General features: G+C 61.7%; 98 protein-coding genes (1 of these 98 running past the window's edge). 45 read left to right on the plus strand and 53 right to left on the minus strand.

Annotated elements, in window-relative coordinates; translation table 11 throughout:
* A partial coding sequence (locus ACODTO_RS09915; protein WP_489106357.1) for a retention module-containing protein occupies positions 1–2,098 on the minus strand: 2,098 nt, incomplete at its 3' end.
* A gap of 358 nt (positions 2,099–2,456) precedes the next feature.
* Between ACODTO_RS09915 and ACODTO_RS09920 the strand changes: the two genes are divergently transcribed.
* From ACODTO_RS09920 to ACODTO_RS09965, 10 genes are all read left to right on the plus strand, one after another.
* The gene (locus ACODTO_RS09920) at positions 2,457–3,806 is read left to right on the plus strand and encodes a TolC family outer membrane protein (RefSeq protein ID WP_139646139.1); all 1,350 of its coding nucleotides are present in this window, start codon (positions 2,457–2,459) and stop codon (positions 3,804–3,806) included.
* Positions 3,807–3,843: 37 nt separating this feature from the next.
* Positions 3,844–6,000, plus strand: a complete 2,157-nt coding sequence (locus tag ACODTO_RS09925) for a type I secretion system permease/ATPase (protein WP_175384548.1) — start codon at positions 3,844–3,846, stop codon at positions 5,998–6,000.
* Positions 5,990–7,357 (plus strand): HlyD family type I secretion periplasmic adaptor subunit, encoded by a 1,368-nt coding sequence (locus ACODTO_RS09930; protein WP_139646144.1) that lies wholly within the window; start codon positions 5,990–5,992, stop codon positions 7,355–7,357. Before ACODTO_RS09925 ends, ACODTO_RS09930 begins: the two co-directional genes overlap by 11 nt.
* 354 nt (positions 7,358–7,711) lie before the next feature.
* Positions 7,712–8,617, plus strand: a complete 906-nt coding sequence (locus tag ACODTO_RS09935) for a TauD/TfdA dioxygenase family protein (protein ID WP_464710099.1) — start codon at positions 7,712–7,714, stop codon at positions 8,615–8,617.
* Between the two features lie 36 nt (positions 8,618–8,653).
* A complete protein-coding gene (locus ACODTO_RS09940) occupies positions 8,654–9,679 on the plus strand; it encodes an ABC transporter substrate-binding protein (protein WP_139646147.1) in 1,026 nt (341 codons plus the stop codon).
* A 5-nt stretch (positions 9,680–9,684) separates the two neighbouring features.
* Positions 9,685–10,545 (plus strand): ABC transporter ATP-binding protein, encoded by an 861-nt coding sequence (locus tag ACODTO_RS09945; protein WP_489106358.1) that lies wholly within the window; start codon positions 9,685–9,687, stop codon positions 10,543–10,545.
* Positions 10,546–10,557: 12 nt separating this feature from the next.
* On the plus strand, positions 10,558–11,424 hold the full coding sequence (locus tag ACODTO_RS09950; protein WP_175384551.1) for an ABC transporter permease: 867 nt from the start codon (positions 10,558–10,560) through the stop codon (positions 11,422–11,424).
* Positions 11,425–11,654: 230 nt separating this feature from the next.
* Positions 11,655–12,143 carry a cell division protein gene (locus ACODTO_RS09955; protein WP_139646153.1) on the plus strand — a complete coding sequence of 163 codons (489 nt, stop codon included), beginning with the start codon at positions 11,655–11,657 and terminating at the stop codon, positions 12,141–12,143.
* Positions 12,136–13,578 (plus strand): TIGR01777 family oxidoreductase, encoded by a 1,443-nt coding sequence (locus ACODTO_RS09960; RefSeq protein ID WP_175361994.1) that lies wholly within the window; start codon positions 12,136–12,138, stop codon positions 13,576–13,578. Before ACODTO_RS09955 ends, ACODTO_RS09960 begins: the two co-directional genes overlap by 8 nt.
* 9 nt (positions 13,579–13,587) lie before the next feature.
* A complete protein-coding gene (locus tag ACODTO_RS09965) occupies positions 13,588–16,023 on the plus strand; it encodes a PEP-utilizing enzyme (RefSeq protein WP_489106359.1) in 2,436 nt (811 codons plus the stop codon).
* Positions 16,024–16,040: 17 nt separating this feature from the next.
* Here the strand turns inward: ACODTO_RS09965 and ACODTO_RS09970 are convergent, their stop codons facing one another.
* The gene (locus ACODTO_RS09970; protein WP_139646159.1) at positions 16,041–16,730 is read right to left on the minus strand and encodes an NYN domain-containing protein; all 690 of its coding nucleotides are present in this window, start codon (positions 16,728–16,730) and stop codon (positions 16,041–16,043) included.
* 478 nt (positions 16,731–17,208) lie between these two features.
* On the opposite strand from ACODTO_RS09970, the gene ACODTO_RS09975 reads away from it, so the two are divergent.
* Genes ACODTO_RS09975 through ACODTO_RS09990 form a run of 4 tightly spaced genes read left to right on the plus strand, consistent with a single transcriptional unit; the run spans position 17,209 to position 21,903 of the window.
* The gene (locus ACODTO_RS09975) at positions 17,209–17,988 is read left to right on the plus strand and encodes an efflux RND transporter periplasmic adaptor subunit (protein ID WP_139646161.1); all 780 of its coding nucleotides are present in this window, start codon (positions 17,209–17,211) and stop codon (positions 17,986–17,988) included.
* A complete protein-coding gene (locus ACODTO_RS09980) occupies positions 17,985–19,304 on the plus strand; it encodes an efflux RND transporter periplasmic adaptor subunit (RefSeq protein WP_489106360.1) in 1,320 nt (439 codons plus the stop codon). The genes ACODTO_RS09975 and ACODTO_RS09980 overlap by 4 nt, the downstream gene beginning before the upstream one ends.
* 1 nt (position 19,305) lies before the next feature.
* A complete protein-coding gene (locus ACODTO_RS09985; RefSeq protein ID WP_489106361.1) occupies positions 19,306–21,402 on the plus strand; it encodes an efflux RND transporter periplasmic adaptor subunit in 2,097 nt (698 codons plus the stop codon).
* 9 nt (positions 21,403–21,411) lie between these two features.
* Positions 21,412–21,903: a GNAT family N-acetyltransferase gene (locus tag ACODTO_RS09990; RefSeq protein ID WP_175384556.1), complete on the plus strand. Its 492-nt coding sequence runs from the start codon at positions 21,412–21,414 to the stop codon at positions 21,901–21,903.
* A gap of 152 nt (positions 21,904–22,055) precedes the next feature.
* On the opposite strand, the gene ACODTO_RS09995 is transcribed toward ACODTO_RS09990, so the two are convergent.
* From ACODTO_RS09995 to ACODTO_RS10005, 3 genes are all read right to left on the minus strand, one after another.
* Entirely contained in the window at positions 22,056–22,643 is a 588-nt protein-coding gene (locus ACODTO_RS09995) for a phage tail protein (RefSeq protein WP_139646169.1), read from the minus strand.
* A gap of 281 nt (positions 22,644–22,924) precedes the next feature.
* Complete coding sequence (locus ACODTO_RS10000; RefSeq protein ID WP_139646170.1) at positions 22,925–23,236, minus strand: DUF6916 family protein; 312 nt, start codon at positions 23,234–23,236, stop codon at positions 22,925–22,927.
* A 46-nt stretch (positions 23,237–23,282) separates the two neighbouring features.
* The gene (locus ACODTO_RS10005; RefSeq protein WP_139646172.1) at positions 23,283–23,870 is read right to left on the minus strand and encodes a phage tail protein; all 588 of its coding nucleotides are present in this window, start codon (positions 23,868–23,870) and stop codon (positions 23,283–23,285) included.
* A 288-nt stretch (positions 23,871–24,158) separates the two neighbouring features.
* Here ACODTO_RS10005 and ACODTO_RS10010 point away from each other — a divergent pair, with 288 nt between their 5' ends.
* From ACODTO_RS10010 to ACODTO_RS10030, 5 genes are read left to right on the plus strand one after another with little or no spacing between them, the layout of a single operon-like run.
* Positions 24,159–24,995, plus strand: a complete 837-nt coding sequence (locus ACODTO_RS10010) for a sulfotransferase family protein (RefSeq protein WP_047700034.1) — start codon at positions 24,159–24,161, stop codon at positions 24,993–24,995.
* Between the two features lie 52 nt (positions 24,996–25,047).
* Entirely contained in the window at positions 25,048–31,368 is a 6,321-nt protein-coding gene (locus ACODTO_RS10015) for an Ig-like domain-containing protein (protein WP_489106362.1), read from the plus strand.
* 46 nt (positions 31,369–31,414) lie between these two features.
* Entirely contained in the window at positions 31,415–32,926 is a 1,512-nt protein-coding gene (locus tag ACODTO_RS10020; protein WP_139646177.1) for a TolC family protein, read from the plus strand.
* Between the two features lie 12 nt (positions 32,927–32,938).
* Positions 32,939–33,724 carry an aspartyl/asparaginyl beta-hydroxylase domain-containing protein gene (locus ACODTO_RS10025; protein ID WP_489106363.1) on the plus strand — a complete coding sequence of 262 codons (786 nt, stop codon included), beginning with the start codon at positions 32,939–32,941 and terminating at the stop codon, positions 33,722–33,724.
* Positions 33,712–34,653 carry a sulfotransferase family protein gene (locus tag ACODTO_RS10030; protein ID WP_175361988.1) on the plus strand — a complete coding sequence of 314 codons (942 nt, stop codon included), beginning with the start codon at positions 33,712–33,714 and terminating at the stop codon, positions 34,651–34,653. Before ACODTO_RS10025 ends, ACODTO_RS10030 begins: the two co-directional genes overlap by 13 nt.
* Positions 34,654–34,690: 37 nt before the next feature.
* On the opposite strand, the gene ACODTO_RS10035 is transcribed toward ACODTO_RS10030, so the two are convergent.
* Complete coding sequence (locus ACODTO_RS10035; RefSeq protein WP_175361987.1) at positions 34,691–35,452, minus strand: slipin family protein; 762 nt, start codon at positions 35,450–35,452, stop codon at positions 34,691–34,693.
* Position 35,453: 1 nt separating this feature from the next.
* Positions 35,454–35,978 (minus strand): NfeD family protein, encoded by a 525-nt coding sequence (locus ACODTO_RS10040; RefSeq protein ID WP_175384559.1) that lies wholly within the window; start codon positions 35,976–35,978, stop codon positions 35,454–35,456.
* A 155-nt stretch (positions 35,979–36,133) separates the two neighbouring features.
* Between ACODTO_RS10040 and ACODTO_RS10045 the strand changes: the two genes are divergently transcribed.
* The 4 genes from ACODTO_RS10045 to ACODTO_RS10060 all read left to right on the plus strand — a co-directional run bounded on the left by ACODTO_RS10045 (position 36,134) and on the right by ACODTO_RS10060 (position 39,113).
* Positions 36,134–36,379 carry a DUF2789 domain-containing protein gene (locus tag ACODTO_RS10045; protein WP_139646187.1) on the plus strand — a complete coding sequence of 82 codons (246 nt, stop codon included), beginning with the start codon at positions 36,134–36,136 and terminating at the stop codon, positions 36,377–36,379.
* A 208-nt stretch (positions 36,380–36,587) separates the two neighbouring features.
* A complete protein-coding gene (locus tag ACODTO_RS10050) occupies positions 36,588–37,169 on the plus strand; it encodes an alpha/beta hydrolase (RefSeq protein ID WP_139646189.1) in 582 nt (193 codons plus the stop codon).
* A 49-nt stretch (positions 37,170–37,218) separates the two neighbouring features.
* Positions 37,219–38,151, plus strand: a complete 933-nt coding sequence (locus ACODTO_RS10055; RefSeq protein WP_489106364.1) for a sigma 54-interacting transcriptional regulator — start codon at positions 37,219–37,221, stop codon at positions 38,149–38,151.
* A gap of 179 nt (positions 38,152–38,330) precedes the next feature.
* Positions 38,331–39,113, plus strand: coding sequence for a MetQ/NlpA family ABC transporter substrate-binding protein (locus ACODTO_RS10060; RefSeq protein WP_055137035.1), 783 nt, complete (start codon positions 38,331–38,333; stop codon positions 39,111–39,113).
* Positions 39,114–39,407: 294 nt separating this feature from the next.
* On the opposite strand, the gene ACODTO_RS10065 is transcribed toward ACODTO_RS10060, so the two are convergent.
* A complete protein-coding gene (locus tag ACODTO_RS10065; protein ID WP_139646193.1) occupies positions 39,408–40,568 on the minus strand; it encodes an AAA family ATPase in 1,161 nt (386 codons plus the stop codon).
* A gap of 105 nt (positions 40,569–40,673) precedes the next feature.
* Between ACODTO_RS10065 and ACODTO_RS10070 the strand changes: the two genes are divergently transcribed.
* Genes ACODTO_RS10070 through ACODTO_RS10080 form a run of 3 tightly spaced genes read left to right on the plus strand, consistent with a single transcriptional unit; the run spans position 40,674 to position 45,882 of the window.
* Entirely contained in the window at positions 40,674–41,777 is a 1,104-nt protein-coding gene (locus ACODTO_RS10070; protein ID WP_139646195.1) for an efflux RND transporter periplasmic adaptor subunit, read from the plus strand.
* A complete protein-coding gene (locus tag ACODTO_RS10075) occupies positions 41,774–42,838 on the plus strand; it encodes an efflux RND transporter periplasmic adaptor subunit (protein ID WP_489106365.1) in 1,065 nt (354 codons plus the stop codon). The genes ACODTO_RS10070 and ACODTO_RS10075 overlap by 4 nt, the downstream gene beginning before the upstream one ends.
* A complete protein-coding gene (locus ACODTO_RS10080; protein WP_139646199.1) occupies positions 42,835–45,882 on the plus strand; it encodes an efflux RND transporter permease subunit in 3,048 nt (1,015 codons plus the stop codon). The genes ACODTO_RS10075 and ACODTO_RS10080 overlap by 4 nt, the downstream gene beginning before the upstream one ends.
* Before the next feature lie 107 nt (positions 45,883–45,989).
* Here the strand turns inward: ACODTO_RS10080 and ACODTO_RS10085 are convergent, their stop codons facing one another.
* A complete protein-coding gene (locus ACODTO_RS10085; protein ID WP_489106366.1) occupies positions 45,990–48,203 on the minus strand; it encodes a heavy metal translocating P-type ATPase in 2,214 nt (737 codons plus the stop codon).
* 86 nt (positions 48,204–48,289) lie between these two features.
* On the opposite strand from ACODTO_RS10085, the gene cadR reads away from it, so the two are divergent.
* Entirely contained in the window at positions 48,290–48,736 is a 447-nt protein-coding gene (cadR, locus tag ACODTO_RS10090; protein WP_041021508.1) for a Cd(II)/Pb(II)-responsive transcriptional regulator, read from the plus strand.
* Positions 48,737–48,895: 159 nt separating this feature from the next.
* On the opposite strand, the gene ACODTO_RS10095 is transcribed toward cadR, so the two are convergent.
* The 3 genes from ACODTO_RS10095 to ACODTO_RS10105 form a co-directional block, all read right to left on the minus strand.
* Positions 48,896–49,867: a thymidylate synthase gene (locus tag ACODTO_RS10095; protein WP_139646203.1), complete on the minus strand. Its 972-nt coding sequence runs from the start codon at positions 49,865–49,867 to the stop codon at positions 48,896–48,898.
* Between the two features lie 51 nt (positions 49,868–49,918).
* Entirely contained in the window at positions 49,919–50,728 is an 810-nt protein-coding gene (lgt, locus tag ACODTO_RS10100) for a prolipoprotein diacylglyceryl transferase (RefSeq protein WP_041021510.1), read from the minus strand.
* A gap of 68 nt (positions 50,729–50,796) precedes the next feature.
* Positions 50,797–51,579, minus strand: a complete 783-nt coding sequence (locus ACODTO_RS10105) for a sulfite exporter TauE/SafE family protein (RefSeq protein WP_139646205.1) — start codon at positions 51,577–51,579, stop codon at positions 50,797–50,799.
* A 308-nt stretch (positions 51,580–51,887) separates the two neighbouring features.
* Between ACODTO_RS10105 and ACODTO_RS10110 the strand changes: the two genes are divergently transcribed.
* Entirely contained in the window at positions 51,888–52,634 is a 747-nt protein-coding gene (locus ACODTO_RS10110) for an NRDE family protein (RefSeq protein WP_489106367.1), read from the plus strand.
* Positions 52,635–52,764: 130 nt separating this feature from the next.
* Here ACODTO_RS10110 and ptsP read toward each other — a convergent pair whose 3' ends face one another.
* Entirely contained in the window at positions 52,765–55,044 is a 2,280-nt protein-coding gene (ptsP, locus tag ACODTO_RS10115; RefSeq protein ID WP_139646209.1) for a phosphoenolpyruvate--protein phosphotransferase, read from the minus strand.
* 22 nt (positions 55,045–55,066) lie between these two features.
* The gene (locus tag ACODTO_RS10120) at positions 55,067–55,546 is read right to left on the minus strand and encodes an RNA pyrophosphohydrolase (protein ID WP_003186867.1); all 480 of its coding nucleotides are present in this window, start codon (positions 55,544–55,546) and stop codon (positions 55,067–55,069) included.
* A 143-nt stretch (positions 55,547–55,689) separates the two neighbouring features.
* On the opposite strand from ACODTO_RS10120, the gene ACODTO_RS10125 reads away from it, so the two are divergent.
* Positions 55,690–56,346 carry a histidinol-phosphatase gene (locus ACODTO_RS10125; protein ID WP_489106368.1) on the plus strand — a complete coding sequence of 219 codons (657 nt, stop codon included), beginning with the start codon at positions 55,690–55,692 and terminating at the stop codon, positions 56,344–56,346.
* Positions 56,347–56,440: 94 nt separating this feature from the next.
* Here ACODTO_RS10125 and ACODTO_RS10130 read toward each other — a convergent pair whose 3' ends face one another.
* Both ACODTO_RS10130 and ilvA read right to left on the minus strand, forming a co-directional pair.
* Complete coding sequence (locus ACODTO_RS10130) at positions 56,441–56,869, minus strand: DUF2269 domain-containing protein (protein WP_139646212.1); 429 nt, start codon at positions 56,867–56,869, stop codon at positions 56,441–56,443.
* 45 nt (positions 56,870–56,914) lie between these two features.
* Positions 56,915–58,429, minus strand: coding sequence for a threonine ammonia-lyase, biosynthetic (gene ilvA / locus ACODTO_RS10135; protein ID WP_139646215.1), 1,515 nt, complete (start codon positions 58,427–58,429; stop codon positions 56,915–56,917).
* Positions 58,430–58,566: 137 nt separating this feature from the next.
* Between ilvA and rpiA the strand changes: the two genes are divergently transcribed.
* Positions 58,567–59,241, plus strand: coding sequence for a ribose-5-phosphate isomerase RpiA (gene rpiA / locus ACODTO_RS10140; RefSeq protein WP_053193096.1), 675 nt, complete (start codon positions 58,567–58,569; stop codon positions 59,239–59,241).
* 150 nt (positions 59,242–59,391) lie between these two features.
* On the opposite strand, the gene ACODTO_RS10145 is transcribed toward rpiA, so the two are convergent.
* The 4 genes from ACODTO_RS10145 to ACODTO_RS10160 form a co-directional block, all read right to left on the minus strand.
* On the minus strand, positions 59,392–60,303 hold the full coding sequence (locus tag ACODTO_RS10145; RefSeq protein WP_489106369.1) for an SdiA-regulated domain-containing protein: 912 nt from the start codon (positions 60,301–60,303) through the stop codon (positions 59,392–59,394).
* A 116-nt stretch (positions 60,304–60,419) separates the two neighbouring features.
* A complete protein-coding gene (locus ACODTO_RS10150; protein WP_464710122.1) occupies positions 60,420–61,352 on the minus strand; it encodes an SdiA-regulated domain-containing protein in 933 nt (310 codons plus the stop codon).
* Between the two features lie 231 nt (positions 61,353–61,583).
* Complete coding sequence (locus ACODTO_RS10155) at positions 61,584–62,249, minus strand: fumarylacetoacetate hydrolase family protein (protein ID WP_139646221.1); 666 nt, start codon at positions 62,247–62,249, stop codon at positions 61,584–61,586.
* 40 nt (positions 62,250–62,289) lie between these two features.
* Positions 62,290–63,684, minus strand: a complete 1,395-nt coding sequence (locus ACODTO_RS10160) for an FAD-binding oxidoreductase (protein WP_489106370.1) — start codon at positions 63,682–63,684, stop codon at positions 62,290–62,292.
* Between the two features lie 201 nt (positions 63,685–63,885).
* Between ACODTO_RS10160 and serA the strand changes: the two genes are divergently transcribed.
* Positions 63,886–65,115 (plus strand): phosphoglycerate dehydrogenase, encoded by a 1,230-nt coding sequence (serA, locus tag ACODTO_RS10165; RefSeq protein ID WP_139646226.1) that lies wholly within the window; start codon positions 63,886–63,888, stop codon positions 65,113–65,115.
* Positions 65,116–65,322: 207 nt separating this feature from the next.
* On the opposite strand, the gene ACODTO_RS10170 is transcribed toward serA, so the two are convergent.
* A complete protein-coding gene (locus tag ACODTO_RS10170; RefSeq protein ID WP_489106371.1) occupies positions 65,323–65,745 on the minus strand; it encodes a DUF4399 domain-containing protein in 423 nt (140 codons plus the stop codon).
* A 133-nt stretch (positions 65,746–65,878) separates the two neighbouring features.
* On the opposite strand from ACODTO_RS10170, the gene ACODTO_RS10175 reads away from it, so the two are divergent.
* Positions 65,879–66,445, plus strand: a complete 567-nt coding sequence (locus ACODTO_RS10175; protein WP_139646230.1) for a transporter substrate-binding domain-containing protein — start codon at positions 65,879–65,881, stop codon at positions 66,443–66,445.
* 177 nt (positions 66,446–66,622) lie between these two features.
* Here ACODTO_RS10175 and ACODTO_RS10180 read toward each other — a convergent pair whose 3' ends face one another.
* The 12 genes from ACODTO_RS10180 to ACODTO_RS10235 all read right to left on the minus strand — a co-directional run bounded on the left by ACODTO_RS10180 (position 66,623) and on the right by ACODTO_RS10235 (position 78,882).
* Positions 66,623–67,249, minus strand: a complete 627-nt coding sequence (locus tag ACODTO_RS10180) for a class I SAM-dependent methyltransferase (RefSeq protein WP_139646232.1) — start codon at positions 67,247–67,249, stop codon at positions 66,623–66,625.
* A gap of 56 nt (positions 67,250–67,305) precedes the next feature.
* Positions 67,306–67,950, minus strand: coding sequence for a methionine ABC transporter permease (locus tag ACODTO_RS10185; RefSeq protein WP_041020983.1), 645 nt, complete (start codon positions 67,948–67,950; stop codon positions 67,306–67,308).
* Complete coding sequence (locus ACODTO_RS10190) at positions 67,940–69,058, minus strand: methionine ABC transporter ATP-binding protein (protein WP_489106372.1); 1,119 nt, start codon at positions 69,056–69,058, stop codon at positions 67,940–67,942. Before ACODTO_RS10190 ends, ACODTO_RS10185 begins: the two co-directional genes overlap by 11 nt.
* A gap of 2 nt (positions 69,059–69,060) precedes the next feature.
* Positions 69,061–69,870: a MetQ/NlpA family ABC transporter substrate-binding protein gene (locus ACODTO_RS10195; protein ID WP_139646236.1), complete on the minus strand. Its 810-nt coding sequence runs from the start codon at positions 69,868–69,870 to the stop codon at positions 69,061–69,063.
* Between the two features lie 91 nt (positions 69,871–69,961).
* Positions 69,962–71,320: an LLM class flavin-dependent oxidoreductase gene (locus ACODTO_RS10200; protein WP_489106373.1), complete on the minus strand. Its 1,359-nt coding sequence runs from the start codon at positions 71,318–71,320 to the stop codon at positions 69,962–69,964.
* Positions 71,320–72,513 carry an SfnB family sulfur acquisition oxidoreductase gene (locus ACODTO_RS10205; protein WP_139646240.1) on the minus strand — a complete coding sequence of 398 codons (1,194 nt, stop codon included), beginning with the start codon at positions 72,511–72,513 and terminating at the stop codon, positions 71,320–71,322. Before ACODTO_RS10205 ends, ACODTO_RS10200 begins: the two co-directional genes overlap by 1 nt.
* A 23-nt stretch (positions 72,514–72,536) precedes the next feature.
* Positions 72,537–73,778 carry an SfnB family sulfur acquisition oxidoreductase gene (locus ACODTO_RS10210; RefSeq protein ID WP_464710130.1) on the minus strand — a complete coding sequence of 414 codons (1,242 nt, stop codon included), beginning with the start codon at positions 73,776–73,778 and terminating at the stop codon, positions 72,537–72,539.
* A gap of 334 nt (positions 73,779–74,112) precedes the next feature.
* Positions 74,113–74,883: a hypothetical protein gene (locus tag ACODTO_RS10215; RefSeq protein ID WP_489106374.1), complete on the minus strand. Its 771-nt coding sequence runs from the start codon at positions 74,881–74,883 to the stop codon at positions 74,113–74,115.
* Between the two features lie 465 nt (positions 74,884–75,348).
* A complete protein-coding gene (tcyN, locus tag ACODTO_RS10220) occupies positions 75,349–76,110 on the minus strand; it encodes an L-cystine ABC transporter ATP-binding protein TcyN (protein WP_489106375.1) in 762 nt (253 codons plus the stop codon).
* A 3-nt stretch (positions 76,111–76,113) separates the two neighbouring features.
* Positions 76,114–76,779 (minus strand): cystine ABC transporter permease, encoded by a 666-nt coding sequence (gene tcyL / locus ACODTO_RS10225; protein ID WP_139646248.1) that lies wholly within the window; start codon positions 76,777–76,779, stop codon positions 76,114–76,116.
* Positions 76,779–77,579, minus strand: a complete 801-nt coding sequence (gene tcyJ, locus ACODTO_RS10230) for a cystine ABC transporter substrate-binding protein (RefSeq protein WP_139646249.1) — start codon at positions 77,577–77,579, stop codon at positions 76,779–76,781. The genes tcyL and tcyJ overlap by 1 nt, the downstream gene beginning before the upstream one ends.
* Positions 77,580–77,889: 310 nt before the next feature.
* The gene (locus tag ACODTO_RS10235) at positions 77,890–78,882 is read right to left on the minus strand and encodes a D-cysteine desulfhydrase (protein WP_139646251.1); all 993 of its coding nucleotides are present in this window, start codon (positions 78,880–78,882) and stop codon (positions 77,890–77,892) included.
* Between the two features lie 581 nt (positions 78,883–79,463).
* Between ACODTO_RS10235 and betT the strand changes: the two genes are divergently transcribed.
* A complete protein-coding gene (gene betT, locus ACODTO_RS10240; protein ID WP_489106398.1) occupies positions 79,464–81,425 on the plus strand; it encodes a choline transporter BetT in 1,962 nt (653 codons plus the stop codon).
* 12 nt (positions 81,426–81,437) lie between these two features.
* On the opposite strand, the gene ACODTO_RS10245 is transcribed toward betT, so the two are convergent.
* Positions 81,438–82,178 (minus strand): SDR family oxidoreductase, encoded by a 741-nt coding sequence (locus ACODTO_RS10245; protein ID WP_175361963.1) that lies wholly within the window; start codon positions 82,176–82,178, stop codon positions 81,438–81,440.
* Between the two features lie 117 nt (positions 82,179–82,295).
* Here ACODTO_RS10245 and ACODTO_RS10250 point away from each other — a divergent pair, with 117 nt between their 5' ends.
* Complete coding sequence (locus ACODTO_RS10250; protein ID WP_139646257.1) at positions 82,296–83,186, plus strand: LysR family transcriptional regulator; 891 nt, start codon at positions 82,296–82,298, stop codon at positions 83,184–83,186.
* Positions 83,187–83,423: 237 nt separating this feature from the next.
* Entirely contained in the window at positions 83,424–84,461 is a 1,038-nt protein-coding gene (gene mgrA, locus ACODTO_RS10255; protein ID WP_489106376.1) for an L-glyceraldehyde 3-phosphate reductase, read from the plus strand.
* 33 nt (positions 84,462–84,494) lie between these two features.
* On the opposite strand, the gene tauD is transcribed toward mgrA, so the two are convergent.
* The 7 genes from tauD to ACODTO_RS10290 all read right to left on the minus strand — a co-directional run bounded on the left by tauD (position 84,495) and on the right by ACODTO_RS10290 (position 92,754).
* The gene (tauD, locus tag ACODTO_RS10260) at positions 84,495–85,337 is read right to left on the minus strand and encodes a taurine dioxygenase (protein WP_139646261.1); all 843 of its coding nucleotides are present in this window, start codon (positions 85,335–85,337) and stop codon (positions 84,495–84,497) included.
* Between the two features lie 49 nt (positions 85,338–85,386).
* A complete protein-coding gene (gene tauC / locus ACODTO_RS10265) occupies positions 85,387–86,226 on the minus strand; it encodes a taurine ABC transporter permease TauC (protein WP_489106377.1) in 840 nt (279 codons plus the stop codon).
* Positions 86,223–87,017: a taurine ABC transporter ATP-binding subunit gene (tauB, locus tag ACODTO_RS10270; RefSeq protein WP_175361959.1), complete on the minus strand. Its 795-nt coding sequence runs from the start codon at positions 87,015–87,017 to the stop codon at positions 86,223–86,225. Before tauB ends, tauC begins: the two co-directional genes overlap by 4 nt.
* A gap of 26 nt (positions 87,018–87,043) precedes the next feature.
* Complete coding sequence (tauA, locus tag ACODTO_RS10275; protein ID WP_175361958.1) at positions 87,044–88,021, minus strand: taurine ABC transporter substrate-binding protein; 978 nt, start codon at positions 88,019–88,021, stop codon at positions 87,044–87,046.
* 172 nt (positions 88,022–88,193) lie between these two features.
* Positions 88,194–89,777 (minus strand): glutamate--cysteine ligase, encoded by a 1,584-nt coding sequence (gene gshA, locus ACODTO_RS10280; protein WP_489106378.1) that lies wholly within the window; start codon positions 89,775–89,777, stop codon positions 88,194–88,196.
* Between the two features lie 269 nt (positions 89,778–90,046).
* Positions 90,047–90,430 (minus strand): PaaI family thioesterase, encoded by a 384-nt coding sequence (locus tag ACODTO_RS10285; RefSeq protein WP_139646272.1) that lies wholly within the window; start codon positions 90,428–90,430, stop codon positions 90,047–90,049.
* Positions 90,430–92,754: a Tex family protein gene (locus tag ACODTO_RS10290; protein WP_489106379.1), complete on the minus strand. Its 2,325-nt coding sequence runs from the start codon at positions 92,752–92,754 to the stop codon at positions 90,430–90,432. Before ACODTO_RS10290 ends, ACODTO_RS10285 begins: the two co-directional genes overlap by 1 nt.
* Positions 92,755–93,111: 357 nt before the next feature.
* On the opposite strand from ACODTO_RS10290, the gene ompR reads away from it, so the two are divergent.
* Complete coding sequence (gene ompR / locus ACODTO_RS10295) at positions 93,112–93,852, plus strand: osmolarity response regulator transcription factor OmpR (protein ID WP_025211284.1); 741 nt, start codon at positions 93,112–93,114, stop codon at positions 93,850–93,852.
* A 111-nt stretch (positions 93,853–93,963) separates the two neighbouring features.
* Complete coding sequence (locus tag ACODTO_RS10300; RefSeq protein ID WP_139646275.1) at positions 93,964–95,277, plus strand: ATP-binding protein; 1,314 nt, start codon at positions 93,964–93,966, stop codon at positions 95,275–95,277.
* 135 nt (positions 95,278–95,412) lie between these two features.
* On the opposite strand, the gene rimK is transcribed toward ACODTO_RS10300, so the two are convergent.
* Both rimK and rimB read right to left on the minus strand, forming a co-directional pair.
* Entirely contained in the window at positions 95,413–96,318 is a 906-nt protein-coding gene (gene rimK, locus ACODTO_RS10305; RefSeq protein ID WP_139646277.1) for a 30S ribosomal protein S6--L-glutamate ligase, read from the minus strand.
* Complete coding sequence (gene rimB / locus ACODTO_RS10310) at positions 96,315–96,797, minus strand: retropepsin-like aspartic endopeptidase RimB (protein ID WP_041024672.1); 483 nt, start codon at positions 96,795–96,797, stop codon at positions 96,315–96,317. Before rimB ends, rimK begins: the two co-directional genes overlap by 4 nt.
* Positions 96,798–97,038: 241 nt before the next feature.
* Between rimB and ACODTO_RS10315 the strand changes: the two genes are divergently transcribed.
* The 3 genes from ACODTO_RS10315 to ACODTO_RS10325 all read left to right on the plus strand — a co-directional run bounded on the left by ACODTO_RS10315 (position 97,039) and on the right by ACODTO_RS10325 (position 100,330).
* A complete protein-coding gene (locus tag ACODTO_RS10315; RefSeq protein WP_139646279.1) occupies positions 97,039–97,443 on the plus strand; it encodes an RNA-binding S4 domain-containing protein in 405 nt (134 codons plus the stop codon).
* Between the two features lie 261 nt (positions 97,444–97,704).
* Entirely contained in the window at positions 97,705–98,607 is a 903-nt protein-coding gene (gene hslO / locus ACODTO_RS10320) for an Hsp33 family molecular chaperone HslO (RefSeq protein WP_489106380.1), read from the plus strand.
* Positions 98,608–98,785: 178 nt separating this feature from the next.
* Positions 98,786–100,330 (plus strand): phosphoenolpyruvate carboxykinase, encoded by a 1,545-nt coding sequence (locus tag ACODTO_RS10325; RefSeq protein ID WP_139646283.1) that lies wholly within the window; start codon positions 98,786–98,788, stop codon positions 100,328–100,330.
* A gap of 176 nt (positions 100,331–100,506) precedes the next feature.
* Here the strand turns inward: ACODTO_RS10325 and ACODTO_RS10330 are convergent, their stop codons facing one another.
* Both ACODTO_RS10330 and ACODTO_RS10335 read right to left on the minus strand, forming a co-directional pair.
* Entirely contained in the window at positions 100,507–100,773 is a 267-nt protein-coding gene (locus ACODTO_RS10330; protein WP_041024665.1) for a hypothetical protein, read from the minus strand.
* A gap of 460 nt (positions 100,774–101,233) precedes the next feature.
* Positions 101,234–102,298 carry a S8 family peptidase gene (locus ACODTO_RS10335; RefSeq protein ID WP_489106381.1) on the minus strand — a complete coding sequence of 355 codons (1,065 nt, stop codon included), beginning with the start codon at positions 102,296–102,298 and terminating at the stop codon, positions 101,234–101,236.
* A gap of 296 nt (positions 102,299–102,594) precedes the next feature.
* Between ACODTO_RS10335 and ACODTO_RS10340 the strand changes: the two genes are divergently transcribed.
* Both ACODTO_RS10340 and ACODTO_RS10345 read left to right on the plus strand, forming a co-directional pair.
* Positions 102,595–103,812, plus strand: a complete 1,218-nt coding sequence (locus ACODTO_RS10340) for a 3-hydroxyacyl-CoA dehydrogenase (protein WP_489106382.1) — start codon at positions 102,595–102,597, stop codon at positions 103,810–103,812.
* Positions 103,813–103,858: 46 nt separating this feature from the next.
* The gene (locus ACODTO_RS10345; RefSeq protein ID WP_175384569.1) at positions 103,859–104,278 is read left to right on the plus strand and encodes an acyl-CoA thioesterase; all 420 of its coding nucleotides are present in this window, start codon (positions 103,859–103,861) and stop codon (positions 104,276–104,278) included.
* Between the two features lie 66 nt (positions 104,279–104,344).
* On the opposite strand, the gene ACODTO_RS10350 is transcribed toward ACODTO_RS10345, so the two are convergent.
* The 4 genes from ACODTO_RS10350 to ACODTO_RS10365 form a co-directional block, all read right to left on the minus strand.
* Positions 104,345–104,818 carry a glycine zipper domain-containing protein gene (locus ACODTO_RS10350; protein WP_489106383.1) on the minus strand — a complete coding sequence of 158 codons (474 nt, stop codon included), beginning with the start codon at positions 104,816–104,818 and terminating at the stop codon, positions 104,345–104,347.
* A 210-nt stretch (positions 104,819–105,028) separates the two neighbouring features.
* Positions 105,029–107,380, minus strand: coding sequence for an FdhF/YdeP family oxidoreductase (locus ACODTO_RS10355; RefSeq protein WP_139646291.1), 2,352 nt, complete (start codon positions 107,378–107,380; stop codon positions 105,029–105,031).
* The gene (fdhD, locus tag ACODTO_RS10360) at positions 107,377–108,216 is read right to left on the minus strand and encodes a formate dehydrogenase accessory sulfurtransferase FdhD (RefSeq protein ID WP_139646293.1); all 840 of its coding nucleotides are present in this window, start codon (positions 108,214–108,216) and stop codon (positions 107,377–107,379) included. Before fdhD ends, ACODTO_RS10355 begins: the two co-directional genes overlap by 4 nt.
* Positions 108,217–108,308: 92 nt before the next feature.
* Complete coding sequence (locus tag ACODTO_RS10365) at positions 108,309–109,196, minus strand: LysR family transcriptional regulator (protein ID WP_139646295.1); 888 nt, start codon at positions 109,194–109,196, stop codon at positions 108,309–108,311.
* Positions 109,197–109,332: 136 nt separating this feature from the next.
* Between ACODTO_RS10365 and lysM the strand changes: the two genes are divergently transcribed.
* Positions 109,333–109,782, plus strand: coding sequence for a peptidoglycan-binding protein LysM (lysM, locus tag ACODTO_RS10370; protein ID WP_139646297.1), 450 nt, complete (start codon positions 109,333–109,335; stop codon positions 109,780–109,782).
* A gap of 112 nt (positions 109,783–109,894) precedes the next feature.
* Here lysM and yrfG read toward each other — a convergent pair whose 3' ends face one another.
* On the minus strand, positions 109,895–110,557 hold the full coding sequence (gene yrfG, locus ACODTO_RS10375; RefSeq protein WP_139646299.1) for a GMP/IMP nucleotidase: 663 nt from the start codon (positions 110,555–110,557) through the stop codon (positions 109,895–109,897).
* A gap of 88 nt (positions 110,558–110,645) precedes the next feature.
* Between yrfG and nudE the strand changes: the two genes are divergently transcribed.
* The gene (gene nudE / locus ACODTO_RS10380; protein WP_139646301.1) at positions 110,646–111,212 is read left to right on the plus strand and encodes an ADP compounds hydrolase NudE; all 567 of its coding nucleotides are present in this window, start codon (positions 110,646–110,648) and stop codon (positions 111,210–111,212) included.
* Complete coding sequence (gene cysQ, locus ACODTO_RS10385) at positions 111,209–112,036, plus strand: 3'(2'),5'-bisphosphate nucleotidase CysQ (protein ID WP_464710148.1); 828 nt, start codon at positions 111,209–111,211, stop codon at positions 112,034–112,036. Before nudE ends, cysQ begins: the two co-directional genes overlap by 4 nt.
* A 126-nt stretch (positions 112,037–112,162) precedes the next feature.
* On the opposite strand, the gene ACODTO_RS10390 is transcribed toward cysQ, so the two are convergent.
* The 3 genes in view from ACODTO_RS10390 to ACODTO_RS10400 are tightly spaced (at most 37 nt apart) and all read right to left on the minus strand, a layout consistent with a single transcriptional unit that may run on beyond the window.
* The gene (locus tag ACODTO_RS10390) at positions 112,163–112,618 is read right to left on the minus strand and encodes a YiiD C-terminal domain-containing protein (RefSeq protein ID WP_041024609.1); all 456 of its coding nucleotides are present in this window, start codon (positions 112,616–112,618) and stop codon (positions 112,163–112,165) included.
* A 37-nt stretch (positions 112,619–112,655) separates the two neighbouring features.
* The gene (locus tag ACODTO_RS10395; RefSeq protein WP_464710149.1) at positions 112,656–114,047 is read right to left on the minus strand and encodes a sigma-54-dependent transcriptional regulator; all 1,392 of its coding nucleotides are present in this window, start codon (positions 114,045–114,047) and stop codon (positions 112,656–112,658) included.
* Positions 114,044–115,343 carry the 3' portion of a sensor histidine kinase gene (locus ACODTO_RS10400; protein WP_139646307.1) on the minus strand. 509 nt of this gene lie beyond the right edge of the window, so only the last 1,300 of its 1,809 coding nucleotides appear in the window; the start codon falls outside the window, past its right edge; its stop codon occupies positions 114,044–114,046. The genes ACODTO_RS10395 and ACODTO_RS10400 overlap by 4 nt, the downstream gene beginning before the upstream one ends.

Raw genomic sequence — 115,343 nt, forward strand, 5'->3', positions numbered from 1 at the left:
GCGTCGCGGTATAGGTGATCTGGCCGCCTTCGGTGATGGTTTCGCTGGCGCTCAGAGTCAGGCCAGTGTTATCCACCGAATCAGTGATCGTGGTAACCGCAGGTGTCGTGTCTGGAACCAGGTTTTCGAAGTTGCCGCCGGTGGCACCGGTGATGGTAGTGCTGACGGTACTGCCGTTGTTGTAGACGTCGTTGGCTAGTGTCTCGACATTGACGCTGCCGGTGGTTTCGCCCGCTGCGATGGTGATGACCGAGCCGTTGCTCAAGGTGACGGTCACTGGCGTTTGAGCCGCATTGGTCAGCGTTGCGGTGTAAACAATCGAACCACCTTCGGTGATGCCTTCGCTGGCGCTCAGGGTCAAACCAGTGGTGTCCACCGAGTCAGTAATGGTGGTAACCGCAGGCGTGGTGCTCGGCACCAGATTCTCGAAGTTGCCACCAGTCGCACCGGTAATGGTGGTGCTGATGGTGCTGCCGTTGTTGTAGACGTCGTTGGCTAGTGTCTCGACATTGACGCTGCCTGTGGTTTCGCCCGCTGCGATGGTGATGACCGAGCCGTTGCTCAAGGTCACGGTCACTGGCGTCTGCGCTGCGTTGGTCAGGGTCGCTGTGTAAACAATCGAACCGCCTTCAGTGATGTTCTCGCTGGCGCTCAAGGTCAGGCCAGTGGTGTCCACCGAGTCGGTAATGGTAGTGACGGCTGGCGTGGTGCTTGGCACCAGGTTTTCGAAGTTGCCGCCGGTTGCGCCGGTGATGGTGGTGCTGACGGTGCCGCCATTGTTGTAGACGTCGTTGGTTGGCGTCTCGACATTGACGGTACCCGTAGTTTGACCGGCAGCGATGGTGATAACCGAGCCATTGCTCAAGGTTACAGTGACTGGGGTCTGGGCCGGATTGGTCAGCGTGGCGGTATAGGTGATCTGGCCGCCTTCGGTGATGTTGTTGGTGGCGCTCAGGGTCAGGCCAGTGGTGTCTACCGAATCAGTGATCGTGGTGACCGCAGGCGCGGTGCTCGGCACCAGGTTTTCGAAGTTGCCACCGGTCGCACCGGTGATGGTGGTGCTGACGGTACTGCCGTTGTTGTAGACGTCGTTGGTCGGAGTGTCGACGGCAACGGTGCCGGAGGTCTGGCCCGCAGCGATGGTAATGACCGAGCCATTGCTCAAGGTCACGGTCACTGGGGTCTGTGCCGGGTTGGTCAATGTCGCGGTGTAGGTGATCTGCCCCCCTTCGGTCACCGTCTCGCCTGCGGTCAGGGTGACATTGGTGGTGTCGATGGTGTCGGTGATCTGGGTCACGGCTGGCGTGGTGGGCAGGGTCACGGCGATACCGCTGCCACCGGTGGTGCCGGTCACGGTCACGCTGATCTGGCTTGGGTCGTTGTAGACGGTGTCGTTCGGTGCCAGTGGGACGTTGACGCTGCCGGTGGTTTGTCCGGCGGAAATCACGATCACCGAGCCATTGGACAGGGTTACCGTCAGGTCGGTCAGGGGCGCCTGAGTAACGGTCGCGGTATAGACCAGCACGCCACCGGCCTCGGTCAGGGTCGGGGTGGCGCTCAGCGTCAGCGTTGAATTGATCAGGGTGTTGGCAGTGGTATTGGCGTTGGCATTGGTGGCCAGGCCGGTGATGTTGTTATTCGCGGCGTTGGTCGCGCCCAGGCCTTCAGTTGGGAAACCGACAGTCGGGTCGACGCTGCCGGCCGTGGCATCCAGCACGACAACGCTGTGGCCGCCACCGGCGGAACCACCGGTACTCGTTTCGCCCGCTCCGGCGGCGGTGGCTTCGAGGGCTGTAGTCGGGTCGACACCGGCTGCGATGGCCTGCTGCAGTTCTTCCACCGACGGCGCGGCCTGGGCAGTGGCCTGTTCGAGATCAGTGGATGAGTCTGGAGTGTTGGCGCTCCACTGGGTGTCTCGGCCCAGATCGAGGGTGCGGCCATCGGCCAGGTCCAACGTGACGGAGCCGGCAGGACCGGTGTCCAACTGATCGCCTGTAAACAGACGATCACCTTCAATGAGCACGCGCCGGATACCCTCCGGGGACACGGCGAAAACCTGACCGACAATGCTTTTGACGACGGCAATAACGCTGCTCATTGATGACTCTCCGGATGCCACGTTCAGTAAACTTCCATGGGCCCGCAAGCTGTGGATAGCGGCGGTCTGGACGTTTTGGCTTTACTTGATAAGGTTATTTGACGCTTTGATATGTCAATAATTTGGCTTAAATTCTTGGGATTTTTGTTTTCGCCAAACTATTGACCTTCCTCTGGGCATCCTAAACAATTGTATCGGTCATGTCACATTGATATTTAAGTGGCGGCTTGTTCTTTCGCTGCAAGATTCAGTACCTGCTTCGAACTTTCCGACATACGGTAATTCCGGTTGCCATCATACGATGCAGCGCCTCGTTTCGCTGTGATCCAAGACAAGCGTTTCAGGAAGAAAAAACACCATGCGTTCGCATTTGTTAATGGCTTTACCCTTCGCTCTCGCTGCCAGTTTCGTGCAGGCACAAACCTTGCCGCAGGCTATGCAACAGGCCCTGGACGTACATCCTGAAATCCAGGCTGGAGTGAACAGCCGCCTGGCAGCGGACTATCAACTCAAGGCGGCCAAGGGCGGTTACCTGCCCCGGGTAGACGTGGCGGCGGGGTATGGTCGCGAAGGCACCGACAGTGTCACGACCCGGTCGGGCAGTAACAATCATTGGGAAACCCTGAATCGCGGCGAGTCGAGCCTGCGTGTGACACAAATGGTTTTTGACGGTTTTGCGACGTCCAGTGAAGTGGGGCGTCAACAAGCCACCGTTAATGCCCGCGCCTATTCGCTGCTCGATACCTCCGAGCGCACCGGCCTGACCGTGGCCCAGGTTTATCTGGATGTGCTGACCCGGCGCGAGTTCGTACGCCTGGCCGAGGAGAACCTCAAGAGCCACGAGCGCATCTTCGATCAGATCAAACTGCGTACCGAGCGCGGCGTGGGCAACCGTGCCGACCACGATCAGGCCGAAGCACGCGTGGCCCAGGCCCGCAACAACCTGATCACCGAGCAGACCAATCTGGCCGACGCCGAGACCAACTACCTCAGTGCCGTGGGCCAGTTGCCTGACCAACTGGAACGCCCCGCCGATTTTATGGCGCTGCTGCCGGCCAACCTGACGGAAGCTCGTGCCCAGATGCTGGAAAACAGCCCGGTACTGCGTTCGGCCGAGGCGGACATCGTCGCTACCGAGAAACAGTACGAAGCCGCCAAGTCGAGCTTCTACCCACGCTTCGACGCCGAACTGGGTCGCACCGCTGACAACGACCTGGACGGCCAGGACGGTCACAACAACGAATGGCAGGCCATGCTGCGCATGCGTTTCAACCTGTATGCCGGCGGCAGCAACAAGGCGGATCTGGAGTCCAAGTCCTACCTGTCCAACCAGGCCCTGGACATCCGTAACAACGCCTTGCGTCAACTGACCGAAGAACTGGGCCTGGCCTGGAACGCTCTCAACAATGCCAATGCCCAAGTACCGATTGCCCAGCAATACGTGGACCGCAGCGCCAGCGTGCGTAACGCCTACCAGAAGCAGTTCAGCCTCGGCGAGCGGACCCTGCTCGACTTGCTCGATAGCGAAAACGAGCTGTTCAGTGCTTCCCGGCGGTTGGCGGAAATCAAGAACGTGCAGTTGTTCACTCAGTATCGGATCAAGGCAACCATGGGCGAGCTGCTCAAAAGTCAGGGGGTAGTCGCGCCGTTGGCATCCGTTGTGCAGAATGACGTGAAACCCAAGGTCCAGTTGCCTGGGATGAATTGAATCATCCATCCAGTTTGATCAGTAAAGAGTGCAGAGCGTGGAATCAGAAGTCAGTCGAGTCGAACTAGTCCATGACCCGCGCACGCTGCATGACGACCCGTTGCTGGACGGGTTGCTGGCGCTCTGCATGCTGCATCAGAAACCGGCCAGCGCGGCGATGCTCACCACCGGGCTGCCGCTGCCCAAGCAACGGCTGAGCGTCGAATTATTGTCGCGCGCTGCCGCCCGGGCCGGCTTGCAAGGCCGGGTGCTGCAACGCCGGCTCGAGCAGATCCCGACCATTGCCATGCCGGCCTTGTTGCTGCTCAAGGACGGTCGCAGTGCGGTGTTGCTGGGCTGGGTCGGTGACGATCAGGCGCGGCTGCTGCTCAGCGAAAGCGACGGCGGAGAAGTGACGGTCAGTCGTGAACTGCTGGCCGACGACTACAGCGGCAAGGTCTTCTTCGCCCAGCCCCAGCACAAATTCGATGTGAACCACGGCACGCTTATTCCCCGGGCGCGCTCGTGGTTTCGCGATACCCTCAAGCGTTCCCGTTGGCTGTACGCCGATGCGATTGCCGCGAGCCTGCTGATCAACATCATCGCCATGGCTGCGCCGCTGTTCGTGATGAACGTCTACGACCGAGTCGTGCCAAACCAGGCCGAGTCGACCTTGTGGGTATTGGCCATCGGCATCACCGGTGCCTATCTGTTCGACCTGATCCTGAAAATGTTGCGCAGCCTGTGCCTGGACCTGGCGGGCAAGAAAACCGACCTGATCATTTCCGCCACGCTGTTCGAGCGTATCGTCGGCATGGCGATGAAGTACCGTCCGGCGCGGGTCGGCAGCTTTGCCCAGAACATCCATGAATTCCAGAGCCTGCGAGACTTCCTCGCCTCGCTGACCCTTACCAGCCTGATCGACCTGCCGTTTACCTTGTTGATCTTCATGGTCATCGCGATTATCGGCGGACACCTGGTGTGGATTCCGGTGCTGGCGTTCCCGATCGCCCTGCTGATCGGCTACGCATTGCAGAAGCCCCTGGTGGCGACCATGGAGCGGACCATGGCCTTGGGCGCCGAGCGCCAGTCCAGCCTGATCGAGACCCTGGCCGGCCTGGATGCGGTGAAGGTCAATAACGCCGAGAGCGAGCGTCAATACCAGTGGGAGCAGACTATCGGCACCCTCAGCCGTCTCGAGCTGCGGGTAAAAATGCTGTCCGGGCTGGCGATGAACATCACCTTGCTGATCCAGCAACTGGCGGGCGTGATCATGATCGTCTTCGGTGTCTACCTGATCATCGCCGGTAACTTGAGTATGGGTGGGCTGGTTGCCTGCTACATGCTCAGTGGCCGTGCCCTCAGCCCGCTGGCGTCGCTGTCGGGCCTGCTGACCCGTTACCAGCAGGCGCGGGTGACCATGACCTCCGTCGATCAGATGATGGAGCTGCCCCAGGAGCGCAATTTCGAAGAGCGTCCGTTGAGCCGCAAGGTCCTGCAGGGTGCCATCGAATGCCGGCAATTGAATTTCACCTACCCGAACCAACAGAACCCCGCGCTGAAGAACATCAACCTGGTCATCAAGCCTGGTGAGAAAATCGGCATCATCGGCCGTAGTGGTTCGGGCAAGAGCTCCCTGGCGAAGTTGTTGGTGGGCCTTTACCAGCCGGACGATGGTGCCTTGTTGGTGGATGGCGTGGACATTCGTCAGATCGATGTCAGCGAGTTGCGCTACAACGTCGGTTACGTCCCCCAGGACATCCAACTGCTGGCCGGCACCCTGCGGGACAACCTGACCTCAGGCGCCCGTTATGTCGAAGACGAGTTGGTGCTCCAGGCCGCCGAACTGGCGGGTGTGCATGAGTTCGCGCGCCTGCATCCCCAGGGCTATGAATTGCAAGTCGGCGAGCGCGGGCAAAACTTGTCCGGCGGTCAGCGCCAGAACGTTGCCCTGGCCCGTGCGCTGCTGCTCAACCCACCGATCCTGCTGCTGGACGAACCCACCAGCGCCATGGACAACACCGGTGAGGAGCGCCTCAAGCAGCGCCTTGCCTCCGTGGTGGAAAACAAGACCGTGTTGCTGGTGACGCACCGGGCATCCTTGCTGTCGCTGGTGGATCGCCTGCTTGTGATCGACCGCGGGCAAGTCCTGGCCGACGGCCCGAAAGCTGCCGTGATGGAAGCGTTGAAGAAGGGGCAGATCAGTGTTGCTTAAGTCGGGTATCAAGGATTCCGTGGGCCGTTATTTCAAAGGCTCCGCTTCGCTTAGTGGACAACCCCTGCCGGAGGTGAACAAGGCCCTGATCGAAGACGCACCACGAGTGGTGCGCCTGACGATCTGGGGCATCATCGCGTTCTTTGTGTTCCTGGTGCTGTGGGCCAACTTCGCCGTGGTCGACGAAGTGACCAAGGGCGACGGCAAGGCGATTCCGTCGTCCAAGATCCAGAAGATCCAGAACCTGGAGGGCGGCATCGTCGCCGAGTTGTTCATCAAGGAAGGGCAGATTGTCGAGGCCGGTGCGCCTTTGATTCGGCTGGACGACACACGGTTCGTCTCAAATGTGGGGGAAACCGAGGCGGATCGCCTGTCCATGCTGTTGCGGGTCGAACGATTGAGTGCCGAGGTCGACGACCGGCCGCTGAACTTCCCGGCCGACGTGCTCAAGGCTGTGCCGGGCCAGGCCGCCAGTGAAGAGTCGCTGTACATCAGCCGTCGCCAGCAATTGCACGATGAAATCGGTGGGTTGCAGGAGCAACTGGTGCAGCGCCAGCAGGAGTTGCGCGAGTTCATTTCGAAGCAGGCGCAGTACCGTTCCGGCCTGGCGTTGCAACGCCAGGAAATCAACATGTCTGAACCGTTGGTGGCTCAGGGCGCGGTATCACCGGTGGAAGTGCTGCGGCTCAAGCGTGCTGAAGTCGAGACCCGCGGGCAACTGGATGCCACGACGCTGGCGATTCCTCGCGCCGAATCGGCGATCAAGGAAGTGCAACGCAAGATCGACGAGACCCGCGGCAAGTTCCGCAGCGAAGCGCTGACCCAGCTCAACGAGGCGCGCACCGACCTGAACAAGGCCCAGGCGACTGGCAAGGCTCTGGAAGACCGCGTAAGCCGCACGCTGGTAACGTCGCCCGTGCGGGGTATCGTCAACAAAATGCTGGTGAACACCATCGGTGGCGTGATCCAGCCTGGCAGTGACCTGGTGGAGATCGTGCCGCTGGACGATACCATCCTGGTGGAAGCGAAAATCCGTCCCCAGGACATCGCCTTCCTGCACCCTGGCCAGGACGCCACGGTGAAATTCACCGCGTATGACTACACCATCTACGGTGGGCTGAAGGCCAAGCTGGAACAGATCGGCGCCGACACCATCACCGACGAAGACAAGAAAACCACCTACTACATCATCAAGCTGCGCACCGAGCGCAGCCACCTGGGCACCGATGACAAACCGCTGCTGATCATCCCGGGCATGGTGGCCTCGGTGGACATCATCACCGGCAAGAAAACCGTGCTCAGCTACCTGCTCAAGCCCATCATCAAGGCCCGGGCCGAGGCGTTGCACGAGCGGTAGAGACGAGCAATCGAGGCCGCCCCGTCCCCTGTGGCGAGGGGATTTATCCCCGCTGGGCTGCGAAGCGGCCCCAAACCAAGCAACTCAATCTGCCTGATACGCCAGGGTGCATGGCTTCAGGGCTGCTGCGCAGCCCAGCGGGGATAAATCCCCTCGCCACAGGGACAGGTGAAAACTCCAGGCCATATCGTTATTCACTAACGGTATTTAAATTTAGATTCTTATACCGATAAAGTCATACCCCTGCGTACCTGCCGACCAATCGGCGCGCCGCACGACACGAACCCATACGGCCATGCCGTGAGTTTTTGATCGAGGCGCGCCCATGAAGCGCGCTGTGCGTAGGAGTGATGTATGCCAGCCGTTTCTTATTCCTCGGATTTTCCAAGCGTCGAGAATATCGCGCCGCAAAGCTTCGAAATTCGCCCGTTCAACGGCGCCGTTGGCGCCGAGATCATTGGCCTGGACCTGTCCCGACCGCTCAATGACCAGGATTTCGCCCGTATCCATCGGGCGCACTTGGACCATCACGTCGTGGTGTTCCGTGATCAACGCATTACCCCTGAACAGCACATCGCCTTCAGCCGCCGTTTTGGCGTGCTGCAGATTCATGTGCTCAAGCAGTTCCTGTTGGCCGGGCATCCCGAAATTCTCATCGTTTCCAACATCATCGAGAACGGCCAGTCCATCGGTCTGGGCGACGCCGGGAAGTTCTGGCATTCCGACCTTTCCTATAAACAACTGCCCAGCCTGGGGTCGATGCTCCACGCGCAGGAGTTGCCGAGCGAAGGTGGCGATACGCTGTTCGCTGACATGCACAAGGCCTGGGATGGCTTGCCCGGGGCGTTGCGCAAAGCCGTGGAAGGCCGTTCGGCGGCGCACTCCTATACCGCGCGCTACAGCGAAAGCAAATTCGAAGGCAACTGGCGACCGAAGCTGACACCGGAGCAACTGGCCCAGGTCGCCGAGGTGGTTCACCCGATCGTGCGCACCCATCCGGAAACCGGGCGCAAGGCGTTGTTCGTCAGTGAAGGCTTCACCACCCGCATCGTCGGTTTGCCGGAGGACGAAAGCAAAGCGCTGCTGGCCGAGTTGTACGCACACAGCGTGTTGCCCCGGAATATCTATCGCCATCAATGGCAGCCCCACGACCTGGTGTTCTGGGACAACCGCTCGCTGATCCATCTGGCCGCCGGTTGCCCGAGTCATCTGCGTCGCAAGCTGTACCGCACCACCATCCAGGGCGACGCCCCTTTCTGATTGGCTGCCCACGCGCATAGCGCCCGGAGAATCAACATGTCCAAACGCATTGCTTTTGCGCCGCTGGCCGCTGCCGTCGGCCTGGGATTCAGCCTGTTGGCCGGTAGCCTGGTGGCACCCTCCAGCGCCCGCGCCGAGGGTGAGATTCGTATCGCGGAGCAGTTCGGCATCGTGTACCTGCTGCTGAACGTGGTCCGTGACCAGCAGTTGATCGAGAAACACGGCAAGCAGGAAGGCATCGACATCAAGGTCGACTGGACCCAGTTGTCTGGCGGCGCGGCGGTCAACGATGCGTTACTGTCGGGCTCCATCGACATTGCTGGCGCCGGGGTCGGCCCATTGCTGACCATCTGGGACCGCACCCGCGGCAAGCAGAACGTCAAGGCGGTGGCTTCTCTGGGCAACTTTCCTTATTACCTGTTGAGCAACAACCCCAAGGTCAAGACCATCGCCGACTTCACCGAGCAGGATCGTATCGCGGTGCCGGCGGTAGGTGTTTCGGTGCAGTCACGTTTCCTGCAGTACGCCGCCGCGAAGCAATGGGGCGACAAGGAATTCAATCGCCTGGACAAGTACACCCTGGCCGTTCCACACCCGGACGCGACGGCGGCTTTGATCGCTGGCGGCACGGAGTTGACCGGACATTTCTCCAACCCGCCGTTCCAGGACCAGGCGCTGCAAACCCCGGGCGTTCATGTGGTGCTCAATTCCTATGATGTGTTGGGGCCGAACTCCCCCACAGTGTTGTTCGCCACCGAGAAGTTTCGCGATGAGAACCCGAAAACCTACAAGGCGTTCGTCGAGGCGCTGACCGAAGCGGCCGAGTTTGCCCAGAAGGACAAAGGCGCGGCGGCGGATACCTACCTGCGGGTGACCCAGGCCAAGATCGATCGGGCGACGCTGCTGAAGATCATCGATAACCCGCAGATCGAATTCACGGTCACGCCGAAGAACACCTACCCGCTGGCCGAATTCCTGTACCGCGTTGGCGCGATCAAGAACAAGCCGGCCTCCTGGGAGGATTATTTCTTCCAGGACGCCAAGCCATTGCAGGGGAGTTGATCGCCATGACCGCGCTATTGCAAGGCCACGCGGCCAGCAACCCCGCTCGCACCGATACCCCGTTGTTGTCAGTGGATAACGTCAGCCTGGAGTACCGCACCTCCCAACGCGTGGTGCGGGCCACCCATCGAGTCAGCTTCGACGTCGATCCGGCGGACCGCTTCGTGCTGCTCGGCCCGTCGGGTTGTGGCAAGTCCACATTGCTCAAGGCCATCGGCGGTTTCATCGCACCGCAGGAAGGCGAGATCCGCCTGCAAGGAGAAGCCGTCAACGCACCAGGGCCCGACCGGGTCGTGGTGTTCCAGGAATTCGATCAGTTGCCGCCCTGGAAAACCGTCAAGCAGAACGTAATGTTCGCACTCCTGGCCTCGCGCACCCTCAAGCGTGCCGAGGCCGAAGAGCGGGCGTTGCATTACCTGGACAAGGTCGGGTTGGGGGCCTTTGTCGATGCCTATCCGCACACGTTGTCGGGTGGCATGAAGGCCCGTGTCGCCATCGCCCGGGCACTCGCGATGCAACCGAAAATCCTCTTGATGGACGAGCCCTTCGCCGCCCTCGATGCCCTGACCCGACGCAAGATGCAGGAGGAACTGCTGCTGCTCTGGGAAGAGGTGCGCTTCACACTGCTGTTCGTCACTCACTCCATCGAAGAAGCGTTGGTGGTGGGCAATCGTATCCTGCTGCTCTCACCGCATCCGGGGCGGGTAAGGGCGGAGATCCACAGCCATCAATTCGACCTGCATAGCCTGGGTGGCGTGGCATTCCAGCAGACGGCCCGGCGGATTCATCGGTTGCTGTTCGAGCAAGGCTCAGGGCCCGACACCGAACGGGAACTGGATTTTGCCGACATTCGTATCGCGTATTGAGAGGGGCGACCCATGAGCCGTTTATCGCCTGTGCGCGAAGAATATGAAGTTGACCTGCAACCCCTGACCCACCTGCCGCTGGAACGGGAGTTACCCCTGGGCCAGCGTCTCTGGCAGCAGGGTTGGCTGCGCAAGAGCTTGATCCTCGTGCTGCTGGCGCTGTTATGGGAGGGGCTGGCCCGCTACCAGAACAATGACTTGTTGCTGCCGGGTTTCCTGCAAACCGCCAGTGCTTTGTACGAAGGGCTGCGCAGTGGCGAACTGTTGGGCAAGGTCTGGATTTCCCTGGCGGTGCTGCTCAAGGGATATCTGCTGGGCATCGCCCTGGCGTTTGGCCTGACGACCCTGGCGGTGTCGACGCGGTTGGGGCGGGACCTGCTCAGCACCCTCACGTCGATGTTCAATCCATTGCCAGCCATCGCCTTGCTGCCGCTGGCATTGTTGTGGTTCGGCCTGGGGCAGAACAGCCTGATCTTCGTGTTGGTGCATTCGGTGCTGTGGGCGTTGGCGCTGAATATGTACGCGGGCTTTCTCGGCGTGTCCGAAACCTTGCGCATGGCGGGGCGCAATTATGGGCTCAAGGGTCTGCGCTTCGTGCTGTTCATCCTGATTCCCGCAGCGCTGCCGTCGATCCTCGCGGGGTTGAAAATCGGCTGGGCCTTTGCCTGGCGTACGTTGATCGCCGCTGAACTGGTGTTCGGCGCCACCAGCGGTAAGGGCGGCCTGGGTTGGTACATCTTCCAGAACCGTAACGAGCTATACACCGACAAGGTCTTTGCCGGGTTGGCGGTGGTGATCCTGATCGGCTTGATGGTGGAGAACCTGGTGTTCGACAACCTGGAGCGGGTGACGGTGAAGCGTTGGGGGATGCAGCGTTGATGGAAGGGCTGTCATGATGTTCAGGTAAGCGGTTGTCTGGGCGGACGCCATCGCGAGCAGGCTCGCTCCCACACAGGGTCTGTGCTGGTCGTGACATTCGCGTCTGCGCCCATTTCCTGTGGGAGCGAGCCTGCTCGCGATGGCGGACTTCAACTCAGCCCAATTAGCCAGGTAAAGCCACTTTCTTTTCCTTTAGACTTGCGGCTCTCAAGCAAGTCTCAGGACACGGAATGCCAGCCCCTCCCAGCTCCCTTCGCAAAGCCCTGGTCGCTTGGCTATACGCCGCTGCCCTCATGCATCTGCTGGTCAGCCTCGTGCTGACCTGGGCAGGGCATGCGGGATTGCTCGACGGCTATCTGCAAACCATCGAACAGGCTTTCTGGTCCGGCGCCGCAGTGCCTTCGGCTGCCCGGGCGCAGCAGGTCTGGTGGCTGGCGCTGTTCGGCGCCACGTTGCAAAGTTATTCGCTGTACATGCTGGCCCTGGTCCATCTCGGTAATCGACTGAGAAGCGCGATGCCTTGGGGGTGGTTGATCGCCGGCATCCTGCTCTGGGCGCCCCAGGACATGCTGCTTTCGGCCCAGGCGCAGGTCTGGTCGCATTTGTGGTTCGACAGCCTTGCCCTGTTTGCATTGCTGCCTCCGCTGTTCTGGCTCTACCGTCACGATCGCCGCAGTCCCCTCGTCGACCACCTGCTAAGTGAGTCAAACCATGCCTGATTTTTCTCTCCTCGACTGGGCCATCGCGTTGTTGATCGCCCAGGCTGTCCTGGGCGCGCTGGATACCCTCTATCACCATGAACTGACCGTCGCGCTGCCCTATCGCCACAGCGCCCGGTTGGAGCTGTCGATCCACGCCCTGCGTTCGTGTTTCTACGGGATTCTGTTCCTGGGCATCGCCCACCTGACCTTCCAGGGAACGTGGGCGATTGTCATCGGGTTGCTGTTCGCCCTGGAGATCGGCCTGACGCTCTGGGATTTCGTGGTCGAGGACCGCAGCCGCAAGCTGCCGGCCATTGAGCGCATCATGCACACGGTGCTGGCGGTCAACGGCGGGGCGTTCTTCGCGCTGTACGGGGTGCAACTGGCGCAATGGGCGAGTTTGCCCACTGGCCTGGGCGCGCTCGATCTGGGCTGGCGCGGCTGGTTGCTGACGCTGTTTGCCGTCGGTGTCAGTGCCTCGGGTATCCGTGACGGGCTGGCGGCGCTGCGCATGCAGCGCCGGGGAAAATCTGGCAATCCGTTCGCGGGCGGTGTCCATCGGCGCGTGTTGGTGACCGGTGGCACCGGGTTTATCGGGGAGGCACTGGTCAATCAGTTGCTCGATGCCGGACACACCGTCAGCGTGTTGGCCCGGGATCCGTTGAAAGCGGCCTATCTGTTCGACGGCCGTGCCCGTTGCCTGCGCTCGCTGAGCAAGCTGGGCCATGACGAAATCTTCGACGTGGTGATCAATCTGGCGGGGGCGCCGGTGGCCGGTCCACGCTGGAGTCCCCGGCGCCAGGCGCAACTGATTGCCAGCCGGGTCCATACCACCGAAGCATTGATCAACTGGCTGAAGAACGCCCGGAACAAGCCGACGCTGTGGGTCCAGGCCTCGGCCATCGGCTTTTATGGCGTGCGTGATGCCAGTGAGAGCCTGGATGAGCGTGCCGCCAAGGGCGATGGTTTCATGGCCGAACTCTGTGCCCGCTGGGAAGCGTCGGCGTTGCCCGCCGTCGAATTGGGCCTGCGTCAGGTGGTGATGCGCCTGGGCGTGGTCTTTGGCCCGGGCGGGGCATTGCTGCCTTTGCTGATTCCATTTCGCCTGGGGTTCGGCGGGCGGATGGGCGATGGTCGGCAGATCATGAGTTGGATACACCGTGACGATGTGATCCAGGTCATCGCCCGGGCCTTCGACGACGAGAGCCTGAACGGCACTTACAACCTGGTAGCGCCGGAGACGGTCAGCCAAGGGGCGTTTGCCGAGCGCGTCGGTAAAGTTCTCAGGCGCCCGGTATGGTTTCACATCCCTGCCGCACCGGTGCGTGCCCTGGCAGGGGAGATGGCCCAGTTGTTTTTCGACGGCCAACGCGTGGTGCCGAGCCGTCTTGCCGAGGCCGGGTACCGGTTCCGTTATCCGACCCTCGACGCTGCCCTGCGCGATCTGGCCTGAGGACCGCTCATGAGCAAGCCTTTGATGTACCTGCTGGCCGGCAACGGCAGCGCCGCCGATTGGTGGGACGATGCATTGCCGCACTTCGAGCGCTACGAAGTGGTGCCACTGGAGCTGCCCGGCTTTGGCAATCATCCTCAAGCGCCGTGCGAAGACCTGGCCGCCTACGCCCAGGCTTTGCTGCAGATGACGGTCAAGGGCAGCGCGATCACGGCGGTAGGGGTGAATGCGTTGTTGGTGCTGCATGCCTTGCAGCGTCAACCAGGGCACTTCTGTCGCAGTGTATTGTTGGCGCCGGTTGGAGCTTTTTTATGGCAGCGCCGTCTGCCGGCATTGATGTCGCCTCTGCCGCTGCGCAAAACCATTCATTGGTTACTGGCAAACCAGCCGACGCTGTTTGCCCGCAAGTTTTCCAACCAGACCTGGACGCCTGCGCAGTACCAGCGCATGGGAGCCGGGTACGCCCGCTGTCGTGCCTTTGTGCCGCACTGGGATCTGGTGCGCGCGGACACCGCGCTGCCACTGCTGGAGTGGATCACCGACCCGGTCGAACTGGTCTGGGGCGACCAGGACAATGTGCTGGGCATCGAGCAGGCCGCGGCGTGGTCAGCGATTCTCGCCCGCGCCGATCTGACCATCAGCCTGAAGCCCGGCTGGGGTCACTATCCCTGGATTGACGCGCCGAGGGAATTCGTCGCGTGGCTGGAGTCAGGCGAGCGAGGGTTCGTCGCCCATACCAAGGGTGGGCGCTTGCGCCTGGCGGCTCTGGCCGGGCAAGCGGTGCCTGCGGCGCTGTCGCTCAACGACTGCCACGATCCGCGCCTGCCGGCGTTCCTCGACAGCCAATCGGACGCTCTCTGGGCGGTGCGCTCCTCCAGTTATGGCGAAGACCAGGCTGATGCGGCGAACGCGGGCCTGAGTACCACCTTCTTGCGAGTATCGACACAGGACGTGCCGGGGCGCGTTGCCGAGTTGAGTGCGACAGGGGTCGAGGAAGTGGTGGTGCAGCGGTTCATCACGCCGCGGCTGTCCGGGATCGCCTTCGTCCGTCACTTGGCCGTCGAACTGGAGTGGGTCGAAGGTCATCTCGAATCGTTGGCCGACGGCCAGGCGAGCCCCGAGCGCGCGATCATTTCGCGCCTGGGGGACGCGTGGAATAGCGACACGTTCAAGCCATCCCACGGCCTGACCGCCGATCAGCTATGGCGCTTCCTGCAAAGCGTGCTGCGGGTTTTCCACTACGTGCCCGGTGACGTTGAGTGGGCTTGGGACGGCAGCCAACTCTGGTTGCTGCAGTACCGGCCGATCAGCGACTACGGCTGGCGTCGACACCTGACTGCCGCCAACATCGCCGAGATCCTGCCGCCGCAACCCAGTGTTCTGGTGGAATACGCCCAGCGCCGTGCTGCGGCGAGCATTCCCGCGATCATGGCGCGCTGGGACTCGCGGATATTGCAGGACAACGAGCCCTTTACCGCGGTGTTTGGCGGTGCTTCATACATCAATAACGACCTGTTTCTCGCGCGCCTGGCGGACTGGGGCATCAGCGCCAGCAACTACGCGGGTGAGGTCGGCGGCGCTACGCCCCATCTGCCTTGGCGACCGCTACGCCTGATCCGTTCGCTGCTGTTGTTCCTGCGCATGCAGCGCATCGCTCGTGGGCATTTGCCAACGTTGGAAAGGGGGTTGCGGCGCTTCGATCGGGAGCTGCTCGAACTGACCGGACAGGGCGTCGACGGGCAGCGATTGGCGGACTGGTTCACCCGTTTCTATGTATTCGTGGTCCAGGGCAACCTGTGCATCGCCACTGCGTTGGCCAGCAGCGGTGGCGACTGGCTGGGACGACCCCCAACCGCCTATGACAACCTGGAGTGCGCCCCGCATCGACTGCCTTGGGAAACCGACCCGGCTACGCCGCGTCCGGCACTGACCGAGTTGCCGTTGCAGGCGTTCCCCCAATGGCCCTTGGCGGTTCGTCTGGCCCATTCGGGCGGTTTGCCAGGGCTGCGCGGCTACTACCTGCAAGTGCGCGAGTGGTACCGCGATAACCTGATGCGGATTTTCTTTCGCCTGCATCACGCCATGCCGGCGTCCGAAAGGGCCCATTGGTTCGCGCCGCATCCGGACATTCGCAGCCGCGAGGGCAGCTTCTGGCAGGATGGTCGCGAGGGCACCGAGCAAGCGAGCGGGTTCCTGATCTACCCGGGACAGGTGCAAGGCATTCTGGGCGACGACATTCTGCTTGAAGAGACCCTGGACCCAGGCCGCCATGCACACTATCAGAACGCCCGGGCGGTGATTGCGCGCATGGGCGGACGCTTGTCCCATGGGTCGACCCTGCTGCGCGAACTGCGCAAACCCTCGGCGGTGCTGCCGCAGGTGAATGCGGCCTGGCTGGGGCGCGAGGTGCTGTATCGGGATGGGGAGTTGACGTTAGTGGAGTAGAAGGGGGCGGGGTGTGACTACCAGTAATCCGGTTTGATGGCGGGGGCCTTGCGGGTGGGCACCCGGTTGGGGAATTGGTGGGCTTGGAGCTCGTCACAAGTGACAACGCGGCGCATCCAGTGAGCGTGCTCTTTTAGGGAGCCGGGAGCAAGGCGCTTGGAGCCGGTTCGGTAGGGGAGCACTACGCCGATCCTGAGGTGAGGAAAGTCTTCTCGAACGGCTCTCAAAGCTGGAGCCATATCGGTGTCGCCGGAAACGAGCACAAGCTGCTCGATACGTCTTCCCCATGGCAACGCCTCTTGTTTGGAGGCTAAGCGATACATGCTGACTGCAATGTGGACGTCCGTTTCCTTTTCTTCAAGTTTCCAGATGGCAACCGTATCCTGGCGTGAGGCACTGATCTTTTTACTGATAAAACGAGGGGCATTGGCGCGTTCGAGCTGATGGCGTCCATAGTGAACAGTAACTTGGCTGGCCTTCAAGGCTCGCACATAAGAGTCCTGAGCTTCTTTGGAAACTATTCCGCGCGTTGCCAGTTCCGGTTTGACGGAGGACGTGAAGTAATCAACGGAAGCCAGTGAGCTCTGAGGATTCTCGACCCGGGCTATGTGTGTCAAAAGCTGCGTCAGGTTCAACCATTTATAAGGCGTGCCGGCGAGCAATCCATAAAAAACGTTATAGCCATCAACGAAAAAAGCGGTACGCACAAACTCAATCCCCAGAGACGAAAAAACCGGCCGAAGCCGGTGTTTTCACCCCAACTGCCAGAGAACCTAATCTCTGCGTACGAGGTTGAGCAGTGGGCAAATCGTAATCCTGGGATGATCCTGCGTCAACCGTGGATGGATAAGCTCCGGCACCGGCACGATTGAGTGTTGCTCGTCTTTATTGTGTGGAGGCAAGGTGTTTCTGAGCCGATTGGTCAAAAGTGTATTTCAGTGGTTTTCCATAAGTATGACGCCGCTTGGAGGTCTGGATAATCCATCACCTATTGCTGATGAGAGTGAGTGGATCTGCCTAAGCTCTTGTGGGATTTGATACCGACCAACGTAAGCAAAAAACCAAGTGCCTTTTGACCTTCTCCCAACCTTTTTGAAACAAGAGATTTCCCAAACCTGACCGCATCTCCCTTGACGCTCCTCACCGCTGTCGTAGACTCCGACCATCCGTCAGGGAGTAGCGGTCATGCAGCGTTTTCGTAGTTGGGTTATGGGATTGGCCTTTGTAACGTGCGCAGCCCAGGCGCAGACGCCTGTGGCAGACGATCCGTTGCTCGAGAGCAATGTGACGGCTGGGGCGGCAGGCGGTAACGAGGCGCGGGGAATACTTAGGGCGCGGGATCAGGCGGTGTTGGCCAGTGAGTTGGCCGGACGTATCGTCGAATTGCCGTTCAGTGAGGGCGAGTCGTTCAAGAAGGGCGATACCCTCGCGCGTTTCGATTGTTCGGCTTATCAGGCCCAGCTCAATGCAGCCCAGGCAGCGAGTCGGGGCGCCAATGAGGAGTTGGCGCATAACCGACAACTGGAAGCATTGAAATCCGTCGGGCGTTTCGAAGTCTCACGGGCCGAGGCTCGGCTCAGCGAAACCCAGGCGCAATCCCAGGTGTATCAGGTCCAGGTCAAGCGCTGCAGTGTGATCGCACCGTTCGATGGGCAGGTGGTGGCGCGCAAGGTCCAGCGTTATGAGAGCGTCGCGGCCGGTGCGCCGTTGCTGGATGTGGTCGACAACCGCACCCTGGAGATCCATCTGCTGGTGCCGTCGCGCTGGATGAGCAGGCTCAAGCCCGGACAGTCCTTTACGTTCACCCCCGACGAAACCGGCCGGCCGCTGCAAGCGACGGTCAAGCGTCTCGGCGCGCGTATTGATGAAGGCAGCCAGACCTTGCTGCTGGTCGCGAGCCTGCCCGACGCCAGTGGCTTGCTGTCCGGCATGAGCGGCACGGCCCGTTTCGCGGAGTCCAAGTGAACGCGCCGGTCATGGGCAGCGTCGAGCAGGTATTTGCGCGCTTTCTCGATCTGGAGCGTCAGACGCGGGCCGCGCGTAACCCGGCGCAACTGAGCTACAGCCTGGTCAATGATGGTCAGGCCCTGTTCGGGTTTCGCCACGCCGCGCTGCTGATCGCCGGCAAGGTGCAGGCGGTGACTGGCGTCAGTGCCGTGGAGCCGAATGCGCCTTTCGTGGCGTTTGTCGAGCAGGCGGTGGCGCAATTGTTCAAGCAAGGCGTGCTGAACCAGGCCCGGGTGATTGCCGCCAATGGGGTGAGCGAAGCCGTACAGGCGGACTGGCGAAGCCTGTCGGCCGCGCAGGTATTCTGGCTGCCGTTGATCGATCACAAGGGGCTGGTCTTCGGTGGCCTGTGGCTGGCCCGCGACCAGCCCTGGACGCCGGCCGAGCAAGTGCTGCTGTCGCAACTGGGCGACACCTACAGCCATGCGTGGCTGGCGTTGCAACCACGCAAACCATGGCGCCTGCGCTGGACGCGCAAGCGCCAGGTCGCACTGGTGGCGGTGCTGTTGCTGGGCTTGCTGGTGCCGGTGCGCCAGTCGGTGCTGGCCCCGGCCGAAGTGGTGCCGCTGGGTGGCCAGGTGGTGGCGGCGCCGCTGGACGGCGTGATCGCCGAATTCATGGTCAAGCCCAATCAGGCCGTCAAGAGCGGTGACCTGTTGCTGCGCTTCGAAAGCACCAGCCTCAAGGCCCAGGCTGACGTGGCCGAGCGCGCGTTGGATGTGGCCGAGGCGGAGCTCAAGGCCAACTCCCAGCGCTCGTTTGCCGACGCCGAGTCGAGTTCCAAGATCGACCTCCTGGCCGCTCGCGTCGAACAGAAACGTGCCGAGCGCAACTATGCCCTCGAGTTGCTCAAGCGCAGTGAAGTCCGTGCCGAACGGGATGGCATCGCGGTGTTTGCCGATGTCGAGCGCTGGCTCGGCAAGCCGGTGCAGACCGGTGAGCGATTGATGGAAATTGCCGACCCCAGCCAGGCTGAGCTGCGCATCGAACTGGCGGTCGGCGATGCGATAACCCTGGCCCCCGGTGCGCAAGTCGCATTGTTTCTCGACAGCGATCCGTTGCAGCGGCATGTGGCCTGGCTCGAGCGTTCGGCCTATGAGGCGCAACCCACCGCCGCCGGACAGCTTGCTTATCGATTGGATGCGCGCTTCGACGCCGCGGCACCGCGCATCGGTTTGCGCGGCACGGCGAAAATATTCGGAGATCGTGCGCCGCTGGCGCTGTACCTGTTGCGTCGGCCACTGGCAGGTCTGCGCCAGAGCGTAGGTCTGTAGCATGGCGCTGCCGAGTCTGCGGCCGGACCTGCAGCTGTCCCCTGCGGCGCCGGACCCTGATGGTTCGCCTCAGTGGACCCTGGCCGATCCGGTGCGCGGGCGTTACTTCAAGCTTGGCGCGGCGGCGATGCGCATGCTGCGACATTGGTCCCTGGGCGACCCGGAACGGGTGCTGCAAGCCGCGAACCGTGAACCGGGCCTGCCCCTCAATGGCGAGTCCCTGGAGCAGTTGCTGGGCTTTCTGCGTGGCCACGATCTGATCAGCGCAATGGACCCGCAACAGCGCGACAGCTATCAATTCAAGACGGCCGCCCGGCGCCAGAGCCTGTGGCAGATCCTGTTGCATCAATACTTGTTTTTCCGGATCCCGCTGTGGCGTCCGGACGCCTTTCTCAACCGCGCCTGGCCCTGGCTGGCACGGTTCGGGCCCAAGATCCTGCGCTATGGACTGCCGCTGACCCTGGGTTCGGGGATTTTCCTGGCGTCACGGGATTGGCAGCGGTTCCTGGCGACTTTTCCACACCTGTTCAGCCTGGGCGGTGCGCTTGCGTTCGGGGTGGCGTTGTTTTTCGCCAAGCTGTGCCATGAGTTCGGCCATGCCTTCATGGCCAAGCGCGCCGGTTGCCGGGTGCAAAGCATGGGCGTGGCGTTCATGGTGCTGTTGCCGATGTTTTATACCGATGTCAGCGACGCCTGGCGGATCAATGATCGGCGGGCCCGGTTGCTGATTGGCGCCGGCGGCGTGCTGGCGGAACTGCTACTGGCGTGCATCGCCCTGCTGGCCTGGTCGTTGTTGTCCGATGGGCCCGCCCGCACCGCCGCATTCATGCTGGCCAGCGCCACCTGGATCACCACGCTGATCATCAACCTGAATCCCTTCATGCGCTTTGACGGGTATTTCCTGCTCAGCGACTTCTGGGCAGTGGATAACCTTCAAGGCCGTGCGTTTGCCCTGTGTCGCTGGCGTTTGCGCGAAGCTTTGTTCGGCTATGGCGTGGCAGCGCCGGAGCCCTGGTCGCCGAAAATGCGTCGCCGCTTGCTCATATGGGGATATGGCTCGTGGTTGTGGCGCGCGGCATTGTTCTTTGGCATCGCCCTGGCGGTCTATCACCTGTTCTTCAAGGTGCTGGGCATTTTCCTGATGATGGTGGAATTGGTCTGGTTCATTTTCATGCCTATCGTGAATGAGTGGCGACAATGGTGGCAGCGTCGCGAGCAGGCCCATGGGCCGCGGGTGCTGCTGACTGGATTGGTCTTGCTGGCGCTGATCCTGGCCTTGCTCTTGCCCTGGCGCAGCGCCGTGGAAGTGCCGGCGATGCTTGAGGCCGGACGTGCCAGTGCCTTGTACGCGCCGGTGGCGGCACGGGTCAGACAGGTGAATGTGCACGATGGGCAGGTGGTGGCCCAGGGCGACGTGTTGATTGAATTGGAGTCGCCGGACATGGCGTCACGCCTGAGCATCGTGCGCCGGGAAATCGAGATCCAGCAATTGCAGATGCGCCGCCGGGCCGGCCGTAGCGAAACCGCCGCCGACGCGGGCATCGTCGAGCAGCAACTGGCCGAAGCCGTCGCCGAGTACCGCGGCCTGGTCGCCCAACGTGAGCGCCTGTTGCTGCGTGCGCCCCATGCCGGCCAGGTGCGTGATCTGCTGCCGCAATTGGCGGTGGGCCGCTGGTTGTCACCCACGCAACCGCTGGTGCGGGTGGTGCAGGCCGATTCCCGCTTGCGCGGCTACCTTACCGAGGCCGAGCTTTGGCGGGTCGGGCCCGGTGCCACGGGGCGATTCATCGCCGATGATCCGATGCACCCTTCGATTGCCGTGCAACTGAATGAAGTCGACACCAATGGCGCCGCCTGGGTTGAGCAGCAGGCGTTGACGTCCGATCACCATGGGCCGATTGCCGTGCGCCGCGATTCGCAACAGCGGGCCGAGCCTGTGCAGGCGCAATATGGCGTGCGCCTGAGCGCCATCGATGACGAAGCTGCGCCGCCGCAACCGCTGCGGGGTGTCGTGGTGTTGCAAGGGCAGGGCGAATCGATATTGGGAGCGGCCTGGCGTCGGTTGGCGGCGCTGGGTGTGAGGGAAAGTGGGTTCTAAGGAGTGCACATGGAGTCAGTAGCGGCAGAGGGACTGGTGGTGCGGCCGTCGCGGGTCAGTGACGGTCCATTCTTGCAGAGTCTTTATCAGGCGGCGCGACCGGATCTGCAATGGATCGATGGCGAGCACGAGCAGGTGCAGCAGGTGATCGCCCAGCAGTTTCAGGTGCAGGAGCAGGGGCTGGGGGACAACTTTCCCAATGCCATGCATTACGTCGTGGAAAAACTGGGTACCGCCATCGGCGCCTTGAGCACCGATTTCGGTCCTAATGAAATTCGCGTGCTGTACCTGGCCTTCATTCCCCAGGCCCGTGGACAGGGTTATGGCCGAACGGTGTTGCAAGGCGTGCAGAAAGCCGCGCAGCAGATCCGCTGCCCGGTGGCGACCGTGGTCTGGACCAGCAACCCTCACGCACGTCGGCATTACCTGGCACTGGGCTTCGAAGTCCAGGAGCGCAACCCGGCGGCAGAGCGGTTGGTCTGGTATCCGAAAGGCGACTGACAGCTCAATATTCCTTAGTGTGTGGGAGGCGTTTGTGTGGGAGCAAAGCTTGCTCGCGATAGCGGCAGACCAGTCAATATTGTTGCTGCCTGACTTGTCGCAGTCGCGAGCAAGCTTTGCTCCCACAGGGCCGCCGCCCTGCGATTGAAAAATCAGTTACGGGATGGGAACAGACCGTTCAGGGCAATGCTGAAGTTGATGACCAGGAACGGGTTCATGATTGCCATCGGCAGGCCGTTGCCCGTAGGGGCTACCGTGCCGCTGACCGTGGTGGTCACGCCTTTCAGCGGTACTGGCGACGCACCTAGCTGGTCGGAATAGATATTCGCCGCACCCGGTCCGGTGCCTGAAGTGCCGATGAAGGAGTTGGTGGCCGTTGGCGCGTTCAGTGGATTGCTGGCCGGGTTCGCCAATTGCAGGGTGGTTGCGGCCGTAATACCCGTAAGGGTGTGGGTGTGATTGGGCAGGTTGTTCAATGTCGCCGTAACGTTTTCGGTACCTGAAGTCTCGCCGATGACACGCGGGGTCAGGCCCAGGCCGTTGCCCTGGCCCAAGGTCTGTCGGCCTTGCAGGTTGGGGAGCATGAAGTTGGTCTGGCCATTGCCTCCGTAGTAGGTGCCGATCAGTGAAAACAGCGCCTGGTATTGCGAAATGCCAAGTGTCTGCCCGCTGCACAGCGCCCAGCCGCTGGGTGCGAAATTAAAGGCAAACGACTGGATAGTGCCCATGAATACTTCCATAGATTCCTCGTCCTTCAGGTTATCGTTCTGGTATCGCCAGGGGGAAAATTGCGTTCAGTTCGACTCCGTCCCTGGTCTGGTTACGCACGGCTGAGCTTAGACGCGGTTGCCGTGCTCTGCCGGGTGGGATTCGTGGATCGGCCACTAGGCCTGTGTGCACCACAAATCCCTTGTGGGAGGGAGCCTGCTCGCGAAAGCGGTGGGTCAGTCGCATTCTTGTCGAATGTGCCGCCACCATCGCGAGCGGGCTCGCTCCCACAGGGTCACTCGGATGGCTCACGCTAGTTGAATGCAATGTAGAAATATCCCACCGTCGGATCCCGTCCCATGGGGGGTATCCGCGACACGAATACGTCTTCGAGTCTGCCCAGCTCGGGCACTTCCAATGAGCACAAGCCGTCCACGAAATCAGTGGCCTGCAAACTATTGAATTCGACGCTGAAGGGCATGCGCTCTGCGTTGGGCATTTTCGCCCGAGGCGCTTGTTCGAGGGTTTCGATCCGCACGGGTAAGCAACTGCCGTCGGGCAGGATCAGGCTGCTGGTCAGGCCCAGCAGTGGTTGGAAATGGTGGCTATGAACTTCTTGCAACATGTCGATACTCCAACGGACCGGAGGACCGTAGTCCTCCGGTGGATCATCAGTTACGGGATGGGAAGTAGCCTTGCAGGGCAATGCTGAAGTTGATCGCCAGGAATGGGTTCATGATTGCCATCGGCAGTCCATTGCCGGTAGGGGCGACCGTACCGCTGACCGTCGTGGTCACACCCTGCAGCGGTACCGGCGAAGCACCTAACTGGTCGGAATAGATATTCGCCGCACCCGGCCCTGTGCCCGAGGTGCCGATGAAGGAGTTGGTGGCCGTTGGCGTATTCACCGGGTTGCTGGCCGGGTTCGCCAGTTGCAGGGTGGTTGCGGCGGTTATACCGGTCAGGGCGTGTGTGTGGTTGGGCAGGTTGTTCAGCGTCGCCGTGACGTTTTCGGTGCCGGAGACGGTGCCGATCACCCGAGGGGTCAGCCCCAGGCCGTTGCCCTGGCCCATGGGCATCCGCCCCTGCAAATTGGGGAGCAGAAAAGTGGTCTGGCCGTCGCCGCCGTACGTCACGCCGATCAGGGCAAACAAGGTCTGGTATTGGGCAAGACTGAGCGTTTGCCCGTTGCACAAGGCCCAGTCCCTGGGGGCAAAGTTGAAAGCGAACGGCTGGATAGTACCGATGAATACTTCCATAGAATCCTCATCCTTCAGGTTGTTGGTCTGTGGTATCTGGCGGATACAACGGGAAAGCTGTGATCACCTGGCCTGGTCACGCACGGCTGAGCGTAGACGGGGTTATTTCGTTCTGCCCAAGGACTGAAAATGGCTGACGCTTGGCTTAATCGATTCAGGTTGAGGGAGGACCTATACCGTCCATCTTTTTTACAGGCTCAGATGTATTTGATATCAAAGTAGTACTAGTCGAGGTTTGTTTCCTCGTCTACTCTTCGGACACAAACGGACTACAAACGGTGATAGGGATTGTCAAAGTTTCACTTTATTTCCGGTCTGCCGCGCTCAGGTTCGACCCTGCTTTCTGCAATTCTTTTGCAGAACCCGCGCTTTCACGCCGGCATGACCAGCCCCGTCGGTACGCTGTTCAGCAGCGTGTTGCAGCAATGCAGTGCCGGCAGCGAATTCGGTTCGGTGATCGACACCGACTTGCGCCGTCGCCTGCTGCGCGGGTTGTTCGACTCCTACTATGCCGACAAGGCCGACAAGCCCGTCATCTTCGACACCAACCGCCAGTGGTGCGCACGTTTGCCCGCGCTGCAGGATCTGTTCCCCCAAGCCAAGACCATCGCCTGCGTGCGCAACGTCGCCTGGGTGCTCGACAGTCTTGAGCGGCTCTACCGCGCCAACCCGTTCGAGAACACCAAGCTGTTCAACGATGATGACGAGCGCAACACCGTCTACAGCCGCTGCGAAACCCTGGCCCAGCGCAACCGTCTCGTGGGGTATGCGTGGACAGCGCTCAAGGAAGCCTATTACGGCGAAAACGCCGAGTCATTGCTGATCGTCGACTATGACCTGTTGAGCCAGGCACCCGAGCGGGTGATGCGGCTGATCTACGAGTTCATCGACGAGCCCTGGTTCGAACACGACTTCAATCATTTGACCTACGACGCACCGGCCTTCGATCTGGCCCTGGGCGTTGCCGGCCTGCACAAGGTCAAACCCAGGGTCGCGCCGCAAGCGCGACGGACCCTGCTGCCGCCGGATCTGTTCGAAAAGTATGCCGAGTTGTCGTTCTGGCGCGATGGGTCTGCCAGCGCCGCCAATGTCATTCGTATGAAAACCGACGCCGCGCTCAGTTGAGCGCGGTTTATTTCATTTGCGTGTTCAAGCAGTTCGAGTCCGGGTGAACGTCATGTGGTGGAGCAAAGGTAAATCGCGGGTAATCGAGGGTGCACAGGCCCTGGCATCGCCAATGATCATGTCTCTGGAGCCGCGGATGCTGTTCGACGGCGCTGTCGCCGCGACCGTGGCCGATGCCGCGCAGCCGGACGCCCATCCGACCGCCGACGCGGCCAAGACGCCCACGGCCGATCAGGCCACCGATACCCACGCGGCCCAGGGCCAGACCGATGCCACCGAGGCCGCCGTTCCGGGCAAGTCGGTGGTATTCGTCGATTCCCGGGTCAAGGATGCCGCCAGCCTGCTCGAAGGTGTGGCGCCCGGTACCCAGGTCGTGCAACTGGACGCCACCAAGGACGGCCTGCAACAGATCGCCGATTACCTGGATACCCACCAGGGAGTCAGCTCGGTGCAGATCATCGCCCACGGCAACGCCGGTGATCTGTGGTTGGGCAACGCCTATCTGTCGGCGGAAAACGTCCAGGCCCGCAGCGAGGTGCTGGCGCAGATCGGCAAGGACATGAACGCTGGTGGCGATATTCTGATCTACGGCTGCTACACCGCCCAAGGTGATCGTGGCCTGGAACTGGTCGATTCGCTGGCGCAGTTGACCGGCCGCGATGTGGCCGCGTCCAACGACCGTACCGGCCTGGGGGGCGACTGGGACCTGGAAATCGCCACCGGCAACATCGAAAGCGCCAATGTGCTGTCTGCCAGTGCAATGAGCGACTATCAATGGGGTCTCGCCACCTGGACAGCCACCAATAACGCCAACACCGGCGTCGGCTCATTGCGTGCGGCCCTGGCCTCTGCGCAGAACGGCGACATCGTGACCTTCAGCAGCGGCATGACCGTCGCGCTGACCCAGGTGCTGGTGGTCAACAAGAACGTGACCATCGATGGCGACCTCAATAACGACAACGTCGCCGATGTCACCCTCGATGGGCAATTCCGCACCCAGGTCCTCAACGTGACGTCCGGTACGACGGCGACCCTCGATGGTTTGGTGATCACCCGTGGCATGGTGGCGGGTGACGGCGGCAATGGTGGCGTCGATGCTGCGGTCGCCAAGGCCGGCGGTATCTACAACGCCGGCACCTTGACCCTGAAGAACGTCACGATCACCGCGAACGCCGCATCGGGCGGTGGTGGCGGTGGTGGCGTGACGCCGCAATATGCCGGCGGCGGTGGTGGTGGCGGCGGCGCGGTCGGCAGCGGTACGGGCGGCCGGGGCGGCGACACGATCAATGCCACGGGCTCCGTCGGTTCGACGGGCCAGGGCGGTGCCGGCGGTGGTTTCTTCAACATGGGCGGGCGGGGTGGTAACTCCACGGGCGGCGCCGGCGGTGCCGCTTACCCGGGCTATAGCACTGGATCGGCCGGCGGCACGGCGGCCAGTGCCGGCTTGTCCATCGGCGGTGGTGGTGGCGGTGACGGCTACAACGCGGTCGGCGGTGCCGGTGGCGGCGCGGTCGGCGGTATCTACAACGACACTGGCGCGACCCTGCGCATCATTGGCAACTCGGTGATTTCCAACAACATCGGCGCCGGTGGTGGCGGTGGCGGCGGCGGTGCTGGCGGTGGCTACACCCACACCGGCGGTGCGGGCGGCGTCGGCGTTGGCGCCATCTGGAACAAGGGGACGATCCTGATCACCGCCGCCAACTTCGCGGCCCTGTCAGGTAACGTCGGCGGCAGCGGTACCGGGGGCGGCAGTGCGGGCACCTCGGGCACCTCGCCGGCCTCTGTCGCCAACGTCTACGGTGACGGCGGGACCATCAACACCAACTATGTGCCGGACTTGACCCCGCCTACCGCGACTGTCGTGGTGGCCAATACCAGTCTGAACTCCGGCGGCACATCCCTGGTGACTGTCACCTTCTCCGAAGCCGTGACGGGGTTTACCTCAGCCGACCTGACGGTGCAGAACGGCACCGTGGGTGCCTTCAGCAGCGCTGATGGCGGTATCACTTGGACCGGCACGCTGACGGCGGCCAGCAACATCGCCGACACCACCAACGTCATCACCCTGGACAACACCGGCGTTGTCGACCTGGCGGGCAACGCTGGCGTGGGCACCACCGATTCGAACAACTACGTGGTCAACGACACCGTGGCGCCGACGGCGACCATTGTGGTGGCCGATACCGCACTCAAAAGCGGTGAAACCTCGGCCGTCACCATCACGTTCTCCGAAGCGGTGACCGGCTTCACCACCGCCGACCTGACGGTGGCCAACGGTACCCTCACCGGGTTGAGCAGCAGCGACGGCGGCATCACCTGGACCGCTACCCTGACCCCGGATGCCGATGTGACCGACACCACCAACCTGGTGGTCCTGGACAAGACTGGCGTCGCAGACCTGTCCGGCAACGCCGGGGTGGGCACCACCAACTCGAACAACTACGCCATCGATACCCTGCGCCCGACCGCTACCATCGTGGTAGCCGACACCGCGCTGAGCGTTGGCGAAACTTCCCTGGTGACCATCACCTTCAACGAGGCGGTGACCGGCTTCACCACCGCCGACCTGACGGTGGCCAACGGTACCGTCACCGGGCTGAGCAGCAGCGATGGCGGCATCACCTGGACCGGGACGCTCACCCCGACCGCGAGCATCAGTGACACCTCGAACCTGATCACACTGGCCAACAGCGGCGTTGCCGATCTGTCTGGCAACGCCGGCACGGGCACCACCGACTCGAATAACTATGCCATCGACACGCTGCGCCCCACCGCCACGATCGTAGTGGCCGACACCGCGCTGAGCGCGGGTGAAACCTCACTGGTGACCATCACGTTCAGCGAGGCCGTCAGCGGGTTCACCCTGGCCGACCTGACGGTCGCCAACGGCTCCTTGAGCGGGTTGAGCAGTGCGGATGGCGGTATCACCTGGACCGCGACGCTTACCCCAAGCGCCAGTGTCACTGACGCCACCAATCTGATCGTCCTGGCCAATACCGGGGTGAGCGATGCGGCGGGCAACGCCGGCAGCGGCACCACCAGCTCCAACAACTACGCCATCGACACGCAGCGCCCCACCGCCAGCATCGTCGTTGCCGACCCCACGTTGAGTGTTGGCGAAACCTCGTTGGTGACCATTACATTCAACGAGGCGGTCACCGGTTTCACCACCGCCGACCTGACGGTGGCCAACGGTACCGTCACCGGGTTGAGCAGCGGCGACGGCGGCATTACCTGGACCGGAACATTCACTCCGAGTGCCAGCACCACCGACGCGACCAATCTCATTACCCTGGACAACACCGGGGTAAGCGATGCGGCGGGTAACGCCGGCAGTGGCACCACCGACTCCAACAACTACGCCATCGACAATGTACGTCCTACCGCCACCGTGGTGATTGCCGATACGGCACTTGCCGCTGGCGAAACCTCACTGGTGACCATCACCTTCAGTGAGGCGGTGACCGGTTTCACCCTGGCCGACCTGACCGCTGCCAATGGTAGCCTGAGCGGGCTGAGCACCAGCGACAACATTACCTACACCGCCACTTTCACTCCGAGCGTCGGCATCAGCGACACCAGCAATCTGATCACCCTCGACAACACCGGTGTCGTGGACGGTGTGGGCAATGCCGGCACCGGCACCACCGATTCCAACAACTACATTGTCGATACTCAACGTCCGACCGCCACCATCGTCGTGGCCGATAACGCGTTGAGCGTCGGCGAAACCTCGCTGGTGACCATTACGTTCAGCGAGGCGGTCAGCGGCTTCGACAACTCGGACCTGAGCGTAGCCAACGGCACGCTGAGCGCCGTCAGCAGCAGCGACGGCGGCATCACCTGGACCGCTACCCTCACGCCGAACCTCGGGGTCGTCGATACCACGAACGTCATCACGCTGACCAATACCGGTTTCAGTGATGCGGCGGGCAACACGGGTACCGGCACGACCAGTTCGAACAACTACCAGGTCGACACCAACGTGCCGACAGCCACCATCGTGGTCGCCGATTCGTCGTTGAGTATCGGTGAAACTTCGACGGTGACCATTACCTTCAACGAAGCGGTGAACGGGTTCGACAACAGTGACCTGACCGTCAGCAACGGCACCCTGACCAGTGTCAGCAGCAGCGATGGTGGCGTGACCTGGACGGCCACCTTTACCCCGAGCGTCGGTATTTCCGATACCAGCAACGTGATCACCCTGGACAACACCGGCGTGCGCAACGGTGCGAGCAACGCCGGGGTCGGCACCACCGACTCCAACAATTATGCCGTCGATACCGTGCGCCCCACCGCGACCGTCGTCGTGGCCGATACCGCCATCGGTGCTGGCCAGACCTCGCTGGTGACCATCACCTTCAGCGAGGCGGTGACCGCTTTCACCACGGCCGACCTGACGGTCGCCAACGGTACGGTCACCGGGTTGAGCAGCAGTGACGGAGGTATCACCTGGACCGCGACGTTTACGCCGAGTGCCGGCATCAACGACACCAGCAACGTCATCACCCTCACCAACGGCGGTATCGCCGACCTGGCGGGCAACATCGGCACCGGCACCACTGATTCCAACAACTATGCCATCGACACCCAGCGTCCGACCGCCACCATTGTGCTGAACGATTCAACGCTGCGGCCGGGCGAGACCGCCCAGGTGACCATTACCTTCTCCGAGGCCGTGACCGGCTTCACCAACGCTGACCTGAGTGTTGCCAATGGCAGCCTGAGCGCGGTCAGCAGCAGCGATGGTGGCCTGACCTGGACCGCCACGTTCACGCCGACCGTAGGTGTGAGCGATGCCACCAACCTCATCGTCCTGGACAACACCGGCGTAAGCGATGCGGCCGGCAACGCCGGGACAGGGACCACCAACTCGGCCAATTATGCGATCGAGACACAGGTGCCGACCGCCACTGTCGTGGTAGCGGACAGCTCACTCACGGTGGGGGAAACCTCGCAGGTGACCATTACCTTCTCGGAAGCGGTCAGCGGCTTCGACAATTCGGACCTGAGCGTGAATAACGGCACGTTGAGCAATGTGTCGTCCTCCGACGGTGGCGTGACCTGGACGGCAACATTCACCCCGAGCGCCGGAATTTCCGACACCAGCAACCTGATTAGCCTGGACACCAGCGGCGTGGTCAACGTTTCCGGCAACAGCGGCGTCGGCGTGGTGAACTCCAACAACTATGCCGTCGACACGGTGCGCCCGGGCGCCACCATCGTGGTGGGCGATACCAGCCTGGGCATCGGCCAGACCACCACCGTGACCATCAGCTTCACCGAGGCGGTGACCGGTTTCGACCTGTCGGACCTCAGTGTCGCCAACGGTGTGCTGTCCAACCTGGCCAGCAGTGACGGCGGCCTGACCTGGACGGCGACGCTGACGCCTTCGGCGGGTGTCAACGACGCCACCAACCTGATTCTGCTCGACGCCAGCACCGTGCAGGACATGGCCGGCAACGCCGGCGCGGGTATCGCGATCTCCAGCAACTACGTACTCGATGCTACCCGGCCGACCGCGACCATCGTGGTCGCCGATTCAAACCTGACTGTGGGTGAGACGACCCAGGTGACCATCACCTTCAGCGAAGCCGTGGCCGGTTTCGATCTGTCGGACCTGAGCGTCACCAACGGTGAACTGACCAATCTGACCAGCAGCGATGGTGGCAAGACCTGGACAGCGACCTTCACTCCCACGGTGAATCTCACCGACCCGAGCAACTTCATCGCCCTGGACACCAGTAACGTCAGCGACGTGGCGGGCAACGCCGGGGCAAGCGTGGCGGTGTCCAACAATTACGCAATCGACACGGTGGTGCCCAACGACGTGAAGCCACCGCCGGAGTTCCTGACGTCGGATCCCGTCACGGTCATTCCGCCATCCGATGTGCCGTTGCAACCGATCGTCTTCACGCCACCGACGGGCGACCTGGGTTCGCCGTTGGGCTTCCCACCGCTGTTCGAACAGCGTGATGTGGGCGGCGGTCTGCGGCCTATAGGCGATATTTTCATCAACCGTGGCGAGCTGGCGCCAAGCTATATCGCCCAGGTATTCAGTACTGATGCCGCCGGCGATGGCTCGGGTCAAGGGTTCCTCGGTTTTGGGGGCGGCGATGGCGGGGTGTTCGGCAGCAGCACCATTTCGACCTTGTTCAACCATGATTCCGGCACCGATAACGAGTCGATGAATGCCTTCGGCAACGCGTCGATGCAGGGGGGGGATGTTTCCCAAGGTATGCGCGGGATGTTCGGCGCACCGACCTTGGGCCAGCAATTGCAACACATCAAGGACACTGAGCAACGTCAAGTCGACAGTCTGGCCATGGCGCTACAACAGGTAGGCGTCAGCCAGGCACAGGCCTGAAGCATTCAATAAGAAAATTGTGCGGCAACCAGGGGCATTCCAGGGAATGAATAGAAGTCAGAAGTTATTCGGTATGAGTCTGCTGGCCGTGATGGTCAGTGGGTGTGCAGTCACCAGTGAGCCGATCGATCGCAGCGTCAGCGAACAGCGCGCCCAAACCGATCTGCAGAACATGTACAAGGGCCAGGAGCCCCTCAGCGGCCCGTTGACGCTGCACCAGGCCATGGCCCGGGCAGTGAAATACAACCTGGAAGGGCGCCTGAAAATCATGGAAGAGGCCCTGGCCAAGCGGCAGTTGGACCTGGCCAGTTTCGACATGCTGCCACGCATGGCGTTGGATGCCGGTTACGTGGGCCGCAACAACGTCAACGCCTCCAGCAGCCAGAGCGTGGAGACCGGCACCCAGTCCCTCGAACCGTCGACGTCCCAGGACCGTGATCGTGAAGTGGCCGACCTCACCATGGTCTGGAACGTGCTCGATTTCGGCGTGAGCTACATCAGCGCCAAGCAGGCCGGTGACCAGCGGTTGATCGTCCAGGAACGCCGGCGCAAGGTGATCAACACCATCGTCCAGGATGTGCGTTCGGCCTATTGGCGAGCCATGGCTGCCGAACGCCTGCTCAAGCAGATCGACAGCCTGATGGCCCGGGTCGAGGCGGCACGCAACAACAGCCAGAGCATGAGCGAACAACGCATCGGTGACCCGGTGCAGGCTCTGGGTTACCAGCGCTCGTTGATCCAGGCCACCCGCCAGCTCGAAGAGCAGCGGCGCGCGTTGTCCCTGGCCAAGACCGAACTGGCCACCCTGATCAACCTGCCCTTGGGCACTGAGTTGACCCTTGCGACCCCGGATGAGTACGAGATCCCGGAACTCAAGGTCGACATGGCCCGTCTCGAGCACGAAGCCCTGGCCAGCCGTCCGGAACTGCGCGAGCAGGATTACCAGACACGCATCACGGCCGCCGAAACCCGCAAGGCCATGCTCCGCCTGCTGCCAGGGCTGGAGTTTTCCGCCGGCGGGCACTACGACAGCAACTCGTTCCTGGTGGAGCAGGGCTGGGCGGACTATGGCGTGAAGGTCACCTGGAACCTGTTCAACGTGATCTCCGCTCCGGCGGCCATCGACGTGGCCAAGGCCGGTGAAGAAGTGGCGGCGGCGCGGCGTCAGGCAATGTCGATTGCCGTGCTGGCGCAGTTGTACGTCGCCAACGCCAACTACCGCGATGCGCTGCGCCAGTTCAAGACCAACCAGCAACTGTCGGACATCGATGGCCAAATCGTCGGCCAGTTGCGCAGCCGTCATCAGGCCGCCGGCATCGGTGAGCTGGACCTGATCCAGGGCGAGCTCAATACCTTGCAGGCTGACCTGCGACGGGATCTGTCCTATGCCGACCTGCGCAATGCCTATGGTCAGATCTTCGCCAGCGCCGGTCTCGACCCGATGCCCGATGAAGTGCAATCGACCCAGGTGCAGTCGATCGCCACGGCACTGGCCAGCCGCGAAGCGGCCTGGGCCCAGGGCGACATCACGGTGCCGAAGGCGGCGGTGAAGCCATAACCGGGCGTGGGCATGACGCGTCCGGCGTTTTCCCGGCTACCGGTGACGGTGGATCTGCCCCTGCTGTTGCAAGCACTGGCAGCCATTGAGGAGGATCGCTGGCAGGGGCATTTCAACAGCGCCTATTACCACGGCGACTGGAGCGGCGTGGCGCTGATTTCGGCGGCCGACGCGCTGACCGAATTGTCGCCCGGCCAAGGGCAGCCGTTGCGCCGGCCGCCCTGGTCAAACGATGATCGCTGGCACCAGGCGTTGCGCGACTGGTCCGTGGAGATCGTTTCGGCCCGGCTGCTGCGGCTCGGCCCCGGCGGCCGGATCCACGAACACCGTGACTATGACCTGGGCGGACCGGACGCCGACCTGCGCCTGCACGTGCCACTGCTCAGCCCGCCCGAAGTGGATTTCTGGCTGGAGGGGCAGCGCATCCCGATGAAGGCGGGTGAGTGTTGGTTTCTCGACTTGTCACGGCCCCATCGTGTCGACAATCGGGACCGGTTGCCACGGGTTCATCTGGTGCTCGACTGTCGCCCCGGCCCCTGGCTGGAGCAACAGATTGTCGATGGGCTGCCCACCACCCCAGCTGTCCGCGACGAACTCGGCGACTTCCTGCGCTTTCAAGAGCAGGTGGCAAGCGATCCGCAACTCGCCCGGACCCTGCAGAGCCTGGCAGACCCGGACGCCTTCATCGAATGCGCCCTGACGCTGGCTGCCCGGCAAGGGCTGCAGGTGCGCCGGGAGGAATTGCGGGCGGCCATGCGCAACGGTCGTCGGCAGTGGAGCGACCAATGGAAGGCCTGAACCTGCAAGGCTGGCTGCCGATCCGCGTGTGGCAAGAGGCGGGGCAATGGCGGGTCGATTGGTGCTGGTTCGGCGAGAAGCCCTTGTCGCAACCCTTCTTCGGTGATGCCGTGGAAGACGCTTTGCGCCTGCCCTTCAATCAGGCGTTCCGGCGCCAGACTCCCTTGGACGCGCTCGCCCAGTGGCAGTGCCAGAGCCCTGGCCTTGCGCCCAGTGCATTCATCTTCCATGCCTCGCGCTGTGGCTCGACACTGATCAGCCAGATGCTGGCGCAACTGGACGACCACATCGTCGTATCCGAACCGCCGCCACTGGATCGGCTACTGCGCAGTGATCTTCCCGCCGCCGAACGCTGTGCGGCGCTCAAAGGGTTGCTGTCGGCCTATGGGCAGCCTCGTCGAGGCGTGGAGCGGCGATTGGTGATCAAGCTCGATGCCTGGAACATCGGTGAGCTGTCACGGCTGCGTGAGTGTTTTCCCGATACGCCTTGGCTGTTCGTGTACCGCGACCCGCTGGAAATTGCCGTGTCTCATCTGCGCCGCCCCGGCATGCACATGGTGCCGGGGATGATTGGTCCGAGCATCCTGGACGACGGGCTGCCTTTCGGCGGCCCGGAAGACTTCATTGCGCGTAGGGTCGGGCGATTGCTGCAGGCCGGGTTGGAGCAATGCCAGGCATCCGCCGCACAGACGGTTGACTATCGCGAGCTGCCCGACGCCATGGCAGGCAGGCTGGCGGTCTTTTTCCAGCTTGATGAGGTGCAGCGCAGGCAGGCGTTCGCCAGCGTGAAGCGGCACGCCAAGCAGCCGGCGCAGGGTTTTACCGGCGACAGCGAGGAGAAGCGCCGGGAGGCGTCGCCCTTGTTGCGCGAGCGGGTACAGGCGTGGGCGCAAGGGCCGTATGAAGCCCTGAAGTCCCTGCCAAGGTAATCAGTTCTATGGCCTGTTTAGGCTCGGCGGCGCTCCATCAGGGCTTGTTCGGCGACAACTCCGCCATCCCCTTGAGCAACTCGATCGGCAGGGGAAAGACAATGGTGGAGGACTTGTCCCCGGCAATCGACCCCAACGTCTGCATGTAGCGCAGTTGCATGGCGCCCGGCTGGCGCCCGAGCATCTCGGCGGCCTGCATGAGTTTTTCCGACGCCTGCAGCTCGCCTTCGGCGTGGATCACCTTGGCCCGCCGCTCCCGCTCGGCCTCGGCTTGCCGGGCGATGGCGCGAATCATCGATTCGTTGAGGTCCACATGCTTGATCTCGACGTTCGCCACTTTGATGCCCCAGACGTCGGTCTGGGCGTCCAGTACCTGCTGGATATCGCCATTCAATTGCTCGCGCTCGGCCAGCAGTTGGTCCAGGTCATGTTTACCAAGCACGGCGCGCAAGGTGGTCTGGGCCAGTTGGCTGGTCGCCATGAGGAAATTCTCGACCTGGATGATTGCCTTCTGCGGGTCGAGGACGCGGAAATACAGCACCGCATTGACCTTCACCGAGACGTTGTCGCGGGTGATCACGTCCTGCGGCGGTACATCGAGCACTATGGTGCGCAGGTCGACGCGGATCATTTGCTGCACCACCGGAATCAGCAGGATCAGCCCGGGTCCCTTGACCTGCCAGAACCGGCCGAGCTGGAACACCACCGCACGCTCGTACTCGCGCAGGATCCGGAAGGTCGAAGCGGCCAGTGCGATCAACAGCAACAGCAGCATCATAAAACCGATTTGCATACCCATCTCATGCTCCTTGTGAGTCAGCGGGGACCACTTCCAGCATCAGGCCCTTGCGTGCGACGACGCGCACCGCTTGTCCAGCCCGTAGCGACGTCGCGCACGCCACTTGCCAGCGTTCGCCTTCCAACTGCACCCAGCCATGGTGATGATTGCCGACCTGCAGGGTGGTAATCACGGTGACGCTTCCCAATAACGCGGCATCGCCGCTGACGGGATGACGCGGCCGGGTTTTCAACGCGCGGAACAACAGAAAAATCAGCAGCAAGGCACTGACCAGGCCCAGCCCGACCATCAAGGGAACAGGCACATCGGCATCGGTCAGGATAATCGCGCCGACGACACACAAAGTGATGCCGCCCAGCCCGGCCACACCATAGTTGGGCAAGGCCACCTCGGCGATCAGTAATGCCACCCCCAGGGCAATCAGCCAGAAACCCAGGGAGTTGGCGACCATTAACGCAGGGCCATCGGCTGCCAGCGTCGGCCCGCTCACGGCCAACAGCGCAAGCATCAAGCAGCGAATATTCACCGGATCCTCCGCAACGCCCGTGCGTGACGTTTATCCACAGTCGTTACTTACAGTCTAGTCGAACCGTGGGTTGATCGAATTTTGAGCAGTCTGGCGATGCTCCAGAGGCTAGACTGCTGGGAGAGAAGCCGCATCCAGCCATGTCAGGAGTTCCCATGGAAACCCCAATCCACAGCCTCCCCGCCCTGTTCAAGCAACTGGGGCTGCCCGACGACGCCATCAGCATCGATCAGTTCATTGCCAGCCATTCACCCCTCAAGCCCGAACTGCACCTGGCTGACGCGTTCTTCTGGAGCAAGAGTCAGCAGCAATTGTTACGCGACGAAATCCTCGAGGATGCCGATTGGGCGGTGGTGGTGGATCAGTTGGACGTGTTGTTGAGGAAAGGGCGCAGTGACTGATGCAAATGCAGCACCTGTGGGAGCGAGCCTGCTCGCGATAGCGGTCTCACATTCAACGCAGAGCTGACGGATATATCGCTATCGCGAGCAGGCTCGCTCCCATAAAGCTGATATTCAGTTTGATTATTAACAAATAGCTTCTTATTCCTTAAACAATATATCTCTCCTCCCTATACTCGTCCTAGAACAGACACGCAGGAGAGCACCCATGCGCAACGAATCGACTCGCTACCTGATTGTGCCGGGCTGGCAAGGATCGCCGGAAAATCATTGGCAGACCTATTGGCAGAACAGTCTGCCCAACAGCGCCCGGGTCGAGCAGGACGACTGGCTGACGCCCCGGCGTGAAGACTGGGTGGCTGCGCTGGCCGAAGCCATTGCCGCCGACAACACCCCGGTGATTCTCATTGCCCACAGCCTGGGCTGCATCACGGTTGCCCATTGGGCCGCCACGGCGCCGCTGCAACTGTTGCGGCAGGTTCGCGGGGCGTTGCTGGTCGCGCCGGCGGATGTCGAGCGGCCGGCTTGTGTGCCTGCGCTGCGCAATTTCGCACCGATTCCCACCGATCCGTTGCCCTTTCCCAGCCACGTGGTCAGTTCCGACAACGACGCCGCAGTGAGTGCGCCGCGTGCGCTGGAGTTGGCGCGTAGCTGGGGGGCCGAAGCCGGGATTCTGGCCGGGGCGGGGCACATCAACGTGCAGTCCGGCCATCAGCGCTGGGAGCAGGGTTTCGCCTATCTCTATCGTCTGCAAAACCGCATGGAGCATCACGCCCTGCGTCGCGCCTGAATTTTTTGACGCCCTTCCGTTACCCGGCGGTGTGGGGCGGGAGTCTGCCATGAGTTTGCATGAAACCTTCGGTCAGCCGTTGCTGACCTTTCCCGATGCGGAAAAAAGCCCCCTGAGCATCCGCGCCAAGGCACTGGTGTTCGTTGATCCACGTTCGCGCCAGTTGCGCCAGGCTCTGGAGCAACTGGCGCCACGCGCAATCCCGGTGTTGATTCGCGGCGAAACCGGCACGGGCAAGGAATTGCTCGCCCGGCACATCCACCGTGAAAGCGATCGTGGCGGGTTGTTCGTCTCGGTCAATTGCGGCGCCATCAGTCCGACTTACGCCGACGCCGAATTGTTCGGCTATGCGGCCGGCAGCTACAGCGGTTCGGCCAGCAGTCGCGCCGGCTGGTTCGGTTCGGCCAACGGCGGCACGCTGTACCTGGATGAAATCGGTGATCTGCCGCTGCCGATCCAAGTCAAACTGCTGGCGGCCCTGGAAAACCACGAGGTCACCCGCGTTGGCGCTCATCAGCCCAGCCCCGTGGACGTGCGGCTGGTGGCGGCCACCAGCATCGACCTGGCGCAAGCGGTAGCCGCCGGCAAATTTCACCAACGGCTTTACCACTACCTCAGCGAAGGCCGTCTCGAACTACCGGCCCTGCGCGAGCGGGTGGGCGATATCCTGCCCCTGGCCGAATACTTCCTGGGCATCTACACCCAGCGCCTCGGCCTGACCATGCCGCTGATCAGCGAGGCGGCCCAGCAGGCGCTTGAGCGGCATAGTTGGCCGGGCAATACCCGCGAACTGGAGAACGTCATTCATTTCGCGTTGCTGGTGAGCACGGAAGAGGAAATCTTGCCGGAGCATTTGAACCTGCCATCCCTGCCCTCGGTACTCGACGCCATCGAGCAGGCAGCAAAGACCCTCGCAAGCGCAACGGCTGCCGAGCGTGCGGCATTCAAGGCGCTGCTTACCCGTCTGGAGCCGCTCTTCTAAAGCCTTGCCGAGAGCATGTTTTATATATGAGAAAAATGAATATGAATTTGAATAAAAGATATTGTTAAGGAATAAAAAATATCGGTATCGTCCGCTTCACGCGAGCGATAGCACTTCGCTTGCACCTCACCCTTTGGCCGTCGTCCATGACGACCGTGATTTTTCGATAAGGACACTGCATGAAAAAGGTTCTGTTGTTCACCGCATTGGCGGCAGCGTTGGCTTCGGGTCTGGCCCAGGCCGCGGAGAAACTGGTGGTAGCGGCGACTCCGGTTCCCCACGCTGAAATCCTCGAGCTGATCAAGCCGGCCCTGGCAAAAGAAGGTGTGGACCTGCAGATCAAGGTCTTCACCGATTACGTGCAGCCCAACGTACAGGTGGATCAGAAGCGTCTGGACGCCAACTACTTCCAGACCCTGCCGTACCTCAAGAACTTCAACGAGGGCAAAGGCACGAATCTGGTTACTGTGATCGGTGTGCACGTCGAGCCGTTTGGTGGCTACTCGAAGAAAGTCAAAAGCCTGGCCGAGCTGAAAGATGGCGCGACCATCGCCATCCCCAACGAAGGCAGCAACAGCGGTCGCGCCTTGATCCTGTTGCAGAAGGCTGGCCTGATCGAACTCAAGGATCCGAAAAACGCCGTGGCGACGCCGAAAGACATCGCCAAGAACCCGCATAACTTCAAGTTCAAGGAACTGGAATCGGCCATGCTGCCGCGGGTGCTGGATCAGGTCGACCTGGACATGATCAACACCAACTACGCTTTGGAAGCGGGTCTCAACCCGGCCAAGGATGCGCTGGTGATCGAGGGTTCGGATTCGCCTTACGTCAACTTCCTGGTGGCCCGTCCGGACAACAAGGACAGCCCGGCCATCCAGAAACTGGCCAAGGCCCTGACCAGTCCTGAAGTGAAGGCATTCATCGAGAAGAAATACAGCGGCGCGGTATTGCCGGCGTTCTGATCGACCCCGCCCTATAAAAAACTGATGTGGCGAGGGAGCAAGCTCCCTCGCCACAAATGGATTGCGGATCTATGCCGCCCTGTTCTTCAGTGCCCGGCGCAGGGCCACGAGCAGTTTGACCATGTCTTGCGGGTCGAGTTGTTGCGGGGCTTTCACGTCGGCCATGTCAATCCTCCTTGTGCGTATCGCCAGCAAGCCTGGCCTTGAGCTGCGGTTCCTTGGCGGCTGTCATCAGACCCGTCCTGCAGCGCTAGGAAAATAGACCGCCTGCAAGGCTTCTGCAAATACCACGGATCAATCCGGCCAGTTCCACGCCGGCGCATCCAGCATTCTCTGGCCGACAATCCCTGTCTGGCCCAGGTCCTTTTCCAGCACGATGCAATTGCAGTCGCCATCCTTTTGCAAGGCCGTGATCAAGCGTCGGGCGTGGGAAACCACCCAGACCTGACAATGCTCCGAAGCCCGGATGATCAAGCGTGCCAGGGCCGGCAACAAGTCCGGGTGCAGGCTGGTCTCCGGTTCGTTGAGCACCATCAACGAAGGAGGTCGCGGGGTGAGCAGTGCGGCGATCAGCAGCAGGTAGCGCAGAGTCCCGTCTGACAATTCGGCGGCGGACAACGGGCGCAGCAAGCCATGCTGGTGAAGCTCGATGCCGAAACGCCCGCCTGGCAGTTTATCGATGTGCAGCCGGGCGCCGGGGAACGCATCGCTGATGGATGCGTGCAGGGCTTGATCGTCTCCGATTTCAAGAATGGTTTGCAGGGCTGCCGCCAGGTCACGTCCGTCGTGGTGCAGCACTGGTGTGCGGGTACCCAGTTGCGGTTGGCGCGCCGGGGCATCGGCGTCGCTGCGAAAATGGTCGTAGAAGCGCCAGCGCCGAATGAACTCGCGCATCTGCAACACCTCCGGCGAGGTGCGCAGGCTGCCGACCTGGTCGAACAGGCTGTCGAAGGTGGGCGTGTGCTGGGCCAGGACGTCCCACGCGCGGCCATCACGGGCACGGATCATGGGGCCGTTGCGATCCACCAATAGGCTGGCCGGACGGAATGTGGGACCGGCCCAGATGCATTCGCGCTTGATTTGAGGGTCCAGGGAAAACGCGGACGAACTCGGTTCCGGCAGGCCGAGGGAAATCGAATAGCTGAAGTCTTCCGCGGCGAATCCCAGGCGCAGGCGTTTGGTATTTATCCGGACCGTAGCGCCGATGGGCACCTCGCCGCTGCGCATGCGCCGGCTGATCACTTCCGGTCCGGCCCAGAACGTCGAGTCCAATCCACCTTCACGGGCCAGGGCATTGACCACTCCACCCTGTGCCGTCTCCGCCAACAGGCGCAGGGCGCGGTACAGGTTGGATTTGCCACTGCCATTGGGGCCGGTGATCAGGTTCAGCCGCCCCAGGGGGACCACCAATGTGTTGATGGATCGGTAGTTGGCCACCGCGAGGGTTTTGAGCATGAGCGATTTCCTGCTGCCTGGTTAGCGTCTGTGCATCCGTGGAACCCTGTTCTAAGCTCACAGTCGTATCGTCACTGGCACATTCGTGCAATGCAAGGAGTCTGCATGGCTGGTCCCCGAAACAAACTGGTTGTTTGCTTGGGTTTGTGTGCGTTGTTGGCGGGATGCGGTGACGAAAAAGTCGGTGAAAAAGCCCTGCCGCGGGTTTTCGTACAGCAAGCCGTGCCTACCGAGTACGCAGCCTCGGTGACCTTGACCGGGGATGTCCAGGCTCGGGTGCAGACCGATCTGTCGTTTCGTGTGGGTGGCAAGATCATCGAGCGCAAGGTCGATGTCGGTGACCGTGTCTCGGCCCGGCAAGTGCTGGCCCGGCTCGACCCCCGGGACTTGCAGACCAACGCTGATTCCGCCGAGGCCCAGGTGGCCGCCGAACAGGCGCGGGTCAAGCAAAGCGCGGCAGCCTTCCTGCGTCAGCAGAAACTCTTGCCCAAGGGCTACACCAGCCAGAGCGAATACGACGCGGCCCAGGCGCAATTGCGCAGCAGCCAGAGCGCACTGGCGGCCGCCCAGGCCCAGTTGGCCAACGCGCGGGAACAACTGAGCTACACCGCGCTGATCGCCGAGGCGCCAGGCATCATCACGGCGCGCCAGGCCGAGGTCGGCCAAGTGGTGCAGGCCACGGAGCCGATCTTCAGCCTGGCCCGGGACGGCGAGCGCGACGCGGTGTTCAATATCTACGAATCGCTGCTGAGCGAACCACCCTCGGATCCGGCCATTGTCATCAGCCTGCTGGATAACCCGACCATCCAGACCACCGGCAAGGTGCGCGAGATCACTCCGGCGGTGTCCGCCGAGACCGGCACCGTACAGGTCAAGGTGACCCTCGACGATTTGCCCGAAGGCATGCGCCTGGGTTCGGTGGTCAGCGCCACCGCCAAGTCCGCAGGCAAGACCGCTGTGGAGTTGCCCTGGTCGGCACTGACCAAGGACCTCAGCGAGCCCGCCGTGTGGCTGGTAGATGGCGAAGGCCGCGCGCAATTGCGTACCGTCACCGTAGGCCGGTACCTGACTGGGAAAGTCATCATCAGCGACGGGCTCAAGGGCGGCGAGACTGTCGTTACGGCCGGTGGGCAATTGCTGCATCCTGGCGTGCGCGTCGAGATCGCTGAAAACACCCGTGACAAACCGCCGGCAGGAGCTCAGCCATGAAGCGCTTGTGGATGGTCCTGGCGAGCCTGGTCCTGGCTGCCTGCTCGAAGGAAGACGCGCCGCCCGAGCCGGTACGTCCGGTGTTGTCCATTGAGGTCCGCGCGCTTGACCAGCAGGCCCTCGGACGCTTCGCCGGGAATATCCAGGCGCGTTACGAGAGCAATGTGGGTTTCCGGGTACCGGGGCGAATTGCCCGCCGTAATGTCGATGTCGGCGCCGAAGTGAAAAAAGGCGACCTGCTGGCGACCCTTGATCCCACCGATCAACAGAACCGGTTGCGTGCCGCCGAGGGCGACCTTGCGCGGATCGAGGCGCAGTACATCAATGCCCAGGCCAATGCCCGTCGCCAGCAACAGTTATTCGATCGGGGTGTCGGTGCCCAGGCGCAACTGGACGTCGCCCAGACCGACCTGAAAACCACCGGCGCTTCCCTCGAACAGGCCCGGGCGGCGGTGGAGCAGGCCCGTGACCAGCTCAACTACAGCGAGCTGCGCACCGACCACGACGCCGTTGTCACGGCTTGGACAGCAGAGGCCGGGCAGGTGGTGACCGCCGGCCAAAAAGTGGTGACCCTGGCCCGCCCGGACATCAAGGAGGCGGTGATCGACCTGCCGGCCGGGCTGGTCGAACGTCTGCCCGAGGGCGTGGTGTTCGAAGTCGCAGCGCAACTGGACCCGAGCATCCGCACCACCGCCACCGTGCGCGAGATCGAGCCCCAGGCCCAGAGTGCCACGCGCACCCGCCGCGCGCGCCTGACCTTGACCGACACCCCGTCCGGCCTGCGCCTGGGCACGGCCATCAGCGTGACGCTGAGCTCGGCCATCGAGCCTCGCATCGAGTTGCCGCTCAGTGCGTTGCAGGAGGTCGATGGCAAGGCGCGGATCTGGCTCGTCGACCCGCAGACCCAGACCGTCTCCCCTCGTGAAGTGAAAATACTCGAACGTTCGGCCGACTCGGTGCTGGTGGCCAACGGTATCAAGTCCGGCGATCGCGTGGTCAGCGCCGGCGTCAACAGCCTCCAGCCAGGGCAGAAAGTGAAACTCGACGAGGACGCGCGATGAAAGGGCCTTTCAACCTATCCGAATGGGCTCTGCGGCATCAGTCGTTCGTCTGGTACCTGATGTTCGTTGCGTTGCTGATGGGGGTATTTTCCTACGTGAACCTGGGTCGCGAAGAAGACCCGTCGTTCACCATCAAGACCATGATCATCCAGACCCGGTGGCCGGGCGCGACCCAGGAGGAGACCCTCAAGCAGGTCACCGACCGTATCGAGAAAAAACTCGAAGAGCTCGATTCCCTCGACTACGTCAAAAGCTACACCCGGCCGGGCGAGTCGACGGTATTCGTGTATCTGCGCGACACCACCAGCGCCAAGGACATCCCCGAGATCTGGTACCAGGTGCGCAAGAAGATCAACGATATTCGTGGCGACTTCCCCGAGGGCTTGCAGGGGCCGGGTTTCAACGACGAGTTCGGCGACGTGTACGGTTCGGTGTATGCCTTTACCGGCGACGGCCTGTCGATGCGCCAGTTGCGTGACTACGTGGAACAGGTACGGGCCGAGATCCGCGACGTGCCCGGCCTGGGCAAGGTGGAAATGCTCGGCGAGCAGAATGAAGTGCTGTACCTGAATTTCTCCACGCGCAAACTCGCTGCATTGGGCATCGACCAGCGCCAGGTGGTGCAGAGCCTGCAATCCCAGAACGCGGTGACGCCCGCCGGGGTGATCGATGCCGGCCCGGAGCGGATTTCCGTGCGCACGTCCGGGCAGTTCCAGTCGGAGAAGGACCTGGCCAACGTCAACCTGCGACTCAATGACCGGTTCTATCGACTGGCCGACATTGCCGAGATCAGCCGTGGCTACGTCGATCCGGCTACGCCGCTGTTCCGTTTCAACGGTACGCCGGCCATCGGCCTGGCCATCGCCATGAAAAAGGGCGGCAACATCCAGGAATTCGGCAAGGCGCTGCATGCCCGCATGACCGAATTGACCGCCGACCTGCCGGTGGGCATCGGCGTGCATACGGTGTCGGACCAGGCCGAAGTGGTACAGGAAGCGGTCGGCGGCTTTACCAGCGCCTTGTTCGAGGCGGTGGTGATTGTGCTGGTGGTCAGCTTTATCAGTCTGGGCATACGCGCCGGCCTGGTGGTGGCCTGCTCGATTCCCCTGGTGCTGGCGATGGTTTTTGTGTTCATGGAATACAGCGGCATCACCATGCAGCGGATCTCCCTCGGCGCCTTGATCATCGCCCTCGGTCTGCTGGTGGATGACGCGATGATCACCGTGGAAATGATGGTCACGCGCCTGGAAAAAGGTGAAACCAAGGAGCAGGCCGCGACCTTCGCCTACACCTCGACCGCGTTCCCGATGCTCACCGGCACCCTCGTCACCGTTGCCGGTTTTGTGCCCATCGGCCTGAACGCCAGTTCTGCCGGCGAGTACACCTTTACCCTGTTCGCGGTGATCGCCGTGGCGATGCTGGTGTCCTGGATCGTCGCGGTGCTGTTCGCCCCGGTGATCGGCGTGCACATCCTCAGCACCAACGTGAAACCCCACGATGCCGAGCCGGGGCGCATCGGCCGGGCGTTCAATGGCGGCCTGCTGTGGGCGATGCGCAATCGCTGGTGGGCCATCGGCATCACCGTGCTGCTGTTCGTGCTGGCGGTGTTCTGCATGCGCTTCGTGCAGAACCAGTTTTTCCCGTCTTCGGACCGGCCGGAGATCCTGGTGGACCTCAACCTGCCACAGAACGCTTCGATGGACGAGACGCGCAAGGCCGTCGACCGTCTGGAGGCGACCCTCAAGGGCGATCCGGACATCGAGCGTTGGAGCACCTACATCGGCGAAGGCGCGATTCGTTTCTACCTGCCGCTGGACCAGCAACTGCAGAACCCCTACTACGCGCAACTGGTGATCGTCAGCAAGGGCCTGGAGTCGCGCACGGCTCTCACCGAGCGCCTGCAAAAACGCCTGCGCGAGGACTTCGTCGGCATTGGCAGCTACGTGCAGGCCCTGGAAATGGGGCCGCCGGTAGGACGACCGATCCAGTACCGGGTCAGCGGCAAGGACATCGACCAGGTGCGCAAGCATGCCATCGAACTGGCCACCGAGCTGGACAAGAACGAGCACATCGGCGAAATCATTTACGACTGGAACGAGCCGGGCAAGGTCCTGCGCATCGACATCGCCCAGGACAAGGCGCGGCAACTGGGCTTGTCTTCGGACGATATAGCGCGACTGATGAACAGCATCGTCAGCGGATCGCCGGTCACCCAGGTCGACGATGACATCTACCTGATCAACGTGGTCGGGCGTGCCGTAGACAGTGAACGGGGTTCGCCGGAAACCTTGCAGAACCTGCAGATCGTCACGCCGGGCGGCACGTCGATTCCGTTGCTGGCGTTCGCCACGGTGCGCTATGAACTGGAGCAGCCACTGGTGTGGCGTCGCGACCGCAAGCCCACGATCACCATCAAGGCTGCGGTGCGCGATGCAATCCAGCCCACCGACCTGGTGAAACAGTTGCAGCCGGACATCGACAAGTTCGCCGCCGGCTTGCCCGTGGGCTACAAGGTCGCCACCGGGGGGACGGTGGAGGAGAGCGGCAAGGCCCAGGGGCCGATTGCCAGTGTCGTGCCGCTGATGCTGTTCCTGATGGCGACGTTCCTGATGATCCAGCTGCACAGCGTGCAGAAGCTGTTTCTGGTAGCCAGCGTCGCGCCCCTCGGATTGATTGGCGTGGTTCTGGCGCTGGTCCCGACCGGCACGCCCATGGGCTTTGTGGCGATCCTGGGAATCCTTGCGCTGATTGGCATCATTATCCGCAACTCGGTGATTCTGGTCACCCAGATCGATGAGTACGAGCGTGACGGATATGAGCCCTGGGATGCGGTGGTGGAAGCCACCCAACACCGGCGGCGACCGATCCTGCTCACGGCGGCTGCGGCGAGCCTGGGGATGATCCCGATTGCCCGGGAAGTGTTCTGGGGACCGATGGCCTACGCGATGATCGGCGGGATCATCATCGCCACGCTGCTGACTTTGCTGTTCCTGCCGGCGTTGTATGTGGCCTGGTACAAGATTCGCGAGCCGCGCAAGTCATAGGGCTGCTGTGCAGCCCATCGCGAGCAGGCTCGCTCCCACAGTGACTTGTGATCCACTGTGGGAGCGAGCCTGCTCGCGATGGGGCCTGTCCGATCACCCGGAATTCTTCATTTGCGCAACAACCGCAACCCATTGAACACCACCAGCAAACTCACCCCCATGTCGGCAAACACCGCCATCCACATGGTGGCGAATCCGGCAAAGGTGACGCCGAGGAAGATCGCCTTGATGACCAGCGCCAGGGCGATGTTCTGTTTCAGGATGCTTGAGGTTTGCCGCGACAGGCGGATGAAGGCCGGGATCTTGCGCAGGTCATCGTCCATCAAGGCGACATCGGCGGTCTCGATAGCCGTATCGGTGCCGGCCGCCGCCATGGCGAAGCCGATTTCCGCTCGGGCCAGGGCGGGGGCGTCGTTGATGCCGTCGCCCACCATGCCGACCCGGTGACCCTGGGCGTACAGGTTTTCGATGGCCTGCAGCTTGTCCCCCGGCAGCAGGTCGCCTCGCGCCTGATCCATGCCGACCTGGCCGGCAATCGCTTCGGCGGTGTGGGCGTTGTCGCCGGTGAGCATCAGGGTCTTGATGCCCAGTTCATGCAACTGCCGGATGGCTTCACGGCTGGAGTCCTTCACTGTGTCGGCCACGGCGAACAGCGCCAGGGGGCCCGAGCCGTCGAGCAGCAGCACCACGGACTTGCCTTGTTTTTCCAGGGCGAAGAGTTTCTCCTCCAGTTCCGGGGAGCACAGACCCAGGTCTTCCACCAGGCGATGATTACCCAAGTGGTAGGTCTGGCCATTGATATCGCCGCGAACCCCACGACCCGGGAGGGCTTCGAAGTTATCCACAGGCTGCGGCGTCGATTGCTTATCCACAGCGGCGATGGCTCGGGACACCGGGTGGTCGGAACGGGCGGCGAGGCTGGCGGCCAGGGCCGGGGCGGTGGTTTCCACGGTCGGGTCCAGCGCCATGTAGTCGGTCTGTATCGGTTTGCCGTGGGTGATCGTGCCGGTCTTGTCCAGGGCCAGGTAGTCGAGCTTGTAGCCGCCCTCCAGGTACACGCCGCCCTTGACCAGGATGCCTTTGCGCGCGGCCGCGGCAAGACCGCTGACGATAGTCACCGGGGTGGAGATCACCAGCGCACAGGGGCAGGCCACCACCAACAGCACCAGGGCCCGATAGATCCAGTCGAACCACGCCGCACCCATGAACAGTGGCGGGATGACGGTTACCGCCAGCGCCAGGGCAAACACCGCCGGGGTATAGATTTTCGAGAATCGATCGACGAAGCGTTGGGTCGGCGCGCGGGAGCCCTGGGCCTGCTCTACGGCGTGGATGATCCGTGCCAGGGTGGAGTGGTCGGCCGCCGCGGTCACGCGGTATTCCAGCTCGCCGGCCTGGTTGATGGTGCCGGCGAACACTTTATCGCCCACGGTTTTTTCCACCGGCAGGCTTTCACCGGTGATCGGCGCCTGGTCGATGGTCGAACGACCGGCCACCACTTCACCGTCCAGCCCGACGCGCTCGCCGGGGCGAATCCGTACCCGGGCGCCGAGGACGATGGCCTTGACCTCTTGCACCTGCCACGTGCCATCGGCCTGTTGTACCGTGGCCTGTTCCGGGGCCATCTGCATCAAGCCGCTGATGGCATTGCGCGCCCGGTCGAGGGACTTGGCTTCGATCAGCTCCGCCACGGTGAACAGGAACATCACCATCGCCGCTTCCGGCCATTGGCCGATCAGCACTGCGCCGGTCACGGCGATGCTCATCAATGCATTGATGTTCAGGTTGAGGTTCTTCAGGGCGATCCAGCCCTTCTTGTAGGTGCCCAGGCCGCCGCTGAGGATCGACACCAGTGCTACCACGGCGACCACCCAACCTGGCGCGGCATTGGTGAAGTGGATCAGTTCGGCACCCAGGGCCGTGACGCCGGACAGCGCCAGTGGCCACCAGGGTTTGGTCGGGGCCGGCAAATTGCTGGTCTGTTGCTCCTGGCCCGGCTTCAGCGGTTCGGCCTGCATGCCGAGGGACTGGATTGCACTGATGATCGGCCCATCGTCGGGCAGGTCATGTGTCACACCCAATACGCGATTGATCAGGTTGAATTCCAGCTGCTGCACGCCTTCGAGTTTGCCGAGCTTGTTCTGGATCAGTGTCTGTTCGGTGGGGCAGTCCATCGCTTCAATGCGAAAACTGCTCAGCCGGGCACCGTCCGTCGGCGCTTTACCGAGGTTGACCACGGACGGCGCTGCTTTCGAAGCGCAGCAGGAATGCCCGTGGTCATGGCCGTGAACGGGCTTGTGGATGTGAAGGGAATCGCTCATTGGGTGACGTCCATGAAAAGTGCTTGTTGCACAGTAAAGACCCTGTAGCCACTATAGGGTCAAGCACCTGTTCAGGAGGCAATGCCATGAAAATCGGCGAGCTGGCGAAAATCACTGACTGCCAAGTCGAAACCATCCGTTATTACGAGCGCGAAGGTCTGCTGCCGGAGCCGGCCCGCAGCGACGGCAATTACCGCGTCTACACCCAGGCCCACGCCGAGCGGCTGACGTTTATCCGCAACTGCCGCACCCTGGACATGACCCTGGAAGAAATCCGTAGCTTGCTGGCCCTGCGCGACAGTCCCCAGGACCAGTGCGAGAGCGTCAACGCGCTGGTCGACGAACATATTCTTCACGTCAAGGCTCGCATCGATGGCCTGCTGGCCTTGCAGGCACAACTGATCGACCTGCGCCGTCGTTGCGGCGAAGGGCCGGATCCGGACCAATGCGGGATCTTGCAGCGCCTGGAAGTGAGCGGAGCGGTGGCGCCGGAGGTGGAACATTCACATGTGGGGCGCAGTCACGGGCATTGAGCCCTTGCCGCCAATCCGAATACACAGAGGCCTATGGGCCGGGCCTGTGGGAGCAAAGCTTGCTCGCGATGAAAACACCTCGATCCGTCAGTAGATCGCGCATCGTTCGTCGCGAGCAAGCTTTGCTCCCACAGACTCGCACACAGGGATAGTGGTGCTTTAGACCGCCATCGGCGCGGTCATCGGCGCATGGTGCTGGTAGCCTTCAAGGGAGAAGTCGCTCGGCTCCACCTGTTCCAGCCACTCGGGCTGGTACACGCCCGTCTTGGCGAACTCCGGTACCCGCTCGGAAATCACCAGCCTTGGCATCGGGAACGGCTCGCGGGTGAGTTGTTCCTTGAGCATGTCCAAGTGGTTTTCGTAGACGTGGGCGTCACCGATGAAATAGGTGAACCAGCGCGGCGTGTAGCCGGTCAGGCGGCCGATCAGGCTCAGCAGGGCGGCGCCTTCGGTGAGGTTGAACGGCGTGCCCAGCCCCAGGTCGTTGGAGCGGATGTAGAGGGTCAGGGAAATTTCCTTCGTCTCGACATTCGGGTGGAACTGATACAGCAGATGGCACGGCGGCAGGGCCATTTCATCGAGCTGGGCGCAGTTCCAGCCGTGGAACAGGATGCGGCGGCTGCCCGGGTCCTTGATGATGGTGTCGACACACTGGCGAACCTGGTCGATAGCCTTGTACAGCACCACGTAGGCCTGGCCGTTTTCCTCGCCTTCGGCAATCTGCCGGTAACCCTGGGCCAGGGTCTGCTCGATGGCCGCCGGATTGCTCACGGGGATCTGCTTGTAGGCCGGCCATTTGCGCCACTGCACGCCGTAGATCTCGCCCAGGTCGTCTTCGCCCTGGCGGAACGGGTTGGCCAGCCACTGGGCGTTTTCGTTGGCGTTCTGGTCCCAGACCTTGCAGCCCAGGGCACGGAATTCGGCAGCGTTGTTGACTCCACGGAGAAAACCGCACATCTCGCCGATAGCCGATTTGAATGCCATCTTGCGGGTGGTGATGGCGGGGAAACCGTCCTTCAAGTCATAGCGCAGCATCGCACCAGGAAAGCTGATGGTGTTCACGCCCGTGCGGTTGGCCTGCTTGGTGCCGTTCTTGATGACATGGGCCACCAGATCGAGATATTGCTTCATGGATTACCTGTGTCCTTGAACCCGAGGCCAGCGCCTCGGGGTCCGAATTTTTTAAGCCTTGGCCGCCGCAGCCGGCGCACGATGATAAGCCAGCCAGATCAGTACCAGGCCACCGACGATCATCGGCAGGCACAGTACCTGGCCCATGGTCAGCCAGTTCCACGCCAGATAGCCAAGCTGGGCGTCCGGTACGCGGACGAACTCGACGATGAAGCGGAAGATCCCGTAGAACAGCGCGAACATGCCTGACACCGCCATGGTCGGCCGTGGCTTGCGCGAGAACAGCCAGAGAATCAGGAACAGGGCTACGCCTTCAAGGGCGAACTGGTACAGCTGCGACGGATGGCGCGGCAACTGCGCGGGGTCGCTGAACGGCGGGAAGATCATTGCCCACGGCACGTCGGTCGGCTTGCCCCACAATTCGGCGTTGATGAAGTTGCCGATGCGTCCGGCGCCCAGGCCGATCGGCACCATTGGCGCGACGAAGTCCATCAGTTCGAAGAACGACTTGTTGTTGCGCTTGCCGAACCACACCGCCGCCAGCATCACACCGATGAAGCCACCGTGGAACGACATGCCGCCCTTCCAGACCTCGAAGATCAGCGTTGGGTTCGCCAGGTAGGCGCTCAGATCATAGAACAGCACATAGCCCAGGCGTCCGCCGACGATCACTCCCATGGAGAGCCAGAACACCAGGTCGGAGAGCTTTTCCTTGTTCCAGGTCGGGTCGAAACGGTTGAGCCGTCGCGACGCCAGCAGCCAGGCACCGCCGATGCCGACCAGGTACATCAGGCCGTACCAGTGGATTTTCAGCGGGCCGATGGCCAGGGCCACCGGATCGATCTGCGGGTAAGGCAGCATTGATATTCCTCGTAAACGTCAAAAATATGCGGGTGACCCTGTCACCCCGGGATTAAGCCAGGATTGCGTCAGAGCAGGAAACTCAGGCCCACGCAGAACAGCAAAGCCGCGAACAGCCGCTTGAGCAAGCGCGGCGACAGGCGATGGGCCAGTCGCGCGCCGAAGCGGGCGAAGACCATGCTCGTCAGGGCAATGCCCAGCAGCGCCGGCAAATACACAAAACCGAGACTATGGGCCGGCAACAGTGGATCGTGCCAGCCCAGAATCATGAAACTTAACGCACTGACCAGGGCGATCGGCAAGCCGCAGGCCGAGGAGGTGGCCACCGCCTGCTGCATGGGCACGCTGCGCCAGGTCAGGAACGGCACGGTCAGCGAGCCGCCACCAATGCCGAAAATCGCCGAGGCCCAGCCGACGGCCGTGCCGGCCAGGGTCAATCCGGCCTTGCCAGGTACCGTGCGGCTGGCCTTGGGTTTGAAATCCAGGGCCAGTTGCGCGGCGACGATCATGGCGAACACGCCGATGATCTTTTGCAGGTGCGGGCCGGAAATCGCTTCGGCGGTGACAGCACCGAAACCGGCCCCGATCAGGATCCCGACGGTCATCCAGGCGAAGATCGGCCAGCGTACCGCGCCTTTGCGCTGGTGTTCGCGCACGGCATTGACCGAGGTGAAGATGATCGAGGCCAGGGACGTACCGACGGCCAGGTGGGTCAATACCTGCGGGTCGAAACCCTGCAAGGTGAAGCTGAACACCAGCACCGGGACGATGATCATCCCGCCACCCACGCCGAACAACCCGGCCAGCACCCCGGCGCAGGCACCGAGCAGCAGATAGATCACGAATTCCACCAGCGTCCCCCACCCATCCCCGAAACAAGAGCGGCATGGTAACGGATCCATGCCCTTGGGCTCTACTGAAGGCGATGGATGCGCGGGCGATGTGTCGGTTAGAGTGGAAGTTGATCCGACACAAACCCTGTGGCGAGGGATTTATCTGTGGCGAGGGGATTTATGCCCGCTGGGGCGCGAAGCGGCCCTAAAATCGGACACCCCGGTGTGCCAGATAAATTGCTTTGGGGCTGCTGTGCAGCCCAGCGGGGATAAATCCCCTCGCCACAGGGATTGTGTTCGGCATTGTTGAGTGGGGGACATACCTGATGTGCCTGATCGTATTTGCCTGGCGACCTGGTCACGCCCAACCGCTGATCGTGGCGGCCAATCGTGACGAGTTCTACGCACGCCCGACCCTGCCCCTGGCCCAGTGGCCCGATGCTTCCCATGTCTACGCCGGTCGCGACCTGGAAGCCGGCGGCACCTGGCTCGGTATCGGCGCCGACGGTCGCTTTGCGGCCCTGACGAATATCCGTGACCCAGGCCAATTGCCGGCGTTCAAGTCTCGGGGCGAACTGGTGGCCCGGTTTCTGACCGGAACTCTGCCGATCACCGACTACTTGAGTGAAATCGTGCCTCGTGCCGGCGAGTATGGCGGGTTCAACCTGTTGCTCGGTGACGGCAGCGAACTGTGGCACTACAACGCCCGCGATGTCCGGCCGCAGCGACTGGCCGAAGGTGTCTACGGGTTGTCGAACGCCGGCTTGAACACGCCTTGGCCCAAGCTGCTCAAGGCCAGGGCGGCACTGGTCGAGGTGCTTGCCGATCCGCAGCCCCAGGATTTGCTGGCGCTACTGAACGACCCGCAACCGGCACCCGTGGCGGAACTGCCGGATACCGGCGTGGGGTTGGCGACCGAGATGCTGCTGTCGAGTGTGTTCATCGCCAGCCCGGCGTATGGGACGCGGGCCAGTACGGCGTTGATTGTCCAGGCCGATGGGAAGCAGCACATGGTCGAGCGCAGCTTCGGGCCCCATGGGGGGCACTTGGGGGAGGTCGAGGTCAGGGTTTAGTGTTGTGGTGACTGCGCTGGCCTCATCGCGAGCAGGCTCGCTCCCACACTGAGTCTCCAGCGAACACCGAGTTTGTGTCCGACCGAGAACCACTGTGGGAGCGAGCCTGCTCGCGATGGGGGGCCAACGGTTAGAGTGTTTTGTTCGAAGCCGGATTGATCATCCGCGCCAGCCCAAGGTTCTTCAGCGCCAGTTGCAACGAGCTATGGATGACCTGCGGATTATCGATGGTCATCACCTCCGCCAGCAGTTCCTGGGCCTTGCTGAGGTTGATCTGGCGCAGCATCCATTTCACTTTCGGCAGGTTGGTGGCGTTCATCGACAAGCTGTCGAAGCCCATCGCCATCAACAGGACCGCCGCTGCCGGATCGCCGGCCATTTCACCGCAGATACTCACCGGCTTGCCTTCGGCATGGGCGTCGCGCACCACGGTCTGCAAGGCTTGCAGCACGGCAGGGTGCAGGTAGTCGTACAGGTCGGCCACCCGTGGGTTGTTGCGGTCCACGGCCAGCAGGTACTGCGTCAGGTCGTTGGAGCCGACCGAGAGGAAGTCCACCTGCCGCGCCAGTTCCTTGGTCTGGTACACCGCTGCCGGGATCTCGATCATGACGCCAACCGGCGGCATCGGCACGTCGGTACCTTCGTCGCGCACTTCGCCCCAGGCCCGGTGGATCAGGTGCAGGGCTTCTTCCAGCTCATGGGTGCCGGAGATCATCGGCAACAGGATGCGCAGGTTGTTCAGCCCTTCGCTGGCCTTGAGCATGGCTCGGGCCTGGACCAGGAAGATTTCCGGATGGTCGAGCGTCACGCGAATCCCGCGCCAGCCGAGGAAGGGGTTTTCTTCCTTGATCGGGAAATAGGACAAGGCCTTGTCGCCGCCGATGTCCAGGCTGCGCATGGTCACCGGTTGCGGATGGAACGCGGCCAGTTGCTCGCGGTAGATCGCCAGTTGTTCCTTTTCGCTGGGGAAGCGCTGGTTGATCATGAACGGCACTTCGGTGCGGTACAGGCCCACACCCTCGGCGCCGCGCTTCTGCGCCCGGGCCACGTCGGCCAGCAGGCCGGTGTTGACCCACAGCGGCATGCGATGGCCGTCGGGCGTCACGCAGGGCAGATCCCTCAGCGCATCCAGGCCCAGGGACAGTTGTTTCTCTTCCTCCACCACATCGGCGAACTGCTTGCGCAACACGTCGCTGGGGTTGGTATAGACCTCGCCATGGTAGCCGTCGACGATCATCTGGATGCCGTCGACCTTGGAGTACGGCAGGTCCACCAGGCCCATCACCGTGGGAATGCCCATGGCCCGGGCGAGGATCGCGACGTGGGAGTTGCCCGAACCCAGTACCGAGACCAGCCCCGCCAGCTTGCCCTCGGGCACCTCGCCGAGCATGGCCGGGGTCAGCTCCTCGCTGACCAGGATGGTGTTGTCGGGGTAGACCAGGGTCTGCTGGCGCTCCTGCTGCAAGTAGGCCAGCAGGCGACGGCCAAGGTCCTTGACGTCCGAGGCACGCTCGCGCAGGTAAGCGTCATCCATCAGTTCGAAACGGTTGACGTGGTCGGTCACCACCTGGCGCAACGCGCCCTGGGCCCATTGGCCAGTTTTGATGACCGTGGTCACTTCGCTGCCCAGGGAGGCGTCGTCGAGCATCATCAGGTAGACGTCGAACAGCGCGCGTTCTTCGGGGCGCAGCTGCGTCGCCAGTTTGGCCGACAGGGCCCGCATGTCGGCGCGCACCCCTTCGATGGCGGTCTTGAACAGCTTCAGCTCGGCATCGATGTCGCTGATGGCCTTGTCCGGCACCACATCCAGGTCGGCGGGCGGCAACATGACCACCGCCGTGCCCACGGCCGCGCCCGGAGAACCCGGCACGCCGACGAACTTGGCTTCCTGGATGCCCTTGCCCTGGCGGCCCAGGCCGCTGATCGAGCCGGTGGCCTCGGCGTGGGCGATCACCCCGGCCAGTTGCGCGCTCATGGTCACGAGGAAGGCTTCTTCACCCTCGTCGAACTGGCGACGCTCCTTTTGCTGTATGACCAACACGCCGACGACGCGGCGGTGGTGGATGATCGGTGCGCCGAGGAACGAGGCATAGCGCTCCTCGCCGGTTTCGGCGAAGTAGCGGTAGCGCGGGTGGTCCGCGGCGTTTTCGAGGTTCAGGGGCTCTTCGCGCGTGCCGACCAGGCCGACCAGACCTTCATTGGGTGCCATGCTGACCTTGCCGATCGAGCGCTTGTTCAAGCCCTCGGTGGCCATCAGCACGAAACGGTTGGTCTCGGGGTCCAGCAGGTAGACCGAGCAGACCTGGCTGCCCATGGCCTCTTTGACGCGCAACACAATAATCCCCAACGCCGCCTTGAGATCCTTGGCGGCGTTAACTTCCTGGACGATCTTGCGCAGCGTATTGAGCATGGCTCGGGGTCGAACTCCGTCGTCAGTCGCGCGTCAGCAGGCGCGGGGCAAGCTCTTTGAGAGCGCGTCGATACACCTCGCGCTTGAATGTCACCACCTGGCCCAGCGGATACCAATAGCTGACCCAGCGCCAGCCATCGAACTCCGGTTTACCGGTCAAATCCATCCGCACCCGCTGCTCGTTGGAGATCAGGCGCAGGAGAAACCATTTCTGCTTCTGGCCGATGCACAGCGGCTGGCTGTGCGTCCTGACCAGGCGTTGCGGCAAACGATAGCGCAACCAGCCTCGGGTGCAGGCGAGTATTTCAACATCTTCGCGCTCCAGCCCCACTTCTTCGTTCAACTCGCGGTACAAAGCCTCTTCCGGCGTCTCCTGGGGGTTGATCCCGCCTTGAGGAAACTGCCAGGCGTCTTGATTGATACGGCGAGCCCATAGCACCTGACCGGCATCATTCGTAAGAATGATCCCCACATTGGGTCGGAAACCATCGGGATCGATCACGGCAACAACCTCGCAAGCGCATGTCGCCGCATTGTTCCACAAAGGTTGTGAAAGCAGCAACGAGCCCGCCCAGGTTATGTGCACTCTTGTGAAAAGTCCGTATTCTGAGCACCTTTCTTCAGAAATTTCAGCGAGTAACTGCAATGCGGCTGGCCTTATTCGACCTGGACAACACACTGTTGGGTGGCGACAGCGATCACGCCTGGGGCGATTACCTGTGTGAGCGTGGCTTCCTGGACGCCGTCACGTACAAGGCGCGCAACGACGAGTTCTACCAGGATTACCTGGCCGGCAAGCTCGACAATGCCGAATACCTGAACTTTTGCCTGGAAATCCTCGGTCGTACCGAAATGGAAGTGCTGGCCCAATGGCATCGGGACTACATGCGCGATTGCATCGAGCCTATTGTGTTGCCCCAGGCCATCGAACTGTTGAAAAAGCACCGTGACGCCGGCGACAAACTGGTGATCATTACCGCCACCAACCGCTTCGTCACCGCCCCGATTGCCGAGCGCCTGGGGGTCGAAACCCTGATCGCCACCGAGTGCGAGGTGATCGATGGGCGCTACAGTGGGCGCAGCACCGACATTCCCTGCTTCCGCGAAGGCAAGGTGGCTCGCCTGAATCGCTGGCTGGAAGAAACCGGGTATTCCCTCGACGGCAGCTATTTCTACAGCGATTCGATGAACGACTTGCCGTTGCTGGAGGTGGTTTCGCGCCCGGTCGCCGTGGATCCGGACCCGAACCTGCGGGCTGAAGCCGAGAAACGCGGTTGGCCGGTGATCAGCCTGCGCGACTGACATCGCCATCGCGAGCAGGCTCGCTCCCACATTGGAATGCGTTTCCCCTGTGGGAGCGAGCCTGCTCGCGATGAAGCCGACTCGGTTCCGAGCCCTAAACCGGCTTGGCCCCCATCAACCCGGCAATGGCAATCAGGCAGACAAAACTGAACAGCGCCAAGGCCAAGGTAAAGGTGCCGTTGCCCGCCGTCGGCAGCTTGCGCCGCTTGTTCAGTCGCACCAACAGCCAGAACCCGGTCAGCGCCGCCAGGGTGTAGAGGATGCTGGAAGCCAGCAGCCAGGTCTGTCCCAATGGCCAGCCGACCTGGTGAACCATCCACCAGCCCGTGAAAGGCAGGCTCGCCAGGGAAAGCCCCATCACCAGCCAGACGAACACCCGCGGGCGTTGCAATACGCGGGCAGATGCCGTGGCGTCACCGTTGCGGCGTGTTCGCCAAACCCAGATGGCCAGCCCCACGGCGCCCACCAGCAGCAGGGCCGTGGCCAGGACGTGAGCGATCTTCAGCGCAGTCAACGTTTCCATTGTTCGATTTCCTTGAGCCGTGCCCAACAGCCTAGCTTGGCTTTGTTAACCCAGGAACAACTGGTATGCCGGGTTATCGCTTTCATCCCAATACGGGTAGCCGATCTCCTCCAGGGCTGCCGGCACCAGGTGGCGCTCGTCGTGGGGCACCTGCAAGCCGGCGACCACACGGCCGTCCGCCGCGCCATGGTTGCGATAGTGGAACATCGAAATATTCCAGCGTCCGCCCAGCTTGTTGAGAAAGTTGAACAGCGCGCCCGGACGCTCAGGGAATTCGAAGCGAAGCACCACCTCGTCGATGACGTGGGCCGCATGCCCGCCGACCATGTGGCGGATATGCAGCTTGGCCAGTTCGTTGTCAGTCAGGTCCAGTACCGGAAAACCTTGCTCGGTCAGGCTGGCGATCAGCGTGCTGCGTGGGTCGTTCTCCGGGTGCGTCTGCACGCCCACGAAGATGTGCGCCTCGCTGCCGGTGTTGTAGCGGTAGTTGAATTCGGTGATCTGACGCTTGCCCACGGCTTCGCAGAAGGCCTTGAAGCTGCCTGGTTGCTCGGGAATGGTCACCGCGATGATTGCTTCGCGGCCTTCGCCCAGTTCGGCGCGCTCGGCCACGTGGCGCAGGCGGTCGAAGTTGACGTTGGCACCGGAGTCGATGGCGACCAGGGTCTGGCCGCTGATGCCGCGTGACTCGACGTATTTCTTGATCCCGGCTACGCCCAGCGCGCCTGCAGGTTCGGTGATCGAGCGGGTATCGTCGTAGATATCCTTGATTGCCGCGCAGATCTCGTCGGTGCTGACGGTGATGACTTCATCCACGTGATGCTTGCAGATATCAAAGGTATGCTGGCCGATCTGCGCCACGGCGACGCCGTCGGCAAACAGGCCGACGGTCGGCAACACCACCCGCTCGCCAGCGGCCATGGCGGCCTGCAGGCAGTTGGAGTCGTCGGGTTCGACACCGATGACCTTGATTTCGGGGCGCAGGTATTTCACGTAGGCCGCGATCCCGGCAATCAGCCCGCCACCGCCCACCGGAACGAAAATCGCGTCCAGGCGCCCCGGATGTTGACGCAGGATTTCCATCGCCACCGTGCCCTGCCCGGCAATGGTGTGGGGATCGTCGTAGGGATGGATATAGACGTAACCCTTTTCGTCGACCAGTTTCAGCGAGTAGGCCAGGGCCTCGGGGAACGAGTCGCCGTGCAACACCACTTTGCCGCCACGGGAGCGCACGCCTTCAACCTTGATTTCCGGGGTGGTCTTGGGCATCACGATGGTGGCTTTCACACCCAGGACCTTGGCGGCCAGGGCCAGGCCCTGGGCATGGTTGCCCGCCGACGCCGTGACCACACCGCGTGAACGCTCTTCATCGCTGAGCTGGGTCAGCTTGTTGTAGGCCCCGCGAATCTTGAACGAGAACACCGGCTGCAAGTCTTCGCGCTTGAGCCAGATGCTGTTGCCCAGTCGCTCCGAAAGCTGGCGAGCGTTCTGCAGCGGGGTTTCTACGGCGACGTCGTAGACGCGCGAGGTGAGGATCTTTTTGACGTACTGTTCAAGCATCGGAAAGCATCACTGGGCGGGTTGGGCAGGGTCAAGGAGTCTAACCCGGCTTTTGGCCGGGCGACCACACGAATCCCGAGGTTTTGTTGGGTTATACTCGCGCCCCTCTTTACTCCCTGCCCGTTTTCGGAGCCCGCATGACCCAGGATCAACTCAAACAGGCCGTGGCCCAGGCCGCCGTCGACCTCATCCTCCCGAAACTGGATGACAAGAGCATCGTCGGGGTCGGCACCGGCTCCACGGCCAACTGCTTCATCGACGCGCTGGCGCAGCACAAGGGCGCCTTCGACGGGGCGGTTGCCAGCTCCGAAGCCACTGCTGCGCGGCTCAAGGGCCATGGGATCCCGGTGTATGAGCTCAACACCGTGAGCGACCTGGAGTTCTACATCGACGGCGCCGACGAAAGCGACGCGCACCTGAACCTGATCAAGGGCGGCGGCGCGGCCCTGACCCGCGAGAAGATCGTCGCGGCGGTGGCCAAGACCTTCATCTGCATCGCCGACGCCAGCAAACTGGTGCCGGTGCTTGGTGCGTTCCCGCTCCCGGTCGAGGTTATTCCGATGGCTCGCAGCCACGTGGCCCGCCAGTTGGTGAAGCTGGGCGGCGATCCGGTGTATCGCGAGGGTGTGCTGACCGATAACGGCAACATCATCCTGGATGTGCATAACCTGCAGATCACCAATCCGGCGGAGCTGGAAAGCCAGATCAACGCCATCGTTGGCGTGGTCACCAATGGTTTGTTCGCTGCCCGTCCGGCGGATGTGCTGCTGCTGGGCACGGCGGAAGGGGTGAAGACCCTGCGGGCCGAGTAAACAGGGAAAAAGCCCGGTCTTCTGATCGAAGCCGGGCCCCTGTGGGAGCGAGCCTGCTCGCGATAGCGGTTTCACATTCAACGCTGATGTGACGGGTGAATCGCTATCGCGAGCAGGCTCGCTCCCACATGGATTCATGGCAGGCCTGGTTCAAGGCTGCGCTTTCTTGAACACGTAGAACAGGTTCGGCTCGCTCACCAGGTACAGAGTGCCGTCATCGTCCATGGCGATGCCTTCGGCCTGGGGGACATTTTTTTGCAATCCCTGACGGCCTTTGCTCAAGGACAGTGTGCTCAGGGGCTTCCCGTCGATACCCAGCTCGATGATCAGTCGCGACTCATCGGACAGCGCCAGTAAATGGCCGCTGCGCTCATCGTATTGCAGGCTCGACAGGTCCCGCACGAACAGTCCTGCATCGCGCTTGGGGTTGTTGATGACGTGGACTGTGTAAGACTTTTCCGAATTGTGATGGGGAAAGCCCTGCACTTCATAAATCAGCATCGGATCGCGTTCCTTTGCTACGAACAGCCGCTTGCCTACTGAGTCGTAGGCCAGCCCTTCGAACCCTTTGTTCTTGCTCATGTGCACGCCGAGGGTCATTTGTTCGGCGTCGGCCGCGTCGAGGAACCGGGTGTCTTCGTCCAGGTGAATCTTGATCAGCCGCTGCTGGCGCTCGTCGCTGATGACGTAGATGTCCTCGCTGATGAACTCAACCGCTTCCGGATCACCGAAACCGATCAAGGCCACGCGGCGCAGGATCTTGCCGTCCAGTGACACTTCGATCAGTTCGGCATTCTTGTTGGTGACGGTGAACAGGCTCTTGCGTACTGGATCGAACGTCAGCGCCGACACGTCGTCGAGACCTTCGATTACCTGGGCCTCCATCGTGACCCGGTACTGGTCCAGGGCGATGGCCTGCTCGTTGGTGGGTTGCCAGAGGGTATTGAGGTTGAACCAGGCCCGTTCGAACAGGCGCAGGTACTGACCCGCCGCGATCAGCACGATCAGAGCGGTTGCCAGTAGCATCAGGATCAAGGGTTTGGGGCGGGCAAGTCGACGCATGGGTGGGCTCGGGTAAGAACAGGTGGTTGGAAATACCACGACTGCCTGAACTGAAGCTTAATGGCCGTGTGCCACACCCTACAGCGAAGGAGGAACTGCCTTACAGAGTTGCTCTGTCAGCGTTGTTTCTCGAAACGATAGAACAGGTTCGGCTCGCTGACCATGTACACGTTGCCAGCTTCATCCATGGTGACGCCTTCGGCGCGCGGGATGGTGTTCTTCAGCCCGTTGAAGTCGCCCAGTAAGGTCATGAAACTGACTTGCTGGCCTTTTTCATCAAGCTCCAGCAAAAGATGAGAATCGGCCGAAAGTACCAGCATGTGACCGGTTCGGGGGTCGATCGCCAGGGCCGAGAGGTTGCGCAGGTCCAGTTCATCGCTGGTATGGATCTGTTTGTCACCCTTGAGCACCGGGGTGCCGTCGCTTTTCCAGGTGAACAATGCTGGCGGCCGTTCCTCGCCCAGTACCAGTTGCTGGTTGCGTGGGTCCCAGACAACCGCTTCGAACCCCTTGTTCTGGTTCTTTGAAGGGCCAAGGTCGTAGTGAGGGAAATCGCTCTCTTTCAATTCTCGGGTATCGGCATCGACGTGGACAATCGACAGTGTGTGGCTTCGCTCATCGGTGATGGCCAGGAGACCGTTCTCCATGAAGGAGACGCCTTCAGGGTTACTCCAGCCCACCAAAGGTATCTTGCGAAGCACATCACCCTGTAACGTCAGCTCCACCAGGAACGGATTCTTTCCCATGACGGCAAACAAGGTCTTGGTCTGTGGGTTGTAGGTCACATCGGACGCTTCATCCTTCTCCATGCCAGGGAGCGGCTTGGCGTCGATCACAGCGGTGTAATCGGGTAGCCAGACGCTTTCCTGACGTTGAGCCGGGCTTTGAAAATGCTCCTTGACCCAAAGCAGACCCCGGTCGTCCCAATGCATCGCAAACGCCAATCCATAAGCGGCAGCCAGCGCCAACAGCGACCAGACATACCAGGGCAGGGCAAAGCGGGAGCGGCGGACGGAGGCGGCGTGGGGCAATGCTGGGGTCTTGGCCATCGATGATTGCGTTCCAGGAATTCGGGCAGGGGAATGGCTGGTTCAGATGCCACATTCGCCGGGATTATCCGGATGGCATGTGAAAAAAACGGTAAATCGTGGGGTGGATGCCTTCAAACCCTTGTGGGAGCGAGCCTGCTCGCGATCGCGGTGTGTCAGGCAACATCAATGTTGCAGGCAGACCGCGATCGCGAGCAGGCTCGCTCCCACAGAAAGGAGATGACGCAGCTGTCAGCAAACGGTGCTTTCGAAACGGCTCGCGCCCGGCAGCTCCAGCACCAGCTCATCCCCCACATTCAGCGGCCCGACGCCCGCCGGGGTGCCGGTGAGGATCACGTCGCCGGCCTGTAGCGAGAAGCAGCCGGCCATGTATTGGATCATCGGCACGATGGGGTTGAGCATCAGGCTGCTGTTGCCGTCCTGGCGCACTTCACCGTTGATGGTCAGGCGAACGGGGATATCGGCCAGATCGGTAAAGGTGGCGTTCGATACGAAGGGCGCAATCACGGCCGCGCCGTCGAATGACTTGGCAATTTCCCATGGCAGGCCCTTGGCCTTGAGCTCGGCCTGCTTGTCCCGAAGGGTCAGGTCCAGGGCCGGGGCGAAGCCGGAAATGGCATCGAGCACTTCTTCGACGCTTGGCCGGGTCGACAGCGGCTTGCCGATCAGTACGGCGATTTCCGCTTCGTAATGCACCGAGCCCCGCTCCACGGGAATGCTGAAACTGCCTTCCAGCGGTACCACGCAACTGCCGGGCTTGATGAACAGCAAGGGTTCGGTGGGCACCGGGTTATCCAGTTCCTTTGCATGTTCGGCGTAGTTACGCCCAATGCACACCACTTTTCCGACCGGGAAGTGGATGCGGGTACCGTCGACATACTGGTGCTGATAGCTCATTACCGACTCCTGTTTTCTGAAACTCATCGGGTGTTTTGCATCACACCGCGAAAATTTTGCCTGGGTTCATGATGCCGTTCGGGTCGAATGTGGCCTTGATGGCTTTCATGTATTCGATTTCCACCGGTGAGCGACTATAGGTCAAGTAGTCGCGCTTGGTCATGCCCACGCCGTGTTCCGCCGAAATCGAGCCGTTGTACTTCTCGACGATTTCGAAAACCCATTTGTTCACGGTCGCACATTTAGCGAAGAACTCATCCTTGCCCAGGTTGTCCGGCTTGAGGATATTCAGGTGCAAGTTGCCATCGCCGATGTGGCCGTACCAGACCACTTCGAAGTCCGGGTAGTGTTTGCCGACGATCGCGTCGATTTCCTTGAGAAACTCCGGGACTTTCGAGACGGTTACCGAGATGTCGTTCTTGTACGGCGTCCAGTGGGAGATGGTTTCGGAGATGTACTCACGCAGTTTCCACAGATTCTGCAGCTGGGTTTCGCTCTGGCTCATCACGCCATCCAATACCCAGCCTTGGTCCACGCAATGCTCGAAGGTTTCCAGGGCCTGATTGGCGACTGCTTCGGTGGTGGCTTCGAATTCCAGCAGGGCGTAGAACGGGCAGTCGGTTTCGAAGGGCGCGGGTACATCGCCACGGCCTATGATCTTGGCCAAGGCCTTGTCGGAGAAAAACTCGAAGGCCGTCAGGTCGAGTTTTCCCTGGAAGGCGTGGAGCACTGGCATGATCGAATCGAAGTCCGGCGTGCCGAGCACCATCGCCGTGAGGTTTTTCGGCGCCCGATCCAGGCGCATGGTGGCCTCGACCACGAAACCGAGGGTGCCTTCGGCGCCGATGAACAGTTGCCGCAGGTCATAGCCGGTGGCGTTCTTGATCAGGTCCTTGTTCAGTTCCAGCAGGTCGCCCTTACCGGTGACGACTTTCATCCCGGCTACCCAGTTACGGGTCATGCCATAGCGAATCACCTTGATCCCGCCGGCATTGGTGCCGATATTGCCGCCAATCTGGCTGGAACCGGCCGAAGCGAAGTCCACCGGGTAGTACAGCCCATGCTCTGCGGCCTTGTTCTGTAGCTGCTCGGTGATCACGCCCGGCTGGCAGACGGCGGTGCGGTCGGTGAGGTTCACCTCGAGAATCCGGTTCATGTAGTCGAATGACACGACCACTTCGCCGTTGGCCGCCACGGCTGCGGCGGAAAGCCCGGTGCGCCCGCCCGATGGCACCAGGGCAACCCTGCGTTCATTGGCCCAGCGCACGATGGCCTGGACCTGTTCGATGGTCTTTGGGAAGACGATGGCGCTCGGCGCCGGGGCGAAGTGTCGCGTCCAATCCCTGCCATAGGCTTGCAGGGAGTCGGCATCGGTCAGGACCTTGCCAGGCTCGACGAGGGTCTTGAGCTCTTCTATCAGGGCAGAATGGGTCATCGACAAAACTCTCGAACAATTCATGGTCACCCTGAGAACGCTTCATGTCGCAGAATGAGTGTTTGCAGGTCGCATATGCTAGCATACCGCCCCCGTAGAACAGTGCCGAAGGTCGTTCTGCGGCGACGGCCATCACGCCGGTCGGGCCAGCATGCGCGGTCCGATTCCCTGCCATTTTTTCCGGGACACAGGTTTACGCAGATGAGCAAGACTTCTCTCGATAAGAGCAAGATCAGGTTCCTTCTCCTCGAAGGCGTCCACCAATCGGCTGTCGACGTCCTCAAGTCGGCGGGCTATACCAGTATCGAGTACATCACCAGTTCTCTGCCGGAAGCCCAGCTCAAGGAAAAGATCGCCGATGCTCATTTCATCGGCATTCGCTCCCGCACTCAATTGACCGAAGAGATCTTTGACCACGCCAAGAAACTGGTGGCGGTCGGCTGTTTCTGCATCGGCACCAACCAGGTTGACCTCGACGCGGCTCGCGAGCGCGGTATCGCGGTGTTCAACGCGCCGTACTCCAACACCCGTTCCGTTGCCGAACTGGTGCTGGCCGAAGCCATCCTGCTGTTGCGCGGCATCCCCGAGAAAAACGCTTCCTGCCACCGTGGCGGCTGGATCAAGAGCGCGGCCAACTCCTTCGAAATCCGTGGCAAGAAGCTGGGTATCGTCGGTTATGGCTCGATCGGCACCCAGTTGTCGGTCCTGGCCGAAGGCTTGGGGATGCAGGTGTTCTTCTACGACACCGTGACCAAGCTGCCACTGGGCAACGCCACCCAGGTCAACGATCTGCATGAGTTGCTGGGCATGTCCGACATCGTGACCCTGCACGTGCCGGAAACCGCAGCGACCCAGTGGATGATCGGCGAGAAAGAAATCCGCGCCATCAAGAAGGGCGGGATCCTGATCAACGCCGCCCGCGGTACGGTGGTCAAGCTCGACGCCCTGGCCGACGCGATCAAGGACAAGCACCTGATCGGCGCTGCCATCGACGTGTTCCCGGTGGAGCCGCGCTCCAACGACGATATCTTCGAAAGCCCGCTGCGTGGCCTGGACAACGTGATCCTGACCCCGCACATCGGCGGTTCCACGGCTGAAGCCCAGGCCAACATCGGCCTGGAAGTGGCGGAAAAGCTGGTCAAGTACAGCGACAACGGTACTTCGGTATCGTCCGTGAACTTCCCGGAAGTGGCCTTGCCGGCGCACCCTGGCAAACACCGCCTGCTGCACATCCACGAAAACATCCCGGGTGTGATGAGCGAGATCAACAAGGTCTTCGCGGAAAACGGCATCAACATTTCCGGTCAGTTCCTGCAGACCAACGAGAAAGTCGGCTACGTCGTGATCGACGTCGACGCCGAATACTCGGACCTGGCGCAAGAGAAGCTGCAGCACATCAAGGGCACCATCCGGTCCCGCGTGTTGTTCTAAAGAGCAGTGGCGAGCTGTTAGCTTCAAGTGGCATGTAATGAAAAAACGGGAGTCCATAAGGACTCCCGTTTTTTATGGCTGACATAAACCTGTGGGAGCGAGCCTGCTCGCGAAGGCGTTGGATCAGCGACATCTGCGCACACTGATGCGCCGCCTTCGCGAGCAGGCTCGCTCCCACAGAGGTTATTTACTGTCAGCCAATCACGTTTATTTCACGTTTACGGTGATCTTTTCGGAGACAATCGGCGGATCGAACGGTACATGGCTGAAGTCGCCCAGCTCCAGCTGCAAGGTGTGCTTGCCGGGCGCCAGCTTGATGGTGGCTTCGGTCTGCGCCTTGCCGAAGTGCATGTGGTTGGCATCGACCGGTATCGCCGTACCGGCGTCAGGCAGTTTGTCGACGTCGATCAGCAGGTGGTGATGTCCGGTGTTTTTTGTCGTATTACCCACCGGCGCCAGCGCAATGCCCTCGACGCCGAACCTGACCTTGAATTCCTGGGAGACGGTGGCGCCATCGGCTGGGGACACGATAAATACTTTTGCGCCTTCAGGCGCAGGCGTTGCTGCCGCCAGCATCGACGTTCCCAGCAACAGGCCTGCTAAAAATACACGTGACATAAAGCTTTTCATTTTTTTCTCCAGTTTTTCCGCGAAATCCTATTGGTCGTGACAACTTCATGACCAATCGTTGTCGAAGCCTGCAACAACCATAGCAAAGCGAGCCTGAAACGAGCGTCGCTTGTACAAATACCAAGGAGTGACCATGCGTTTCCTGCCTGGCCTGATCTGCCTGCTACCCCTCTTGAGCCCTTTGGCCCATGCCGAACTGATCGACGACATCAACGACCGTGGCGAACTGCGCATCGCCCTCGAAGCCAATGCCGCCCCCTTCAACTTCAAGGAAGACGGCAAGCTCACCGGCTTCGAAGTGGAACTGGGCCAGATGCTGGCCAATGAACTCGATGTGCGCGCCGACTTTGTGGTCACCGATGCCGCGGATCTGCTGAGCGGCGTGGAAAGCGGCAAGTACGATGTCGCCATCAACCACATAGCAATGACCCCGGAACTGGCGGAACGTTTCGACACCAGTGCCGCTTACAGCCACCCGGATGCGCAATTGTTGGCGAAGAAGGAGGACACACCGCGCCCGCTCATGATGGCGCAGTCTTTCCAACCGGAAGAAAAGAGCGGTCCGGCACCGAGCCTGGTGATTCCGTTCCAGAAGGGCAACCCGGCGTTCAAGGCCAGCGTGGACAACGCCCTGGCGCGTATCAAGGATGATGGGAGGCTGGAGCAGTTGTCGCAGAAGTGGTTGGGTAAGCAGCAGTGACAGGTTATTAAAGAGTCAGGCGCGGTCTTTGTGGCGAGGGGATTTATCCCCGCTGGGGTGCGAAGCGCCCCCCATACTACCGAAACCGATCAACCTGACAGTTCGAGGCATTAGCTTTTAGGGCTGCTTCGCACCCCAGCGGGGATAAATCCTCTCGCCACAGGGGGGCTGTGGGCCTTAAGACTTGCGCCAGACACTCGCCAGCCATGGCTGCTGCTCCCGGGGCAGTCCCGTCGGCCGATAGTAGTGTTCCAGCTCCACAAAACCGGCTGCGATGAGCTGCGTGCGCCAGGCCTCGAGGTCGTGGTAGGCGCCGAAGCGCTGGCCGCTCCAGCCTTCCTGGTTCTCGCCCCGGGGATTGGAGCTGAACAGCACGCCACCAGGCTTGAGGGTGGCGTGCAGTTGCTTGAGCACCCGCGGCAATTCCTGGGTCGGGATATGAAACAGCACGGCGTTGGCGAAGATCCCGTCGAAACGCTCGCTTGGCAGGTCCAGTCGCAGGAAATCCTGTTGCCAGACTTCGCAGCCGCTGTCCTGGCGAGCCATCCGGGCGAATTCCTGTGAGCCATCGAGCCCCACCGCAATGTGCCCCATGCGGGTGAAGGTCTGCAGATCCCTTCCCGGGCCGCAACCGAAATCGAGAATGTGAAGCGGTGCCGGGCCGTGGATATGCCGCAACAGCGCATCGATGTTCTGGCTGACGTCGTGATCACGAGTGCCGTCGCGAAAGCTCTCGGCGACCGAGTCGTAATGGCCCAGGGTCGTGGTGGTGATGGCGTTGAGGTCGTCGGAGGAGTGTTTCATGGCGAGGCTTGAGTGGGGAGCGAAGGCCGACTATACCCCATCGTCACAGCATCCACTCAACGCCTGTTCAGCCCTCGCGCCAACCGGTCACCGCCCAATTGAATCAGCGCCACCAGTGCCACCAGCAGCACGATCACGGTGAGCATGATCTGGCTGTCGAAGCGCTGGTAACCATAACGATAAGCAATGTCCCCCAGGCCGCCGGCGCCGATGGCTCCGGCCATGGCTGAGGAATTGATCATGGTCACCAACGTGATGGTAAAACCACCCACGATACCCGGCAGCGCTTCTGGCAACAGCACGTGCCAGACGATATGCCAGCGTCGGCAACCCATGGCCTGGGCGGCTTCGATCAAGCCGTGGTCGACTTCTCGCAGGCTGACTTCGGCGATGCGGGCGAAGAACGGTGTGGCAGCGATGGTCAACGGCACCACGGCTGCCCACACGCCGTAGGTGGTACCGACGATCAGTCGCGTGAACGGGATCAGCGCCACCATGAGGATCAGGAACGGTATCGAACGGAACAGATTCACGAACGCGCCCAGGGCGCGGTTCAGCGTGGGCGCTTCGTAGATCCCGCCCTTGCCGCTGGTGACCAGAATCACCGCCAGCGCGATGCCGGTTGGTAACGCGATCAGCGACGACACGCCCACCATCAGCAGTGTGTCGATGAAACCCTGCAGCAACCGATCAAACCACATAGCCCAGTACCTCCACCTGTTGCGCCCAATTTCCGGCGCGCTGTCGCAGTTCCTCGACGCCCCAGGACGAGCCGCTGACCGCCAGCAACAATTGTCCCAGTCCATGACCCTGAATCCGTTCGATGCCTCCATGCAGCAGTCGTACCCGTCCGCCCAAGGCACTGAATAACGCCGCGAGATCCGGCTCCTCCCGCCCCGTACCAGTGAATTGCAAGCGCAGCACCGCGGCTGCATCCGCCGATGGTGGCTGTGCCTGCAAACGGCTTTGCAATTCCTCCGGCAAGGCCTGTTGCAACGGCGCCAACAATGTCCGGCTGACCTCATGCCGCGGATTGCCGAACACCTCCCAGACCGGCCCCTGTTCAACGATCCGCCCTTGTTCGAGCACCACCACGCGGTCGCAGACTTCACGGATCACCGCCATTTCATGAGTGATCAGCACGATGGTCAGGCCCAGCTGCTGATTGATCTGGCGCAGCAGGCCGAGAATCGATTGGGTGGTCTCCGGGTCCAGGGCCGAGGTGGCCTCGTCGCACAGCAAGATCTGTGGGTCGTGCACCAGCGCCCGGGCGATCCCGACGCGTTGCTTCTGGCCACCCGAGAGCTGCGCCGGATAAGCCTTGTGCTTGTCTTGCAGGCCGACCAGTTCCAGCAGTTCGCGGACTTTGCGCTGGCGCTGTGCCTTGGGTACGCCGGCGACCTTCAGCGGTAATTCGACGTTTTGCCATACGGTCTTGGCCGACATCAGGTTGAAATGCTGGAAGATCATGCCGATGCGTCGGCGCAATTCCACCAGGCGATCTTCATCGAATCCGCCGATGTCGACCTGATCGATCAGCACCCGTCCGCTGCTGGGTTGTTCCAGGCGGTTGATGGTACGGATCAATGATGACTTGCCGGCGCCGCTGCGGCCGATGATGCCGAACACTTCGCCATGCTGGATCGCCAGGTCGATGCCCTGCAGAGCCGCTACCCGGGCGCCGTTGTAGGTCTTGCCCACGCCGATGAAACGTACGTGGGCGCGGTTGAACTCTGGATGCAGCTCGGTGTGCGTGGCGCTGAGGGGCAAGGAGGCTTCTGGTCTGGGAAGGGCATTGGCGACGCTCATGGTCAGCCCTCCCAACCGGCCTGATAGAGCTTGCCATGGGCCTTGTCCAGGGCTGCCCGCACCGCAGGAGAGTGTTGATAGATGTCGACGAACTTGATCAGCCGCGGGTCATTCTTGCTCTTGGGCTGGATCACGAACTGGATGACGTATTCCTTGTGATCGAGGCCGTCGAACAGCAACGCGGAGGTGGCGTCGAAGGTGTTCGCCAGGCGAATGTAGGCGGGGTATCCCTGCACCAGGTCGGCGTCTTCATAGGCGCGCACCAGTTGCACGGCTTCGACCTGCAGGATCCGCAGCTTCTTCGGGTTGGCGACGATGTCATCCTCGGTGGCCTTGTAGCCCACTCCCGGCTTGAGCGTGATCAACCCGGCCTTGGCCAGCAGTTGCAAGCCGCGCCCGCTGTTGATCGGATCATTGGCAATGGCGACGCTAGCACCCTCGGGCAGTTCGTCGAAGCTTTTGTATTTCTTCGAGTAGAGGCCGACGTTGTTGATGATTCCCGGTGCGAACGGCACCAGGTCGAACCCGGCGGCGGCCTTGGCATTTTCCAGGAACGGGATGTGCTGGAAATAATTCACGTCGATATCGCCGGAGGCGAGGCTGACGTTCGGTGCGATCCAGTCGCTGAACTCCACCAACTCGACCTTCAGGCCTTGTTTGGACGCTTCGTCCACGGCGGCCTCCAGGGGGATGGCGAATGCGGCGGTGGTACCGATTTTCAGCGGCGCGTCGGCGGCAAACAGTGTCGAGCTGAACAGACTGAGAAGCAGGGCCAGTGTTTTGACTGGCAGGGTCAGGCGTTGCTTTGTCATGTAGGTATTCCAGTCATTGATGAAGAATCGCAAGTCCTTGTGGTGAAGGGAACAAGCTCCCTCGCCACAAGGTTTGCCTTGGTCTGGCAGGTCAGTGTCGGTAGTGCGAGCCGGTGTGTCGTTCGGGCAAATGGGCTCCTGCATGGAACAGCTTTTCCCGCAGGGTGCCGCTGTCGTATTCCGTCTTGTACGACCCGCGTCGCTGCAGTTCGGGGATCACCAGGTCGATGAAGTCCACATAGCTTTGCGGCGTGACGATGCGGGTCAGGTTGAAACCGTCGAGACCGGTTTCGGCCATCCACGATTCCAGCTCGTCGGCCACCTGCTCGGCCGAGCCGACCAACGTGATGTAGCGGCCGCCCAGGGCGTGTTGTTCCAGTAGCCTGCGCCGGGTCCAGTCGTTGTTCTGCAGAATCCGGGTGGCGGACTGGATGGCATTGTTCTTCACGTACTGGATCGGCTCGTCCAGTGTGTACTCGGAAAAATCGATGCCCGTCGACGCGGAGAAATGTGCGACCCCGGCCTCGGCGCTGGCGTAGCTCAGGTACTCGGCGTGCTTGGCCCAGGCGGCTGCTTCGGTCGCGCCGACAATCACGTTCAAGCCCATGAACACCTTGATGTCCTCGGGCTTGCGTCCGTCCTGGATAGCGCTGGCGCGAACCTTGTCCACCTGGCTCCTGGTCGCCGCCTTGCTCTGGCCGCTGATGAATACACATTCGGCATGACGCCCGGCGAACAGCAGGCCGCGCTCCGAGCTGCCGGCCTGGAACAGCACCGGTGTGCGCTGGGGGGACGGTTCGCAGAGGTGGTAGCCCTCGACCTGATAGAACTCGCCCTGGTGTCGGACCTTATGGACTTTTTCCGGCTGGGCGTAGATCCGCTGCTGGCGGTCGTTGAGCACCGCATCGTCTTCCCAACTGCCTTCCCACAGTTTGTAGAGCACTTGCAGGTATTCGTCGGCCTGGTCGTAGCGGCGGTCATGCTCGACCTGCGCAGTCAGGCCCATCGCCTTGGCAGCGCTTTCCAGGTAGCCGGTGACAATGTTCCAGCCGACCCGGCCACGGCTCAGATGGTCGAGGGTGCTCATGCGGCGGGCGAACAGGTAGGGCGGCTCGTAGGTCAGGTTGGCGGTGAGGCCGAAGCCCAGGTTTTTCGTAACGGCGGCCATCGCGCTGACCAACAGCAACGGATCGTTGACCGGTAGCTGAATCGACTCCTTCAGCGTGACGTCCGCCGATTGTTGATACACGTCGTAGACCCCGACGATATCGGCGATGAACAACCCGTCGAACAGCCCGCGTTCCAGCAGTTGCGCCAGTCCGGTCCAGTATTCGAGGGTGTTGTACTGGGTAGAGGTGTCCTGGGGATGCGTCCACAGTCCGTGATTGATGTGCCCGATGCAGTTCATGTTGAACGCATTGAGCAGGATTTTTTTCTTGCCGGGTGCCATCAGATGGTCCCCCGCAGCGGCGGCTTCTCGTCGTTGAGATAGAAGTTGCCCACCGCGTGGTATTTCCAGCGCACCGGGTCATGCAGCGTATGCACCCGTGCGTTGCGCCAATGGCGGTCCAGGCCATGCTCGGCCAGGGTCGCCTGACTACCGGCCAGCTCGAACAGCGTGCTGCCGGTGGCCAGGGAAATTTCGGTGCTGATGGCGCGGGCTTCGGCCACGGCAATCGACGCGGCGGCGACCGTTTCGGCGTTGGTGTCGGCCTGGGCCCGGTCGAGAAATTCCCCGGCCCTTTCCAGTAGCGCTTCGGCGGCATGCAGGCGGCTGCTCAGTTGGCCAAAACTCTTGAGCGTGTGGGGGTCTTCGGTGGCGACGTCATGGGTGGCGTCGATCCATGGCCGGGTTTTGCTCCGGACAAACTGCAGGGCATCTTCATAGGCTGCGCGGGCAATACCGGTGTCGATGGCGGCATGAAGAATCTGCGCCAGTGGCCCTACCGGCGTCGGCCGCTCGAAGGCACTCTGCAGGGGCAGGACGTCTTCGGCCGAGACATACACGTTTTCGAACACCACCGAACCGCTGCCGGTGGTGCGCTGTCCGAAGCCGCTCCAATCGTCGATCACCGTCAGACCTTCGCTGTTGCGCGGGACGAAGGCCAGTTGCTGGACACCGTTTTCATCCACCACTGACGTGGGGATGCGCTGGGCATAGAGCGCACCGGTGGCGTAGAACTTGCGACCGTTGATGCGATAGCCGTCGCCGTCGCGGCGCAGTTGGGTGGTGCGGTGATGGGCGGTCTTGGTGCCCAGTTCCGCCAAGGCATTGCCAAACCGCTGGCCGGCCAGGACCTCGCCATACAGGCGTTGCTTCTGTGCATCGCTGCCATTGACCCGTAGCACCTCCAGGGCATGGAAATGATTTTGCGGAATCTGCCCGAGAGAGCCGTCGGCCTCGGCAATCAATGCAATGACTTTGGCCAGCGTGACGTTGGAAACGCCCGCGCCGCCATAGGCCTTGGGCACGCTGATGCCCCACAGGCCGGAGCGGGAAAAGGCTTCTAGCTCCGGGTGCGGCAGGCGACGTTCGAGGTCGCGCAGGGCGCTGTCGCGTTTGAAGTCATCGGCCAGGTCGCTGGCGACAATCAGGGCTTGTTCGTCGCTGGTGATCACCGCGACGTGTTGGGAAAGCGTCATGTGCTGCTCCAGAAGTCGGGTGGTCAGATCCAGGAATGCCGGGCCGGCAAAGTGCCGTTCAAGTAATAGGCGCCCACTGCGTGATACTTCCAGCGCACCGGGTCGTGCAGGGTATGGACGCGTGCATTGCGCCAATGACGGTCGAGGTTGAATTCGGCGAGGGTCGCGCGGCTGCCGGCCAGCTCGAACAGTTTTTCGCTGGCTTGCAGGGCAATTTCGGTGCTCAGCACCTTGGCCTCGGCCACGGCGATCGAAGCCCGGGCGGCGGATTGCGCGGTAATTGGCGCGGCATTGACCTGGTCCAGCACCTGGCCGGCCTTGCGCAACAGTGCTTCGGTGGCGTGCAGGTCGATTTTCAGTCTGCCGATATCGGCGATGACGTACGGGTCATCGCTGGCCCGCTCGACCTTGGCATCGATCCAGGGCCGGGAACGTTCGCGGACGAATGCAATGGCGTCGTCGATAGCGCCACGGGCAATGCCTGCGTCAATGGCGGCCTGGATCAATTGCGAGATAGCGCCTTGCACGTTTGGCGTCTCGTTGATGCGCCAGTTGTCCAGCACCAGTTCGGCGTCGACCCGCACGTTGTTCAGCAGCACGGTGCCACTGGCCGTGGTGCGCTGACCAAAACCCGACCAGTCGTCGACGATGCGCAGGCCCGGTGTGCCGCGTCGCACGAAGGCCAGCACCTGCCGGCCCTCGTCGTCCAGCGCCTTGACCGCAACCCAGTGGGCGAACAGTGCGCCGGTGGAATAGAACTTCTGGCCGTTGATGAGAAAGCCATGGCTGTCGGCGCTGATCCGTGCCTTGAGCTCCAGGGTGTTGCGAGTCCCGCGTTCCGGCCCCGCGTTGCCAATGCGCCAACCTTCGAGCACGCTGTTCAGAAGGATTTCTTTCTGCCGTTCGGTGCCCGTGCCAAGAATCAGTTGGAGCACGCCAAACTGGTTCTGCGGAATCTGTCCGAGAGCCGGGTCGGCGGCGGAAATGATCGAGAAGACCTCGGCAAGGGTCACGAACGAGACTTGCGGCCCACCATATTCCCGTGGGACTGCGATACTGCCGAGCCCGCTGCGGGTGAACTGCTCGATTTCCGACCAGGGCAGCTTGCGCTGTTGATCCCGTCGTGCGGCCTGCTGGCGGGCAACCTGTGCCAACTCTCGTGCGGCCTGGATCGCCTCGGCATCGTTGCGCAGCACCTGGGCGGGCAACAACGGGGGGGCGACGTCCTGATCGCTCTGGAGCTTCGCTTGCGCCAGACCAGACATTACAGCCGCTCCATGGCTGTTGGCAGTGCCTGGGCGTTCTGCGCCCGGGTGATTGTGTTGCGTACCATACCCACCTCACATCTCAAGAAAATCAGGAATGTCCGGTGGTCCGGTTTATATACCCTAAACGGATGTAAATTATTTTTGAACTAACGTTTAGGAATATAGATAGAGATCTTTCGCCGGGTGATTTTGTGGCGAGGGGATTTAGCGAAACGTCGCACCGCCCCGCTGGGTTGCGAAGCAACCCTTAAAGTCTTGCGGCGGCTTCGCAGCCCAGCGGGGAAAAATTCCCCTCGCCACAGAAAAATGTCCTCACCCGGAACCTGTTGTATCAAGGCCTTTTACGCCGCGGTTCGGCGGCCTGGAGGGGCTCTTTCGGTTGGGTTTTCAAATAGGACCTGGCACAACCGATCGTCAGTGTTCGGGGCGGCGCCCAGTGGGAGTTGTTGCCCACTCGATCGAGGATGCAGTAGGTCACTTCCAGGCGCAGGTCTTCTCCCGCCTCCAGGATGATCTCCGGTGGCACCCAGACATTGACCGGTTGGCCCACTTCGCTGGATTTGATCCGAGGCAGGTCCATACGCACATCGCCCCAGCGCAAGGTGATCGCATCGTCGACGGCCATGTTCAGGTAGGGCTCGATGGTCAGCGGGACGCCGCGTTTGATCTGGCTCGGGTTCACCCCCTGGCGACGAATGGGCTCCGGAATACGCACCGGTGCCAGCCCATGGTTTTCATCGCCACTCAGGGCTGACGGCTGGCCGCCGGGGCAATCGAGCTTGACCTGTACCCGATGCGTTGCCGACAGCGCCGGCCCGCGCCCGACCCGCATCACACGATAATGGATGCGCGAAGTCCCGTTGACGATGAAACTCTCCGGTACTCGCAACGTGACACTGGCTTGCGTGTCCGCCTCGGTCAGCAGACGTGAGCCGACGTAGCAGTTGTCCCAGAACAGTTCGATCAGATCGCCCGCGTCCATGCCGGGATAAGGGGCGACGAGCACTTCCAGGCGGGCGGCACCAGTGATGTTGATACCGCTACGGCAGGCATTGGCCAGGGCAGGGGCGGCAAGTTCCGGGATAGTTGACGTACATGTCATGGTGTTCTCCTTGATGCTGACAAACGAAGTCCGTTTCGGAAAGAGCAAAGGCGTTGATATACGCGACTATTTTATTGCGCAGTCTTGAATGCTGTTTCTGTGGTTCTCCGCTGCGTACAACTAAAATAATGTGCGTCGCCTGCTGGTCAACTAGATACGGGGTCGATAGTTTCAGTGTCAATAGAGGCGCTTGCTTAACAATGGACTGTTAAGTTCTTCAGAAATGTCCTACGTGTTGATGTTAAAAATACACAGCGCAAATCGCCTTTTACCTCGGTTTGAGAGCCGAGCGGAAGGTTTGTAGGGCATGAACTGGCAGAGAGCTTAGCGCGAAGGGAAGTGTTGCGAGAGGTAGGTATATACCGCACGTCAGATAATTGAAGATGCTTAACGGGTTTCAAGCGGTGAGGTTGTCTTCAAGTCGACAGCTCCTTCCATCCCTGGAAGTAAGCCTGCGTCGATAAGTTACTGTGCGCCGGGACTGGCTGAGAGAAACTTGCTGAGAAACTGCCGGGTGCGTTCTTCCTTGGGCGCTGCGAACATGGCCTTGGCTTCACCTTGTTCGACGATCACGCCCTTGTCGAAAAACACCACGCGGTTCGCCACGTCACGAGCAAAGCTCATTTCGTGGGTCACGATGACCATGGTGCGTTTCTCTTCGGCCAGGCCGCGAATGGTCGCCAGGACTTCTCCGACCAGTTCAGGGTCCAGCGCCGAGGTCGGTTCGTCGAACAGGATCACTTGCGGCTCCATCGCCAACGCCCGGGCAATCGCCACCCGTTGTTGCTGACCGCCGGACAGGCGACGTGGATAGGCGTCCTCCTTGCCGGCCAGGCCCACCTTGGTCAACAGTTTGCGGCCCAGGGTTTCAGCGTCGGCACGTGGGGTCTTCTTCACCACCAGCGGGCCCTCGATGACATTTTCCAGAGCCGTGCGATGGGGAAACAGATTGAAGTTCTGGAACACAAAGCCCACCTGCTGGCGCAGACGACGCACCAGGCCTTGTTGCTGGTTCAACGGGCGGCTGCCATCGATTTCGATGTCACCGACCTTGATCCGGCCGCTGCTGGGTTCTTCGAGGAAGTTCAGGCAGCGCAGGAAGGTGGTCTTGCCCGAGCCGCTGGGGCCGATGATTGCGACGACCTCGCCTTCCTCGACCTGCAGATCGATACCGTTGAGCACCGTCTGACCCTTGAATTGTTTGGTCAGCTTTTCAACCACGATCATGCTTCAAGACTCCTGCTCATGCCGGTTGACCCGCGCTTCCAGACGGTTTTGCACATGTGCCAGGGCGCTGACAAGAATCCAGTAGATCAACGCGGCGGACAGGTACATGGCGAAAATTTCGAAGGTCCGCGCGGAAACCAACTGCGCCTGGCGGAGCAGTTCAGGCACCTGGATGGTGGCTGCCAGCGAGGTGTCCTTGACCAGTGAAGTGAAGCTGTTGCCCAAGGGCGGCAGGGCCGTGCGCATGGCTTGCGGCAGGATAGCCCGACGCAAAGTCTGCACGCGGGTCATGCCGATGCTGGCAGCCGCCTCCCACTGGCCGCGCTCGATGGAACTGATGGCGGCCCGCAGGGTTTCACAGATGTAGGCGGCCATGTTCAACGAGAGGCCGATCAGCGCAGCGGGTATCGGGTCCAGTTCGATGCCCACTTGTGGCAGGCCGTAATACATCATGAACAATTGGACCAGCAACGGCGTGCCGCGGAAGAACGAGACGTAGACCCGGGCGAACCAGTTCACCAGTTTGAAGCGCGACAAGCGCATCAAGGCCAGGCCAAACCCAAGCAGGAAGCCGAAGAACATTCCGCCCAGGCTCAGGATGACCGTGAAGTACACGCCCTGAAGCAAAAAGGGCGTGGAACTGAGGACGAGTTGGAGCTTTGCTTCCATTATTGAGTGACGTCAGCGTTGAAGTATTTCTCGGACAGCTTCTTCAAGGTGCCGTCGGCGCGCAGCTTATCGATGGCCTTGTTCACCGCCGCCAGCAGCTCGGGTTCGCCTTTACGCAGGGTTACACCGGCTTCCTGACGGGAAAAGGCATCGCCAGCAACGGCCGTGTCCGGGGCTTTTTTCGCCAGTTCGAAGGCGGCCAGGCGGTCGACCAGAATGGCGTCGATACGGCCGATACGCAGGTCCTGGTACTTGGTCGGATCATCCTCGTAGGTACGGATGTCCGCCTGGGGCACGTTGTCCTTGAGCCACTGTTCGTAGTTGGTGCCCAGGCCTACACCGACTTTCTTGCCAGCCAGGTCGGCGGCCGCCTTGATGTTGAGTTTTTCTTCGTTCTTCTTCAGTACCAGCGCCTGGATGCCGGAGACGGTGTAGGGCTCGGAGAAGTCGTACTTTTTCTTGCGCTCTTCGGAAATGGTGACCTGGTTGATCACCGCGTCCAGACGCTGGGATTCCAGCGCAGCCAGGATGCCATCCCATTTAGTGGCTTGCAGCTTCACCTTCACGCCCAGTTCCTTGGCCAGGGCCTCGGAAAACTCCACTTCGAAACCGGCCAGTTTGCCGTCGGCATCGACGAAGCTGAACGGTGGATAGGTGCCTTCCAGGCCGACGTTGATCACGCCCGCATCCTTGATTTTTTGCAGCTGCTCACCCGCAACTGCTTGCCCCAGCAGGCCGGCGCTCAATGCCAGGCCCAGCGAACCGATCAACAGGTTGCGACGTAATGCGGAAAAATTCATGACAAGCCCCTGTGTTTTCTTATGAAGACGTAAATTGGATTAGAAGGTGTAGCCGTGATCTGGAAGACTGCCACATCCTGCCTTAAAGCGGCATGTGCGTCGCGTGGCAAATAGGCCAGCGGGCACGACTATAGGATGGCTTTAATAGATTGGAAAATAATATTAAATCATCCAAATATTCCCAAATGGAATTGTTCCTGTGGGAGCGAGCCTGCTCGCGATGGTGGTGTGTCAGTCAGCCCTATGAGACCAATCCAACGCTAATCGCGAGCAGGCTCGCTCCCACAGGAAGGTGCTGCTCCCACTTCTTTCAGAACGCGGCGTTGTAGGCAAACAGCGCCGGTGCCCCGCCGGTGTGCAGGAAGATGATCGGACCCTCGTCGAAACGGTCGCGGCCAATGCCGTCGAGCAGGCCGGCCATGGCCTTGCCGGTGTAGACCGGATCCAGCAGCAGGCCTTCGAGGCTTGCCAGCAGCTTGACCGCTGCCAGCGTACCGGCGTTCGGCTCACCGTAGCGAGGAGCGAAATATTCGTCCCACAGGTTCACCTTGAAGGCCTCTGGAAGCGCTACCTCAAGCAACTGGGCGACACGCTCGGCAAGCCCTTGGACCTTGGGGAACTGGTCTTCCTCGCTGCGCGATACCGTGACGCCAATCACTGGAAGTTGCGGCAGGGTTTCACTCAAGGCCAGGGCCAGGCCGCTGTGGGTACCGGCGCTGCCCGAGGCCAGCACCACGGCGGCGAAGTCCAGGCCGGTGTCCTTGATCTGCTCGGCCAACTCCAGGCCGGCGCGCACGTACCCCAAAGCGCCCAGGGCGTTTGAGCCACCAATCGGCACCAGATATGGCTTCTTGCCGTTGTTGCGCAGCCGGGCAGCCAGGGCTTGCAGTTGCTCGTCGGCGTTATCCAGGTTTTCCACCAGTTCGACCTTGGCATCGAACAGCTCCAACAGCAATCGGTTGCCATTGCCCAGGTAATTGGCGTCTTCGGTGCCGATGGGGTTTTCCAGCAGCGCCACGCAACCCAGGCCCAGCCTGGCGGCCAGTGCGGCAGTCTGGCGCACATGGTTGGACTGGATCGCGCCGGCGGTAATCAGGGTGTCGGCTCCCTGGGCCAAGGCGTCGGCGGCGAGGTATTCGAGCTTGCGCAGCTTGTTGCCACCCAGGGCCAGGGGCGTCAGGTCGTCGCGCTTGATGTAAAGATCGCGGCCGAGCCAGGTGGAGAGGCGTTCGAGTTTTTCCAGCGGTGTCGGATGGCCGAGCAATTCGAGACGGTTAAAGCGGGACAGCTGTTGTTTGATCATGAGTCCGTACTGGTTGTAGGCAATGTCTGGACTATAGGCACGCCGATATTCTCGGGCAACCGTCAATCGTATCTGGGGGCTCTCTGGTCTTGTTCGCAATATGAACTGTTGGCTGTGGGAGCAAAGCTTGCTCGCGATAGCGATAGACCGGTCAACATCTTTGCTGACTGGCTTACCGCAATCGCGAGCAAGCTTTGCTCCCACAGGTTTGTGACTCAACTGACTGACACTAGAGCCAGTCTTGCTCCCACAGGTTTGTGACTCAACTGACTGACACTAGGGCCAGTCTTGCTCCCACAGGAAGCGTAGGTGGTTACCGCGAATGAAACAAAAGCGCGCTGAGCAACGTCATACCTTTCCTTGGGCTAGTGTGAAGCACGTACCGCCGAGCCCGACGATTAGTCCTTAGCTGCCTATTCATGTTTAAATTGAACGTTCATTCAAGTTAAACCATTGGTTTGCTGCCCGCTCACAACAGGAGGCTTGCCTTTGCCGAGTCCGTTATCGACTGTCACGGTTTCCCACATCGGGGTGCTTCGCTCATGAGTGCCTCGTCCCTTCCATCCAGCGGCCTGGTCCGCATGAACCCGCCGGTATTCTACTTCGCGGCGACTTTTATCCTGTTGTTCGGCCTGGTGGTGATTGCCCTGCCCGAGCAAGCCGGCGCCTGGTTGCTGGCGGCGCAGAACTGGGCGGCCAACACAGTCGGCTGGTATTACCTGCTGGCGATGGCCCTGTATCTGGTCTTCGTGGTGGTCACCGCCTTGTCCGGCTACGGCAAGATCAAGCTCGGTGCCGACCACGACGAGCCCGAATTCAGTTACCTGTCCTGGGCCGGTATGTTGTTCGCCGCCGGGATCAGCATCACGCTGTTCTTCTTTTGCGTCTCCGAGCCGCTGACCCATCTGGCGCAGCCGCCCCAAGGCGAGGCCGGCACTGCCGATGCGGCGCGCCAAGCCATGCAGATACTGTTTCTGCATTGGGGCCTGCACGGCTGGGGCGTGTTTGCGTTCGTCGGCATGGCCTTGGCGTACTTTGCCTATCGGCACAACCTGCCGCTGGCGCTGCGTTCGGCGCTGTATCCGCTGATCGGCAAACGCATCAATGGTCCCATCGGCTATGCCGTCGATGGCTTCGGCATCATCGCGACCGTGTTCGGCCTCGGCGCCGACATGGGGTTTGGGGTCCTGCACCTCAATTCCGGTCTCGATTACCTGCTGGGCATCCCGCATACCCAGTGGATTCAGGTCGGCCTGATCGTGCTGATGATGGGGGCGGCGATCATCGTGGCGGTGGCCGGCGTCGATAAGGGCGTGCGGGTCATGTCCGACATCAACATGCTGCTGGCCTGTGCGCTGCTGCTGTTCGTGCTGTTTTCCGGGCCGACCCAGCATTTGCTCAACACCCTGATCCAGAATGTGGGCGATTACCTCGGCGCCTTGCCGATGAAGAGTTTCGATCTCTATGCCTACAACAAACCCAGCGACTGGCTGGGGGGCTGGACGGTGTTCTATTGGGCCTGGTGGATCGCCTGGTCGCCATTCGTGGGGCTGTTCATCGCGCGGATTTCCCGTGGTCGCACCATCCGTGAATTCGTGTTTGGCGTGTTGCTGATCCCCTTGGGTTTCACCCTCGCGTGGATGTCGATCTTCGGCAACAGTGCCATCGACCAGGTACTCAACCACGGCATGAGCGCCCTGGGCATGTCAGCCCTGGACAATCCGTCGATGAGTCTTTACCTGCTGCTGGAAACCTACCCGTGGAGCAAGACGGTCATCGCGGTCACGGTGTTCATCAGCTTCGTGTTCTTTGTCACCTCGGCCGACTCCGGCACCGTGGTGCTGTCAACGCTCTCGGCCAAGGGCGGCAATGCTGATGAAGACGGGCCGAAATGGCTGCGGGTGTTCTGGGGGGCGATGACCGCCCTGGTGACCAGTGCGCTGCTGTTCTCCGGCAGCATCGATGCGCTGAAATCGGCGGTGGTGCTGACTTCACTGCCGTTCTCGCTGATCCTGTTGTTGATGATGTGGGGCCTGCATAAAGCGTTTCACCTTGAGTCCCAGAAGCAGATCGCGCAATTGCATTCCCTGGCGCCGGTGTCGGGTTCGCGTCGAGGCAAGGGCGGCTGGCGCCAGCGCTTGAGCCAGGCGGTGCATTTCCCGTCCCGGGACGAGGTCTATCGCTTCCTCGACACCACGGTGCGTCCGGCCATCGAGGAAGTGAAAGCAGTGTTCGCCGAGAAGGGGCTGGCGGTGATGACCCAGCCCGACCCGGCCAACGACAGCGTCAGCCTGGAAATCGGCCATGGCGAGCAGCACCCGTTCATCTACCAGGTGCAGATGCGCGGCTACTTCACGCCATCCTTCGCCCGGGGCGGCATGGGCTCCAAGCAGATCAACAACCGTCGTTACTACCGCGCCGAGGTTCATTTGAGCGAAGGCAGTCAGGACTACGACCTGATGGGCTATACCAAGGAACAGATCATCAACGACGTCCTCGACCAGTACGAGCGGCACATGCAGTTCCTGCACTTGGTGCGCTGATCGGCTGGTGTCTCAGACAAGCCCGCCGTTGGCCCGCAGGACCTGACCATTCACCCACCCGGCGGCCGGGCTCACCAGGAAGGAAACGATGCTGGCAATGTCTTCCGGCTGGCCGAGGCGCTCCAGGGGCGGCATCTTGGCGTGCTGCTGGATCTGTTCTTCGCTCTTGCCGTGCATGAACAGTTCGGTCGCCACCGGGCCGGGAGCGATGGCATTGACCGTGATCTGGCGGCCGCGTAGTTCCTTGGCGAATACCTGGGTCAGCGATTCCACCGCCGCCTTGCTGGCGATGTACACCGAATAACCGGGCAGGTTCAGGCCAACGGTGCTACTGGAGAAGTTCACGATGCGGCCGCCATCGTTCAGGCGGGTCGCGGCTTCGCGCAAGGTATTGAACGTGCCACGGGTGTTGATCGCGAAGGTCTGGTCGAACAATTCGTCACTGTGTTGCGCCAGGGGCATCACCTGCAGGATCCCTGCGTTATTGATCAGCACATCGACCTTGCCCAACTGCGCCTCTGTCTCATCGAACATCCGGCGAACGTCGGCGGCAGAAGACACGTCGGCCTTGATCGCTATGGCCCGGTGGCCAGCCTGGCGCAACTGCACCACCAGCTTCGAGGCTTCGGTAGCACTGCTGGCGTAGTTGATGGCGACAGCGAAGCCGTCGTGGGCCAATTGCTTGGCGATTTCAGCACCGATGCCGCGAGAGGCTCCGGTGACAATGGCTACTTTGGCGGTTTGAGTCGACATGGCTGTTTCCTTCGTTGGGTGGAGTGAATCCAGATTCACATGTTTACTTACCCCGATAAATACATGAGAGTTGCCTTGACTGTTCAATAATCACCAACAATAAGGGCGAGGCAATCCATGGATCAGGTCAAGGCGATGAAGGTGTTCGTGCGCATCTACGAGCGCAGCAGTTTTACCCTGGCCGCCGATGACCTGAACCTGCCCCGTGCCACGCTGACTCATACCCTCAATCAGTTCGAAACCTGGCTGGGGGTGCGTCTGCTGGAGCGCAGCACCCGCAAGGTGCGGCCGACACTGGACGGCGAGGCGTATTACCCACGCTGCGTTCAACTGCTGGCGGAGCTCGAAGAGGCCGAACTGGCGTTTCGTAGCGTGGCACCCAAGGGGCGGCTGCGGGTGGACTTGCACGGGACCCTGGCCCGGCATTTCGTGATCCCGGCGCTACCACAATTCATGGCCCGCTACCCGGATATCGAGTTGTCCATCAGCGAGGCCGATCGTTTCGTCGACCTGATCAGCGAAGGGATCGATTGCGTGCTGCGGGCCGGCACGCTGGGGGATTCATCATTGATTGGCCGGCGTGTCGCCACCCTGCGCCAGATCACCTGCGCCAGCCCAGCCTATTTGCGCCAGTACGGCGAACCGAAGAACCTCGACGACCTGAGCCGGCACCGGGCGGTGAACTACGTTTCACGCACCACCGCCAAACAATATCCGTTTCAGTTCATGGTCGAGGGCGAACTCAAGGAAGTGGCTATCGAGGGGGCGCTCTCGGTGTTCGGTGCCGAAATATACGCCGCCTCGGCCATCGCCGGCCTGGGCCTGATCCAATGCCCGCACTATCGGATGGAAACGCAGATCCAACAGGGCCTGGTCCAGGAAATCCTCACGGCCACCCCGCCGCCGCCCATGCCGATATCGGTGCTCTACCCGCACAACCGTCACCTTTCGCCGCGGGTGCGGGTGTTTGTGGATTGGGTGGCGGAGGTGTTTGCCGAGGCACGTTAGCGCTTATTTCGAGCTTGTGATCGCTGCGCCGTCTGTGGGAGCGAGCCTGCTCGCGATGAGGCCTTTTCTGCCGACGTATCATTGCCTGTTCCGCCGCTATCGTGAGCAGGCTCGCTCCCACATTTGATCTCGCTGCGATGCTCTTTCCGGGCGACTACGCGAACTTTCGAGCTGAACGATGCGTCTGTGAAATGTTAGCTTCTGCCATCCACATCGTCCCCGAACAGAGAGCCTTCGATGACCTACATCGCTGCTGAAAATCGCTACGAGTCCATTCCCTATCGCCGCGTTGGTCGCAGCGGGTTGGTGTTGCCGGCGTTGTCGCTGGGGTTGTGGCACAACTTCGGCGACAGCACGCCGATCGACACCCAGCGTGCCTTGTTGCGCACGGCGTTTGACCTGGGCATCAACCACTTCGACCTGGCGAACAACTACGGCCCGCCCTACGGCAGCGCCGAGATCAATTTTGGTCGGTTGTTGCGTGAAGATTTCAAGCACTACCGCGACGAGTTGATCATCTCCAGCAAGGCCGGTTGGGACATGTGGCCCGGACCGTATGGCCAGGGCGGCGGGTCGCGCAAGTACGTGCTGGCCAGCCTCGATCAGAGCCTGCAACGCCTGGGGCTCGACTATGTGGATATCTTTTATTCCCACCGCTTCGATCCGGACACCCCACTGGAAGAAACCGCCAGTGCCCTGGCGACGGCGGTGCAACAAGGCAAGGCGTTGTACGTCGGTATTTCTTCCTATTCCGGAGTAAAAACCCGGGAAATGGCGGCGTTGCTCAAGGAGTGGAAAATCCCGTTACTGATCCACCAGCCGGCCTACAACCTGCTCAACCGCTGGGTGGAAAAAGACCTGTTGGACGCCACCGACGAATTGGGTACCGGCGTGATCGCCTTTACCCCGTTGGCCCAGGGCCTGCTCACGGACAAGTACCTCAAGGGCATTCCGTCCGATGCACGGGTCAATCGTCCGGGTGGCGGTTCGTTGCAGGCTTCGCACCTGTCGGAGGAAAACATCGCCCATGTGCGTGCCCTCAACGAGATTGCCCAGCGACGCGGCCAAAGCCTGGCACAAATGGCCCTGGCCTGGACCCTGCGCGATCCTCGGGTCACGTCTGCCCTGATCGGCGCCAGCCGCCCGGAGCAGATCGTCGAGAACGTCGGAGCGCTGAAGAACCTGGAATTCAGTGCCGAGGAACTGGCGGAGATCGATCGATTTGCCCAGGAGGGCGGTATCAATCTCTGGGAGAAGCCTTCGTCGGCGGAGTAATCCCATCGCCCCAAAGGTGACCCAATCTTCTGTTCACTTGAAAAACGGCACATCCCCCAGCACTGTCGCCCGGTGCATCACGCGTCGGGCAGGCCGGTAGTCGTCCACGGCGAAATGCTGGGTCACGCGGTTGTCCCAGAACGCCACATCATTGACCTGCCAGCGCCAGCGAAGGGTGAACTCCGGGCGGGTGGCATGGGCGAACAGCAGTTTCAGGATGGCTTCGCTTTCGGTTTCGGACAGTTCATTGATGCGGGTGGTAAAGCCTTCGTTGACGAACAGCGACCGGCGACCGCTCACCGGATGGGTGCGAACCACCGGATGGGACAGCGGTGGATTTTTCCGCCGAGTTTCCTCCCAACGAGCCTGGTCCGCGGCGGTATGACCAAAGCGCTCCAGGGGAAAGGAGCGAGTGAAATCGTGGGTGGCCGTCAGGCCTTGAAGCAGGCTTTTCAAAGGCGCCGACAAGGCTTCGTAAGCGGCAATGCCGCTGGCCCATAACGTATCGCCACCGAACGCCGGCAGCAGCTTGGCGCTGAGCACCGCACCCATGGCCGGGGTTGGCAGGAAGGTCACGTCGGTGTGCCAGATGGCGTTGTCGCGAACATCGGTGACGGCTGTGTCGAGCACCAGCACTTCGGGCTGCCCAGGCACATTGGGGTAGATGGGGTGAATATGCAGGTCGCCAAAACAGGCGGCGAAACGTGCCTGCTGGACCGGGTCGATAGGCTGGTCCCGAAAGAACAGCACCTGGTGTTCGAGCAATGCCTGCTCAATGAAATCCCGCTGCTCCATCCCCAGCGGCTGACTGATATCGATCCCGCTGATCTGCGCGCCAAGGGCGATACTCAACGGGGTGACGGTTGGGTGGTTCATCGTTGTTTTCCTGGATTGGACGCCGAATGGTCGGCGTGGTCATTCGGTCTCAATGGGCCTGGCCATGCCACGGCACCAGTTTGCGTTGCACAGCACGCAAGCTCATTTCCATGGCGAAGGCGATGAGTGCAATGACCAGGATCCCCAGCACCACCACATCGGTGACCAGAAACTGCGCCGCTGACTGCACCATGAACCCCAGGCCGCTGGTGGCGGCGATCAGTTCGGCGGCCACCAGTGTCGACCAGCCCACACCCAGGCCGATGCGAATGCCGGTGAGGATATCGGGCAGGGCGCTGGGCAGGATCACGTGGCGAATCAACTGTGCCGGCGTCGCTCCCAGGGATTGCGCGGCCCGTACCTTGGCCGGGTCGACCGTGCGCACACCGGTGGCGGTGGCGATGGCAATCGGGGCGAAAATCGCCAGGTAGATCAGCAGCACTTTCGACAATTCGCCGATGCCGCACCAGATCACGATCAGCGGCAGGTAGGCCAGCGGCGGGATCGGCCGATAGAACTCGATCAACGGATCGAACACGCCCCGGGCGATACGGCTGGAACCGATGGCAATGCCCACCGGCACCGCCGTCAGCACGGCCAGCAACAGGCCCAGGCCGATCCGTCCGAGGCTCGCGCCCAGGTGCTGCCAGAGCGTGGCGTCCATGTAGCCACTGGTCGCCAGCAGCCAGCCTTTTTGCAGCACGGCGGAAGGAGAGGGCAGGAATAATGGTTCGACCAGCCCGCTTGCCGTCACCGCCCACCACAGGACCAGCAGCGTGATCAGGGTCAGGCCGCTGATCCATCGCGTACTCAAGGGATGCCGGGGGCGATGGGCTGGGTCCTTGACTGTGGGTTCGCCGACCACTGCCGGGATTTCATAGCTGCTCATCTTGGCTCCTCGCGCCGGGTGGCGCTGCGTTGGGCGAACACTTTGGCAAGCACATGTTCACGGATGTCGATGAAGCGAGGGTCGGACTTGATCGACCGCGCTGACTCCCCGGCCCGGTAGCGCTGGCTGAAGTCCAGGCGCAGCCGTTCGACAATCCGCCCCGGGTTGGGCGCCAGCAGGATCAGTTCGGTGGCGAGGAACACGGCCTCTTCGATGTCATGGGTAATCAGGAACACCGGTTTGGCAGTGCGTTGCCAGACCTGCAGCAACAGCTCCTGCATCTGTTCACGGGTGAAGGCATCCAGGGCGCCGAAGGGTTCGTCCATCAGCAGCACGCGTGGGTCGGCCGCCAGCGCCCGGGCCAGGCCGACGCGTTGCTTCTGGCCACCGGAGAGCTGCCAGACGCGGCGTTGCTCGAAACCGGCCAGGCCCACCAAGGCGAGCATTTCCCGGGCGCGGGCTTCGCGCGGTTCCCTGGCGACCCCGGCCAGCTCCAGGCCGAAGCCGACGTTTGCCAGCACATCCTGCCAAGGCAGCAGCGCGTCGTCCTGGAACACCACGCCACGTTCGGCGCCGGGCCCCAGGACCGGCGCGCCGTCCAGGGTGATCTGTCCGGCGCTGGGCTGGACGAATCCGGCGATCAGGTTCAGCAGCGAGGTCTTGCCGCTGCCGGACGGCCCCAGGGCAACCAGCAGTTGCTGCGGCCCCAGGGTCATAGAAATGTCCGTCAACACGGCTTCCGACGCCCCGGGGTACTGTGCGCCGATGCGCTCCAGCTGTAGCAAGGCCATTGCAGTGACTCCCTTTTTCCTGGCGATCAGTGAGTGATGTATTTGGCGCTCACGTAGGGGGCGTAGTCGGGCAGAACCGCTTCCACCTTGCCCTGCTCCTTGAGAAACGCGGCGGTGTTGGTGATGGCCTGGGTGGTCGGCGCGCCGAGGCTCACGACCTGGTCCGCCGCCAGTGGATACACGTTGCCTTGCAGCAACAGCGGGATGTCGCTGGCCTTGGCGCCGGAGAGTTTCACCAGCTTGTCGATGTTGGCCGTGTTCGCCAGCCAGGCTTGCGGATCCTTGCGGTATTGGGCGTAGGCGTCCAAGGTGACTTTGGCGAAGGCGGTGACGATTTCAGGGTGTTTCTGGGCGAAGTCCTTGCGCACGATCCAGGCATCGAAAGTTGGCGCGCCGAATTTGGCCAGCTCCGCCGAGGTGATCAGCACCTTGCCGTTCTCCTTGGCCACGCCCAGGGCCGGGTCCCAGACATAGGTGGCATCGATGTCGCCACGCTTCCAGGCGGCGATGATGGCCGGTGGCGCGAGGTTGAGTACGGTGACCTTCGACGGGTCGATGTCCCAGTGCTTCAATGCGGCGAGCAGGCTGTAGTGGCCGGTGGAAACGAACGGTACGGCGATCTTCTTGCCGATCAGGTCCTGCGGGGTCTTGATCCCGGAACCGTCGCGAACTACCAGGGCCTCGGCGGCGCCGATCTGGGTGGCGATGAGGAAGGTTTCCACCGGGACCTTGCGAGTGATGGCGGCGGTCAGCGGGCTGGAACCGAGGTAGCCGATCTGCACGTCGCCCGAGGCGATGGCGGTGATGACGTCGGCGCCATTATCGAATTTGCGCCAGTCGATGCTGGCCTGGGTGGCTTTTTCATAGGCGCCGTCGGCCTGGGCGACTTTGGCCGGGTCGACGGTGGTCTGGTAGGCGACGGTCAGGTCGGCGGCTTGGGCAAACAGACTCGAAGCGGCCAGGGAAGCGGCTGCGAGAAGGCGAAGGGGAAAACTCAAAGTCATGGGAAAAGCTCCTCGACAGACCGCCGGATGTTCGGCGTTGGAGGAGACTAAATGATCTAAGAATTCAAAAATAAATAACTTTTTCGCATGAGCTTATCAGCGAAAAAGTCTATCGCGGAGGGACGGTTGTGCGGCTTGTGGGGCGAAGGAGCAAGCTCCCTCGCCCCAGGGCTCAGTTACTGATCGCCAGGATGCTCGCCTGATACGACCCCACGAACACATCGAAATCTCCCACTTCGTTCTGTTCCAGCTCGGCTTGCTGGGCCAGGGACTCGCGAGCGGCTGTTTCGAACGCGGCCTGCTCCTGGGCAGGCAACGGTTCGGCACGGAAGAACTCGGCGTGGGCTTTGCTCTGGCGCAGGGAGAACTGGGCGAAGCTTTCCTGATGTTCCGCCATGGCCGCCAATACCTGCGAGGATGGGGTCAGGGACGGATCCCGCACCTTCGCCAGTTGTGCGTCCAGGGCCTGGCGGTGGGCATCGCTACCCTGGCTCTGGTCGAGCAACGCCGCCAGCGGTGCGATCTGTTCCAGCAGCTCGATGGCCCACGCCTGCATGTCCACCGATTGGCCCTGGCGTTGCAATTGCAGGCCCGGCTTGCGGCCTTCCTTGACCACGGTCAGGAAGTTGTTCGTGGCATTGCTGCATTCGCCGCTTTCGAACAACGGGCTTTCGCTGAGACCGCAATACAACAGGAACGCATCGAGGAAACGCGATTCAGTGATGTCGATGCCCAATGGCAGGAACGGGTTGATGTCCAGGCAGCGTACTTCCACGTACTGGATGCCCCGGGCCATCAAGGCCTGGATCGGACGTTCGCCGGTATAGGTCACGCGTTTAGGGCGGATGTTGGAGTAGTACTCGTTTTCGATCTGCAGGATGTTGGTGTTGAGCTGTACCCACTCACCGTTCCGATGGGTGCCGACTTCGACATACGGCGCATAAGGTGTCGCCACCGCTTTACGCAGGCTGTCGGTGTAGCTGGCCAGGTCGTTGTAGCACGGCGTCAGGCCGGCCTGGGCGTTGCTCTGGTAGCCCAGGTCGCTCATGCGCAGGCTGGTGGCATAGGGCAGGTACAGGGTGTCCGGGTCCAGTTGTTCCAACTGGTGTGGGCGACCACGCAGGAAACCGGCGTCCAGGGCCGGCGAGGCACCGAACAGGTACATCAGCAGCCAGCTGTAGCGACGGAAATTACGGATCAGCGCGATGTAGGCCTGCGACTGGAAATCACGGTCGGTGGTGTCGGCCGCCTCGGCCTGCCGAAGCAGCGGCCAGAGTTTTTCCGGCAGGGAGAAGTTGTAGTGGATCCCGGCGATGCATTGCATGGTCTTGCCGTAGCGCAGGGCCAGGCCCTGGCGATAGACGTACTTGAGTCGACCGATGTTCGAGGTGCCGTAATACGCGATCGGGATCTCTTCTTCCGCCGGCAGCGGACACGGCATCGACGGACTCCACAGGTATTCATCGCCGAGTTTGCTGTAGACAAACCGGTGGATCCTGTCGAGGCTGCTCAGGGTATCGGCCGGGTCCGCCAGGGCGGGGGTGATGAATTCCAGCAGCGACTCGGAGTAGTCGGTGGTGATCTGCTCGTTGGTCAGCGCCGAGCCCAGGGCTTCGGGATGCGGGGTCAACGCCAGGCGCCCACTGTCCGTGACACGCAGGCATTCACGTTCGATACCGTGCAGGCACTGCTCGAGCAGGGAGAGGTTGGCGCGCTCGCCGAGCAGGGCCAGGCGGCGGTTTAAGAGGTCGCTCAAGTTGAATTCCTTCACGCGTCAGTCGCCCCAATATGGGGGTGGGCAAGGCGCTCTACAAGGGTGAAGTTGAAACTGGCGTTATCGCCTGGTTTTGTACGGCCAAGAACGGATCACCGCAGTCTCCTGTGGGAGCGAGCCTGCTCGCGATTGCGGTGAATCAGCTGCGTTTAAGCGACTGACACACCGTTATCGCGAGCAGGCTCGCTCCCACAAGGAGTTGCGACACTGTTTCTGTTGCGCCGAAATTAACTCAAATCGATGACAGGGAGCTATAGGACAGCGAAGGTGCCTTGTGCTTTTGCGACCAGCTTGTCGCCTTGGGTCACCTCGGCCTCGACCACCAGTGTGCGCCGCCCCGGGTGGATGACCCGGGCCGTGCACAGCACCTCGCCGTCGGACACGGCGCGGATGTAGTTGATCTTGCACTCGATGGTTGCGCTCTGCTGATCAAAGCCATGGACACTGGAACAAGCCAGGCCCATGGCGATGTCCACCAGGCTGAACAGTGCGCCGCCGTGCAGCTTGCCGCCGCGATTGCGCAACGGCGGCTCCAGGGCCAGGGCAACTTGCGCCACCCCGTCCCCCAGGCTGTGCAGGCGACAGCCGAGCAGCTTGAAGAAGGCGCTTTCCACCAACCCGGCCGGCGTGTCCATCAGCGTTTCTTCAACTGCTTGGCGTTGGCGAACAGCGAGGCCATGGCATTGTTGGCCGGAGCCGCCGTGGCGGTCTCCTTGCGCGGCGCGGTGTTCTGCGACTGACGCAGCGCGGAGCCTGGACGAGGGCCGCGGGCTCCGTCGACTTTCTCGCCGGGCGTGTCGCTCATGCGCATCGACAGGCCGACGCGCTTGCGCGGAATGTCGACCTCCATGACCTTCACTTTCACCACATCACCGGCCTTCACGGCTTCGCGCGGGTCCTTGATGAATTTCTCCGACAAGGCCGAAATGTGCACCAGACCGTCCTGATGCACGCCGATGTCGACGAACGCCCCGAAATTGGTGACGTTGGTCACCACGCCCTCGAGAATCATGCCGGGTTGCAGGTCCTTGAGGTCTTCGACGCCTTCCTGGAATTCCGCGGTCTTGAACTCGGGACGCGGGTCACGGCCCGGTTTCTCCAGCTCCTGCAGGATGTCGGTGACGGTGGGCAGGCCGAAGGTTTCGTCGGTGAATTTCTTCGGATCCAGGCGCTTGAGGAACGAAGCGTCGCCGATCAGTGAGCGGATGTCGCGATCGGTCTGGGCGGCGATGCGTTGCACCAGCGGGTAGGCTTCAGGGTGGACGGCCGACGAATCCAGCGGGTTGTCGCCGTTCATGACGCGCAGGAAGCCGGCGGCCTGTTCGAAGGTTTTTTCCCCCAGGCGCGGGACTTTCTTCAACGCGGCGCGGGTCTTGAAGGCGCCGTGCTCATCGCGGTGGGTGACGATGTTCTGCGCCAGCGTAGCGTTGAGGCCCGAGATCCGCGCCAGCAGCGCCACCGAAGCGGTATTCACGTCCACGCCCACGGCGTTTACGCAGTCTTCCACCACGGCGTCCAGGCCGCGGGCCAGCTTCAACTGGGACACGTCGTGCTGGTACTGGCCGACACCGATGGATTTCGGGTCGATCTTCACCAGCTCCGCCAGCGGATCCTGCAAGCGGCGGGCAATCGATACCGCGCCACGGATCGACACGTCCAGGTCCGGGAACTCCCTGGACGCCAGTTCCGACGCCGAATAAACAGAAGCGCCAGCCTCGGACACCATGACTTTGGTCATCTTCATGGCCGGGTATTTCTTGATCAGCTCGGCGGCCAGCTTGTCCGTTTCACGGCTGGCGGTGCCGTTGCCGATGGCGATCAGGTCCACCGAGTGCTTGGCGCACAGGGCCGCGAGCACGGCGAGGGTCTGGTCCCACTTGTTGTGCGGGACGTGAGGATAGACCGTCGTGTGGTCCAGCAGCTTGCCGGTGGAATCCACCACTGCCACCTTGCAGCCGGTACGCAGGCCCGGGTCCAGGCCCAAGGTGGCGCGGGGGCCGGCCGGTGCTGCCAGCAGCAGGTCGTGCAGGTTGTGGGCGAAGACGTTGATTGCCTCGGTTTCGGCGTTGTCCCGCAATTCGCCCAACAGGTCGGTTTCCAGGTGGGTGTAGAGCTTGACCTTCCAGGTCCAGCGCACCACCTCTGCCAACCATTTGTCGGCGGCGCGGTTCTGGTTCTGGATGCCGAACTGCTGGCCGATCATGCCTTCACAGGGGTGCATGGTGCCGGGCAATTCATCGCCGACTTTCAGCGCGGAGCTGAGGATGCCTTCGTTGCGGCCACGGAAAATCGCCAGGGCGCGGTGGGACGGCACGCTCTTGAGCGGCTCGTCATGTTCGAAGTAGTCACGGAACTTCGCCCCTTCCTCTTCCTTGCCGGCAATCACGCGGGCACTGAGGATGGCTTCCTGTTTCAGGAAGTTGCGCAGCTTTTCCAGCAGATTGGCGTCTTCGGCGAAGCGCTCCATGAGGATGTACTTGGCGCCTTCCAGCGCCGCTTTCACGTCCGCCACGCCCTTTTCGGCATCGACGAAACGCGCGGCTTCGGCTTCGGGCGCCAGGGTCGGGTCGTTGAACAGCCCGTCGGCCAGTTCGCCAAGACCGGCTTCCAGGGCGATCTGACCCTTGGTGCGGCGCTTCTGTTTGTAGGGCAGGTACAAGTCTTCGAGGCGGGTCTTGGTGTCCGCCAGCTTGATGTCGCGCTCGAGCGCGGGAGTCAACTTGCCCTGCTCCTGGATGCTGGCCAGGATGCTGATACGCCGTTCGTCGAGTTCACGCAGGTAGCGCAGGCGCTCCTCCAGATGACGCAATTGGGTGTCATCGAGGCTGCCGGTCACTTCTTTCCGGTAACGGGCGATAAAAGGCACCGTGGAGCCTTCATCGAGTAGCGCGACGGCCGCTTCGACCTGTTGTGGGCGTACGCCGAGTTCTTCGGCGATGCGGCTGTTGATGCTGTCCATAAAACCACCTGACAAATTATGAAATCAGGCCCGCCGGCGCAGGAACAGGGCTCGGCGAGACTGGTTGAGCGACCTGGCGTGGGCCGCTGCCTGGGTCAAAAGAGGCTGCCTGTTGACCCGCGAAATTCAAAAAGTGCTGCCTGGCCAGAGGGGAAAAGTCCCGTCGAGGTAACGATTCGACATCCCCAGGCACAAAAGGCCGCGCATTATAACCAGCGTTCCGCCCTTCGGGGGTGTCATGACCTGTAGGTCCGATACCCGTATTTGTGGAGATGGAGGAAAAATCTGCTAACAATGCACACGGTGCGTATAACGGCAGCTAGGCCATAATGCGCGCCGAGATCAAAGGAGCTTCCTATGAGCAGCACTGCACAAACTGCTGAAGGCGAAAAAATTCTTATCGTTGACGATGACCCAGGGCTGAGCAGCCTGCTGGAGCGTTTTTTCGTCAGCAAGGGCTACCGGGCCCGCACCGTACCCAATACCGAACAGATGGATCGGCTGCTGGCCCGTGAAGTCTTCAACCTGGTGGTTCTCGACCTTATGCTGCCTGGCGAAGACGGCTTGACGGCCTGCCGCCGCCTGCGCGGCGCCAACAACCAGATCCCGATCATCATGCTCACTGCCAAGGGCGACGAGCTGAGCCGTATCAAGGGCCTGGAACTGGGCGCTGACGATTACCTGGCCAAGCCGTTCAACCCCGACGAGCTCATGGCCCGGGTCAAGGCGGTCCTGCGTCGTCAGTCGGCCCCGGTGCCGGGTGCCCCGGGCAGCGAAGACGAAAGCGTGACCTTCGGCGACTACGAGCTGTCCCTGGCCACCCGTGAGCTCAAGCGTGGCGATGAAATTCACATGCTGACCACCGGCGAGTTCGCCGTGCTCAAGGCCCTGGTGATGAACGCCCGTCAACCGCTGACCCGAGACAAACTGATGAACCTGGCCCGTGGTCGCGAGTGGGATGCGCTGGAGCGCTCCATCGACGTACAGATTTCGCGCCTGCGCCGGATGATCGAGCCCGATCCTTCCAAGCCGCGCTATATCCAGACTGTCTGGGGCGTGGGCTATGTGTTCGTGCCGGACGGCGCCGCCAGCAAGTGATCGGCGATTTGTAGGAGCGAGTGGCCTGGCGGGTTGAAATCTTCCTCCAGGCGACTCGCGTCCGTCAGTATGCGAGCATCGCTCGCTCCTGCAAGTGTGTAGCGGTTATCCATGAAAACCCCCGTTTGGTTCCCCCAGAGTTTCTTCTCCCGCACCCTCTGGCTGGTGCTGATCGTCGTGCTCTTTTCCAAGGCGCTGACGTTGGTCTACCTGCTGATGAATGAAGACGTCCTGGTGGACCGCCAGTACAGTCACGGCGTCGCCTTGACCCTGCGGGCCTATTGGGCGGCCGATGAAACCAATCGTGCGAAGATCGCCGAGGCGGCGACGCTGATCCGGGTGGTCGGTGCCGGTGTGCCCGAAGGCGAACAGCACTGGCCCTACAGCGAGATCTATCAGCGGCAGATGCAGGCCGAACTGGGCGCCGATACCGAGGTGCGCCTGCGTATGCATTCGCCCCCGGCGTTGTGGGTGCGTGCCCCAAGCCTGGGGGACGGCTGGCTGAAGGTGCCGTTGTACCCGCACCCCCTGCGTGGCCAGAAAATCTGGAACGTACTTGGCTGGTTCCTGGCTATCGGTCTGCTATCGACTGCGTCGGCGTGGATCTTCGTCAGCCAGCTCAACCAACCGTTGAAACGCCTGGTCTACGCGGCACGACAGTTGGGCCAGGGGCGCAGCGTGCGACTGCCCATCAGTGACACGCCCAGTGAAATGACCGAGGTGTACCGGGCCTTCAACCAGATGGCCGAAGACGTCGAGCAGGCCGGCCGCGAGCGTGAACTGATGCTCGCCGGTGTCTCCCACGACCTGCGCACACCGTTGACCCGGTTGCGGCTGTCCCTGGAACTGATGGGGGAGCGCACCGACCTGACCCGTGAAATGGTCCGTGACATCGAAGACATGGATGCGATTCTCGACCAGTTCCTGGCATTCATTCGCGATGGACGGGATGAGTCGGTGGAGGAAGTGGACCTCAGCGAGTTGGTGCGGGAAGTGGTCGCCCCCTATAACCAGGGAGACGAAAAAGTGCACCTGCAGCTGGAGCCGATCCAGCCGTTCCCGTTGCGCCGGGTGTCGATGAAGCGGTTGCTGAACAACCTGATCGGCAATGCCCTGAACCATGCCGGCGCCGGCGTCGAGGTCGCGGCCTATGTCTCTGGCGACACCAACGCGCCTTATGTGGTGCTGAGCGTCATGGACCGTGGCGCCGGCATCGATCCGTCGGAGCTGGAAGCCATTTTCAATCCCTTCACCCGCGGCGACCGTGCCCGAGGCGGAAAGGGCACGGGGTTGGGCCTGGCGATCGTCAAGCGCATTGCCTCGATGCACGGGGGTAACGTCGAACTGCGCAACCGCGTTGGTGGCGGGCTCGAAGCGCGGGTGCGGTTGCCATTGGGGTTGATGTTGCCCAGGGATGCGGTATAGCAAACTTGCGCAAGCGAGCCCTGTGGGAGTGAGCTTGCTCGCGATGAAGGCGCCGCGGTTTACCTGAAAACCGCGTTATCGTTTATCGCGAGCAAGCTCAGCTCCCACAAAGGCTCGCTCCTACAAGGGGCTGCGTTAACCCTTGCCCTTGGTCCGAGTCATGTTCGGCCCGCCATTCTTTTCCAAGTGCTCGATGATGATCCCCGCCACGTTCTTGCTCGTGGTGGTCTCGATGCCTTCCAGGCCAGGCGAGGAATTGACCTCCATCACCAAAGGGCCGTGATTGGAGCGCAGGATGTCGACGCCCGCCACGGCCAGGCCCATGACTTTTGCGGCGCGCAGGGCGGTCATGCGTTCTTCGGGGGTGATCTTGATCAGGCTGGCGCTGCCACCGCGATGCAGGTTGGAGCGAAACTCACCAGGCCGGGCCTGACGCTTCATCGACGCGATGACCTTGTCGCCGACCACGAAGCAGCGGATGTCCGCGCCGCCCGCTTCCTTGATGTATTCCTGGACCATGATGTTCTGCTTGAGGCCCATGAATGCCTCGATCACCGATTCTGCCGCCGTCGCGGTTTCGCACAGGACCACGCCGATCCCCTGGGTGCCTTCCAGCACCTTGATGACCAGCGGTGCGCCATTGACCATTGCGATCAGGTCGGGAATATCGTCGGGTGAATGGGCAAAACCGGTGACCGGCAGGCCGATGCCGCGCCGCGACAGCAGCTGCAGCGAACGCAGCTTGTCCCGGGCGCGGGCAATCGCCACGGATTCGTTGAGGGGAAACACCCCCATCATTTCGAACTGGCGCAGCACGGCGCAGCCATAGAAGGTCACGGATGCCCCGATGCGCGGGATCACCGCATCGAACCCTTCCAGCGGCTGGCCCCGGTAGTGGATCTGCGGCTTGTGGCTGGCGATGTTCATATAGGCGCGCAGGGTGTCGATCACCACCATTTCATGGCCACGCTCAGTCCCGGCTTCAACCAGGCGACGAGTGGAATACAGACGCGGATTACGCGACAGCACAGCGATCTTCATGCAACACCTGTGGCAGAGGTAGTGGACACCGGGAATGCCGGCTTGTCTTGAACGTATTTGATGCCTGGATTGACCACCAACTGGCCGTCGATCAAGGCTTTGGAGCCCAACAACAGGCGATAGCGCATGGACTTGCGGCAAGCCAGGGTGAACTCGACCCGCCAGATCCGATCCCCGAGCGCCAGCGTGGTGCTGATCACGTAGCGGACCTGGGCATGGCCGTTGGAGCTTTTGATCGTCTTGCGCGCCACCAGCGGGGCTTCGCAGCGGCGATGACGCAGTTGTACCACCGTGCCCAGGTGCGCGGTGAAGCGTACCCACTTCTCACCGTCACGCTCGAATGGTTCGATGTCGGTGGCGTGCAGGCTGGAGGTACTGGCACCGGTGTCTATTTTTGCCCGTAGGCCCGCAACTCCCAGATCCGGGAGCGCCACCCACTCGCGCAGACCGACAACGGTCAAATGGTCAAAAGTCTTCAATAAAAACAACCTGTGATCGGTACTTCGGATCAGGGAGCCTGCAAGTCGCGGCATTTGCACAGAATAATCACAAAATGGCGACAGTTATCCAGTGGCCTGTGCGGCTAATTCGTGCACTCGACTTCAGGCCAGGATTTGCCGGTGAGGCCGGTTCGGTGGGCATTCTATCTGTCGGCGTGGATTCGTGCGCCCGACAAAAACGGTAGTACAGTTCTGGTTATTGGCAGAAAGAGGAATTGCAGTGGCACAAAAACAGGAAGAGGACGACAAGGTCCGTCTCGATAAATGGTTGTGGGCGGCGCGATTCTATAAAACACGCGCGCTCGCCAAGGCCGCCATCGAAAGTGGCAAGGTCCACCATCGGGGCGAACGTTGCAAGCCGGGCAAAGAGCCACGTGTCGGGGACGAGTATGTCATTCGCGCCGGGTTCGACGAGAAGACTGTAGTGGTCGAGGCGTTGTCGATCGTGCGGCGTGGGGCGCCTGAAGCGCAAACCCTGTATCGCGAAACCGAAGCCAGTATCGCCAGGCGCGAAGCCGCCGCTGCCCAGCGCAAGGCCGGCGCCCTGGGCGTCAGTACCGACGGCAAGCCGAGCAAGAAACAGCGTCGGGACCTGTTCAAGTTTCGCGGCAGCAACAGCGAATAAAAGTGCTTCCAGAGCAATGCGCATTGTCTGGGGATCTATCTGTGGCGAGGGGATTTATCCCCGCAGGGGCGCCCAGCGGCCCTGTTTTTTTGGGGGGCGCTACGCAGCCCAGCGGGGATAAATCCCCTCGCCACAGATAGATGTTGGATGCAACGAACGGTGTGGCTGTTCCCAGTCTCATTCCCTCCCTTGCTTGGAACCACCCTCGAATGCCCATAAAATGTCCGGCATCCTTTGTCATCACCTCAGATACCCATTCCTATGACTGATTTACCGGATAACGACTGCACTCAACGTTTCATCTTTGATGACATCGACGCCCGTGGCGAGCTGGTGGCGTTGGAGCGTAGCTATGCCGAAGTCCTTGCCAAGCACCCCTATCCGGAGCCGGTCGCGCAACTGCTCGGTGAGTTGATGGCGGCGGCGTCGCTGTTGATCGGCACGTTGAAATTCGATGGCTTGCTGATTCTCCAGGCCCGCTCCGAAGGCCCGGTGCCGATGCTGATGATCGAATGCTCCAGCGAGCGCGAAATTCGAGGCCTGGCCCGTTATCACGCCGATCAGATCGCCCCTGGCGCGACCCTGACCGACCTGATGCCCGACGGTGTGCTGGCCCTGACGGTCGACCCGATCCATGGCAAGCGCTACCAGGGCATTGTCGATCTCGACGGCGCATCCCTGGCTGAATGCTTCACCAATTACTTCGTCATGTCCCAGCAGACCAATACTAGGTTCTGGCTCTATGCCGACGGGCGGCGCGCCCGTGGCCTGCTGCTGCAACAATTGCCCGTCGACCGCATCCGCGACTCGGAAGAGCGCGAGGCCAGCTGGCAGCACGTCACGGCTCTGGCCAGCACCTTGAGCGCCGACGAATTGCTGAGCCTGGACAACGAAACGGTCTTGCATCGTCTCTATCATGAAGAAGCCGTGCGCCTGTTCGACGAGTTGCCGCTGCGCTTCCAATGCAGTTGCTCTCGTGAACGATCCGGCAATGCGCTGGTCAGTCTGGGTCTGGAAGATGCGCAACAACTGGTCATCGAGCATGGCGGCGCCATTGAAATCGATTGTCAGTTCTGCAACGAGCGCTACCTGTTCGATGGGGCAGACGTTGCACAGTTGTTCGCCGGAGCGGGTGTCGATGCACCGTCAGATACTCGTCACTGAATCGGTTCAGTGCAGGTAAATCTCCTGACAAACGCCGGATTTACGCCGTACTGACGGGAGGGCCCTACTCTTTTTGGGCTTTTCTGGCATAATCCGGCCCACTTTTTTCGGGTAGTAGTGCGCGACTTCCTACTACAAAACGTTTGGAGCACTCGGCCAAGGGCCGATGGGGAACCACATGACGCAAGCCAATAACGCCGTGTACACCGATCTGAGTGTTGATGATCTGGTCAAAGAAGCCCTGAATCGCGGTGAAGGCGAGCTTGCCGATACTGGCGCGCTGGTTGTTCGTACCGGTCATCGTACCGGTCGCTCGCCAGCCGACCGTTTCATCGTAGAAGAACCGAGCACCCAGAACGCCATCGCCTGGGGCCCGATCAACCGCAAGTTCCCGGCCGACAAGTTCGATGCCCTGTGGAACCGTGTTGAAGCCTACCTGGGCGAGCGTGAGCGTTTCGTGTCCCACGTGCATGTAGGTTCCGATCCTGCGCACTACCTCCCGGTCAAGATGACCACCGAGACTGCCTGGCACAACCTGTTCGGTCGTTGCCTGTTCATCAACCCCGAGCAGTACAACGCCGGCGGCAAGGATGAATGGCAGATCCTCAACGCGCCGAACTTCGTTTGCGAGCCTGCGCGTGACGGCACCAACTCCGACGGTACCGTGATCATCAACTTCGCGGCCAAGAAAGTTCTCATCGCTGGCATGCGCTACGCCGGTGAAATGAAGAAGGCCCTGTTCTCCGTACAGAACTTCCTGCTGCCGGCTGTTGACGTACTGCCAATGCACTGCGCCGCGAACATGGGCGAAGAGGGTGATGTGACCCTGTTCTTCGGTCTGTCGGGCACCGGCAAGACCACCCTGTCCGCCGACGAAAGCCGCTACCTGATCGGCGACGACGAGCACGGCTGGGGCGTGGGTGTGGTCTTCAACATCGAAGGCGGTTGCTATGCCAAGTGCATCGACCTGTCCGAGAAGAACGAGCCGGTGATCTGGAAAGCCATTCAGCACGGCGCCGTACTGGAAAACGTCGTCCTGGACCCGGTCACGAAGAAAGCCGACTACGCCGACGACAGCCTGACCCAGAACAGCCGCGCCGCCTACCCGCGCGAACTGATTGAAAAGCGCGCACCGAAAAACCTCGGTGGCGAGCCTAACGCCGTGATCTTCCTGACCTGCGACCTGACCGGCGTACTGCCTCCGGTGTCGATCCTCAGCGAAGAACAAGCTGCCTACCACTTCCTGTCGGGTTACACCGCATTGGTAGGCTCGACCGAAATGGGTTCGGGCAGCGGCATCAAGTCGACCTTCTCCACCTGCTTCGGCGCTCCGTTCTTCCCGCGCCCGGCCGGTGAGTACGCGGAATTGCTGATCAAGCGTATCCGTGGCTTTGGCTCCAAGGTCTACCTGGTCAACACCGGCTGGACCGGCGGTGGCTACGGTGTCGGCAAGCGCTTCAACATCCCGACCACCCGTGCGGTGATCGCTGCGATCCAGAGCGGTGCGCTGATTGGTGCTGAAACCGAACACCTGGACATCATCAATCTGGACGTGCCGTTGGCCGTTCCAGGCGTCGAGACCGGCCTGTTGAATCCACGCAACACCTGGGCCGACAAGGCTGCCTATGATGAAGCCGCCAAGGCTTTGGCTGGCCTGTTCACCGAAAACTTCAAGAAGTTCGAAGTGAGCGACGCGATCAAGGCTGCTGGTCCGCAGTTGTAAGGTTTGGTCCGCGAATAGAAAGCCGCCCTTCGGGGCGGTTTTTTTTGGGCGGTTATTCGTGTCCATCCCTCGCGCGCGTCCGCTTTGGCTGAGGGCTGGAATTTTTCCGCCTGATTGAGAAGGAACAGCCAGAATATTGCTACTTGGCCGTCTAACGACCCTACAAGCTCTGATGCCTAGCGCAATCGCTGCCGTACAACCTCCAGCAGTTCGCTGCCGTCCTGAACCAATAGATAAAGCGCATGGACAATGCTGGGAATGTCCTTTACATCGGCATGCTCGAAACAAAGGCAATGCAGGGTTTCGAGCAGGTTGCTGGAGGCTTGGATTCGTTGGGCGGCGGCGTCGCAGAGGTGCTGGAGATCGGCCTCGGTGTCGATGACCAGCACAGGTGTGCTGTTGAGCCGCTGGTATTGCTCGACAGGCGGGTTGGGTATTTGCATTTGAGCCTCTTCGGTACGGCTTTTGAATCGCGCCGTGGACTATAGAGAGCTCTATTCGAGGACCGCAATATGGCCGGGAGGGACAGGTTGCGTAGGACGTTTACCAGCGTCTGACGCTCGGATGAGCGTCTTATTCCTGATGCTTGCTGGCTTTCCGGTTTTCCGCGTCATTCTCCGTGAGGTCCTACACATGCGCTGTAGGCACTGCCCAAGAGGCGGTAGGCTGCTTCTGATAAGGCCGTCATTGATCACAGCCTTATCAGGTATTCACTGAGCGAAACGTGTCGCTGTGCTGGGTCAGCCCAGCAATGAAGAAGTCGCAGGCGTTAGGGGCGGGGTTTTACAGGCGGCAAGCAATGGCGGTATTTCGGGGACTCTCATGCATCCGCCCAGCAGCAGGGTTGCGGTGATGAGGAGGAGGGTCAGTTTGTGCGACATGGTTTTTTCCCTTTGAAGTTTATCAATCAACCATTGATTCAGGTACGCGTAGAGAAGCCGCTTCAAGGTCCATCAACCCTCGACCATAGGCCTCGCTGTTGGCGTAGATACCCGTGCGATTGCTCGTCGCCAGCAGGTGCTCGCGTACCTGTTGCGGACTGAGTTGTGGATAACGGCTTTGCAGCGCAGCCAATGCGCCCGTGACTAACGCTGCAGCCGGGGATGTACCGGCGGTGTGTACGTAACGTCCATCCTTGGCGACGGTGAGCAGGCCTGCCTGAGCACCTGCGTCCCCACCGGGAACGGCGATGCACCAGGCTGCCGCGACCCCGCAATAATTGGATTTGCCATTGATGGCGCTGCCGTCGCTCTTCAGTGCGACGACCGCGATCCAACCCTTTTCCAACTCAGGTAATGCCGCTGGCAAGCCTGGTTCGGCCAAGGGTTCGCGCTTGAGTTCATTACCGGTCGGAAAGACAAACACGGCGCCTTCCGATACCAGCTTTCGAGCAACGCCCAATGAGTCAGGCATTACCTGTTTGTAACGTGATTCGGTGATTTCGGTGGCGGGGATGGCGTTGGCCCACGAGTTGTTGAACAGGCGGGCGCCCTTGTCGAAGCCACTTTGCCAGGATCGGGCAATTTCGCTGTCGAAGAAAAACGGCTCGTTGTCGTCGCCAAAGCGGAAGGGGATCAGCCGGGCGTTGAAGGCGATCCCGTGCATACCCTGATTGTCCTTGTTGGCGGCGAGGATGCCCGCCATCTGGGTACCGTGGCCAACGCGATCAACCGTACCAGGACGGTCTTCGACATAGTCGTATCCGGGGTCATTCAACCTGCCCTCGAACTCTTGCAAATGGGCGTTGAGTCCCGAGTCGATCAGCGCCACGGTCACGTCCTGGCCGGTGCCGCCACGTGCATACAGAGCCGAAGCCTTTACGACGGACAGGCCTTGTTGCGCAAGATACTCGGGGGTTTCGAACAAGGCCGGTTCCACACCGGATTGTTCAGGAATGGTCAGACAGCCGACCAGCAATGACGCTGACATGATCGCCAGGACGCGTAGCGCGGAAAACGGGTGTGGCATGGTTCGGTCCTTGAACGGAGCGCTTGAGCACCGGGCCTCCTGGCCCGATGTCGCGGGTGAATTGACGGTGCACCTTAACCTGCGAGCGGTGCCGGAACGAGGCATCAAAGTGCCCGGATTTGTATCACCTCATGGCAAAGGAAAGGGCAGCCGTGGCTGTATCAAGGGCAACATCCGCAAGAGACACCTGTGATCTGCATCCATCCGCTGAATGCCGCTTATCACACGAATAAATTTCAAAAACGGCCAGTGGCTGACTAAGGTGAAGGCTGTCTATCGCCGACGAGAGAACAGACATGAGCCAGACGATTGAGCACGCCGCCGTGATCGGTGCAGGCACCATGGGACGGGGCATCGTAATGTGCCTGGCCAATGCCGGAGTGATGGTGCGGTGGGTCGACAACAACCCGCAGATGCTGGAACAGGCGCTGGCGGCCGTGGCCGAGACCTATGCCCATGGCGTGCGCCAGGGCCGTATCGACCAGGGTGAAGCCGATGCGCGGATTGCCAGGGTGACCAGGGCAGGCGACTACGCGGCGATCCGGGACGTGGACCTGGTGATCGAGGCGGTGTACGAGAACCTTGAGCTCAAGCAGCAGATCTTCAGGGAGCTGGATGGCCTGCTCAAACCCGAGGCCATTCTGGCGAGCAACACGTCGGCCCTGGACATCGATGCCATTGCCGCCGCCACGCGCCGGCCAAGCCAGGTCCTGGGCCTGCATTTCTTCAGTCCGGCGCACATCATGAAACTGCTGGAAATCGTTCGCGGCGCGCAGACCTCCAGGGCGGTGCTGGACGGAGCCCTGACACTGGGCAGGCGTATGGGCAAGGTCAGTGTGGTGTCGGGCAATTGCCATGGATTCATCGGCAACCGGATGCTTCACCCCTATGTGCTGGAGGCCCGCAAGATGTTGCTGGAGGGCGCGTTTCCCCATCAGATCGATGCGGCGTTGCAGGGTTTCGGCTTCGCCATGGGGCCATTCCGGATGTACGACGTAGTCGGGATCGACCTGGAGTGGCGTGCACGGGAACTGGCGGGCAAAGGCCAGGATGCCCCCGAAGTGCAGGTGGACAACCGTTTGTGCGAGCTCGGGCGGTTCGGCCAGAAAAGCGGCAACGGGTATTATCATTACGAACCCGGCAGCCGACAGGCCGAGCATGACGTAGAGGTCGATGCGTTGGTGCTGAAAGTCAGTGAGGAACTGGGTTTTCAGCGTCGGGAGATCGACAGCGGGGAAATTCTCGAGCGTTGCCTGCTGGCATTGGTCAACGAGGGTGCGAAGATCCTGCAGGAAGGCATTGCCGGGTCGGCCCACGACATCGACCTGGTGTACCTCAACGGCTATGGTTTTCCGGCGGACAAAGGTGGTCCGATGGCCTGGGCCGACCAGCAAGGACTTGAAGATATCCACGCGCGACTGCTGGCGCTCGAAACGAAGCAGGGAGACCAGTGGCGACCTGCGCGTCTGATCGGGGAGCTGGCGGCCCAAGGCAAGGGATTCGCGCAGCTGTAGCCGCGTCCTGCGAAGTTCACTGGCCCCCCACCCTCAAGGACAATCGATGCCCCAACGTACCGAATACCCATACCTGCAAGCCATCACCACGCGTTGGCATGACAACGACCTGTACGGTCACGTCAACAATGTCACCTACTACAGCTTCTTCGATACGGCGGTGAACACCTACCTGATCGAGGTCGGCGGCCTGGATATCCAGGGTGGGGAGGTCGTGGCGTTTGTGGTGAGTTCGGCCTGTGACTACTTTGCGTCCATCGCATTCCCCGAGCGCATTGAAGTGGGCCTGCGGGTCGGAAAGTTAGGCAGCAGTTCGGTGCAATATGAACTGGCTGTGTTCAAGGCGGGCGAGGAAGAGGCCTGCGCAGCGGGACGCTTTGTCCACGTGTTCGTGGATCGGGCGTCGAATCGGCCGGTGGCGATTCCGGATCGGTTGCGTGCGGCCCTGGAGCGGTTGGTGGTTTGAAACGAAAAATCGCAGCCTCCGGCGAGCGGTAGGCTGCGATTTTCAACGGCTGGTATCAGTCAGCTATCAGTCGCGGTAGTAGCGGTGATGCTTGCGATGCCCGTAGGCATGGCCGCGACCCGGATGGCCGTCACGGTAGTAGCGGCGGTCGCCACGGCGACCTTCATAGCGACGATCATCATCGTCCTTGCCCATGTAGTTACCCAGTGCGCCACCGGCGCCACCGCCTGCTGCTGCACCGATCAGGCTGCCGGTGCTGCCACCCACGCTACGCCCGACCACGTTACCGCCGGCTGCGCCCAGCGCGCCGCCGATCGCCGCTTCGCCACGGCTGTGCTTGTCTGCGCCGACGGCACTACCGCCCGCGCCGCCCAGGGCCGCACCGATGGTCGAACCGGTATTGCCGCCCAGGGACTGGCCGACGACCGAACCCAAAACCCCGCCCAATGCGCCGCCGACGCCTGCTTCGGCGGTGCCGCCGGCAGACGCGACGCCACTGATCAGGCCAAGGGACAACAAGAGAATGGAGGAGAACTTCATAGAGGAGCCTCAAAGGGATGACGGCGCGATCCTGAGGCTGGCTTCGCTTGGTGACAATCGAAATCCGACGAGTAACACGACTTGTGCACAATTCTCTAAGTTATTGTTTTTCCGTCGGAACTTAATGTATTTGCACCGGTCTGTAACTACTTCAGACAGGCCGTTTTCTATGGAAAACGGCCTTTTTTGTGGGCGGATGAAAAGAAGGGGTCAGGCCGACTTGGCCAGGATCAATCCATTCTCGCTTGCCGCTTCCAGGCGGATCGCCACGAACTTCGAGGTTGGCGTGTCGCTGTCGTCGCCAGTGCTTTCCAGCGGTACCAATGGATTCACCTCAGGGTAGTAGGCGGCCGCTTGCCCGGCAGGGATGTCGAATGCCAGCAAGGTAAAACCCTTGACCCGCCGCTCACGACCGTCATCCCAGAGCGAGACGATATCGGCCTTCTGTCCTGGCTTGAAGCCCAGGCGAATGATGTCGGCTTCATTGACGAACAGCACGTCACGCTGGCCTTTCACGCCACGATAACGGTCATTGAGGCCGTAGATGGTGGTGTTGTACTGGTCGTGGGAGCGCATGGACTGCAGGATCAGGTCCGGCACCTGACCGGTTGCACGGGTGCGCTCATGCACCAGATCCGCCGGCAATCGGTTGGGCTTGAAGTTGGCGCGGCCCGACGGGGTATTCCAGCGACGTGCGCTGGCGCTGTTGCCCAGGTAGAAGCCGCCGGGGTTGTGCAGCTTCTCGTTGAAATCCCGGAAGCCTGGAATGGTGTCGGCGATCAGGTCGCGGATGCGGCTGTAGTCGGCCACCAGCCAGCTCCAGTCCACCGGGTGGCCACCACCCAGGGTGGCGGCGGCCATGCCGGCAATGATCCAGGGCTCGGAACGCATCTGGTTCGACAGGGGTTCCAATTGCCCGTTGGAGGCGTGGACCATGCTGAAAGAGTCTTCCACGGTAACCGCTTGCGAGCCGGCGGCTTGCCGGTCGATGTCGGTGCGACCCAGGCACGGCAGGATCAAGGCTTCCTTCCCGTGGGCCAGGTGGCTGCGGTTGAGCTTGGTGCTGATCTGTACGGTCAGGTCGCAGTTGCTCAAGGCCTGGAAAGTCCGGTGACTGTCCGGGGTGGCCTGGGCGAAGTTGCCGCCCAGACCGATGAACACTTTCGCCCGGCCGTCGGCCATGGCGTGGATTGCCTCGACCACGTTGTGACCATCCTCCCGTGGCACCTTGAACTGGAAGCGTCGCTCCAAGGCGTCGAGGAACGCTGCCGGTGGGCGCTCATTGATACCCATGGTCCGGTCGCCCTGCACGTTGCTGTGGCCCCGAACCGGGCACAGGCCAGCGCCCGGCCGGCCGATGTTGCCGCGCAGCATCATCAGGTTGGCAATTTCCTGGATGGTTGCCACCGAGTGGCGATGTTGGGTGATGCCCATCGCCCAGCACATGATCACGTTCTTGCTGTTGGCGTACATGCGCGCCGCCTGCTCGATCTCCACCAGGGCCAGGCCCGACTGTTCGACGATCTGCTCCCACGAGGTATCGTCGACCACCGCCAGATAGTCCAGTACGTTGATGCTGTGCTCGTTGAGGAATGCGTGGTCGAACACGGCGGGAGCGCCGGTGTTTTGCGCTTCGCGTTCCCATTGCAGCAGGAATTTCGCCATGCCGCGCAAGATGGCCATGTCGCCGCCCAGGGCTGGTCGGAAAAACGCGGTGTTGGTGGGCTTGTTGCCGTTGGTGAGCATCTCGAACGGGTTCTGCGGATGCTGGAAACGCTCCAGGCCACGCTCCTTGAGTGGGTTGATGCACACCACCTGGGCACCGCGCTTCACTGCTTCGCGCAGCGGTTCGAGCATCCTGGGGTGGTTGGTCCCCGGGTTCTGACCCCAGACGAAAATCGCATCGGAGTGCTCGAAGTCGTCGAAGGTCACCGTGCCTTTGCCCACGCCGACGCTCTGGGACAGCGCCACACCGCTGGCTTCGTGGCACATGTTCGAGCAGTCAGGGAAGTTGTTGGTGCCGAAAGCGCGCACGAACAATTGGTACAGGTACGCCGCTTCATTGCTGGCCCGGCCGGAGGTGTAGAACTCGGCCTGGTTCGGGCTGGACAGCCCCTGCAAGTGCTTGGCGATGAGGGCAAACGCCGCTTCCCAGCTGATGGGCTTGTAGCGATCGGTTTCGGCGTCGTAGCTCATCGGCTCCGTCAGGCGGCCCTGGTATTCGAGCCAGTAGTCGCTCTGCTCCAGCAGTGAAGTAACGCTGTGCCGGGCGAAAAATGCCTCATCGACACGGCGTTTGGTGGCTTCCCAGTTCACGGCCTTGGCGCCGTTCTCGCAGAACTTGACCATGCCGCTTTCCGGCGAGTCGCCCCAGGCACAGCCCGGGCAGTCGAAGCCGCCGTTCTGGTTGGTCTTGAGCATCATGCGGATGTTTTTCAGCGCGTTATCGCTGGTCAGCCAGGCCTGGGTAACGCTGATCAGCGCGCCCCAACCACCGGCCGGGCCTTTGTAGGGCTTATAGCGCGGTACGGGTTTCTGGTCGGCTTGTTGATGCTTGCTCACGCGTGTTTCTCCATCGCAGGGCTGTAGACCCGCGGCGCACTTTTTTGCGGCAGGTGGATGAGATTGAGGTTGTGTTTACGGGCCCACTGCACGGCAAGCCCGGTGGGCGACGACAGGCTTACCAGCGTCTGGATGCCGGCCCGCAACACCTTCTGGATCAGTTCGAGGCTGCAGCGACTGGTGACGATCGCCACGCCATCGACCACCGGAATCTGTTGCCGGACCAAGGCGCCGATCAGTTTGTCGAGAGCGTTGTGGCGGCCGATGTCTTCGCGGCCCAGTAGCAATTCGCCTTGGCCATTCATGAACAGCGCGGCATGGACGGCGCCGCAGTGCTGGCCCAGGGGCTGGAATTGGCCAATGCGCTGGCGCAGGCCATCGAGCCATTGCGCGGGTGGCAGCGGTGCGCCGGGCAATACTTTCAGGTCCGGCAACGCTTGCTCCACGGCTTCCACGCCGCAGAGGCCGCAACCACTGGTACCGGCCAGTTGCCGACGTTGTTGCTTGAGGTTCCAGAAGGCGCGGTTGGCGATGGTGACCTGGGCATATTGTGCCGAGCCGGTGCCGCTCAGTTGCAGGTCATAGATGTCCGACGGGTTCTCGATGATGCCGCTGCCCAGGCTGAAACCGATGATGAAATCCTCAAGATCGGTTGGGGTGACCAGCATGACGGCCTGACTGATGCCGTTATAGGCGATCGCCAGCGCCACTTCCTCGGCCAGCGCTGTGCTGTCCGTTTGGGAGTGATCCAGACTGCAGTAGTGATAGCTCTGGCTGGCGCTGGGCGCGGGCGTTTGCGCGGCGGGCACCGGACAGGCCGGAGGCTTGGCTTTCATGGCATCACCGACGATTCGAATAGTGATAAGACTAAATGCGGCAATCTGCCACGTCTAATCGCTATTACCGATCTATCGATAGATGACGTCGATCAAGATGTAACTGTTGATTTCTGATAGAGCGCGAAGCAGGCTTCCGCCAGCGCCGAGCGCGGGGCGCCGCGGCGCATGATGAGCCCCAGCGGAACCAGGGTTTGCGCATCGACGATGGGTTGCATGCGCAGGTCTTCGGTCAGCACGTCCAGGCCGCTGTTCAGCGGCATCACCGCGCAACACAGCCCTCCGTGTACGGCTTGCAGGAGCTGGTGCACCGCGTCGGTTTGCAACACCGGACGGGGTGCGAGGCCGCGGATGTGGAAGTTGTGATCGATGGACTGGCGAAAATGCATGCCGCTGGTGAGCATGCCCAAGGGCAACTCGATCAGTGCTTGCCAGGTCAGTGGTTGTTCACCGAAAAAGAAATAGCGCTGGTCGTAGAGCAGGCCCATGCGGGTAGGACTGAACGACAGGGATTCGAAGCGTTCATTGTCCAGGCGTTCGAGATAGGAAACGCCCAGGTCGATGCGGTTGTTTGCCAGTTGTTCGAGGATCTGTTCGGAGCTCAGGGACGATAGTTCGAAATGCAGATCCGGGTGCTCGGCGTGCAGGCGTTGCATCATTGACAATGGGTCGAAGTCGGACAGCGGCACCACGCCCAGGCGCAAGGTGCCGACCAGATTGCCACGGCAGGCTGCCGCTTCGGCCTGCAAGCCGTCATAAGCCGCCAGAACCGTGCGCGCCCAGGCCAGCACCCGTTCCCCTGGCGCGGTGAAGCCCTCGAAGCGTTGGCCGCGATTGACCAGCGGCAGGTCAAGTTCCTCTTCGAGGCTGCGCAGGCGCATCGACAAGGTGGGTTGGGTGATGTGACAGCGTGCGGCGGCTTGGCCGAAGTGGCGGGTTTCGTCCAGCGCGATGAGAAATTTCAGCTGCTTGATGTCCATCTTCGCTCCAGGGCGCGGGGAGATTCGAATTCTAGCGCTTGCGCGTGGCGTGGTCATTGGTCGGCCGGAAACGAGGTTCGTCTCGTTCGGGTCTAGGCTGTTACGTCTGGACATTCAAACCCAGGGAGAGAATACGATGAGCCTTTTCAGTTTTTTCAAAGATGCCGGTGAAAAAATTCTCGATGCGTTGACGCCCGACAAGGCCCAGGCCAATGGTGAGGCGCTGACCCGGCACGTGCAGGACGCGCTGACAGGCATTGATACTTCGAAGATCCAGGTGAAGGTCGAGGGCGAAAAAGTCGTAGCCACGGGTGAAGCCGCGAGTCAGGAAGAGAAGGAAAAGATCCTGTTGGCGTTGGGTAATGTGGCCGGTATCAGCGGTGTCGATGACCAGATCACGGTAACCGGTCCGGTCGCGAAGGAGGCCAGATTCGTGATGGTCGAAAAAGGCGACACCTTGAGTGCGATTGCCAAGCGTGTCTATGGCGATGCGAACAAGTACATGAAAATCTTCGAGGCCAACAAACCGATGCTCAAGAACCCGGACAGGATCTATCCGGGGCAGTCGTTGCGCATTCCTGAGTAGATCCAGGACCGTATAGCCCCCTATTGCGAGCAGGCTCGCTCCCACCACGGGGATCGCTGGAAACCGAGGATCCATTGTGGGAGCGAGCCTGCTCGCGATGGCGGCACCGGATTCAAAGCCCGGCAGTAAGATCCCGATAGTCCCTCAGCGCCTCGAACTCCCCCGTATCCTTCGGTCCCTTGCGGCTGTCCGGTTCGCTGACAGCCAGCAGGTGTGCCACGCCGAAATCCCGGGCACTGCGCAATACCGGCAAGGTGTCGTCGATGAACAGGCTGCGAGCCGGATCGAAGTCCAGGTCGGCTTTCAGTGCGTCCCAGAATTGCGGGTTTTCCTTGGGGAAGCCGTAGTCGTGGGAGCTGATCAAGCGCTCGAAATAAGGGGCAAGCTCGATGCGTTCCAGCTTCAGTGACAACGAGTCGCGGTGGGCATTGGTGATCATTACCACGCGCTTGCCAGCTCGCTGGATCGCCGCCAGGAAGGTATCGGCATCCGGGCGCAAGGCGATCAGGTGCGCGGTTTCCAGTTTCAGTTCGCGCACCGGTAGCTTCAGCTCTGTGCTCCAGAAATCCAGGCAGTACCATTGCAACTGGCCGGCGTTGCGTTCGAACAGCGGTTGCAGTTCCATCTCGGCCATGGCCCGGCTCACGCCATGCAGTTCGGCGTAGCGTTGGGGCAGGTGTTCCATCCAGAAATGGTTGTCGTAATGCAGGTCCAGCAAGGTGCCGTCCATGTCCAGCAGCACCGTGTCGATCTCGTGCCAGGGCAGCAAGGCCATAAAACTTCTCCAGCGGTAATCGGATATCCGCCATAAACAATCAGAATAGGCCGGGTATAGTAGCCTGCTATCGCCCAGGGAGCCGTTTATGCGCCAGAAACCCACCATACTTGATCGACGGATCGTCGCCACCAGCCGCCTGTTTTGCGTGGAGGAGTTGAAGCTGCGTTTTTCCAATGGCGTGGAGCGCACCTACGAGCGTCTGGCGGGCAAGGGCCCGGGTTATGGCGCGGTGATGATCGTGGCGATGCTCGATGCCGATCACGCGGTGTTGGTGGAAGAGTATTGCGGCGGTACCGACGCTTACGAGCTGTCGCTGCCCAAGGGCCTGGTCGAGCCGGGCGAGGACGTGCTGGCGGCGGCCGAGCGGGAGCTCAAGGAAGAGGCCGGTTTTGGCGCGCGTCAATTGGAGCTCCTGACCGAGCTGTCGTTGTCTCCCGGCTACATGAGCCAGAAAATCCAAGTGGTGCTGGCGACGGATCTGTACGAGGAACGACTGGAAGGTGACGAGCCTGAGCCGATGCGTGTGGACAAGGTCAACCTGCGCGAACTGTCATCCCTGGCGCAAAACCCCCAATTTACCGAGGGCCGGGCCTTGGCGGCGTTGTACCTGGCCCGTGACCTGCTGACCCTGCGCGGAGCGTTCCTGGCATGAATTACCCCCATCCCCTGATGGCCCCGGTGGTCGAACTGGCGCTCAAGGCTGGCGAGGCAATCCTGCCTTTCTGGCGAGCCAACGTGCAAGTTGTCCACAAGGCTGACGAGTCGCCTGTCACCGCCGCGGACATGGCCGCTCACGATGTCATCGTGGCCGGGCTGGCGGCCCTGGCCCCGGAGATCCCGATCCTTTCCGAAGAGGACGCCAATATCCCCCAGGCTGTGCGCGCCGGTTGGCAACGCTGGTGGTTGGTGGATCCGCTGGATGGGACCAAGGAGTTCATTTCCGGTAGCGAGGAGTTCACCGTCAACATTGCGTTGATCGAACGGGGACATGTGGTGTTTGGCGTGGTATCGATGCCCACCAACGATCGCTTCTACGTCGGCGGCGCGGGTTTGGGTGCCTGGCGTGGCGACAAGGGCGCCGCGCCTGTGCCGGTAGGGGTGCGTAACGTGCCGGCGCCGGGCGAAGCGTTCACCGTGGTCGCCAGTCGCCGTCATACCAGCCCGGAACAGGAGCGTCTCCTGAGCGGTTTGAGCCAGAGCCTGGGGGAGTTGCAGCTCACCAGCATTGGCAGTTCATTGAAGTTCTGCCTGTTGGCCGAAGGCTCGGCGGATTGCTATCCGCGGCTGGCGCCGACGTCCCAGTGGGACACCGCCGCGGCCCAGGGTGTGTTGGAAGGCGCTGGCGGCGAGGTGTTGGACTTGAGCGGCGAGCGGTTCTGTTATCCGCCGCGGGAATCGCTGCTGAATGCGTCGTTCCTGGCGTTGCCGGCGAAGGCCGCGTGGCGTGAACAATTGCTGGCGCTCGCCCGTTCCTGAGTCTGTGGGAGCAAAGCTTGCTCGCGAAACGAACGCCCCGATACCCGAAAGACCGCATCGTTCCTATCGCGGGCAAGCCTTGCTCCCACAGAGATCCCCTCGCCACAGAGGTTTGTGACAGCCCGGTCAGCGGTGCAACACGTACTGCCCCTCAAAGCGCACCGCCGCCTCTTCGCTGCCCTCATTTACCACCCGCGTTTGCAGGGTCAACCGCGCCCGTCCATAGCGCTGATAGGTGGCCAGGAAGCGTTTCCAGACCTTCTCCTCAGGCGCGTCGCAGAGCACCGCCGCGTCGCGGGTGACCGGCAACGGATAGCTGATCTGCCCTTCCTGGATCACGATATGCCCGTCCTCGATGCCTTCGTCGCGCAGGGCCAGGTGCAGCCAGCCCCAGCCGCCGAGCACGGCGCCGCAATACAGGCTGCCGCCGAACATGGTGCTTTTGTGGTTGACGTTGGCCTCCAGCGGCAGGAACAGGCGCAGTTGTCGGGCCTGCCAATCGAGCACCTTGAGACCCATGTCACGGGTCAACGGGATGTCGTGGTGCAGAATCGATTCCAGGTAACGGCTGTCGCGGTTCATTGCGGGGCCTCTTGCTTGAAGGGAGGACAACGATAACTCAATCGGACTCATCGGCTGCGCCAGCGCTGCTGTCGCCGAAGGTCAGCCCATGCTTGCGCAGCTTGTCGTGCAGGGTCTTGCGCGGAATGCCCAGGGCTTCGGCGAGGCTGCGTACCGAGCTGTGGGGACGGGCCAGCTCGGCGGCGATCAGGGTCCTCTCGAAGTTCTCGACCTGTTCGCTCAAGCCGCCGCTGATCACTTCCACTGGTGTGCCGGCCGCGCCATCCGGCGCGCCGTTGTCCAGGGCCAGTTCAAGACCCAGGGCAAAGCGTTCGGCGGCGTTCTGCAATTCCCGGACGTTGCCCGGCCAGTTGTGGCGCAACAGCAGCGCCCGTTGCGCCGGCTGCAGTTCATGGGGTGGCAGACCATGGCGGGCACTGGCTTCGTCGGCGAAGTGCTGGAACAGCATCAACGCATCCTCACCCCGTTCGCGCAACGGCGGTATGCGCAACGGTGCCACGTTCAGGCGGTAATACAAGTCGGCGCGAAAGCGCCCCTGGTCGGCCGCCTGGCGCAGGTCTTCCTTGGTCGCGGCGATGACACGGATGTCCAGCGGAATCTGTTGATTGCCCCCCAGGCGCTCCACCACGCGTTCTTGCAGCAACCGCAGCAGTTTGACCTGGACGTCCAGACTCATGCTTTCGATTTCATCGAGGAACAGCGTGCCACCATTGGCGAACTCGAACTTGCCGATGCGACGTTTCTGCGCGCCGGTGAAGGCTCCGGGCTCGTGGCCGAACAGTTCGCTTTCCACCACCGATTCGGCCAGGGCCCCGGCGTTGATCGCCACGAACGGGCCGTTGCGCCGGCTCGAAAGGTCATGCAGCGCACGGGCCACCACTTCCTTGCCGGCGCCGGTTTCACCGAGGATCAGCACGTCGGCGCGGGTCGCCGCCAATGCGCCGATCTGCTCGCGCAGTCGCAGCATCGGCGTTGACTGGCCGACCAGGCGGGCGCTGAGCTCATGACGGTCACTGAGGGCCAGGCGCAGGCTGCGGTTGTCCAGCACCAGGCGGCGCAGGGCCAGGGCCCGGCGCACGCTATCGAGCAGATGATCGCTGGCGAAAGGTTTTTCCAGGAAATCATAGGCGCCGGCGCGCATGGCCTGGACTGCCAGCGGCACATCGCCGTGACCGGTGATCAGCAGCACGGGCAGTTCCGGGTCCTGGGCGTGGAGTTGATTCAGCAGTTCGAGACCGTCGATGCCCGGCATACGAATGTCGCTGACCACCACACCCGGCCAGTCACGGGGCAGTTGTCCGGCAAGGCCCTTGGCCTCGGCCAGGGACAGGATGTTCAGGCCGGCCAGGTCGAGGGTCTGGCTCAGGGCCTGACGCAGGTGGGGATCGTCGTCGATCAGCACCACCTCAATCCGGTTATCGATGGTCATACGCTACGGTCCTCGGACGGTTGCAAGCTTACCCCAGGCGCGCCGGCGCGCAGTTTGAGGGTGATCAGGGCGCCGCCCTCCTTGTGATTGGCGAACGACAGTTCGCCACCGAAGGCGCGCATCAGGGTGTCGCAGATCGCCAGGCCCAGCCCCAGGCCCTGGGTCCGGGTCTTGGTGGTATAGAAAGGCTCGCCGGCACGGCCCAAAGCTTCCATGCAAAAACCCGGGCCGTTATCGCGAATGTACAGGTTGACGCCGTTTTCTGTGGCTTGGGCACTGAGCCAGAGTCTACGCGGAGGCCCTTTTTCGGTCAGGGCGTCGAGGGCATTGGCCAGCAGGTTGCCGAGCACCTGGCGCAAGCGGGTTTCTCCGGCCTCGACCCACAGCGTGGCTGCCGGCAAGTCGCGGATCAGCTCCACTTCCATGCTGCGCCGACGCTTGGCGAGCAGCGCCAGGGCATCGTCCAGGGCCGGTTGCAGGGCAACGCTTTCCGGCGCGTGGCGGTCGCGGCGGGCGAAGGCCCGCAGGTGAGCGATGATCGACGCCATGCGCCCGGTCAGTTCATTGATCAGTTTGAGGTTGCCCCTGGCGTCCTCGGTGCGCTGGTGGTCGAGCAGTATCTCGGCGTTTTCCGCGTAGCTGCGGATCGCTGCCAGCGGCTGGTTGAGTTCATGGCTGATACTGGCCGACATAGTGCCCAATGCCGACAGCTTGCCGGCCTGCACCAGGTCATCCTGGGCGCGAACCAGTTCCTGTTGCGCCTGCTCGCGCTCCAGGACTTCCTGTTTCAGCCGCCGGTTCAGGCCTTCCAGATCGCTGGTACGCTCGGCCACTCGACCTTCCAGCTCGTGACGCGCCTTGCCTTCGAAGGCGATCCGGTCCAGGTAATGCCGCCGGCGTTGCATCATCAAGCCGAGCAACAGCATCAAGACCAGCAACGCCGCACCGCCGGTGGCGACGACGGTGCGCACAGGGCGGTCGATCAGGGTACGTGGAGCGAGGATGCTCACGCTCCATCCCGTTTCTTCGATGGTCTGGGTCTGGGTGAGCCAGGCCTGTGGATCCAGGTTCAGCGGTTTCGGGTCACGGGTCGGGTAGGGTTGCACGGCGCTGATTGCGTTGTGTTCCTCGTCGCTTAACGGGCGGGTCGAGCGGAATCGCCATTCCTGCCGTGACGTCAGGATGACCACCCCGTTGTGATCGGTCACCAGCAACTGTTCCGGGGTTTTGCCCCACAGGCTTTCGGTGTGGTCCAGGTCGACCTTGACCACCAGCACACCGATGACGCGGTCGCGC

The sequence above is a fragment of the Pseudomonas sp. FG13 genome, from assembly GCF_057809755.1.

What these genes read in the sequence shown, in the direction of transcription:
- cadR (WP_041021508.1), top strand. Translation starts at nt 48,290, where the DNA reads ATGAAAATCGGCGAGCTGGCGAAAATCACTGACTGCCAAGTCGAAACC.
- ACODTO_RS10210 (WP_464710130.1), bottom strand. Translation starts at nt 73,778, where the DNA reads ATGTCTGGTCTGGCGCAAGCGAAGCTCCAGAGCGATCAGGACGTCGCC.
- ACODTO_RS10150 (WP_464710122.1), bottom strand. Translation starts at nt 61,352, where the DNA reads ATGGCCAAGACCCCAGCATTGCCCCACGCCGCCTCCGTCCGCCGCTCC.
- ACODTO_RS09995 (WP_139646169.1), bottom strand. Translation starts at nt 22,643, where the DNA reads ATGGAAGTATTCATGGGCACTATCCAGTCGTTTGCCTTTAATTTCGCA.
- ACODTO_RS10170 (WP_489106371.1), bottom strand. Translation starts at nt 65,745, where the DNA reads ATGAAAAGCTTTATGTCACGTGTATTTTTAGCAGGCCTGTTGCTGGGA.
- ilvA (WP_139646215.1), bottom strand. Translation starts at nt 58,429, where the DNA reads ATGCTTGAACAGTACGTCAAAAAGATCCTCACCTCGCGCGTCTACGAC.
- ACODTO_RS10185 (WP_041020983.1), bottom strand. Translation starts at nt 67,950, where the DNA reads ATGTGGTTTGATCGGTTGCTGCAGGGTTTCATCGACACACTGCTGATG.
- ptsP (WP_139646209.1), bottom strand. Translation starts at nt 55,044, where the DNA reads ATGCTCAATACGCTGCGCAAGATCGTCCAGGAAGTTAACGCCGCCAAG.
- ACODTO_RS10205 (WP_139646240.1), bottom strand. Translation starts at nt 72,513, where the DNA reads ATGACGCTTTCCCAACACGTCGCGGTGATCACCAGCGACGAACAAGCC.
- ACODTO_RS10245 (WP_175361963.1), bottom strand. Translation starts at nt 82,178, where the DNA reads ATGTCGACTCAAACCGCCAAAGTAGCCATTGTCACCGGAGCCTCTCGC.
- ACODTO_RS10390 (WP_041024609.1), bottom strand. Translation starts at nt 112,618, where the DNA reads ATGAACCGCGACAGCCGTTACCTGGAATCGATTCTGCACCACGACATC.
- ACODTO_RS10030 (WP_175361988.1), top strand. Translation starts at nt 33,712, where the DNA reads ATGGAAGGCCTGAACCTGCAAGGCTGGCTGCCGATCCGCGTGTGGCAA.
- tauC (WP_489106377.1), bottom strand. Translation starts at nt 86,226, where the DNA reads ATGAGCAGCTATGAAATCCCGGCAGTGGTCGGCGAACCCACAGTCAAG.
- ACODTO_RS10365 (WP_139646295.1), bottom strand. Translation starts at nt 109,196, where the DNA reads ATGGACATCAAGCAGCTGAAATTTCTCATCGCGCTGGACGAAACCCGC.
- ACODTO_RS10180 (WP_139646232.1), bottom strand. Translation starts at nt 67,249, where the DNA reads ATGAAACACTCCTCCGACGACCTCAACGCCATCACCACCACGACCCTG.
- ACODTO_RS09940 (WP_139646147.1), top strand. Translation starts at nt 8,654, where the DNA reads ATGTCCAAACGCATTGCTTTTGCGCCGCTGGCCGCTGCCGTCGGCCTG.
- tauB (WP_175361959.1), bottom strand. Translation starts at nt 87,017, where the DNA reads ATGGCCTTGCTACAGCTGGAGCGCATCGGCGCACAGTACCCCGGGGCG.
- ACODTO_RS10050 (WP_139646189.1), top strand. Translation starts at nt 36,588, where the DNA reads ATGCGCAACGAATCGACTCGCTACCTGATTGTGCCGGGCTGGCAAGGA.
- ACODTO_RS10000 (WP_139646170.1), bottom strand. Translation starts at nt 23,236, where the DNA reads ATGTTGCAAGAAGTTCATAGCCACCATTTCCAACCACTGCTGGGCCTG.
- ACODTO_RS09945 (WP_489106358.1), top strand. Translation starts at nt 9,685, where the DNA reads ATGACCGCGCTATTGCAAGGCCACGCGGCCAGCAACCCCGCTCGCACC.
- ACODTO_RS10060 (WP_055137035.1), top strand. Translation starts at nt 38,331, where the DNA reads ATGAAAAAGGTTCTGTTGTTCACCGCATTGGCGGCAGCGTTGGCTTCG.
- ACODTO_RS10045 (WP_139646187.1), top strand. Translation starts at nt 36,134, where the DNA reads ATGGAAACCCCAATCCACAGCCTCCCCGCCCTGTTCAAGCAACTGGGG.
- lysM (WP_139646297.1), top strand. Translation starts at nt 109,333, where the DNA reads ATGAGCCTTTTCAGTTTTTTCAAAGATGCCGGTGAAAAAATTCTCGAT.
- ACODTO_RS09975 (WP_139646161.1), top strand. Translation starts at nt 17,209, where the DNA reads ATGCAGCGTTTTCGTAGTTGGGTTATGGGATTGGCCTTTGTAACGTGC.
- ACODTO_RS10015 (WP_489106362.1), top strand. Translation starts at nt 25,048, where the DNA reads ATGTGGTGGAGCAAAGGTAAATCGCGGGTAATCGAGGGTGCACAGGCC.
- ACODTO_RS10340 (WP_489106382.1), top strand. Translation starts at nt 102,595, where the DNA reads ATGAGCCAGACGATTGAGCACGCCGCCGTGATCGGTGCAGGCACCATG.
- ACODTO_RS10145 (WP_489106369.1), bottom strand. Translation starts at nt 60,303, where the DNA reads ATGCGTCGACTTGCCCGCCCCAAACCCTTGATCCTGATGCTACTGGCA.
- tauA (WP_175361958.1), bottom strand. Translation starts at nt 88,021, where the DNA reads ATGACTTTGAGTTTTCCCCTTCGCCTTCTCGCAGCCGCTTCCCTGGCC.
- ACODTO_RS10195 (WP_139646236.1), bottom strand. Translation starts at nt 69,870, where the DNA reads ATGACAAAGCAACGCCTGACCCTGCCAGTCAAAACACTGGCCCTGCTT.
- hslO (WP_489106380.1), top strand. Translation starts at nt 97,705, where the DNA reads ATGACTGATTTACCGGATAACGACTGCACTCAACGTTTCATCTTTGAT.
- nudE (WP_139646301.1), top strand. Translation starts at nt 110,646, where the DNA reads ATGCGCCAGAAACCCACCATACTTGATCGACGGATCGTCGCCACCAGC.
- ACODTO_RS10055 (WP_489106364.1), top strand. Translation starts at nt 37,219, where the DNA reads ATGAGTTTGCATGAAACCTTCGGTCAGCCGTTGCTGACCTTTCCCGAT.
- ACODTO_RS10300 (WP_139646275.1), top strand. Translation starts at nt 93,964, where the DNA reads ATGAAAACCCCCGTTTGGTTCCCCCAGAGTTTCTTCTCCCGCACCCTC.
- ACODTO_RS10215 (WP_489106374.1), bottom strand. Translation starts at nt 74,883, where the DNA reads ATGACATGTACGTCAACTATCCCGGAACTTGCCGCCCCTGCCCTGGCC.
- tauD (WP_139646261.1), bottom strand. Translation starts at nt 85,337, where the DNA reads ATGAACCACCCAACCGTCACCCCGTTGAGTATCGCCCTTGGCGCGCAG.
- ACODTO_RS10155 (WP_139646221.1), bottom strand. Translation starts at nt 62,249, where the DNA reads ATGAGCTATCAGCACCAGTATGTCGACGGTACCCGCATCCACTTCCCG.
- ACODTO_RS10175 (WP_139646230.1), top strand. Translation starts at nt 65,879, where the DNA reads ATGCGTTTCCTGCCTGGCCTGATCTGCCTGCTACCCCTCTTGAGCCCT.
- tcyL (WP_139646248.1), bottom strand. Translation starts at nt 76,779, where the DNA reads ATGGAAGCAAAGCTCCAACTCGTCCTCAGTTCCACGCCCTTTTTGCTT.
- ACODTO_RS10235 (WP_139646251.1), bottom strand. Translation starts at nt 78,882, where the DNA reads ATGATCAAACAACAGCTGTCCCGCTTTAACCGTCTCGAATTGCTCGGC.
- ACODTO_RS10020 (WP_139646177.1), top strand. Translation starts at nt 31,415, where the DNA reads ATGAATAGAAGTCAGAAGTTATTCGGTATGAGTCTGCTGGCCGTGATG.
- ACODTO_RS10005 (WP_139646172.1), bottom strand. Translation starts at nt 23,870, where the DNA reads ATGGAAGTATTCATCGGTACTATCCAGCCGTTCGCTTTCAACTTTGCC.
- ACODTO_RS10250 (WP_139646257.1), top strand. Translation starts at nt 82,296, where the DNA reads ATGGATCAGGTCAAGGCGATGAAGGTGTTCGTGCGCATCTACGAGCGC.
- ACODTO_RS09965 (WP_489106359.1), top strand. Translation starts at nt 13,588, where the DNA reads ATGAGCAAGCCTTTGATGTACCTGCTGGCCGGCAACGGCAGCGCCGCC.
- ACODTO_RS10110 (WP_489106367.1), top strand. Translation starts at nt 51,888, where the DNA reads ATGTGCCTGATCGTATTTGCCTGGCGACCTGGTCACGCCCAACCGCTG.
- ACODTO_RS09990 (WP_175384556.1), top strand. Translation starts at nt 21,412, where the DNA reads ATGGAGTCAGTAGCGGCAGAGGGACTGGTGGTGCGGCCGTCGCGGGTC.
- ACODTO_RS09935 (WP_464710099.1), top strand. Translation starts at nt 7,712, where the DNA reads ATGCCAGCCGTTTCTTATTCCTCGGATTTTCCAAGCGTCGAGAATATC.
- ACODTO_RS10070 (WP_139646195.1), top strand. Translation starts at nt 40,674, where the DNA reads ATGGCTGGTCCCCGAAACAAACTGGTTGTTTGCTTGGGTTTGTGTGCG.
- cysQ (WP_464710148.1), top strand. Translation starts at nt 111,209, where the DNA reads ATGAATTACCCCCATCCCCTGATGGCCCCGGTGGTCGAACTGGCGCTC.
- ACODTO_RS10200 (WP_489106373.1), bottom strand. Translation starts at nt 71,320, where the DNA reads ATGGCACCCGGCAAGAAAAAAATCCTGCTCAATGCGTTCAACATGAAC.
- ACODTO_RS10085 (WP_489106366.1), bottom strand. Translation starts at nt 48,203, where the DNA reads ATGAGCGATTCCCTTCACATCCACAAGCCCGTTCACGGCCATGACCAC.
- ACODTO_RS10190 (WP_489106372.1), bottom strand. Translation starts at nt 69,058, where the DNA reads ATGAGCGTCGCCAATGCCCTTCCCAGACCAGAAGCCTCCTTGCCCCTC.
- ACODTO_RS10130 (WP_139646212.1), bottom strand. Translation starts at nt 56,869, where the DNA reads ATGGAAACGTTGACTGCGCTGAAGATCGCTCACGTCCTGGCCACGGCC.
- rimK (WP_139646277.1), bottom strand. Translation starts at nt 96,318, where the DNA reads ATGAAGATCGCTGTGCTGTCGCGTAATCCGCGTCTGTATTCCACTCGT.
- ACODTO_RS09920 (WP_139646139.1), top strand. Translation starts at nt 2,457, where the DNA reads ATGCGTTCGCATTTGTTAATGGCTTTACCCTTCGCTCTCGCTGCCAGT.
- ACODTO_RS10025 (WP_489106363.1), top strand. Translation starts at nt 32,939, where the DNA reads ATGACGCGTCCGGCGTTTTCCCGGCTACCGGTGACGGTGGATCTGCCC.
- ACODTO_RS10095 (WP_139646203.1), bottom strand. Translation starts at nt 49,867, where the DNA reads ATGAAGCAATATCTCGATCTGGTGGCCCATGTCATCAAGAACGGCACC.
- ACODTO_RS10395 (WP_464710149.1), bottom strand. Translation starts at nt 114,047, where the DNA reads ATGACCATCGATAACCGGATTGAGGTGGTGCTGATCGACGACGATCCC.
- ACODTO_RS10075 (WP_489106365.1), top strand. Translation starts at nt 41,774, where the DNA reads ATGAAGCGCTTGTGGATGGTCCTGGCGAGCCTGGTCCTGGCTGCCTGC.
- ACODTO_RS09985 (WP_489106361.1), top strand. Translation starts at nt 19,306, where the DNA reads ATGGCGCTGCCGAGTCTGCGGCCGGACCTGCAGCTGTCCCCTGCGGCG.
- ACODTO_RS10345 (WP_175384569.1), top strand. Translation starts at nt 103,859, where the DNA reads ATGCCCCAACGTACCGAATACCCATACCTGCAAGCCATCACCACGCGT.
- ompR (WP_025211284.1), top strand. Translation starts at nt 93,112, where the DNA reads ATGAGCAGCACTGCACAAACTGCTGAAGGCGAAAAAATTCTTATCGTT.
- mgrA (WP_489106376.1), top strand. Translation starts at nt 83,424, where the DNA reads ATGACCTACATCGCTGCTGAAAATCGCTACGAGTCCATTCCCTATCGC.
- ACODTO_RS10330 (WP_041024665.1), bottom strand. Translation starts at nt 100,773, where the DNA reads ATGCAAATACCCAACCCGCCTGTCGAGCAATACCAGCGGCTCAACAGC.
- ACODTO_RS10065 (WP_139646193.1), bottom strand. Translation starts at nt 40,568, where the DNA reads ATGCTCAAAACCCTCGCGGTGGCCAACTACCGATCCATCAACACATTG.
- ACODTO_RS10035 (WP_175361987.1), bottom strand. Translation starts at nt 35,452, where the DNA reads ATGGGTATGCAAATCGGTTTTATGATGCTGCTGTTGCTGTTGATCGCA.
- ACODTO_RS10335 (WP_489106381.1), bottom strand. Translation starts at nt 102,298, where the DNA reads ATGCCACACCCGTTTTCCGCGCTACGCGTCCTGGCGATCATGTCAGCG.
- ACODTO_RS10325 (WP_139646283.1), top strand. Translation starts at nt 98,786, where the DNA reads ATGACGCAAGCCAATAACGCCGTGTACACCGATCTGAGTGTTGATGAT.
- betT (WP_489106398.1), top strand. Translation starts at nt 79,464, where the DNA reads ATGAACCCGCCGGTATTCTACTTCGCGGCGACTTTTATCCTGTTGTTC.
- fdhD (WP_139646293.1), bottom strand. Translation starts at nt 108,216, where the DNA reads ATGAAAGCCAAGCCTCCGGCCTGTCCGGTGCCCGCCGCGCAAACGCCC.
- rpiA (WP_053193096.1), top strand. Translation starts at nt 58,567, where the DNA reads ATGACCCAGGATCAACTCAAACAGGCCGTGGCCCAGGCCGCCGTCGAC.
- ACODTO_RS10160 (WP_489106370.1), bottom strand. Translation starts at nt 63,684, where the DNA reads ATGACCCATTCTGCCCTGATAGAAGAGCTCAAGACCCTCGTCGAGCCT.
- lgt (WP_041021510.1), bottom strand. Translation starts at nt 50,728, where the DNA reads ATGCTGCCTTACCCGCAGATCGATCCGGTGGCCCTGGCCATCGGCCCG.
- ACODTO_RS10285 (WP_139646272.1), bottom strand. Translation starts at nt 90,430, where the DNA reads ATGGACACGCCGGCCGGGTTGGTGGAAAGCGCCTTCTTCAAGCTGCTC.
- ACODTO_RS09950 (WP_175384551.1), top strand. Translation starts at nt 10,558, where the DNA reads ATGAGCCGTTTATCGCCTGTGCGCGAAGAATATGAAGTTGACCTGCAA.
- ACODTO_RS09960 (WP_175361994.1), top strand. Translation starts at nt 12,136, where the DNA reads ATGCCTGATTTTTCTCTCCTCGACTGGGCCATCGCGTTGTTGATCGCC.
- ACODTO_RS10290 (WP_489106379.1), bottom strand. Translation starts at nt 92,754, where the DNA reads ATGGACAGCATCAACAGCCGCATCGCCGAAGAACTCGGCGTACGCCCA.
- ACODTO_RS09955 (WP_139646153.1), top strand. Translation starts at nt 11,655, where the DNA reads ATGCCAGCCCCTCCCAGCTCCCTTCGCAAAGCCCTGGTCGCTTGGCTA.
- ACODTO_RS10125 (WP_489106368.1), top strand. Translation starts at nt 55,690, where the DNA reads ATGCGGCTGGCCTTATTCGACCTGGACAACACACTGTTGGGTGGCGAC.
- ACODTO_RS10080 (WP_139646199.1), top strand. Translation starts at nt 42,835, where the DNA reads ATGAAAGGGCCTTTCAACCTATCCGAATGGGCTCTGCGGCATCAGTCG.
- tcyN (WP_489106375.1), bottom strand. Translation starts at nt 76,110, where the DNA reads ATGATCGTGGTTGAAAAGCTGACCAAACAATTCAAGGGTCAGACGGTG.
- yrfG (WP_139646299.1), bottom strand. Translation starts at nt 110,557, where the DNA reads ATGGCCTTGCTGCCCTGGCACGAGATCGACACGGTGCTGCTGGACATG.
- ACODTO_RS10350 (WP_489106383.1), bottom strand. Translation starts at nt 104,818, where the DNA reads ATGAAGTTCTCCTCCATTCTCTTGTTGTCCCTTGGCCTGATCAGTGGC.
- serA (WP_139646226.1), top strand. Translation starts at nt 63,886, where the DNA reads ATGAGCAAGACTTCTCTCGATAAGAGCAAGATCAGGTTCCTTCTCCTC.
- tcyJ (WP_139646249.1), bottom strand. Translation starts at nt 77,579, where the DNA reads ATGAATTTTTCCGCATTACGTCGCAACCTGTTGATCGGTTCGCTGGGC.